Genomic DNA, 115,343 nt, shown 5'->3' with positions numbered 1-115,343 from the left:
AACCCGTCGGCCTCGGCCCCAGGCCCGCCCGGATGGGTGAATAGCGCACCTTCGCGCTCAGCGGGCAGCAGCGCGCCAACGCGGGTGACGTCCAGCTTGAGACTGCCGCGCGTGGGGTGCATGTGGTCCAGCGGCACGGTGGCGATGCCGCATTGCGTCCTGGCGACCACCTCCGGATCCAGCCCGCTGAAGGGCCGGCCGGCGCAGTCCGGTAGCCAGCGGATACCCCACTCAGGCGGTTGCTTTGTCGCACAGGCGCTGCCCCCCAATAGCACAGCGACAAAAAAGCAGGCTGATAGCGTTCGTTGTTTTATCAATTGGCAGACACTCGGGTGCGTGGTTGGACGCGCCGGAGTTTTGCAAGTAAAGCGTGCCGTGAATGTAGGACCGTATCGGTTGTTCGGTCAGCACCTTCCGATAGTACCCGGCCAGCCTGCGACCCGGCCTGGCACACGCTAGGTTAAGGGCTCGCCAGGGCGACGACTTTGCTTCTACACTGGTCGGCCACGTGCCTTTCAAAGGATGAAACACCATGCACACGCCTGACCTCCCTATCGTGATCCAGCGCTTCACCGAGGCCCACCTTGAGGGCGTCACGGCGCTCTACAACGAACCGGCGGTATGCCGCCAGGTGCTGCAGATGCCTTTCCAGTCGGTGGAAGCGTGGCGCAAACGCCTGGTGATGGATAACGAGCGCCGACTGCAATTGGTGGCGCTGCACGGCGGCGAAGTGATTGGCCAGTTGGGGTTGGAACAGTACCTGCGGGTGCGCCAGGCGCATGCGGGGTATTTCGGCATGGGCGTGGCGACGGCGTGGCAGGGCAGGGGCATCGGCTCGAAGCTGTTGACGGCCGCGCTGGACGTGGCCGACAACTGGATGAACCTGCACCGCGTAGAACTCACGGTGTTCGCCGACAACGAAGCGGCACACAACCTGTATCGTAAATTCGGCTTCGAGGTCGAAGGGCGTCTGCGCGACTACGCCCTGCGTGACGGTGTGTTCGTCGATACCCTGAGCATGGCGCGCCTGCGCAAGCCGGTTTAATCCTCCAGCGCAAACGCCACCGCAGCCCGCGCATGCAGCCCGGTGGTGTCCAGCAGCGGCAGGTCGCTGTGCTCGGGCTTGATCAGCAGGCTGATTTCCGTACAGCCAAGAATCACCGCCTGGGCGCCGCGCGCGGCCAGGGACTCGATCACCCGCTGGTAGACGGCGCGTGATGAGTCGCTGATTACCCCCACACATAACTCTTCATAAATGATCCGGTGCACGTCCTTGCGTTCATCCGCATCCGGCACCAGCACAGTCAGGCCCTGCGCGATCAGGCGGGCCTTGAGGAAGTCCTGTTCCATGGTGAATGCAGTGCCAAGCAAGCCCACGGTCAAGGTGCCGGCTTGCAGGGCCGCAGCCCCGGTCGCATCGGCGATATGCAGGAAGGGAATCGACACCGCCGCCTCAATACGTGGCGCCACCCGGTGCATGGTGTTGGTACACAACACCACACACTCGGCGCCGCCGGCCTGCAGACGGCGCGCGGCGTCTTCCAGGATCCGCGCGGCATCATCCCAGCGCCCGGCATGCTGGGCCTGTTCCACCGGGCCGAAGTCCACGCTGTACATCAACAGCTGCGCCGAACGCAGCGGGCCGAGCCGGTCGCGGACTTGCTGGTTGATGATGCGGTAATACTCGGCACTGGACTCCCAGCTCATGCCGCCGATAAGGCCGATGGTGCGCATGCGATGCTCCGGACAGGGTGAATGTCACGTCACCATACCCACCGAAAGTGGATTAGTCATAGGCAGTTGCCGGCCAATTCACCGGAGCAGTTCAGTAAGGTTAAGTGGACTCACGCTCGCCTGTTGGAAGCGCCGATGTTTACGGGGAGGTCAGGTCTTTTTTCCTACCCCCCAGAGCTACCTTTGCCTGGGGGATAATCAGACAATCACTGCATCCTGGGTGGTTGGTTTTCGATAAGGTCCGACCTTATTGAACGTTCATCCAACAGGAGCCCATCATGGCACCGCCATACCGCGAGGGGGGCTCCGGCCCCAACCCGAGAGATCATCTACCGCCGCAGCTCCTCATCATTCCCGAGATTCAGTTTCCTTTCGCTGCACCGCCACCTCGCTCTGACCACGAACAATTACGTACCCAGGCCCTCGCCTGGGCGCAGCGACATGGTTTGATCGGTCGCCGTGGCGCGCATCGGTTGAGCACTACGGCGCTGCTCGATCTGGGCGTGGCGTTATGCGGCAGGGCGCCCACGCACCGCGCCGAGATCCTGGTGTGCTGGTACCTGTGGGCCCTGACGCTGGATGACCGTATCGATGATGGGCCCTGGGCGGAAAACGGAGCGCTGGAGCGTTTCATCACGTCGGTGCAGTCCTTGACCGAGAGCGACGCTCAATCAGGCGAAAACAGCCGATTCGAGGACCCGATGCTCGCGGTTCTGGTCGATGATCTTTGGCCTCGCACGCGCTGCTGGGGAGACGATCGTTGGCGGGGCAGGCTGGTGCGACATCTGATTCGGCATTTGCGCGCGCAGGCCACGCTCGTGCACGTGCGGGAGACCGACACGGCGCTCACCTTGACCCAATACCTGCCATTGCGCCGGGATTCGTTCGGCGCGCTGTTCTTCTTTGACCTTATCGACGCAGCCGAAACCCTCGACCCGTACGCGCCTGCCGCCCAGGCTCAAGCGTGGACCACCTTGCGCGAGCACGCTGCCTATCTCATTGCCTGGACAAACGACATTCATTCGATCGCCAAAGACGTGGTCTGCGGTGAGCGCTTCAACCTGGTGTCGATCCTTGCGAACGCCGGCGGCATGGAGTGGCCCGCCGCGCTGGAATCCGCCCATCAGATGGTGAACACGGCAGTGGCGCAGTTCACCGCAGTCGCCGCCCAGTGCGCAAAACCCGCGTCAGGTGCGGCGAATGACCCGGACCGGCTGCGCCAGGTTATCCGGGCGGCAGGCGACTGGCACCGCAGCGTCTCTCGCTATCACCTGCACGCCGACGATTGCGGGGCACGGAACAATCGGCAGGTCGACCTGGAACTTACCCCTCCAACGTTGAAATCCCGACAGTTCGAACTTGACCCCTAGCCGTTGTATGAGCAGTTGCGTACCCGGCTGCCGATCGCTTACGACGAACCCACCGACGTGTGGCTGGTCAGCCGGCATGTGGATGTCAAAGCGGCCCTGACCCATCCGGACGTCAGCAACAATAACTACAACTGGCAGATCGGACCGCTGCTGGGCCACACCATTGTCACCATGGACGGCTGTGAACACGCCCAGCATCGCGCATTGCTCAGCCCCTCGTTTCGTGGCAAAGCCCTTGCAGCGCTGCAAGCGTCCGTCATTTCGGTGACTACAGACTTGCTGGCACGCATGCGTGGCCGACCCCAAGTTGACCTGATTGCCGATTTCACCGCAGCACTGCCGGTACGGGTGATGGCGCACGCGTTGGGGCTCCCGGCTCAAACCCGCGAAGAGGTAGAGCGGCTGAAGCGGTGGTGTGCCATCGGCTTCGCCTACATGGGCAATTATCGACAGGACCCGGCGCTGCTGACCGGCGGGTTATCCAACCGAGACAGTTTCTACGACTTTATTCAGCCACACATCGACGCTCGCCGCGCGGAGCCCAAAGACGATCTGATCTCCCAGTTGCTGGCGGCACGGATTGATGGCCAGCCGTTGTCCGAGACGTTCGTGCGGGCTTACTGCGCGATCCTGATGACGGCGGGCAGCGAAACCAGTCACGGCGCCCTGGCCAACCTGATCGTCAACCTGCTGAGCGAACCTGGTGTCAAAGCAGCGGTGATCGCCAATCCAGGGCTGATGGATAATGCCCTGGCCGAAACCCTGCGCCGCAATCCGCCGTTGCAGCTCGTACTGCGCGAGGCCCGTGAATCACTGCAGCTGCCCTCGGGAACGATCCCGGCAGGCGCCACGCTGGCTTGCCTGATTGGCTCGGCCAACCGTGATCCGGACCAATTCAGCAACCCGGACAGCTTCGACATGTCGCGCACCGAACAGGCGACCAGTCATTTCGCTTTCGGCGCGGGGCGCCACTTTTGTCTGGGTTCCATGCTGGCACGGATGGAAATCACCACCGGCGCCCGCATGCTGCTGCAAGCCTTCCCCAACGTACGCTGGACGCCGGGGTTCACGCCTGTCGAGTGCGGCTTCCTCAATCGCTGCCCGGATCGACTGGAGGTCGTACTGTGAGCACGACTATCGACCTCGATGAGCACGGCTACAGCCGCAGCTATCTCGCTGACCAGCACGCCGGCCAGCTGGCACGCCTGCGCACGCTGGAGCGGGCGTTTGACCCCTTGAGCCAAGCGGTTTTTAATCAATTGGCGTTGCCTGACAAGCCTGCCATCCTCGATCTGGGCGCGGGTGCCGGATCGCTCGCCGCCTGGCTGAGCCGGCGATATCCCGGAGCGAACGTCACCGCCACGGACATCGATACCCGATTCCTTGCCGATATTCCGGGTATTGAGGTGCTCGCCCATAACGCCGCGACCGATGACTTCCCGCCCGCGTCCTTTGACGTGGTGCATGCTCGGGCGCTTCTGTGTCATCTCACCGAGCGCGAAGCGCTATTGACGCGAGCCATCACCTGGCTGCGCCCGGGTGGGTGGTTGGTGATAGAGGATGTGAGTCTTGAACCGAGCCTGAGAACTGCAAACCCGCTGTTTCGTAAAGTGGCCCAAGCCGGGATCACTCTCCTGGAGCGGTCCATTGGCTCCGATATGCTGTGGGCCACCCAACTCCCGTGCCGTCTGCGTGATCGGGGCCTTGCCAACGTGCGGCATCGCACCCTTGAAGGCCGTATAGGCGATAACAGCCCCGCCGATACGTTTTGGGCCTCTACCACGGCACAAGCCGGGCCGGCGCTGCTCAAGCTTGGGCTGCTGGAACAGGACGACCTGGATGGCATGGCCACTCTCCGTGCCGACCCCGCGTTCATCGAATCTGCCTTGACCTTCGTCAGCGCGTGGGGACAAGTGCTCTAACCCGCAATGGCATACCATCAGGAAATACAAAATGGCCACTGATGTCGTGTTAGTCGATGCGCAAGATGTACAAACCGGGGTGTGCGACAAGCGCGAGGCCCATTTGGGAGTGGGCCGGCTTCATCGCGCGTTTTCGGTGCATTTGATCGACAGTCACGGGCGTCATCTGCTTCAGCGCCGTGCGCCGGGCAAAATGCTCTGGCCCGGTTTCTGGTCGAATGCTTGCTGCAGTCATCCCGCACCGGGTGAGTCGATCGTGGATGCGGGGTCTCGCCGTTTGCACGAAGAGTTGGGCGTCTGGTCTGCCTGTCGCGCGCTCTACCGTTTTGAGTACCACGCCAGCTTTGGTTCGATCGGTGCCGAGCACGAATTATGTCATGTGCTGGTCGCTCGGTCCGACACCGTGGTTTCACCTGTGCCTGAGGAGGTCAGCGAAACCGTGTGGCTGACCCGAGACGAAATTTCAGCCCGGCTTGCTGAGCCGCACGCGCAATTTACCCCCTGGTTTCGAATGCAATGGCGTCGCCTTCTGGCGGAACATCCTTCGTTCGATACACCGTCACCTCACGTATGAGCTGCCTGCTGCCGAACCGACTGCAATCAGCTTTAACTCGTACGCCAGGCAGCCGTATCTGCGATGATCGGGCTTCGCAACCTGACTCACCCAAGGAGATCCGCAATGGACGATGTACAGCAACTGGGCGAGATGCTTCGTCGTTACGCCGAGAGCGAAACCCATAAAAAACAGCAATTCGATGTGCAGTCGGCGCGTTGGGCACACAAGCTGGGCGAGTTGTTCGAGCAAGTCGAACAGTGGCTGGAACCGGTCAAGAGCGCCGGTTTGCTCGAGGTGCATCGTGAAGTCTATGTCGCCAGTGGGCCGAGCGTGCCCGTGGAAACATCGACTTTCAAGACCGAGAAGTTGACTGTGTTGATCACCGGTAAAAGCGTGGAGTTCGTGCCGGAGGTGATGGGGACGGACGGATATATTCGCGTGGCGGTAATGGGCCTGACCGCTGCCCGGCACGGCAGCGTCTCCCTGGTATTGCCTGCGGACCAAAACGATTGGCTCTGGAAGAAGACCAATGGCCTGAAAGACCCGGACACCTTCACGTTCGACGCCAATTTCCTGGCGGCGCAGTTGCAGAGCCTGATCCCCCGCGAACGCGGCTGAGGGTGAGTCGCTCAAATAACCAGCTGGCGTGGCGGGAAGCGTAGGTCAATTGCCACCCGCCGTGCATGGATTCCCGGGAGGGCTACTTGAGCGGCGTCAACGGCGGCAACTGCCATTGGCCGCTGGTGACTTCGGGCTTGGGCAGGTAAATACGCAGCACCGCGAAGAACGGCCCGGTCGGAGCGGGCAGCCAGTTGCTCTGTTCGGCCTTCGGTGGCTCATGATGCTGCAGGGCCAGGGTCAGGCCGCCGTCGGCGTCCAGTTTCAGACCGGGCAGCATGCGTGAGTTGATCAGGTAACGTTTCTTGTGGTTCGGCACCAGCAACTTGGTCTTGGCGTCGTACATGGTCAGCGACCAGAACGCATCGGCCGGCGGCAGCTGGTCCTTGGCAAAATGCACGGTGTAACTGCGGCGTGCGCCGTTGGCCGGCTTGCCTTCGCTGTCATCGAACCAGGTGAAGTAAGCGGCTTCATCGGTGGAGTTGCCGAACATCCCCAGGTTGGCGCCGGCATACCGGTACAGGTAATTGTTGTTCAGCCGGTCACGGCTGCCGTACAGCTCGCCGCTGGCGACTTGATGGGTATCAATCTTGTCTTTCTTGAACGTGGCGAACTCGGCCTTGCCATCGGCAATCCCGTCCTCCAACGCTTTGCGTTGTTCGGCGCTCAGTTGGTTCAGCTTGAAAGGTGCACCGGGGGCGATACCTATCGTAGCGAAGCGCGCCAGCAGGTCTTTTTCACTGTCCTGGGGCGCAGCGAAGGCCAGCATGAAGTTCAAGTAGCGGAACAACTGCGGGCTGTCGCTCATGTTCGCCATCGGCTTGGGCCACTCGATCTTCGGCACCTTGGCCGGGGCCGCTTGTTTCACATAGCTGCTCAGCGGCTGCACTTTATAGCCGTTCTGAATTTGCCTGACCTTGCCCAGGTCTTTTTCATCGAACAGCTGCGTGCGATACAAGGCGTAGGCGATATTGCTTTCGCTGTAGACCACGCGGTCGATATCGACGGGCTGCTGACCCTTCCAGTCAGGCCCCGCGATCATGTAGTGACCGCCGTTGTTGCCGGTGCTGCGCGTGCCCAGATAAGCGATGTTCTGGGTGTAGAGGTCGAGCAACTGCACCGAGTAGTAGCGGTTGTCTTCGACCTTGGGCAGGGTCAGCACCTGGGGTTCCTGGCGCAGGTCCATCCAGACGAAGGAGTAGGGCGTGTCCGCGTTCGGGGTTGTGAACGCGGTGTCCTTGGGGGTAAACACCTGCGCGCTGTTGCCGATGCGATTGAACGGTGCCTTGAAATTGGCCCCGCCTTTGTCCACGGCCTGGGTGTAGAGCGTCTTGTACATCTCAACCACAGGGTAGCCGTACAAGTAGGCTTGCTTGGCAATGGCCCGGGCTTCGGCAGGGGTGGCCGTAAAGTCGGCCCAGGCGCCGGTGCTCAGCAGTATCGAGAGGCTCGCCAACACCAGGCGCGCAGGTTGTCCAATCATGTTGTTGCGTCCTTCCAGGGTTCTTTTGACTGACGGGGAGATGCAGGCGCTGAGTTTCCTGTTTTCTTTCCCGGACGTCACGTTAAAACCTGCAAAAGGACACTGGATATTCAGGGCAGCATCGATTTGACTTTATCGCGCAACTGGTCGATCGAGAACGGCTTGCCAATCACCTGCATGCCGGCGGGTACATCGATGTTCTCGGCATAGCCGCTGGCGAACAGGATGGGCAGGGTGGGTCGCAGTTCGCGTACCCTGGCCGCCAGTTGCTTGCCGTCCATATCGGGCAGGCCGACGTCGGTCATCATCAGGGAGATCACTTGAGCCGTGTCTTTCACGATCAACAGGGCCGCCTCGGCGTCAGCAGCCTCAAGCACCGTGAACTCCAACTCCTCAAGCACATCGACGATCAGCATGCGCACGATAGCGTCGTCTTCGACAACAAGGATGGTGGAGGCATTTGCGGACATAAAAAGGCTTTCCCAAAAAAAGACGAGTGTTTAACGCTGGCCATTCTCACAGGCCTGTACTTGAGTAAGCGCGGGCTATCCACAAGTTCCCAGGGCGTTAAAACAATGCAGTACAAAAGACCAGGCAGAATAGCCTGTTCTGCTGTAGGAATCTGTACAAAAACGTCCCAGAAAAATGGTCTTGATCGTCACTTTGGGGCAAACTCCCGGTTTTTCCGCACTTGGCCAAGGCATGCCCATGACTCCCGCGTCGTCAGTTGATGAAAAGAGCTTCAGTAAACTCCTGAGCCGTAACGTGGCCCTGCCATTGAGTGTGGGCGTGCTCAGCGCGGTGTTTTTCGTGTGCCTGATCACCTATTTACTGTCGGTGATCCAGTGGGTGGAGCACACCGACCGGGTCATCAACAACCTCAATGAGTCGTCCAAACTGACGGTCGACCTGGAAACCGGCATGCGCGGCTTCCTGATTACGGGTGACGAGCATTTCCTCGATCCTTATGAAGTGGCCAAGCCGCGGATCATTGCCGACCTGCGCAATTTGCAGGAGCTGGTGGCCGACAACCCGCAGCAGGTCGACCGCCTCAAGCGCCTGGAAGCCCTGCAGGCCGAATGGAACAACTACGCGCAGTCGATGATTGAACTGCAGCGCAGCAGTGGCGATTTCCGTGGTGCCGTCAAGGCGGGCCGGGGCAAGCGCCTGACCGACGAGATTCGCAAGGAATATGAAGACGCGGTATCGATGGAACAACAGTTCCGTATCTCCCGTAACGAGGAAGTGACCCGCACCACGGTGCTCAGCGTCACGCTGTACCTGGCGTTCGTACTCGGCCTCAGTGGTTTCCTGGCGTACATTGGCAGAAAGAATTTACTAGCGCTTTCAAGTAGCTACAGCGCAAACCTCGCGTCCCAACAGAAGATTGCCAAACGCCTGGAGCAGCAGGCCTGGCTGCGCAATGGCCAAACCGAACTGGCCGAACAGGTGCTCGGCCAACTGACCTTGAACCTGCTGGGCCGCAACATCCTGCAGTTCTTCGCTCAATACATGGGCTCAGCCGTGGGGGCGTTGTATGTGCGCGAAGAGCACGGTGGCCTGCGGCGGGTCGCCACCTACGGCTTCTCCCGCGAACAGGCGCAGCTGGAACAGTCGATCTACAGCGACGAAGGCATCGTAGGGCAGGCCGCCCAGCTCGATCGCCTGATCCGCCTGGACGACGTACCGGTGGACTACTTCAAGGTCAGCTCGGGGCTGGGCGAGGGCACCACCCGCAGCGTACTGGTGGTGCCGACCAGCGACGACGACCGCGTCAACGGCGTGATCGAGCTTGGCTTCCTGCGCCCGTTGGAAGAACGCGACGTCGAGCTGCTGGAGCTGATCGCCGACAATATCGGCACGTCCATCGAAGCCGCGCGTTATCGCCAGCGTTTGCAGGAAGTCCTCGCCGAGACTCAGCAGCTCAACGAAGAGCTGCAAGTGCAGCAGGAAGAACTCAAGACCGCCAACGAAGAGTTGGAGGAACAGTCGCGCATCCTCAAGGAGTCCCAGGCGCACCTGGAAACCCAGCAGGCGGAGCTTGAGCAGACCAACGAGCAACTGGCCGAACAGACCCAGACCCTGGCCGAACAGCGCGACGCCATGGACCGCAAGAACGTCGAACTCAACCGGGTCCAGCTGGAACTGGAAGACCGCGCCGATGAGTTGCAACGTTCCAGCAAGTACAAGTCCGAATTCCTGGCCAACATGTCCCACGAGCTGCGCACGCCGCTGAACAGTTCGCTGATCCTGGCCAAGTTGCTGGCCGAGAACCCGCAGGAAAACCTCAGTGCCGAACAGGTCAAGTTTGCCGAGTCGATCTATTCGGCCGGCAATGACCTGCTCAACCTGATCAACGACATTCTCGACATTTCCAAGGTAGAAGCCGGCAAGTTGGAAGTGCGTCCGGAAAATTCCAGCGTCGAGCGCCTGGTGGACGGCCTGCGCGGCATGTTCGAACCGCTGGCCAGGGATCGCAAGCTGGGCTTCCAGATCGATGTGCAGGCAGGTTCACCGACCTTGCTGTTCACCGACCGCCAGCGTCTGGAGCAGATTCTCAAGAACCTGCTGTCCAACGCTATCAAGTTCACCGAACAGGGCCAGGTCAGCCTGTCGGTATCCCGGGCGCCGGGGGAGGGCATCGCCTTTACCGTGCGTGATTCAGGGATAGGTATCGCCCAGGACCAACAGGAAAGCATCTTCGAAGCCTTCCGCCAGGCCGACGGCACCACCAATCGGCGTTACGGCGGCACCGGCCTGGGCCTGTCCATTTCCCGTGACCTGGCAACCTTGCTGGGTGGCTACATCAGCGTGACCAGCGAACCGGGCAAGGGCAGCATTTTTACCCTGGTATTGCCGGAACAGTACGTCGAACGCGGCGAAGATGCCGCGCCGATCGAAGCCCCGCGCCAAGCCGTGGCGGTACCGGCGCCTGTGCCTGTCAAGGTTGCGTCGCTGCCGGCGGCCGATGCCGAACCGATCCCGCGCTTTGCCGATGACCGCGACAAAGCGCCATTCACCACCCGCACCATCCTGGTGGTGGAAGATGAGCCGAATTTCGCGCGCATCCTCTTCGACCTGGCCCACGAGCTGGGCTACAACTGCCTGGTCGCTCACGGTGCCGACGAAGGCTACAGCCTCGCGGAAGAATTCATCCCCGACGCGATCCTGCTGGACATGCGTCTGCCGGATCATTCCGGCTTGACCGTGCTGCAGCGTCTGAAGGAGCACGCCAATACCCGGCACATTCCGGTGCATGTGATCTCCGTGGAAGACCGCGTCGAAGCCGCCATGCACATGGGCGCCATCGGTTACGCGGTCAAACCCACTACCCGGGAAGAGCTCAAGGACGTGTTCGCGCGCCTGGAAGCCAAGCTGACGCAAAAGGTCAAGCGGGTACTGCTGGTGGAAGACGACGACCTGCAACGTGACAGCATCGCCCGCCTGATCGGCGACGATGACATTGAAATCACCGATGTCGGTTACGCCCAGGCGGCGCTGGACCTGCTGCGCACCAACGTCTACGACTGCATGATCATCGACCTCAAGCTGCCGGACATGCTCGGTAACGAGCTGCTCAAGCGCATGGCCACCGAGGATATCTGCTCGTTCCCGCCGGTGATCGTGTATACCGGGCGCAACCTGACACGCGACGAAGAAGCCGAGCTGCGCAAGTATTCGCGCTCGATCATCATCAAGGGCGCGCGGTCCCCGGAGCGCCTGCTCGATGAGGTCACACTCTTTCTGCACAAAGTCGAATCCCAGCTGTCCCATGACCGCCAGAAGATGCTCAAGACCGCGCGCAGCCGTGACAAAGTGTTCGAAGGGCGCAAGATCCTGCTGGTGGACGACGATGTGCGCAATATCTTTGCCCTGACCAGTGCCCTGGAGCATAAAGGCGCCGTGGTGGTGATCGGGCGCAATGGCCGTGAAGCCATCGACAAGCTCAATGAGGTCGATGATATCGACCTGGTGCTGATGGACGTGATGATGCCGGAGATGGATGGCTACGAAGCGACCGCGCTGATCCGTCAGGACCCGCGCTGGAAAAAGCTGCCGATCATTGCCGTTACCGCCAAGGCCATGAAAGATGACCAGGAGCGTTGCCTGGCGGCAGGTTCCAACGATTACCTGGCCAAACCGATTGATCTGGACCGTCTGTTCTCGTTGATTCGCGTGTGGTTACCCAAGATGGAACGCATTTAAGTGGAGCGAAGTTTCTTGGACAAAAGCAGCGACATCGAGCTGCGCCTGTTGATCGAGGCGATTTACCTCAAGTACAGCTACGACTTTCGCGACTATTCCGGTGCGTCGGTCAAGCGGCGGGTGGCCCATGCCTTGCGCCAGTTCGACTGTGCGACCATTTCCGCACTGCAGGAGCGCGTGCTGCACGATCCGGCGGCGTTCATGCAATTGCTGCAGTTCCTGACCATCCCGGTGAGCGAGATGTTTCGCGACCCGTCGCACTTTCTGGCGATTCGCCGGGAAGTCGTGCCGTTGCTCAAGACCTACCCGTCGATCAAGATCTGGATCGCCGGCTGCAGCACCGGCGAGGAGGTGTACTCCATGGCGATCCTGCTGCGCGAAGAAGGCTTGCTCGAACGCACCATCATCTACGCCACCGACATCAACCCGGCCTCGTTGGACAAAGCCAAGCAGGGCATCTTCTCCCTGGAGAACGTGCGCGCCTACACCGCCAACTATCAGCAGGCCGGTGGCCAGCGCTCATTTGCCGACTACTACACCGCAGCTTACGATAATGCGATCTTCGACAAGACCTTGCGCGAGAACGTCACGTTCGCCGACCACAGCCTGGCGACCGACAGTGTATTCTCAGAAACTCAATTAATTTCATGCCGCAACGTACTGATTTATTTCAATAAAAATTTGCAAGACAGGGCGTTTGGGTTGTTTCATGAGTCACTGTGTCATCGCGGCTTTCTGGTGTTGGGCAGCAAGGAAACCCTGGATTTTTCAGCCTACAGCAAGCAATTCGAACCCTTGGTCAAACAGGAACGGATCTACCGCAAATCATGAGCGATGCCGCCAGCCCCCCGATTCACGGGATTGAAGCCATCGTCGTCGGCGCTTCCGCCGGCGGCGTGGAGGCGTTGCTGAGTATTTTTGGCGGGTTGCCGGACACGTTCGGCCTGCCGATCATTGCGGTGCTGCACCTGCCGGATGAACGTCGCAGCCAGTTGGCCGAAGTCTTCGCGCGGCGCTTGCGCATTCCGGTGAAGGAGGCGCGGGACAAGGAGTCGATCGAGGCGGGTACCCTGTATTTCGCCGGTCCCGGCTATCATCTGTCGGTGGAACAGGACCGCAGCTTGTCGCTGAGCCAGGAGGACCGCGTGCACCATTCCCGGCCGGCCATCGATTTTCTCTTCACCTCGGCCGCCGATGCCTACGCAAAAAGCCTGCTCGCGATCCTGCTGACCGGCGCCAACCAGGACGGCGCGCGCGGGTTGGCTTATGTCAAGCAATCGGGCGGCACGACCGTTGTACAAGACCCCGTCGAGGCCCGGATTGCCGTGATGCCCCTGGCCGCGCTGGCGCTGCACACACCCGACCATATTCTTTCCTTGAGCCGCATTGGCTCACTGCTGGCTTCCCTGGAACCTTCCCCATGTTAAGTACTGTCCAGGCCAAACTGCTGATCGTCGACGATCTGCCGGAAAACCTGCTGGCCCTCGAAGCGCTGATCAAGCGTGAAGACCGCCAGGTATTCAAGGCATTGAGTGCCGACGAAGCATTGTCCCTGTTGCTGGAACATGAATTCGCCATGGCGATCCTCGACGTGCAGATGCCTGGCATGAACGGTTTCGAACTGGCCGAACTGATGCGCGGCACCGAAAAGACCAAGAACATCCCGATTGTGTTTGTCAGTGCCGCCGGCCGCGAACTCAATTACGCCTTCAAGGGTTATGAAAGCGGCGCGGTGGACTTCCTGCACAAGCCGCTGGATATCCACGCGGTGAAAAGCAAGGTCAACGTATTCGTTGACCTGTACCGCCAGAGCAAGGCGATGAAGCTGCAGGTCGAGGCCCTGGAGCGCAGCCGCCGCGAGCAGGAACTGCTGCTCACACGCCTGCAGGCCACCCAGGCCGAGCTGGAGCAGGCGGTGCGCATGCGCGATGACTTCATGTCGATCGTCGCCCACGAAGTGCGTACGCCACTGAACGGGCTGATCCTGGAAACCCAGCTGCGCAAGATGCACCTGGCCCGGGATAACGCGGCGGCCTTTACCCTGGACAAGATGCACGCGATGGTCGACCGCGATGAGCGCCAGATCAAGAGCCTGATCCGCCTGATCGAAGACATGCTCGACGTGTCGCGTATCCGCACCGGCAAGCTGTCGATACGCCCGGCTCGCTTCGACCTGGCGCAACTGGTGCGCAACCTGGTGCATAACTTCGAGCCGCAGGTCGCCGCCGCCGAATCGTCGCTGCAATTGCTGGCTGACGAGCCGGTCGAGGGTAATTGGGATGAGTTTCGCATCGAGCAGGTCGTCACCAACCTGCTGACCAATGCCTTGCGCTACGGCGCCAAGAGCCCGATCGAAGTGCGGGTGTATGCAGAACATGGCGAGGCCTGCGTGGAAGTGCGCGACCATGGCATCGGCATCAGCGAGGAGAACCAGAAGCGCATTTTCCAGCAATTCGAGCGGGTATCCGTCAGCCATGCGGCGGCCGGCCTGGGCCTGGGGCTGTTCATCTCCGAACAGATCGTCGCGGCCCATGGTGGCACCATCGAGGTTGAAAGCCAGATAGGCGAGGGCGCGTTGTTTCGGGTCTGTCTGCCACTGCAGGCAACAGCATGAAATCAATCGTCAGCTCGACGCAACCTCTACGTGACCCCATGGTCGTAACACCAGCTACCGACTGGACGAAGGCTTCCCATGAGTGAAGATGCACAAGATGTCGTACTGATCGTCGAAGACGACGAATCCATTATGTTTGTGCTGGGTGAATACCTGGCCGGCCTGGGTTATCGGGTATTGAAGGCCGTCAATGGCAAAGAAGCCTTTGAAATTCTCGCCACCAAACCGCACCTGGACCTGATGGTCACGGATTACCGCCTGCCCGGTGGCATTTCCGGCGTGCAGATCGCCGAGCCGGCGCTCAAGGTGAGGCCGGAATTGAAAGTGATCTTTATCAGTGGCTACCCGCAGGAAATCCTCGACTGCAACAGCCCGATTACGCGCAATGCGCCGATTCTGGCCAAGCCGTTCGACCTGGATACGCTGCAGGAGCATATCCAGCGGTTATTGGCGTGAAAGATATGGCGCCAAGTTCAGGCACCGCGTATTTCATTCAGTCGAGGACTTCGCAGCGTCTACACACTCCAGCTTTTGGGCGCCATCTTAGCGCCCTAGTAAGGCGTCCAATGTCATTAGACCAGTTCATGGTCGACTCGACGTTGTCAGCGGTATGTCATATAAGCTTCTAACATCTGCGTCGAAGACACTGTTTTTTTTCATCCATTCGTCATCATGATCAAAGACTTTGAACTCCAGAGTGTTCCTGTCAACCCCGTGGGTTCTGTATTGAACGTTGAGTTTTTTATCATGGAAAAGTCTGTGCAGGCCACCCTCCATAGCTTCGGCGGACGAAAAGTTTGCCACGCCGAAATTTGGGTCGTAGTACCAAAATATCTTTTCGCCATTCTTTATCTTGACCCCAGCCGCCATCGCATGGCCCGGCGAGTCAATCATTACCGACTTTTGAATGGGTGAATCGCTCAGTTCCTTTATCATATCTTGATAGGAAAGCTGCCTGAGCGTTTTATCGGCATGGAAAGCGGATCTGGGGCCCACCTGGTTCTGAATCTTGCTCAACTTTTTAGCAAATGCTCGAGAGGCAGGATCTGTGGGAAACGCCGCAGCGGTGTAGAGATTTTTAATGAACTCAGCTTCCTTTCCATTCTCAATTGCCGTTGCCATTACTCGGGACAGCGCGGCGCACTGCCCGTCAGACAGTTGTAATGTCAGAGTCAGGTATACGACTTGTGGCATGGGGGTGACAGTACCGAAGCGAGGTTCTATATTATCGATGAACCTCGCCGCACCCTTACGGCCAAAGGCGTAAGCAATATCATCGTACTTCCTGGCAATAATACCTACCTGCTCGGCCGTGAGTTTGGTATTACCGGCCAACTTCATGATGTCTTCGACTTTGTTGGCTTTGCCTAAGCCAGGCACCTTGTCAAACGCGCCGATGTAATAGCCATTGTCGAACTCCGCTGTTCCTCGATGTTGCTTGATACTGGATTCCCATGCATTGACAATCTTATCGCTTATCATTTTTCTGGGATCGGCCGCAGTCGCCCATCGTCCAAACGATTCCACACTTATTCGTGGGGAGGGTAGGAAATCTTTTAAAGGAAGACCGTAGGGTTGCCGGGTAGCTGTGTCAATGGCATACCACTTCCCCTCCTTCTGCACGGCTACCGTTTCAACGATTTCTCCTTGTATCTTCGCTGTTCCTATTGCCCCGGAGTCGTAGCCCTTCAACCCTTTCAGCAAATCATAGGTTTGCGGCGCGGTCCACGTGATGATTTTCCTGGTGGCCAGTTTTGCCACGTTGTTTGCGAAGGTTCCGACACCTCTTACTAGCGTACCAACGCCATCCAGTGGATTAAGTGCGCTCACGGTGCCACGACCAAAAATCTTGGCGCCATACTTGAAGTATTTGAGTGCTGATGACCCAGCTTTAAGGGCCTTGGCACCCTTTGCAGCCACAGCGAAGCTGACGAAAAACCCGAATGCATCCAATGCCAGGTCAACAATGCCTTCGCCGACGTTGCCTTTCGAGAAATTTTTGATGGCTGAGTAAAGTGGAACAAGGTTTAGGAAAAATTCACCTACTCTTTTGTTGGTTGAAACTTCTGTATCGAACGTCGTCAATCCCTTGGCAGCCTTTTTATACGACTGAATATCGACAATTTTTAACTTTACATCGGCGATGTAGCGTGTTCTTTCGCTGGAGTAACTTTTTGGCGTTTTCGAGTCATCAGCCTCATCAAGCAACGTGTCCGAATAGCTGCTATCAGGGGCGATGGGTGCAAGGAGATTAAATTTATCTCCCAGCTTCATGCCTTTTGGTATTGGGGACCTGGCTGAGGGCGCGGGTCCAATGTTCAGTTCATTTAAATCATCGCGCATTACAATAGTGTTTTTTTTCCAGTCTATTTCATACGTATGGGTATTCTCATCGAGTTTGCTGCGTATATATATTTTTCCCTCATCCCTTGGGTAGCTCTTCAACTGCCCTGTGGTAGCGGGAAGATGAACCAAAAAATGTTGAGCGACCGTGAGCTGACCGTATTCGATCATTTTTCGATCAGACAGAGGCAGCGATGAAATTAAATATTTGGTTTGCGCAGTAATTGCCGCCTCGTAGCGATCAACGTAAGCGGAAAATTCCTGTTCAAATTCAGTCTTTAGATCCGACATCGAGGACGTCTTAGTACTCAATACCGCGCGAATGGCGGGCAGACTTATTTTGCTGTTACTTGACCGCCATTGCGGATCGCTGGAGCCGAGCTTGTTGGTCAGGTATAAATCCAATACCGAACAAGGGCCGGGAAAGTCATACCGCGCTGTGTCACGGGTAATGCATTTGTCCTTAAGATCATCCAAGGATAAATGCGGCATTAACGACTGCAAGTGTTTCAGCGCCTTCTCATGGAAATCGGGCATCTCCGTTGCGAACGCAATGGACGCTGCGCTCAACTGAGCCACGTGCTCGTTAAATGCACTGCGCACCTCATCCATCCTTGGGTCTGGGTCCACATCCTCGCGGGTCGCGTCCAAGATACCCTGTACGACGCCCCAGATTTTTAGGGCGTCATTTTGCGCGAGTTTTTCAACGAGCTTTTCTTCAGGCGAAAGTGGTAGTTGAGCACTGCGAGTCATCACCTGCGCATACGTCATCGTACAGGTAGAACCGGGTGCCTGGGCTTCGATGCGCGCCACCCCAGTGCTGAAACTGACCCATGTGTGCGAGCCAAATTTGACTTCCTCAGGTATATCTTTGACAAGAAGCTCCTGCGCTTTGCGAGACAACAGTACAAACTCGGCAAGCGGCGCAGTACGGACCGTGGCTTTTTCCTCGCGGATCAGGTGATCAATCAGGGCGCTTCGTAAAGTGGATGCGCTCTTCCCCCCGAGGTAGGGGTCGGCCAAGTCGAATCCGGCGACTTTGCTTTTCGTCGAGGTTCGCACACTGTCACTGTCCAGCGAGATTTGAAGCGCGGCGAGCATCCAGTCTTCAAGAGAGTTAGGCGAGGCTATTTCGCCAAGATTATATTCGGCTGCGAAACCCATCCATCGTGCTCTAGAGGAATTGAGGATCTCGCTGAGCACTTGACGAGGATTATCATTGAGGGTGCTGGCATCCCAGTGAACGTTACGGGTCCAATGAGCGAGCAAATTGTCGTCTTGCTCATCTTTCAACACATGACGAATGACAGAGTGGAGCTTGCGCTGATCCTCGTTGCTTAGCAGCGTCGGCCAGGAAAGCGCACCACCCAGGTCTCCGAGAGCGGGCTTTACCGGCGGTACACTCATCAATGTTTTGGCCACGACCGAGAGCTGATCATAGGTCGCGGGAATCTCTACACCGTGGTCCACCATAAACGTGTGCAGGGTCACGGTTGCCCCCGGCAGTAGATTGTGTTCTTTAAAATAGGACGAGGAGGGGTCTACAGTGAACACCGTACTTTTCATCGTTTCCTGTTGGGCCGAGCTAAAAGGCTGCGCGCGCTCCTCGGGAGTGCTATAGGGCATTACAGAGTTCGATAGCCTTCCAAGTGTTGCGGCAAGACGGGTGGTTATCTGGCCACTCACGGCCCTACGATTATTCAAATCACCCAGTCGAGTCTGTTGAAGAATCAGATCCTCTTTAAAAGGGTTTTGAGAATATGCTGGTTTGAAAGGTGGTCCCTCCAGCACCTTATCGGCATGCGCTCTGAGAAGTTCTTCCTGAGCGTGCTGGGGGGTTGAGCGATCAATATGAAGATATTCACGGTAAAAAAAACCGATGTCTTGCACCGGTGCGGTATTTTTTTTCCCGACCGTAACAACCCCACCGTCCGGCGTCAGCGCTTTAGCGGCGCTCATAAGTAGAGGCCAGCCAGGAAAGTCATATACGCTGATAGGGTCGACCGCCCGGTTGAGACTGATGATGCCGTTGCGTGCATCAATCTTGAAGGGCAAGGATAGGTCAATGCCCTTATTGCGTGACCAATCGCGCATTGCGGGGCTTTGAATTATATCGTGCAGGTGCGTTCGCCATTGTCCGAAGGACGAGTTCGGCGGAATGTCTTGAACAACGAACCTGTTAAAATCCAGACCATGCGCTTGAATGTCCGGACTTTTCAGCGCATTGGCGTACCTCCTGGCCAAGGCCCTGTCCCCCTCTATCTGAGGAGATTCATCGGTGGCCCCAGTGGCCACGGGAATCTCCGTCACTGGCGAGGCAGAGGAGGGGACAGTTTGTGCGCGATTCTCAGCGAACGGGACTCCATCCGGCGCAGAGAATTGGAGTAAAACAGCAGGAAGCGTAATCACTGACGAAATTCTCTTGATCGATGCTGGCGGAAGTATTTTTCATACGAAGTGCTTACGTTTCGTGGTGAAAAACAGGCATTGATTCCTTCGGGCCAACATGGATCTATGACAACTCGTTTAATAGCGATGTATCTATTTACGCCTGAAGCATCTCCCGCACCTTGGCTGTCAGTAAGTCAAACGTGAATGGCTTGGTGATCAGTTGCATCCCCGATTCCAGGAAACCACCGCGCACCGCAGCATGCTCGGCATAACCTGTAATAAACAACACTTTGAGTTCCGGACGAATCTGCCGGCCTATTTCCGCCAGTTGCCGCCCGTTCATCCCTGGCAGGCCTACATCGCTGATCATCAGGTCAATGCGCTGCTCGGACTCAATGATCGGCAGCGCCGTATCGCCATCACCCGCCACAACAAATCCATAACCGAGCTCTTTGAGTACGGCGCTGACCAGTATCCGCACTGCCGGATCATCCTCGACGATCAATATGGTCTCACCAGTATCGGCAAAGGGTGGCAATGTCGGATTAAGCGGTTCCTGGTGCTGGATCTCGCCAACAAATCGTGGCAGGAACAAACTCACCGTGGTGCCTTTGCCGACTTCGCTGTGAATCGTCACATGGCCATGGGACTGGCGTGCAAAGCCATAGATCATCGACAGCCCGAGGCCGGTGCCCTGGCCGATCGGCTTGGTGGTAAAAAACGGATCAAACACCCGTCCCATCAAGTGTTCCGGAATGCCACAGCCGGTATCACTGACGCTCAACTCCACGTAATCGCCAGGGTTCAAGGTGCCATAGGCGGCGGTGAACACGCTGTCGAGGTGGCGGTTGGTGGTTTCCACGGTAAGAATACCGCTGCCGGGCATGGCATCACGTGCATTGATCACCAGGTTGAGCAGGGCGCTTTCCAGTTGATTGGGGTCGGCCTCGGCCGTCCACAGGCTGTCGCTGAGGCGCATTTGCAGGGAGATGCTTTCATTGATGCTGCGTTGCAGCAATTCGCCCATGGAGCTGACCAGTTGATTGATCTCCACGGGTTTGGGGTCCAGCGACTGCCTGCGCGAGAACGCCAGCAGGCGATGGGTGAGGCCGGCGGCACGGTTGGCCGAGGTGACACCCAGGTCGATCAGGCCGTCCAGATCGTCCAGCTTGCCCCGCGCTATACGCCTTCGCAGCAACTCCAGGCTGCCGATGATGCCGGTCAGCATGTTGTTGAAGTCATGGGCGATGCCGCCGGTCAATTGGCCGACGGCCTCCATTTTCTGCGACTGGCGCAAGGCTTCTTCATTGCTGCGCAGTTGCGCGGTACGCTCTTCCACCTGCTGTTCGAGGGACTCCAGGGTGCGTTGCAGGCGCAACTCACTGGCGCTCAGGTCGAGCAGGCGGTCCCGTGCTTCGTATTGCCGCCGCCGCCCGCGCAGGGCGGCGCTGACCAGGCTGATCAGGGTCACGGGATGGAACGGACGCTCAAGGAAGGTGACATTGCCCAGCAACCCACTCAGGTGCGATGAGCCGTTTTGCTCGCTGCCGCCGTGATGGGTCATCAGCACAATGGGCAGGTCAGACCAGGCCGGTTGCTGGTGCAGGTACTCCAGCAGGGGGTCCAGGTCCACGCCACGCAAGGCTTCAGCCGCCACAATGAGCAGGCCGGCACCTTCGTTCAACGCTTCGCACAAATCGATGAGATTGCCGACGACCATACCCTGATAACCGGCTTCGTTGAGCATCATCAGCGCCAACGAGCTGTCGCGGCCCAAAGGCGCGAGGATAATGGCGCGTTCAAACACCGGGGACAGAGACGTCACACTCCCTCTTCCTTGAGCAGAGGCGAGCCGGCGCCCATGTAGATCGGTATGCCGCGCAGCACGCCCTGGAAGTTATCCAGCGGTTCGCCGACCGTCATGCCATTGCTGCTGATGCGGTATTCGCGAATCGTCGATTCGTGGGTACCGGTGCGTTTCTTGATGATGGAAATGGCCCGGCGCACCTTGCCCAGCGCTTCGAAGTAACGCAGCAGGATCACGGTATCGGCCAGGTAGGTGATGTCTACCGGGGTCTGCATATCGCCGACCAGGCCATGCTGGGCGACGGTCATGAAGGTCGCAGCGCCACGCCGGTTGAGGTACAGCAGCAGTTCGTGCATATGCAGGATCAGTGCGTTCTCTTCCGGCATGGCCGCCTGGTAGCCGTTGATACTGTCGATCACCACGGTTTTGATGCCGCCTTCGTCTACGCAGCGGCGTACCCGGTGTGAGAATTCACCAGGCGACAGCTCGGCCGCGTCGACTTGTTCGATCAGCAGGTTGCCGGTGGCCTGCAGCGCAGCCAGGTCGATGCCCATGTTCTTCATGCGCTCGAACAGCAGGCCCATCTCTTCGTCAAAGATGAACAGCGCGGCTTTTTCCCCTCGCTCGACCGCCGCGGCGGCGAAGACCATGGAGATCAGAGATTTGCCGGTGCCGGCCGGGCCGAGAATCAGGCTGCTGGAGCCGGTCTCGACGCCGCCGCCCATCAAGGCATCGAGTTCGGCGATACCGCTGCTCATGGTCTGGCGCGTGTAGCCGCCGCGATGCTCGGCCGCCACCAGGCGCGGAAACACATGCACACCGTCACCCATGATCGTGAAGTCGTGAAAGCCGCCACGGTACTTCTGGCCCCGGTACTTCACTACACGCACCCGGCGACGTTCGGCACCGTAGCTGGGCGTCAGTTCTTCCAGGCGAATCACGCCATGGGCCACGCTGTGCACGGTTTTGTCGAGGGATTCGGTGGTCAGGTCGTCGAGCAGCAGCACTGTGGCGTCATAGCGCACAAAGTAATGCTTGATCGCCAGGATCTGCCGGCGATAGCGCAGGGAGCTCTGCGCCAGCAGGCGGATCTCCGACAGGCTGTCGACCACCACGCGGGTGGGCTTGATGCGTTCCACCACTTCGAAAATCTGCCGAGTAGCTTCGCCCAGCTCAAGGTCCGAGGAGTACAGCAGGCTCTGCTGATGCTCGGCGTTTAGCAGGCTTTCCGGCGGGGTCAACTCGAAGATATGAATGTTGTCGTCCAAGTCCCAGCCATGGGACTTGGCACCTTGGCGCAGCTCACGTTCGGTTTCGGACAAGGTGATATACAGCGACTTTTCACCGTTTTTCGCGCCGGCCTGCAAAAAGTGCAGGGCGACCGTGGTTTTGCCCGTGCCAGGCTCGCCTTCCAGCAAGAACAAATGGCTGCGTGAGAGGCCCCCGGAAAGAATGTCATCAAGACCTTCGATGCCGGTGGCTGCCTTTTCACTTAAGAGCGAAGTTGATGTAGACAAGAAGTGCCCTCAGGTCACGTACGAATTGGGTGCGCGCCGTTGGACGCGTCATATTCACTTGACCCTGGCGGTCTGTAGCGGTTCAACGTTATTTGTGAGCAACCTGCCAATTTTTACAGGTTTTTGCAGGGCCATCACAGACCCTGCTGCAGGGCCGGATCGTCCGGATTCTGCTGCTCCAGCTGTGCCAGCAGTACCTGGACGTTCTGCAATTGGCCGCTTTCTTTCCAATAATTGACCAGCAACACACGCGCTTTTCGATTGGCCGGGTGGCGCTGGACGATGTCTTCCAGCTGCCGCTGGGCCGCCTCAAGCTCGTCCTGGTCGTGCAACGTGGTGGCCAGGTCGAAGCGGTAATCCTGATTGTCCGGCTCAAGCTCTACCGCCTTGGACAGGCCAAGCAAGGCGTAGGGGCGCTCGCCATGGTGCAGCAGCCACATACCCAGGGCGTGTTGCAGGTAGGCCGACTCCGGGTGCGCCGCCAATTGCTGCGCCAGCAGCTGGCGCGATTCGTCGGTCTTGCCCTGTTTATCCAGCAACTCGATCTGCGCCACCACCGCTTGCAGGTTGTCCGGTTGCAAACGCATGGCCTGCTGCAGCGCATGTTGCGCATCCGCCAGCAGGGCGCTGTGGATATACAGACGCGCCAATTGAATCCAGCCTTCGGCGGTCTCGGGCTGGGCCTTGAGGGTTTTGGCGAATTCGTCGAGCACTTGCTGCAGCGGGCCGAAATACAGGCCCAGGGTATCCGGCGACAGGCCGAGCAGGGCGTTGGCGGCGGCAAAGCGCACGTGCTGTTCGGGGTCCTCCAGCACCGGCCCGAGCAGCAAGGTGCGCTGGCCGGTCGGCACCAGGCCGACAATGCTGTGGATCGCCGCTTCACGCACCACGGGCGAGGCATCAGCCAGGTCTTTATCCGCCAGCTTCAGCGCTTGGGGGCTGGGGTAGTTGGGCAGCTCGGCATGCAGCGCGGCGCGCCGCTCAGGTGACAGGTCCGGCCGCCCCAGCTGTTGATACAACACTCGCGCCGCTCCCGGCTCGCCATTGCGCGCCTGCTTCAAGGCCTTGGAATAACCCTGGGCAATCGCCGGGGGCGCGGCCACGGGCGTTGTGCGGGAGAAAAACCAGGTGATCAACACAATCGACAACAGGGCGCACAGGCCGATGATGGAGTAACGGCGTGACTTTGACATGCAGGCGTCCGAAGGCAGGGTACGGGTACAAAGTCGCAAGCTTCGGCCAGTGCAGGGCGAGTGTCAAACCGGATTGGCCAAACCAGTCAGCCATGTTGGCGGCTTTGACCATTGCTGGTGGCAGCGCGGTGGAGCGACTATTTGCAGGCGATTGACCTGGTTTGGAAGTGTCCTTAAAACAAAAACACACAAGGAACCGAAGCGATGCGTGATTACCTGGCCGCCACTACCGAATTCGATTACCAGCACACCGTCGACATGACGCTGGCCGGCAACCTGCAGGCCCTCAACGCCTGTGTGGAATGCTGTGACCGTCATGCACTGCCCGGGCGTATTGCGCTGTTCTGGGAGGGCAAGGACGGGCGCAGCGCCACGGTCACCTTTACCGACTTGCAGGACCAGGCCGCACGCTTTGCCAATTTCCTGCTGGGGCAGGGCATCAAGCGCGGTGACAAAGTCGCCGGCTTGTTGCCGCGCACGGCCGAATTGCTGGTGGTGGTCCTGGCCACCTGGCGTATCGGCGCGGTCTATCAACCCTTGTTCACCGCGTTCGGGCCCAAGGCCATCGAGCATCGCCTGAACAGTTCCGGCGCCGCCCTGGTGGTCACCGATGCGGTAAATCGACCCAAGCTCGCGGACGTGGAGGGCTGCCCGACCATCGTGACGGTCACCGGGGCCAAAGGCGAAGGCCTGGTGCGCGGCGATTTCAGCTTCTGGGCCGAACTTCCCCATTATTCCAATACCTGCGAACCCGTACTGCTGGGGGCGGACGAGCCCTTTTTGCTGATGTTCACCTCGGGCACCACCGGCCCGTCCAAAGCCCTGTCGGTGCCGCTCAAGGCGATTGTCGCATTCCAGGCCTATACCCGCGACGCGGTGGACCTGCGCCCCGAAGACGCATTCTGGAACGTGGCCGATCCGGGCTGGGCCTACGGCATCTATTTTGGCGTGACCGGGCCGCTGTCCATGGGGCATCCGATTACCTTCTACGATGGTCCCTTTACCCTGGAAAGCACCTGCCGGGTCATCAACAAGTACGGCATCACCAACCTGACCGGCTCGCCCACCGCGTATAGACTATTGATTGCCGGCGGCGAGCAGTTCGCCCGTTCGATCAAGGGCCGGTTGCGCATCGTCAGCAGCGCCGGCGAGCCCTTGAACCCCGAGGTGATTCGCTGGTTTGCCGACAACCTCGGCGTGACCATTCACGACCACTACGGACAAACCGAGCTGGGCATGGTGCTGTGCAATCACCACGGCCTGGCGCATCCGGTGCATGTCGGCGCGGCGGGGTTCGCTTCGCCCGGGCACCGCATCGTGGTACTGGATGACAACCACCAGGAATTGCCTGCCGGTCAGCCCGGCATTCTCGCCATCGACCGTGAGCAATCGCCGATGTGCTGGTTCGCAGGCTACGACGGCGTGAAAACCAAAGCCTTTGTCGGCAAGTACTACCTCAGCGGCGATACCGTGGAGCTCAACCCGGACGGCAGTATCAGTTTTGTCGGGCGCAGTGATGACGTGATTACCACCTCCGGCTACCGCGTGGGGCCGTTCGACGTGGAAAGCGCGCTGGTCGAACACCCGGCCGTGATCGAAGCCGCCGTGGTCGGCAAACCTTGCCCGGAGCGCACCGAACTGGTGAAAGCCTTTGTGGTGATCAACGAGCAATACCGCGCCACCCCGGAACTCGCCGAAGAATTGCGCCTGCACGTGCGTCAACGCCTGGCGGCCCATGCGTATCCGCGGGAAATCGAATTCGTCAGCGACTTGCCCAAGACCCCCAGCGGCAAGCTGCAACGCTTCATCTTGCGTAATCAGGAAATCGCCAAGGCCCAGGCGGCCGTGGCGTGATCTTTTCAAAAGGAAACAGTGATGCAGATTGAAAACAAGGTATTCCTGGTCAGCGGCGGCGCTTCCGGTCTCGGCGCGGCCACCGCTGACATGCTGATCGCGGCGGGCGCCAAGGTCATGCTGGTGGACCTCAACGCCGACGCCGTTGCCGCCAAGGCCAGCCAGCTTGGCGACAACGCCCGCAGCGCCGTGGCGGACATCAGCCAGGAAGCGGCGGCCGAAGCCGCCGTACACGCCACGGTTGCCGCCTTTGGTGGTTTGCACGGGCTGGTCAACTGCGCCGGTGTGGTGCGTGGCGAGAAGATTCTCGGCAAGGACGGCCCGCACGGCCTGGCCAGTTTTGCCCAGGTGGTCAACGTCAACCTGATCGGCAGCTTCAACCTGTTGCGCCTGGCCGCTGCGGCCATCGCTGAAACCGATGCGGATGCCGATGGCGAACGCGGTGTCATCATCAATACCGCCTCGGTGGCGGCGTTCGACGGGCAGATCGGCCAGGCCGCGTATGCCGCCTCCAAGGGCGCGATTGCCAGCCTCACCTTGCCGGCCGCGCGCGAACTGGCACGGTTCGGTATCCGCGTGATGACCATCGCCCCCGGCATCTTCGAAACCCCGATGATGGCCGGCATGACCCCGCAGGTACGCGAGGCCCTGGCCGCCGGCGTGCCGTTCCCGCCACGCCTGGGCAAACCCGTCGAATATGCGGCCCTGGTGCGGCATATCATTGAAAACAGCATGCTCAATGGCGAGGTGATCCGTCTCGACGGCGCCTTGCGCATGGCAGCCAGGTAAGGAGGCATCATTCATGAATGACCCTATCGTTATTGTCAGCGCCGTGCGCACGCCCATGGGCGGGTTCCAGGGCGACCTCAAGGGCCTGACCGCACCGCAACTGGGTGCCGCCGCGATTCGTGCGGCGGTCGAGCGCGCCGGTATCGCCACCGACGCCGTCGACGAAGTGCTGTTTGGCTGTGTACTGCCCGCAGGCCTCGGCCAGGCGCCGGCACGCCAGGCAGCGCTGGGCGCCGGGCTGGACAAATCCACCCGTTGCACCACGCTCAACAAGATGTGCGGCTCGGGCATGCAAGCGACGATTATGGCTCACGATGCCTTGCGCGCCGGCAGTGTCGACGTGGTGATCGCCGGCGGCATGGAGAGCATGTCCAACGCGCCGTACCTGCTCGACCGCGCCCGCAGCGGCTATCGCATGGGGCACGGCAAGGTCCTCGACCACATGTTCCTCGACGGCCTGGAAGACGCCTACGACAAGGGCCGCCTGATGGGCACCTTTGCCGAAGACTGCGCTGAGCACAACGGGTTTACCCGCCAAGCCCAGGACGCCTTTGCGATTGCCTCCCTGACGCGCGCGCAGGAAGCCATCACCCACGGCAGTTTTGCCGCTGAAATCGTTCCGGTGCAGGTCACTGTCGGCAAAGAGCAGAAAACCATCCTGCATGACGAACAGCCGCCCAAGGCCAGGCTGGACAAGATCGCCAGCCTGAAGCCGGCCTTCCGCGAAGGCGGCACGGTCACCGCAGCCAACTCCAGCTCGATCTCCGATGGCGCGGCGGCGCTGTTGCTGATGCGCGAATCCGAGGCAAGCAAGCGCGGCCTCAAACCCCTGGCGGTGATTCATGGGCATGCGGCGTTTGCCGATGAACCGGGGCTGTTTCCGGTGGCGCCTGTTGGGGCGATACGTAAGTTGATGGGCAAAACCGGCTGGAGCCTGGAGGATGTCGACCTGTTCGAGATCAATGAAGCGTTCGCGGTGGTCAGCCTGGTCACCATGAGCAAACTGGAAATTCCCCACGACAAGGTCAACGTGCACGGCGGCGCCTGTGCCCTGGGCCATCCGATCGGTGCCTCGGGTGCGCGCATCCTGGTGACGCTGCTCTCGGCCCTGCGCCAGAAAGGCCTCAAGCGCGGCGTTGCGGCGATCTGCATCGGCGGCGGTGAAGCCACGGCCATGGCCGTTGAATGCCTGTATTAAGGACTGACCATGCTGCCTAATGACGAACAACTGCAAATCAGCGACGCGGCCCGGCAATTTGCCCAGGAACGCTTGAAACCGTTCGCCGCCGAATGGGACCGCGACCATCGCTTTCCCCGGGAGGCCATCGGTGAGATGGCCGAACTGGGCTTTTTCGGCATGCTGGTGCCGGAACACTGGGGTGGCTGCGACACCGGTTACCTGGCCTACGCCATGGCCCTGGAAGAAATCGCCGCCGGCGATGGCGCCTGCTCGACCATCATGAGCGTGCACAACTCGGTGGGTTGCGTGCCGATCCTCAAGTTCGGCAATGACCAGCAGAAAGAACAGTTCCTCAAGCCCCTGGCCAGCGGGGCGATGCTTGGCGCCTTTGCGCTGACCGAACCCCAGGCCGGCTCCGACGCCAGCAGTCTTAAAACCCGCGCACGCCTTGAGGGCGATCATTACGTGCTCAACGGCTGCAAACAATTCATCACCTCGGGGCAGAACGCCGGTGTGGTGATTGTGTTTGCGGTCACCGACCCGGCGGCGGGCAAGCGTGGCATCAGTGCGTTTATCGTGCCCACCGATTCGCCGGGCTACAGCGTCGCGCGGGTCGAGGACAAGCTGGGGCAGCACGCCTCGGATACCTGCCAGATCCTGTTTGAAGACCTTAAGGTGCCGCTTGCCAACCGCCTGGGCGAGGAGGGCGAGGGCTACCGGATCGCCCTGGCCAACCTTGAAGGCGGGCGCGTAGGCATTGCCGCGCAATCGGTGGGCATGGCCCGTGCGGCGTTTGAAGCGGCCCGTGATTATGCCCGTGAGCGTGAAAGCTTCGGCAAGGCCCTGATCGAACACCAGGCCGTCGCCTTTCGCCTGGCGGACATGGCCACGCAGATTGCCGTGGCCCGGCAGATGGTGCACTACGCGGCAGCCCTGCGCGACAGCGGCAAGCCGGCCCTGGTCGAGGCGTCCATGGCCAAGCTGTTCGCCTCCGAAATGGCCGAGAAAGTCTGCTCTGCCGCCTTGCAAACCCTGGGCGGTTACGGTTATCTGAGCGACTTCCCCTTGGAGCGGATCTACCGCGATGTGCGGGTCTGCCAGATTTACGAAGGCACCAGCGATATCCAGCGTATGGTCATCTCACGCAATCTTTAAGGAGCCGATACATGAGTTACGAAACCATTTTGCTCGAAGTCCAGGGCCGCGTCGGGCTGATTACCCTCAACCGCCCGCAGGCGCTGAACGCCTTGAACGCCCAACTGGTCAGTGAGTTGAACCACGCGCTGGATGGCCTGGAAGCCGACCCGCAGATCGGCTGCATCGTGCTGACCGGCTCGAAGAAAGCCTTCGCCGCCGGCGCCGACATCAAGGAAATGGCCGAGCTGACTTACCCGCAGATCTACCTGGACGACCTGTTCAGCGACAGCGACCGCGTGGCCAACCGCCGCAAGCCGATCATTGCCGCCGTGAACGGTTTTGCCCTGGGTGGCGGCTGCGAACTGGCCCTGATGTGCGACTTTATTCTGGCCGGTGACGGCGCCAAATTCGGCCAGCCGGAGATCAACCTTGGCGTACTGCCTGGCATGGGCGGCACCCAGCGTCTTACGCGGGCGGTGGGCAAGGCCAAGGCCATGGAAATGTGCCTGACCGGGCGTTTTATCGACGCGGTGGAAGCAGAACGCTGCGGCATCGTCGCGCGCATCGTGCCCGCCGACGAACTGCTGGACGAAGCCTTGAAAGTCGCCACCCTGATCGCCGGTAAATCAGTGCCGATCAGCATGATGGTCAAGGAAAGCGTAAACCGCGCATTTGAAGTGAGCCTGTCCGAAGGCGTACGTTTCGAGCGCCGCGTATTCCATGCAGCGTTTGCGACCCAGGACCAGAAAGAGGGAATGGCAGCGTTCGTGGCCAAACGTACGCCCGCGTTCAAGGACAAATAACGAGATTCTCACATTCCATGGAGATCCAAATGTGGGAGGGGGCTTGCTCCCGATAGCGGTGTGACAGCAACCAGGATATTGACTGATCCACCGCCATCGGGGGCAAGCCCCCTCCCACAGTTTGCCCGCGGCGTGTCAGGCAGAGCGGGTGGTTCTGCATGATCGGCAGGCGCCGATATTCAATGCACATAATCCAGACTTCACAACACAGCAGATCCAATGTGGGAGGGGGCTTGCCCCCGATAGCGGTGTGACAGTCAACCAACATATTGACTGATCTACCGTCATCGGGGGCAAGCCCCCTCCCACAGTTTTGCCCACGGTGTGTCAGGCAGAGCGGGTGGTTCTGCATGATCGGCCAGGCGCCGATATTCAATGCACGTAATCCAGACTTCACAACACAGCAGATCCAATGTGGGAGGGGGCTTGCTCCCGATAGCGGTGTGACAGTCAACCAACATATTGACTGATCCGCCGCCATCGGGGGCAAGCCCCCTCCCACAGTTTTGCCCAAGGTGTGTCAGTTAGAGTTGGTAGTTCTTCAATTCGCGGGCAATCACCATTCGCTGAATCTCGCTGGTGCCTTCGTAAATCTGCGTGATCCGCGCATCCCGGTAGTAGCGTTCCACCGGGTAGTCTTCCAGATACCCATACCCACCATGAATCTGCATCGCCTTGGAGCAGACCTTTTCGGCCATTTCCGAGGCGAACAGCTTGGCCTGGGATGCTTCGGACAGGCATGGCTTGCCGGCGCTGCGCAGGCGCGCGGCGTGCAGGATCAACAGGCGTGCCGCGTTCAGCTGGGTTTGCATATCGGCCAGCAGGTTGGCCACGCTCTGGTGTTCGATAATCGCTTTGTCGAACTGCACCCTATCCCGGGCATAGGCCAGCGCCGCTTCAAAGGCGGCCCGCGCGATGCCCAGGGCCTGGGCGGCGATGCCGATACGTCCTCCCTCCAGGTTGGACAGGGCAATGGCCAGGCCTTTGCCGCGCTCGCCGAGCAGGTTGGCTTCGGGCACCGCGCATTGGTTGAAGGTGACGGCGCAGGTGTCCGACGCCCGAATGCCCATCTTGTGTTCAGTGCGGTCGACCACAAATCCCGGGGTGTCAGTGGGCACCAGGAACGCTGAAATGCCTTTCTTGCCCAGCTCCGGGTCGGTCACGGCAAACACAATGGCCAACTGGGCGCGCTTGCCGTTGCTGACAAACTGCTTGGCACCGTTGATCACCCACTGGCCGTCGCGCAGTTCGGCGCGGGTGCGCAGGTTGTGGGCTTCGGAGCCGGCCTGGGGCTCGGTCAGGCAGAAACAGCCGATGGCCTGGCCACTGGCAAGTGCGGCCAGCCAGGTGTGCTTCTGTGCCTCTGTGCCGTAGTTGAGGACCGGGCCGCAACCCACTGAATTATGGATACTCATCAAGGCGCCAGTAGCACCATCACCCGCAGAGATTTCCTCCACGGCCAGGGCATAGGCGACGTAATCCACGTAAGTGCCGCCCCATTCCTCCGGGACCACCATACCGAGCAGGCCCAACTCGCCCATCTTGGCCACCAGCGCATCGTCGATCCAGCCAGCCTTTTCCCAGGCCTGGGCATAGGGTGCGATTTCACCACGGGCAAAATCACGCGCCATGTCGCGGATCATCACTTGTTCTTCTGTGTATTCAAGATCTTGCATGGCTTATTTCTCAATCTGCGCGAAGTCACGGAAGAAGCTTTCGACATGGCTGGCGTCCAGCGCATGCACCGTTGGCGGATTCCACTGCGGTTTTTTGTCCTTATCGATGATCAAGGCGCGGACCCCTTCGATCAGGTCGCCACGGGCGAACCACTGGCGGTCCAGATGCAGCTCCAGGGCAAAGCACTGCTCCAACCGCAGGTGGCGCCCACGGCGCAACATCTGCAGGGTGACAGCCATGGCCAGGGGCGAGCGGGTCTGCATCAGGTCGGCGGTGGCCCGGCCCCAGTCGTGGCTGTCGGCGACGGTGACTTGCTGCAGTTGCTCGACAATGCTTGGCACGTCCGGCAGGGCGAAGAAATGGTCGATCGCCGGGCGCAAGGCCGCCAGCGGCGGATCGGGCAATTGCTGCACGGCCAGTTGGGCGAGCACGCCTTGCAGGTCCTTGAGGGGAGAATCGCGCCATTGCAGGCTATCGAGCCTTTGCGCAAGCTCGGTCAGTCGGGTGCTGTCCAGGTACCAATCCGCCAGGCCGCAGTACAAGGCGTCCGCCGCACGGATCTGCACGCCCGTGACGCCCAGGTAGATTCCCAGCTCCCCGGGGATGCGCGGCAGGAAGTAGCTGCCACCCACATCCGGGAAATACCCGATGGCCACTTCGGGCATGGCCAGGCGGCTGCGCTCGGTCACCACGCGCAGGTCGGCGCCTTGCACCAGGCCCATGCCGCCGCCGAGCACGAAGCCGTCCATCAATGCCAGTACGGGTTTGGGGTAGTGGTGGAGGATAAGGTCAAGCGCGTATTCCTCCACGAAGAAGTCTTCATGCAAGGTGTCGCCAGCCTTGAAGCTGTCGTACAGGGAACGGATATCGCCGCCGGCACAGAAGGCCTTGTCGCCGGAGCCTCGCAGCACAACGGCGTAGACCCGCGGGTCATCGGCCCAAGCCTGTAGCCGCGTTGTCATCAGCCGCACCATGTCCAGGGTGATGGCATTCAAACCGGCGGGGCGGTTGAGGGTGAGGTAACCGATATGGTTACGCACCTCACTCAGTACTTCCTGCTGCTGAATATCGGTGTGGCTTGCTTCGGGGGATACCTGAGCAGTCATCACTAACTCCCTGCTTTTATTGTTCTTTATCAAGATGTTCGGGGGCGAATCATCGCCTGATCGTACCAGCGCAAATTTGCCGCGTACAACCCGGAATCATGCAGGTCGTTGTTGCATTTATGCAGAGCGCGTCAAACCACGCGGCCGGCCAGGACCTCGCCGATGCTGCGGCGTCGCGCGTGGCCTTCGGCGTTATGGATCAATTCCTCCAGCGCCGTGGGCTCGACGTCGAAGAACTGCTCCATATCGGCCAGCGCCAGCTTGAGGTCGGCCGCCGTGATGGCCGGGTCGGGTGCGGGCGCACTGCCGATCACCACCGGCAGCGGTGCGGCAGGCGCCTTGGGGTAACGCGTGCGGGTGGCGTTATTGTAGGCCAGCGCGCACGTCAGCAGCGCACCGGCCCCGAGCATGACCGGTGCCAGCTCGTGCCAGCCGAGGGCGATGGAGGCCGGGTCGGCCAATACCAGCGTCATCGCCAGGCCACCGGCCGGCGGGTGCAGGCAGCGCAGCCAGCAGATCAGCACAACGGTCATGCCCGCCGCCAGGCAAGCGCTGCCCAGGGTGCGTCCCAACACGCGTGCCACGAGCAGCGCCACCACGGCCGCGCACAGGTAACTGCCCATGATCGACCAGGGTTGCGCCAGTGCCCCCGACGACACGGCGAACAGCAGCACCGCCGACGCTCCCAGTGGGCCCAGCAGATGCAGGGCGACTTCCATGCCAAACACTTGGCCACACACCCAGACACTGAACAGGGCGCCCAACGCCATGCCGATGGCGGCGCGGCTCCATTCAGCGGGACGGGTGTTGATGGCGGCAGGTAACCAGCGAGCGAGCATTGAAAAGGGTCCTGAAACGGGGGGCGAAAAAAAGGCTTGCCTGGTTTTCCCTGGAAAGCCTTGAACGTTCCAACGTTATTGGGGGAGGAACGCGTGCAGTGTGCCAACTGGGTTACAGCGACGCCAATGCATATTAATGAGGGTTGAATGCAAAAAAAATGTATTCAAGAGGCTTCGCCGAACGGTGTTCGAGCGGCACCCAAGGGCGATGGGGTGCTGATTTTGCCCAGCACAAGGCTATCGAGTTCTTCGTTGAACAAGCGTTTGTGCAGGTTCTCCTGCATACCTGGCTCGTCAGCCAGCGGGCCCTTCAACGCCACCAGTGCGTCGCGTAACCCCATCAGCCGATCCAGTCTCGGCGCCGCTACAGCCAGCCTATCCTCTCGCACGGCATTGACTCCTTGTTGTTATGCAGGTTCGCGACCAGCGTTGTGCCAGACATCGCCTGACGCAGGTGGTAAATAATTAATCCACTTGGCAAGCGAGTCTACAGTTGAGGTTCAGGCGTCGGAAGGCAAAGTGCACCGGCCCTTACGCAAAGCTCTGTAGGTGTTTTCTCGGTGATTTTGATGAAAAACACCCACGGTTTTGTGAGTTGGCGTTATTTCTTACGCGCTCTTTGGAAACACGCTCAGGGAGCGGTGTTTTTCTCCAGATGGAGCAACACATAAGGCGTCTTATCGAATGCCCCAGTGAGCGTCGGCGTGAGCAAACGCAAGTGCGGGTCAGTCAGGTTCTGGAAGTCCTCCTGGCTCATCACCAGCCAGGCCGGCGCCTGAATAGGCTGGAGTTCAACGGGCAATTGGGTAAACAGCGGGACCTTGTCGCAATTGAAGTTGACCATGAACTTGATGGCTTTTGCGTCTTTGCCCAATGCATGCAACACCAGCGGTGCCGGTTGTTGCAGGATCTGCTCCTTGGCCGCCAGCGTGAACGTGCGGGTGTCGTAAAGGCTGCGCTCCAGGGGTTCGACCACTGAGATGTAAGTCGTCCAGACCGCCGCCACCGCAACGAAAGCCGGCCCGACCGCGCGCAGTCGCGCCTTGAACAGTGCCAGCACCGCCAGCCCCTGCAGTACCGCCAGCAGTCCGAACATCAGCCCCAGATCGGCCAGCAGTTCCGGGTAGCGGCGTCGCGCCGCGATCAGGCCGACCGCCAACAGCGCAGGTAGCAGCGTCCACAGCACCAGCATCAAACCGCGCAACCCGCTGAACAGTCGGCCCTGAGCGACCTGGAACGGATACGCAGCAATGATCGCGGCCATTGGCAGCATCGGCAGGATATAACGTGCCTTTTTCGCCTGGGGCACCGACAAGCCAAGCATCACCAAGGCACCGGCCGCCGCGCAGTACAGCACCAGCTTCAACGCGGGGTCTGCGGCTCGGCGACCGCCGCTCATCACGGCCAGCAAGACCAGAAGCGCCACCGGGTAGGCCAGTGCGTAGTTGCCCAGGGAGCTGGTGAAGTAATACAGCACGCCGCCGGAGCCTTCGCTGCCATCCATGCGCCCCAGAAATTGCATGCGAATCACTTCATGCAGGAAGTCTTCGCCACCGCTGAGCTTGGCCAGCAACAGCAACAGGCCGATACACGCCGCCAGCAACGCCAGCGCCAACAGCCCGAAGCTGAACAATTGCCGCCATTGACGGTTGATCAGGTAATAGCTGCACAGCACTCCGGTAGGGATGACCAGACCAATCGGCCCGCGAATCGCAAAACCGAGCATCAACAGCGCAAACACCCAGTGCAGGCGCTTGGCGGCAGAGAAATGATCATGGGCATAACCCAGGTAAAACACTGCCAGCGTCACCGCCGCCAGCATCTGGTCCAGGGAGACGGCGCGGGTTTCGCTGATAAAGGTGCTGCTGAGCAGCAACATGGCGATGCTCAGCACGCCCCAGCGCTGGGAGTAGGGCGCGGTGAGTCGATACACCAGCACCACGATGCACGCCGAGGCGACAGCACTGGGCAGCCAGGCCGTGAGGCTGGTGACCTCGCCCAATGGCAGGGACAACAACCAGGTCAGCAGGGTCGAGGTGGCCAGGTAGTCTGCATACGGCTGGCCGTAGGTGGTGGGGAAAAAGCTCGGGCCATGGCGCAGCATCTCCTGGGCAAATACCACGAAGCGCGAGTCGAAGCCGATAATTGCCTGGTGCCAGTTGCCGGCGATGAATAGCACCAGTGCCAGAAGCCCCAAACCCAGTGACTGTAGACGGATTGTCGGATTGAGCAGGGGCGGGTGCGCATTGTTCACTTATCAGCCTGCCTTGGCCTGTGGCATCCAGTTTTGCTGGGGGATCGGCAAGTCGCAGGAGTCACCACGGCCGATAGGGAAGTACTTGAAGCCCTTTCGCGTCAGGCGCTCGCCGTCGTACAGATTGCGCCCGTCGAAGATCACCGGGGTTTTCAGGCGCTGGTGGATCAGGTCGAAGTCCGGCGCCTTGAATTGCTGCCACTCGGTGCAGACGATCAGCGCATCGGCGCCGCCCAGGGTGGACTCCGGCGTGCCCATCAGCATCAAGCGCGGGTCATCGCCATAGATGCGCTGGGTTTCCTGCATGGCTTCGGGGTCGAAGGCACGTACGTTGGCGCCGGCCTCCCAGAGCGCTTCCATGAGCACGCGGCTCGGCGCGTCGCGCATGTCGTCGGTATTGGGTTTGAAGGCCAGGCCCCACAAGGCGAACGTCTTGCCGCGCAGGTCCCCCTTGAAGAACGCGTTGATGCGCTCGTACAGCTTGCCTTTCTGACGCTGGTTGATTGCTTCCACGGCTTCGAGCAGGTCGCTGGAGCAGTTGGCCTGCTTGGCGCTGTGGATCAGGGCGCGCATGTCTTTGGGAAAGCATGAGCCGCCATAGCCGCAACCTGGATAAATGAAGTGGTAGCCGATGCGCGAGTCGGCACCAATGCCCAGGCGCACGGCTTCGATGTCGGCGCCCAGGTGTTCGGCCAGTTCGGCGATCTGGTTGATGAAGCTGATCTTGGTGGCGAGCATGCAGTTTGCGGCGTACTTGGTCAGTTCGGCGCTGCGCAGGTCCATGAAGATGATGCGGTCATGGTTGCGGTTGAACGGCGCGTACAGTTCGCGCATCACCTCACGCACTTCTTCGCGCTCGCAGCCGATGATAATGCGGTCCGGGCGGCGGCAGTCGGCCACGGCCGAGCCTTCCTTGAGAAATTCCGGATTGGAGACGATATCGAATTGCAGCTCACGGCCGGCGGCGCGCAGGTTCTTGCGGATGTGGTCGCGCAGGGTATCGCCGGTGCCCACCGGCACGGTGGATTTTTCCACCAGGATCACCGGTGCCACGCGATGGCGGGCGACTGCATCACCCACCGACAGCACATATTTGAGATCGGCCGAACCGTCTTCGTCCGACGGCGTGCCCACCGCAATGAACAGCACTTCACCATGCTCGACGGCAAGTTTTTCGTCGTAGGTGAAATGCAGGCGTCCGCTTTCCAGGTTTTCCTTGACCATGGCCGCCAGGCCGGGCTCGAAGATGGTCACGTGGCCCTTCTGCAGCGACTCGACCTTGCGCTGGTCAACGTCCATGCAAATAACATCGTGACCGACTTCGGCTAATACCGTGGCCTGTACCAGGCCGACGTAACCACTACCAAATACACTGATTTTCATGGGGTATTCCTGGGACTTGAGGTGCTAGCACGACGAGAGTTGATGACCAGTACGCCGAGGATGACCAACGCCACCCCCAGGGTTTTCGAAAGCGAAAAGTGTTCGTTGAAGACCGGCAGGCAGGCCGCCAGCAGGTACACCAGCGCGTAGCTGATGCTGAGCAGTGAATACGCACGCCCGAGGGGCAGGTGCTTCAGCGCGCCGAGCCAGCAGAGCATCGACAGCGCATAAGCGATGATCGCCAGGATCACCACGCAAAGAGCGCTGGGGTCGATGCTGCCGGTGCTCAAGGCGTTCGGCCACTGATCCGGCAGCGGCAGCCGCGTCATGCTCCAGCGCATGCCCAATTGGGCGGCGCTGACCAGGCCGACGCTGCCCAGGGCCAGGGCGAAACCACGTGTCCGGCTCATACCTGGCGCCCCAACAGCACGACACCCGCGATGACCAGCACTACGCCCAGCCAGTGGCGGCCATCGATGGGCTCGGCAAACACAAAGCGCGCCATCAGCGTGACCAACACAAAATTCAGGCTGAGCATCGGGTAGGCAATGCCCACTTCCAGGCGCTGCAGCACCAGCAACCACACCAGCAAGCCGAGGCCCAGGCACACCAGCGCCGACCACAACCAGGGTGAGCGCAACTTCAGCGCCCAACCGTCGGGCACGTCACGCCAGCTTTCCACGGCAAACTTCTGCGAGACCTGGCCCATGCAGGTGAGCAGGCAGGCCGTGAGCAATAGAAGCAAGGTAATCATGGCGCGACCTGCGGGAAAATCAGAATCACGATATTGCCTTGGGCATACCGCTGGCCGTCCGGAGGCAGCAGTGCGAGTTCTTCCTTCTCGCCCTGGCTGTTGACGCGCATCACCACGCCCACCGCACCGCTGCGGCGGGTTTGCGCCATCCAGGCCTGGATTTGATTGCGGTCAACCAGGCGCTGGGCGGTATCGGCGTAGGCCAGCCCGTATTTCACCTCGCCAGAGGTGTTGTAGAGGGTGATGTCGGGCCGTTTCAGCCGCCAGGCCAGCGCTGCGGACGCACCCAGGTCGTTGCTCAACAGCGCAACGGAGGGCTTGAGTTCTTCGGCGTGATCGATGATGAACTGGTCCGGCGTCTTGTTATAAACCACCGAATGGGGCAGGGCGGCGGGCAACAAGACCACCAGCAAGCCACTGCCGATCAGCGGCGCGGCCCACAGTTTCACCGGGCGTACTGCCTGCAGCAGGTTGGCCAGGATCCAGCCGAACACGCCGATAAATACCAGCACCAGGCTGAGGGTTTCCTCACCGGGTTCGTACAGCGGCTTCTTCCATTGGAACCAGATGAGCGCCAACAGCACGAGCACACCGATCGCCAGGTTCAACCAACCGTTGATGCGCAATACGCGGCCCCGGCCTTGAGCGAGCTTGTCACTCAACGTTGAACCCATCAGCAATGCCAGGGGCAGCAGGCACGGCATGATGTAGGAGGGCAGCTTGCCCTTGGCCAGACTGAAGAATGCCAGGGGCATCAGCAGCCACAGCAGCAGGAACGCGGTTTTCGGCAGGCGCTTGTCCGACCATGCCTGCTTGAGCGTGGACGGCAACAGCGCAACCCACGGCAACGTGAAAGCGATCAGCAACGGCAGGTAGTACCAGAACGGTTCGGCATGCTGGGCATCTGCACCGGCGAAGCGCTGGATATGCTCATGCCAGAAGAAGAAGTGCCAGTAATCCGGCTCTTGCAGGTGCACGGCCAATGCCCAGGGCAAGCTGATCAGGATCGCCACGGCCACGGCCACCGGGCCGAATTTGAACAGTTCAACCGAGCGCTTCTGCCAGAGCGCGTAGGGCAGGGCGATCAATACCGGCAGCAGCCACGCCAGAAAGCCTTTGGTCATGAAGCCCATGCCGCAGGCCAGGCCCAACAAGGCCCAAGCCCCCAGTCGAGCACGACGGGTAGTGCTGTCGAAGCAGAACCACAAGGCAGCGCCGGTCAGGTTGACCCAGAACGTGAATTGAGGGTCCAGGTTGGCGTAGCCACCCAGCATCGCCACGCTGACGAAACTCATGTACAGCACGCAGCTGACCAGGCTTTTTTGCGGGTCGTTCCACAAGCGGCGTGATACCAGATAAACCAGCAGAATGCTCAGCCCGGTGCTCAAGGCCGAGGCAAAACGCACTCCGAACAGGTTCTGCCCGAAGATCGCCTGGCCCAGCGCAATCATCCAGTAGCCGGCGGCGGGTTTTTCGAAGTAGCGAATGCCCATGAAGTGCGGCGCGGCCCACTTGCCGGTGAGCAGCATTTCCTGGCTGATCTGCGCATAGCGGGTTTCATCGGGAATCCACAGCCCGTGGGTCGCCAGCGGTAACAGGTAAACCACCCCGAACGCCAACAAAAGCAGGGGCAATGCCCAGCGACGGATCATGCCTGCTGTACTCCAAGCCAGCCCTCGCGGCCGCTCAATGCGCCACGCACCAACTGTTGCTGGGGCAGGGTGGTCACATCTGCAGGCAGCAGCTCGCCCAGGGGTTTGAAGTCGATGCCGCGCTGCCCTGCCTGGGCGAGCAACTGGCGAAAATCATTGGCCATCAGAATCCCTTCTACTTCTGCGTGGATCGTGTAGACGTTCAGCGTCGAGGCGCTGAACCGATCCAGGATGAAACGGTTGAAGTCTATGGCAGCCACCACCGGCCCGACGACTTCGTCGAAGGTCGGCAGGTCCACCGGAATTTGTGGGGTGCCCGCGCTGCCATCGGCCAGGGTCGGTCGAAACAGGCTGGTGCCCCGGCAATCGCTGTTGTAGCGAAAATTGAAGGCTTGTTTGGCTTGCACCACACGTTCGTCGGCGCGCCAACCGGCGGCCGCCGAACAGTCGATACGCTCGCCAAGGATGTCGCTCAGGGTGTCCACGCCGCGCCGGATCTGCTCGACCAGCTGTGCGTCGCTCCAGCGCCCGGTATTGGCCTGCCAGCCATGGTGATCCCAGGCGTGCAGGCCGACTTCATGCCCGGCGGCCTTGGCCTGGCGCATCAGATGCCCCAGGTCGCGGCCAATCGGTTTGCCCGGCCAGGCGGTGCCGGCCAGCAAAATGTCCCAGCCATACAGGCCGGCGGCATTGGAACGGAGCATTTTCCACAGGAACTGCGGGCGGATCAGGCGCCACAAGTGGCGCCCCATATTGTCCGGCCCGACGCTGAAGAAAAACGTCGCCTTGACCCCGGCTTCGTCCAGGGACTCGAGCAGCCGCGGCACACCATCACGGGTGCCACGGTAGGTGTCGACGTCGATGCGAAGACCTGCCTGCATTACTTTTTATCCGCTATTTCAAGCATGGCTTCACGCAGGAAGAAATCCAGCGTGTTGCCGATGGTTTCGCTCATCTCCACGGTCGGCTCCCAGTTCAGCAGGCGCTTGGCGTTGTCGATGCTAGGCTTGCGGTGGGCCACGTCCTGGTAACCGGTGCCGTAGAACGCCTTGCTCTCCACGTCGCGGAAACCGGCGAACGGTGGGAAGTTGTGGCGCAGCGGGTGCGCTTCGAACTGACGCAGCAGCTCTTCGCCCAACTGGCGGATGCTGGCTTCGTTTTCCGGGTTGCCGATGTTGATGATCTGGCCGTCGCAGACACCGTTTTCGTTATCGATTATGCGCGCCAGGGCTTCGATGCCGTCGGCGATGTCGGTGAAGCAACGCTTCTGCTCGCCACCGTCGAACAGGCGGATCGGCGTGCCTTCCACCAGGTTCAGGATCAATTGGGTGATGGCACGGGAGCTGCCGATACGCGCCGAGTCCAGGCGATCAAGGCGCGGGCCCATCCAGTTGAACGGACGGAACAGGGTGAATTTCAGCCCCTTGTCGCCGTAGGCCCAGATCACGCGGTCGAGCAGTTGCTTGGAGACCGAGTAGATCCAGCGTTGCTTGTTGACCGGGCCGACCACCAGGTTGGAGGTGTCTTCGTCGAAGTACTGGTCCTGGCACATGCCATAGACTTCGGAAGTCGATGGGAAGATCACGCGCTTGTTGTACTTGACGCAGTAACGCACCAGCTTGAGGTTTTCTTCGAAATCCAGCTCGAACACGCGCAGCGGGTTGCGGGTGTATTCGATCGGGGTGGCGATGGCCACCAGGGGCAGCACCACGTCGCACTTCTTGATGTGGTACTCGATCCACTCGGTGTGGATGCTGATATCGCCTTCCACATAGTGGAAGTTGGGGTGGCTGCGCAGGCGCTCGATGGCGTCGGAGCCGATGTCCAGGCCGTAGACTTCGTAACGGTCGTCGCGCAGCAGGCGCTCGGACAGGTGGTTACCGATAAAGCCGTTCACCCCCAGGATCAGCACGCGGGTACGGCGTGGCTTGCGGCCCGACTCGGCGCCGCGCAGCACGGAGCCGTCCACCAGGCCCAGTTCATCGGCCAGGGAAGGACCGGTCAGGTACAGGCCGTTGTCGTTGCGCTGGCCGAACTTGACCACCAGTGAGTCTTCGCCACAGGCAATGCGCAGCGGGTTGACGCTGATTACGCGGCCCGGCGCCAAACCTTCGTTGCCTTTGACCACCTCGGCCTGCCACACGATGAGTTTGTGCTCGCCGACCGCGCAAAAGGCACCGGGGTAAGGCTGCGTCACGGCGCGGACCAGGTTGAACAGTTGTTCGGCGGGGTTTTTCCAGTCGATCTTGCCATCGGCGGCGGTACGGCGACCGAAGCAGGTCGCCTGGCTTTCGTCCTGGGCCGTTTCGCTCAGTTTGCCCAGCGCCAGTTGCGGCAGGGCGTCGCGCAGCAGGTTGCTGGCGGCATCACGCAGTTTGGCGTGCAGGCTCAGGCCGGTGTCGCTGCGCTCGATGCTGACTTTCTGCTGGGCCAGGATCGCACCGGCATCGGCACGCTTGACCATGCGGTGCAGGGTCACGCCGGTTTCGGTTTCACCGTTGACCAGCACCCAGTTGGCCGGTGCGCGGCCACGGTATTTGGGCAGCAGCGAACCATGCAGGTTGAACGCGCCGTGGCGGGCGGTGGCCAGCAGGGGCTCGCTCAACAGGTTGCGGTAGTAGAAGGAGAAGATGAAATCCGGGTTCAGCTTGGCGATGCGCTCGACCCACAGCGGGTGGTTGGCGTCTTCCGGGGCGTGCACCGGGATACCGTTGCGGGCACACAGCTGGGCGACGGAGCCGTAGAAGTTGTTTTCCTTGGGGTCATCGGCATGGGTGAACACCGCAGCGATGTCGTAACCCGCATCGAGCAGGGCTTCAATACCGGCACAGCCAATATCGTGGTAGGCGAAGACAACGGCTTTTGAACTCATGACTGGACCTGATCGGAAGTAGAAGTAGAAGTATGGGAAGACACCAGGCCATCAACGACGACCACTGGAGCCGGTGCTGCCGGTTGGTTGCGCAGCACTTTTTCAATGAAGAAACGCGGGCGGGCCCGCACATCGCTGTACATGCGGCCCAGGTATTCACCCAGCAGGCCCATGCCGATGAACTGGCCACCGGTGAACACGAAGAGCACGGCAAACAGCACGAACAGGCCGTCACCCGCCCAGCCGGCACCGAAGGCCAGGCGCATGACGATCAGCGCAATGGCAAACAGCACGCCCAGCGCCGCCAGGCTGAAACCGACGATGGACAGCAGGCGCAATGGCGTGGTGGTCATGCAGGTGAGCAGGTCGAACATCAGGCTGATCAGGCGCATGGCGCTGTATTTGGATTCGCCGTGTTCACGCTCGGCGTGGTGCACCAGGATTTCCGTGGTGTGACGGGCAAAGCCGTTGGCCAGGATCGGGATAAAGGTGCTGCGCTCGCGGCAGGCAAGCATCGCGTCGACAATGGTGCGGCGGTAGGCGCGCAGCATGCAGCCGTAGTCAGTCATGGCCACGCCGGTGGAGCGCTGCACGGCCAGGTTGATCAGGCGCGAAGGCCAGCGACGGAACGCCGAATCCTGGCGATTGTTACGCACCGTGGCGACCACGTCGTAGCCCAGGGCGGCTTGTTCCACCAGGCGCGGGATTTCTTCCGGCGGGTTTTGCAGGTCGGCGTCGAGGGTAATCACCACTTCGCCCCGGCACTGCTCGAAACCGGCCATGATTGCCGCATGCTGGCCGTAGTTGCGGTTGAGGATCACCGCGACCACGTTGCTGCCATCTTCGGCGGCGGCGTCTTCGAGCAACTGCGCCGAATCGTCGCGGCTACCGTCATCCACCAGGATTATTTCGTATTCGTAAGCCAACTGTTTGCAGGCGGCCGTGGTGCGGCGCAGCAATTCGGGCAGGCTCTCTTGCTCGTTATAGACCGGAATAACGATCGATACGCAATGAATAGGGTAGGGTTTCAAAGATTCAAGACCTCGGCTGGAGCAACTTGGAGCGCGAAAAACAGCAGCGTTTATTGGGCGAAACTACAGCCCGCAGATGACAAAGCGGCGATAAAGATAAAGCGTAATCAACAGCTTAGTCGATTAACCCCGGATTGCTCTGAAGTGTTGCATACAAGGTTAAGCGCAAAAATGTTCAACGAATATGAAAGGCGGATGAAAAACTCGTTTATTTGACAGGTAGACAGCTAGGGTTCAGCTATGTGGCCAAGGTGTTAAACCTTGTAATTTTCAGGCAGATAGGAACAGCCCGCCGAGTATTTGGTTCACGTGGGCAGCACCCGTAATGGGCGCTGTGTATCTATTCAACAATCTTCTCTGCATTGCCCTTCAAGTGCCGGTAAAGTAAGCCATCTCTTGCCAGGGTACTCGGATGAATAGCGTGCAGCTTTTACGCGGCCAGTTGCGGCCGGTGTTGATGGGATTGTGGGTATGCGTCGCCTGTGTCACGGCCGTGCGGGCCGATGAAGGCGTGGCCCTGGCGAACATTGATCAGGTACCCGAGGGTGTCGAAGTGCGTGGCAAGCAAGTCGCCGCCTATACCTGGGACGACCGCCAGGGCAAAAACCTGCTGGTGCTGGCCGAACAGGTCGGCGAGCGGGACGACGATGGCACCCAGTCGGCCTTTGTCTACGCGGCCCAATACCTGCTGGCGGGCGAGCATCCCAAGCGCGTGTGGATGCTCTATGACGACGTACGCCAGTGCCAGTTCGACGCCAGGCTGCACTTTGACAGGGGCGCTACCCAGGTCACCGACCTGCTGGGTGACGGCAATACCCAGGCGACCGTTGGCTATTCGCGCACCTGTACCAGCGACGTCAGCCCGAATGAATTCAAGTTGATCATGCATGTCGGCAAGTCGGAGAAGTATCGCCTGCGCGGCGTTGACCGCTACGGCGCAGCCTGGTGGGACGAGGACGCCGGTGCCTTGCGCGGCATGCCGTTGCCGACCGATTGCAGCGTGACCGCCCAGCAGGCGCTGGTCAGCCAGTACAAGGAGCAGGGCACCGAGCTGCCGCTGCCAGGCTGCTACGCCGACGAGAAGGATTTCGCCAAGGCGCCGGACAGTTACCTGACCTTCATGCGTCGCCACTGGTTTGCCCTGATGCAGAAACAGGACGCCGATTGGAGCCAATCCCAGGCTCAACCTCAGCCATCCGCCGAAGAAGAAGAGGTGGCGCCCTGATTTGATGGCGGGGCCGATACTGCGCTAGACTCGGCCTTCGCCAATCAATAAATATCACGATGAATCAATGGATTGCTCGTGATATTTAATCCAAAGGCTGATCTACCTTGACTGAGTCCATCCGCAACCCGCTGACCCTCTACCTCACCCGCCTAGCGCCCTCCAGCCAACTGACCATGCGTTACGTGCTGCAGGACGCCGCCGACCGTCTCGGCCTTGACGAGGTCAACCTGGACGACATCGACTGGCACCTGCTGCAGCCCGAACAGGTGATTGCCTTGGTCGCCGCGTTGCGTGAGGACGGCTATGCGCCGAACACCTCGTCCCTGTATGTGAATGCCGTGCGCGGGGTGATGAATGAAGCGTGGCGGATGAGCCTGATCAGCCAGGAACATCTGTTGAAGATGCGTTCGGTCAAGGCCGCGTCCGGTACACGGCTGGGGCAGGGACGCAACCTGCGCCGCACGTTGATCCGCGAGATGATGGAAGTCTGCGCCGCCGACCCACGCCCCCAGGGCCTGCGCGACGCCGCCGTCATCGGCCTCCTGTACGGCTCCGGCATGCGCAAATCGGAGTCGGTCAACCTTGACCTGGCGCAGATCGACTTTGAGCAGCGCAGCTTGCGCGTGATCGGCAAGGGCAACAAAGAACTGGTCAAATACGCGCCGGATTGGGCATTCGCCAAGCTGCAGGCCTGGCTGGACTTCCGTCGCGGGCAACTCAAGGAAGGCGAAGAGGACGACACGTTCCTGTTCAACCGCATTCGACGCGGCAGTCATATCACCCGGGAACGTATCACCAAGCACGCGATTTACTACATCGCCCGCCAGCGTGGGGACCAAGTGGGCGTCAAGATCATGCCCCATGACTTCCGTCGCTCATTCATCACGCGGGTGATCGAGGAACATGACCTGTCGATTGCGCAAAAGCTGGCCCATCACACCAATATCCAGACCACCGCCAGCTATGACGTACGTGACGACAACGAGCGGCGGCGGGCGGTGGACCGGTTTGATTTGTAGGCGTGACGCGGCGATCAGACGCTCGCCAGGTGCGGCGGCAAGCGGCGCAGCGTCCACAGAACGGTAAGCATGGCGGCGGTCGCGCACAGCGCGATGCCCACCAGCATCGGCGCGGGCGTATGGTCGGCAAACAGCCCCACCAGCGTCATGGAGACAGCGGCGGTGACCATCTGAATCGCGCCCAGCAGGGCCGATGCCGAACCTGCCACCGCGCCATGGTCTTCCAGCGACAACACGCCGGCGGCCGGTAATAACAGGCCGAGAAAGCCGAAGCCGATAAACAGCAGCGTCATCATCAAGACCAGGTGATTGCCCCACAGTGTCGTGGCCGCCAACAGCGCCATCACGGCTGCCACGGCAATCACCGACCAGCGAATCAGCGGCGGCAGGCCAAAACGCGCGCTCAGGCGTGCCGTCAGCTGGCTCATGGCGAAAAATGACGCCGCATTCACTGCAAAGCACAGGCTGAATTGCGTCGGCGTCAGGCCGAAGTATTCGATGTACACGAAGGGCGCGCTGCCGATGAACACGAAGAACGTGGCCAGGCCAAAGCCGCTGACTACCGACAACCCGGTGAACACCGGATCGCGGAGGAGGGCGCCGTAGCTGCCGAATGCACTGCCCAGGGTCTTGCCCAGACGCCGCTCCGCCGGATGGGTTTCCGGCAGTTGCACGATCGTCATCACCAGGCACAGCAGCGCCACCACCGCCAACGCGGCAAATACTTCGCGCCAACTCCACAGCGAAATCACCAGGCTGCCGGCCAATGGCGCAAGGATCGGCGAAACGCTCATCACCAGCATCAACAAGGCCATCAAGCGCGCCGCTTCGTGGCCTGTGTACAGGTCGCGGACAATCGCCCGTGGAATCACCATCCCCGCGCATGCGCCAAAGGCCTGCACCGCGCGAAAGCCGATCAGCACTTCGATGCTGGGAGCCAAGGCACAGCCGATACTGCCCACGGTAAAGATCACCAGCCCCGCATAGATCGGCAATTTGCGCCCAAAGACATCGCTGATCGGGCCGTAGAACAGCTGGCACACCCCGATTACCATGAAGAACACGGTCAGGCTCATCTGCACGGCGGCCGGCGACGCGTTGAGACTCGCGCCAAGGGTTGGCAGCGCCGGCAGGTAACTGTCGATGGCAAACGGGCCAACGGCGGTGATCAAGCCCAACAGCAGGGCGAGGTGGGCGATGCTTCTAGGCATGGGCAAGTCCGGGCAAAAAGACGCCCAGCTTAAGGGATTGGCACCGATCCGCAACCTTGGGCTTCACTAACCGAGGCTCGTGCCGATAACGGTACTAACGACGCTCGAACGGTTGGTTTCCCAACCGGCGGTCCAGGTATGGGGATACCAGATGACGATCAAACTACGCTTGATGCTGTTGATTGCGACCGGGCTGCTGACCGCCTTGATCATGAGCCTGGCCGGCTACCTGGGAAATTCCCGAATGGGCGCCGCCGTGCAGGACAATGAGGTCAGCATGACGGTGCTGCGCAACCATATGGAGGCCGACATGATGCACGACGCGCTGCGTGCCGATGTGTTGTCCGCCATGCTGGTGGGGCTGGGCAAAAGCACCAGCACGCCGGCCGACGTCAGTGCCTCGCTCAAGGAGCATGCCGAGCACTTCCGGCAGATGCTGGCGGATAATTTCCAGCTGCCGCTGGACGCCACCATCAAGGCCAGCCTGGAAAAAACCAAACCCAGCCTGGAGACCTACGTCAGCGCCGGTGAGCGCATCGTCGCGCTGGCCCTGGCCAACCCCGAGGCGGCGCGTGGGGAGCTTGAGACCTTCAATGCTGCGTTCAGGCAGTTGGAGGACCAAATGGCCGCGCTGAGTGAACTGATCGAGACCAATACCCAGCAAACCAGCACCGGCACCCGGCAGGCGATCAGCAACGCCAACTGGATCCTGGGCGTGGTCCTCGGCGCCAGCCTTTTGCTGCTGCTGGCCCAGGGACGCTGGGTGATCATGAGCATCATGGGACCGCTGCGCACCGCCAGCCGCATTGCCGACAGCATCGCCCGCGGCAACTTGAGCGAACCGATTGTCGAACCGCGCAACCAGGACGAAGCCAGTACGCTGATTCGCAGCCTCGCCACCATGCAGCGCGATTTGCGCGGCATGATCGACGTGGTGCGCAGCAATGCCCATGACGTCAATGGCGTCAGCGAACGCCTGAGCCAGGGCTGCCATGAAGTGGCGGACAGCAGCCAGCAGCAAAGCGAGGCCGCCAGCACCATGGCCGCCGCCGCGAGTGAAATGACCGCCAGCATCGAAGAAATCACCCGTCATGCCGGGCAGGCGCTGGACATGGCCAACCAGGCTGAAACCCTGGCCAAGGACGGCGGCCGGATCATTCATCAAGTGGTCAGCGACATGGACGGCATCGCACGCTCGGCCCAGCAATCGGCCCAGGTGATCCGCACCCTGGACAAAGAATCCGAAGCAATCTTCAGCATTATCCAGGTGATCAAGGGCATCGCCGACCAAACCAACCTGCTGGCCCTGAACGCCGCCATCGAAGCCGCCCGCGCCGGTGAGCAGGGCCGCGGCTTCGCCGTGGTGGCCGACGAAGTGCGCAGTCTGGCAGGGCGCACCAGCGCCTCGACCCAGGAAATTGCCAGCATGGTCGGGCGTATCCAGCAGAACACCCGTGAAGCGGTGACCAGCATGGAGGAGGGCGTTGCTCAAGTCGACAAGGGCATGGCCGTCACGGCCGACGTGGAACGCGCCATTCGCGAGATCCTCCAGGCCACGCTCAATACCACGGAGCTGGTGAATGATATTTCCCGCACCATCAGTGAACAGAGTTTGGCCAGTAACGAGATTGCCCATCAGGTGGAGATGATTGCGGGCATGTCGCAAAGCAATAGTCGCGTTATTGGCGATACCGCCTCGACCACTGATGAGTTGGCTGGCTTGGCCAGCAAACTGTCGCAGTCCGTGGATCGGTTCAGACTGTAACGCAGGCGTTTTCGTGGCCGGCTCCTGGTGGGCCGGTTTTTTTTTGCGTGAAATTATCATTCAGCGACGGCTCAAGGTCGCGTCTCGGCGCTTGATGCCCGACCCTTGTCAGCGCCTGTTCGTACGATGACTTGAATCGTTCGCGCAAAAAAAGATTGAATATTCACACCTTATGTTATTTAAATAACAAAACAAGAGCGGCATGGCCTGCCTGGTCCAGCCGTAACAAGGTGGAATAGCAATGAGCAAGATCGCAGTCATCGGCAGCAACATGGTGGATTTGATTACCTATATCGACCGCATGCCGGTTCAGGGCGAAACCCTTGAAGCGCCTGGCTTTGCCATGGGTTGCGGCGGCAAAGGGGCCAACCAGGCGGTGGCTGCCGCCAAGCTTGGGGCTGATGTCCTGATGCTGAGCAAGGTCGGCGACGATATGTTTGCCGACAACACAGTGGCCAACTTCCAGCGCTTTGGTATCGACACCCGTTATGTGCAGCGCGTGCCTGGCGTTTCCAGCGGCGTCGCACCGATTTTTGTTCGGGCCGACTCTCACAACAGCATTTTGATCGTCAAGGGAGCCAATGCGCATTTGCTGCCGGCGGACATCGAGGCGGCTGCCGCCGACCTTCGCGAATGCACGCTGATCGTGCTGCAGCTGGAGATCAATCTTGACACGGTCTACCACGCCATCGAATTCGCTCACCGACACGGTATCGCGGTGCTCCTCAACCCTGCACCGGCCCTGGCCGGTTTGAGTCGTGAGCACCTGGCGCACCTTGACTTCCTGATCCCCAACGAATCGGAGCTGGCGTTGATCAGCGGCCACGTTGTGGACTCGCCGCAATCGGCCCAGACCGCCGCCCGTAGCCTGGTGACCAGCGGCATCCGCCACGTGATCGTGACACTCGGCGAGCACGGTGCGCTGTACGTGGGGGAGGAGGGCGAGTTCCAGGTGCCGGGGGTACGGGTTGAAGCCCGTGACACCACCGGTGCCGGGGATGCCTTTATCGGTTGTTTCATTCACCACTGGAACCGCGACCGCCATATTCGCCAGGCCATGGAGCGGGCGGTGGCGTATTCCGCCTGCTCGGTCATGGGGCTGGGTACGCAGAGTTCCTATCCCGACAGTGAAACGTTCAATCGCTTTGAGCAACAACAGCGCTGACACCCTCAGCCCAGCCCAGCCCGGAGAACAATAATGAACACACCTGCGCTGCAACAGACACCCGACGGTTTCTACCTGAACCGCACGCCCTGGTTCGCTTTTATCCTGCTGTGCAGCATCTTTGCCCTATGGGCTGCGGCCGCGAGCATGAACGACGTGCTGATCGCCCACTTCAAGAAAGCATTTTTGCTGAGTGATTTCCAGACGGCCTTTGTGCAGTCGGCGTTTTACCTGGGCTACTTTTTTGTGGCTATTCCGGCCGCGATGGTGGTGCGTCGTTTCAGCTACAAGAGCACGATTCTGATCGGGCTGCTGCTATACATGTTGGGTTGCCTGTTGTTTTTCCCGGCCGCCTCCACGGCCAAGTACGGCATGTTCCTCCTGGCGCTGTTTGTGATCGCCGCCGGCCTGTCGTTCCTTGAAACCGCCTGCAATACCTACTCGACACTGATGGGGCCCCGAGAAACCGGGACCCGGCGCTTGAATATTTCGCAGACCTTTCACCCCTTCGGTGCCATGGCCGGGGTGTATGTGGGCAGTTTCGTGATGTTCAAGGACACCGACGCCACCACTGAACAGCTGGCTCGGATGAGCGCCTCCGAGGCAGCGGTGCAGCAGTTGCAAATGATCCAGTCCACGCTGTTGCCCTACAAATGGATGATTGCGGTGCTGGTGCTGATCTTTATCCTGATCGCCATTACGCGGTTCCCTGCGTGCAAGGGCAACAAGCCCGCCGGCAGCAAGCCCGGCAGCCTGGGTCAAAGCCTGGGGCGGCTGTGGCGTAACCCGCGCTTTACCTTTGGCGTATTGGCGCAGTTTCTTTATGTGGGCGCACAGGTCGGCGTATGGAGCTTCACCATTCGCCTGGCCATGCAAATGGGCGGTATGAATGAACGCAGCGCATCATGGTTTCTGCTGACTACGTTTGCCGCCTATTTTGTCGGAAAGTTGATTGCCAACCTTTTGATGCGTCGCCTGCATCCCGCCAAGGTACTCGCGATCTACGGGGTGCTGTGCATCGTGCTGCTGGCCTACACCATTCTGGTGCCGAACATTTCGGCGGTGTATGCAGCGGTTGGCGTGAGTATCTTCCTCGGCCCTTGCTGGCCGACCATCTACGGCCTGACCATCGATGGCCTGGGTGAAGACACCGGCGTCGGCGGTTCATTGCTGGTGATGAGCATCGTCGGCGGCGGGGTGATCCCGATCTTCCAGGGCCTGTTGTCCGACGCCAGCGGCGGCAACATGCAGCTGGCTTACAGCGTGCCGTTGCTGTGTTTCATTGTGATCGTGATGTATGCGCTCAAGTGCATGCGCCAATCCGGCACCTTACCGGTGGGCGCGACCAGGGCGGTAGCCTCATGAATACACATATTGCGCTGTACCCTGCGGTGTTTGCCGAGCAGGAGAAGATCCTCCTGCAATCGTCGGCCTTCAAGGTCAGTGCCTGGGTCTACCCGTCCGGCGTGCTGGCGGTGAGCCTGGAGAATAGCCGTGGGCGACTGGTGATACTGCCTTTTCAAGGGCAGATGATCTGGTCAGCCGTGTTCGACGGTTGCGACTTGACCATGAGCAACCTGTTCGAGCAACCTCGGCCCAGTCCGACGATAATCGATACTTACGGCTGCTTCATGTTTCACAGTGGGCTGCTGCGCAACGGCTGCCCCGCGCCGGATGACACGCATGCCTTGCACGGCGAAATGCCCTGCGCGCGCATGGATACGGCCTGGTTGGAGGTGGACGAGGGCGTTGTACGCCTGGGCGGCTCGTATGAATATGCCAAGGGATTCGGCGATCGCTACCGAGCGAGTCCCAGCGTGACGCTGCGCGCCGATTCGGCCGTGTTCGATATCAACATGCAGGTGACGAACCTGGCCGGCAAGCCCATGGACCTGATGTACATGGCCCACATGAACTACGCGTACGTGGACGGCGCCCGCTTTGTCGAGCCATTGGGCATACAGCGCAAGCGTCTGCGCACCAGCGTGCCGGACCATGTCAAGCCGACGCCGGCATGGAGTGCCTATATGGCGCGGCTGGCCGAGCAGCCTGCGCAATTGGCCTGCCTGGAGCAACCGGCATTGTACGACCCCGAGATCGTATTTTTCTTCGACGGGGTCGGCACAGACCCCACGGGCCAGGCGCATTTTCTGCTGGATCATCCCAGCGGTGCGGCGTTCTACACCCGCTACCGTCCCGAGCAATTTGCGCACGCCGCACGCTGGATCCTGTACACGCCAGATCAGCAAGTGGCGGCGTTCGTGTTGCCGTCTACCTGCGAACCCGAGGGCTATAACGCCGAGAAAGCCAAAGGCCATGTGCGTGCGCTGGCGGCCGGAGCCTGCGCTTCATTCAGTGTCAGTACCGGGTATTTAAGTGCGCAGGAACGGCAACGGTTGCTGGATTAAACCAGCAATTGCGCGCCATTGGCCTGAATGACGTCCTTGTAGCTGCGGGGGATTTTCTTGTCGCTGACCACGTACTGAAAATCCTCAAGAGCGGCGAAGTGCGCAGTGCGCACTGTGTCGAACTTACTGAAATCGGCGAGCAATACGCGTTGCTGAGCCTGGCGCATGACCTTTTGCTTGACCTCGACTTCATTGAAGTTGAAGCACGTTACGCCAAACGCCTGGCTGACGCCGGCCGCGGTCACAAAGGCCCACGTCAGGCGCACGCTATCGAGGATGCTGCTTTCGGCGCTGCTTTCAAAGACCTGGTTCTTGCGGTGAAAGGTGCCGCCGCACAACACGATGTGGCAATTGGGTTTGTTCTGCAGTTTGAGCAGCACGTTCAATGAGCTGCACACCGCAGTGAACTCCAGCGCATCGGGGATGAAATCAACGACAAAAGGCGAGGTGGTACCACAGTCGAAAAATACCGTATCGCCGGCCTGAACCAAAGAAGCGGCGAGTTTGCCGATGCGGCGTTTTTCCTCGACGTGACGCGTGTCCTGCTCGGCTACTCGGTAATCGCCACTCTCATTGCCGACCCGGGTGATATAGCCACCCAGCAGTCGCAGGTGATCGCTGAAATGGTTGAGGTCGCGGCGCAAGGTCATCTCGGAAACGTCCAACAGTGCGGCCATTTCCTTCAGGTGAATGGCGTTCTGGTCCTGCAGGGCTTGTTGGATAAGCTTCAATCGCTCGGCTTTTCTACTGTCCACGAGTCTTCCAGGGCTTGATTGTTGGTGTTAAATAAGTATCATTAATTGTTAGTATTGTAACTAAATTATGTAGACGCTGGGACAAGCGCCTCACAATCATTGGCAACATACAGGCAAGGGCCCATTAAATGAACAGTCTCCCACCCGCCGCATTGGCCAAGTACATCGATCACACGTTACTGGCGCCCGACGCCTCCCAGGCACAGATCCGCACCTTGTGCGAGGAAGCCCGCGAGCATGGCTTTTATTCCGTGTGCCTCAATTCCGCGCAGGTGCCTTACGCCGCTTCGTGCCTGACCGACGACAGGGTGGTGATTTGCGCCGTGGTCGGCTTTCCACTGGGCGCCGGATTGAGCGATACCAAGGCTTTCGAAGCCCAACGAGCGATTGCCGCCGGGGCAGGGGAGATCGACATGGTGCTCAATATCGGCTGGTTGAAGGAAGGGCTGCTGGACGCCGTGCGCGAAGACATCGCGCTGGTCCACCAGGCTTGCCGCGCCGTGCCGTTGAAGGTCATCCTGGAAACCTGCTTGCTGGACGATGAGCAGAAAGTTCAAGCCTGCGAGATCTGCCGTGACCTGGGTGTGGCCTTCGTCAAGACGTCCACCGGGTTCAGTCGAAGCGGAGCTACGGTCGAAGACGTGGCACTGATGCGTAGAACTGTGGGTGCCGGGGTTGGGGTGAAGGCCTCTGGTGGCGTGCGCGATTATCCGACTGCGTTGAAGATGATTGAGGCCGGGGCCACACGCTTGGGCAGCAGTTCAGGGATTGCGATTGTGGGCGGGGCGATGACGGCGGCGAGTGGTTATTGAAGCGTTTTTTCGCGGGGTAAGAATAGTTGCCATATGATAACTCAACTAAATAGTCATTTAGTTGAGTTATGCCCAAACCTTGGGATGTGAGAGGCCGTAGTGAGCGTGGAAGCGATAGTTACAAGTATCAAGGATAAGTGGGTCTATTTTACGGGGGGCAATGCTGAGCTCAATGCTTTTTGGCTGAAGTATCTGGCCGCGTTCGTAGTTTGGGCGATCGTGACAGGGCTTATTTATTGGGGAATCAACTCGGAGAAAAAATTCGGGGCCCTTAATATCGCGCGCAAGCATGTGCTTTGCGGTGTGTTTATGGTGGTTTTTTCTGTAGCACCAGGTACGTACGTCTGGTATGCGTTTATCGATTTCAAGCACAACCAACAGCTTAAAGCCGCGAATACGCTTGCTGAGTCACTGAAAAGTTGGTCGAGTGCCTGTGAAAAGGCCAAACAGACCAATGCATGCCCAGAGCCTCCCGACATCCCACTCATTACCGACGGATTACTGCGACGTGAAAAGCCGGTGCCGCGCTCAGGCCAATTCAGTGGAACGCGCATCCGCAAAACGATAACGCTGGAAGTGAACGGGAAAGTGCTGCAGCACGAAACCATCGTGGATTATCCGGACAAGCGTTAATCACGAGCAGTTGCGTGCACGACGGCGAATTTCTCGACTCAGAGAAATTCGGCCTGGTGAAAAGCAGCTGTGGAGATACCCGTGGGCGGTATATGCGGGTACGCATAATGTATATTATGTTAAATAACGTACCAAGTCAGATATGTTCATGAGCCACGATCCTTGTGGCTGTAATCATAAAATGATAATTCGTGAGTTTAAAAATCGTACCGTGAAATCAACAGCTTAGCCCCACAACCTGTCAGCTTGGCATCGTTACGATAAGTCATTGAGGCGAAATATCTGTCTTTCGCTCGTTACCTGAAGCCCAAATAACAATATTCTTCTCTTTTGAGCGGCCCCTTAAAGACATAAAAATCAAGGGATTGAAACTTTTATAGCTCAAATACTTGAGCCTGATTAGGTAAAAAGCACTTGAGAAACAATGAGATATTTAGTGCTGATGATTTTAAAAAAAATGCTCGAAATCGAATTTTTGATAATGACGAACCAGATCAAGGGTTTGCTGACGAAGTGTTTTTTTAAAAAAAATAATGTCAAATTTCATGATGATCTCCTACCCTCATTAAATCATTTGTCGAGAGACAGCCATCATGAGCTTGCCTAACCCACTCTTTTCAGGCATTACCAGTATTTCTTTAAGTGAGCTTGCCTATTACGGGGAGCATCCAGGAGTAGAGAGATACTTAGCTAAATTCGATTCAAACCTGAATGCTTTCAAGTTCGCGAATATAGCGCGAGAATTCATTGCTTCTCGTGTCGGCGCACATAGTGATGGAGAAAATCTTTCAGGTTTTGGATCTTCGAGGAGTATTACAGAACGCCTATTACTCTGGTCATGGATCGTAAAAGGAAAGTCTGTAGAAGCGATCGAAAAGGAAGAGTTTCGAGAATTCTTAGAGTTCAACTCATGCCCCCCTTCCGAATGGGTAGGCGACGTCGCACGTCGACGATTCGATTGGGTTGATGGAATCGGCTACATTGCTAACCCGGCCTGGCGCCCATTTTCAAAGCCCGCCAATGAAACCGGGATGCGTACAATGAACATGTTTAAGCTCATAGTCTCCTGTTGCACGTCTTTCTATGATCACCTAATCCGCAAAGGAATTTGCCAGTTTAATCCGGCACAAAATGTAGAATGGCTCCCCCTTCAAACTTTTAGTGCCGAAGCTAGGTCAATTGACCGCGGACTGACGATTTGGCATGTGGATCAAATCTTAAGAGTTGGTGCAAATCTAGACTGCGGTCGCCATGAGCGAGCCTTATTCATTGTGGCCTTGATGAGGTATCTTTTAGTGCCGATCCGGTGGATTGCGAAAGACGTAAGAAGAACTCCTTCATTTAACCTCTTAAAACATACTACCTGCGGTTTTCAGTATTTGGTTGAAGGTCTACGGGGCGTCGAAGCAGTGACTGCCCCAAACATATTCATTCCATATCTTCAAAGGTATAGGTCAAGTCGTGGTCTGCCTAGGGAGGCTCCCGACGATGAGGATGAGCCGTTGCTGGTGACTTCACATGGTCGTCCTGGTTTGACGCAACGTCAAATCAGAAACCTCGTGTATGAGATTATACTAGTAACGGTTCACCAGCTGGAAATTGAAGGAGCGGATAATCAAGAAATAATTCCTCTAAAGTCATCATGTTTGGACTCTATACGAATTGCTAGCATAAGTGGCAGCCTTCGAGAGTACGGTATTTACGAAACTCAAAAAAAATTAGGCTCCGAAATATTCAGTTCGATTCTGCGTAAAGGAATCTGAAATGAGTGCTATTTTCCAAGAAGACCGTTCGATTCCCGACGGGACAATGGCTATGCGACCCGGGGCGTTCTGGCACAGCGGTTTCAGGGGGTTCAGGGGGTTCAAATTCTCGTACTCATCACGCGCGTTGTCATAGAAAAAAAATGTGCTTTTTTCGCAGGGCGGTCCAATTCGTATTTCCATAAAGACTGACTAGCGCCCTACTCCTAATCCCAATTTCCTCCTTTGAGGATTGGCGGAAATTCGAGAGCTGGCGCTCCTCCCTGTGCCTGGAAGACTTGGGTCGCAGATCAGAATGTCCGCCGCCAAAAGCAGTCATTGATAGATCCTATATGGCGGTAATTTAAGATTTGCGCCTTTACGCGTTAGTGACCTGCGCTCTAGCGCACTAACAGGGCTTTAGCTTTTCGATCTGCGCAGTGGAGTGCCAGAAAGGAAATCCAAATTTTATGTGGCCGGCGAAGTGTATGATTACGCCAGCTGTATACTTGAATCTGATGATCTTTATGTTTGCCATGAGACGTCATGCGCGACGGAGAGCGCTTTAAGTAATTGCTTTAGGGAAATAAGTTTAACAGTCTTCGGCAGGAAGCTACTCATTAGCCTGCATCAGTTCCAGAGTGATATGATCTGGCCCAGTCACATATACAACTAGAGTTCCCTTGCGTGGGCCTGCGGGAATCGCTTGAGGCTTGCCTCTTGCTTTCCAGCCTGCTTGCTCAATGCGTTCGAGTACGGCGTATATGTCTTGCACCCTCAATGCCAAATGCGCTGAACCAATCGCTGATGCCGTAGGTGTAGTGATACCGTGGTGGTCACCCTGCGAATATTCCAGCAACTCTACTCGACTGCCATCCGGGCCTTTGACTATCGCCGTTCGCACGCTCGGATCGGCGGTGCCGGTTACTTGCAAAATGAATGATCCGCCCATTTCCGACTGACGCTCAAGAATGAACCCAAGTCCAATTGTCCAGAAGCGAATGGCTTCTTCCAATGAACTGACTGCGAAGCCAATATGATCGACGGCATGCACCATGTGGTTAGAATTCATCAAATGATCCTTTAAAGGTTCACGGGCCAAATAGGGAGTTGAGCTTGCACATCCAGCTGTTACGGCCAAAACACAGAAAATAAATCTGTGAGAGGTACGCATAATCAGGCCAATCCAAGAGAGGCAACATTTGCGATTTTTAGACATTGAGTATTCCTCTGACCGGTCTTATTCTCCATTAGGCATTCAGGATATGGCTACCTCGGATATGACATTGGATAACGTAAACCAGCCATGAACCGCGCGCTTATGCCACTGCTGGCGATAGAGCAACGCGACCGGGCGATCCGCGAAACGGCGGCCCACACTCATACGACAGGCCAACTAATCGCAAGCCTTGCCGGGCTGCTTTCCGTGAGCACTGACGGCGGCTCATGGGTAGTGCCGGCTAGCCATGCCATTTGGATACCTCCCCGTGTCGCACACGCGATGATGTCGCATGGCGCTTTTGCAGGAGCGATGGTCTATATCGCGGAGCAAGAGTGCGGGATCCTGCATCAAATGCCATGCACATTTAGGGTCAGCAGTTTGCTGCGCGAAGCGGTAAGCCGCGCTGCGTCGTGGGGACAACCACCCCGCAACGAAATGGAGTCGCGGGTTGCAGCAGTCATCTTGGATGAAATTGCTACCTCACCCGCTGAACCCATCGGTCTGACGCACCCCAATGACCCGCGCTTGAGGCGTATCACCGATGCGATACTTGCTCAGCTTGATGACAATAGATCACTTGAGGATTGGGCTGCTTGGTCAGGTATGGCACCTAGAACACTTGCCCGGCGTCTGGTCGCTGAAACCGGTTTTAGTTTTTCTGAATGGCGACAACGTGCACGCACGTTGCGCGCTATTCAACTATTAGTCGAGGGGATGTCAGTGACGACAACGGCGATTGAGCTTGGCTACGAAAATATTAGTGCTTTCATTGCCATGTTCCGTCGGATAATGGGTGTTACGCCAGGACAATATGTGCGAGCGCAGACACTGATTAGCAAAGAGGCAATTTCTAGATCAAGTTGATGGGTGTAAGAACCGCTGTACCATCCAACCCGATCTTGCACGGTATGCGTCCGGCCAAGTCATCTACCAGTGCCGGGAGTTGATCGGTATCCAGCTCCATTTCGCTGGATTGGGCACACTCCTGAATGACCTGGGCTTTGAAGGAGTTGGAGTCGGAATAGCGTGTTGGCTGCATGAAATACCCGCTTAAAAGGCTAGAACTGGTGTCCACTTAAACTTAAGTGCATACCATGTCTGGGCTTTGCGGGGTTGGGTACCCCCTCTGCTCTGAATATCGTCTGGATGTCTGATGAACCTGCGCGCAATCATTATTCTCGGTGCCTTGAGCGCCTTCGGCCCCTTGGCCGTCGACTTTTATCTGCCTGGCTTCCCTGCCATTGCCCTCGCGTTTGGCACTGACGAGAAGCATGTCCAGTTGACCCTGGCGTCATATTTTCTGGGCTTGTCCATCGGTCAACTGGCTTACGGGCCGGTGGCGGATCGCTTCGGCCGACGTGTCCCGCTGCTGTTCGGGGCTTCGCTGTTCACCCTCGCATCGCAGGCGTGTGCCTTCGCGCCGAATCTGGAATGGCTGATCGGCGCGCGCTTCGTTCAGGCGCTGGGCGGCTGTGCGGGGATGGTGATTGCCCGAGCCATTGTCAGCGACAGGTGCGATGCCGTTCAGTCGGCCAAAGTATTCTCGCAATTAATGCTGGTGATGGGCTTGGCGCCGATTCTGGCGCCCATGCTCGGCGGCTTGCTGGTCAACCTCTATGGGTGGCAGTCGATCTTCATCAGCCTGACGGCGTTCAGTGCGCTGGCTTCAATAGCCGTGGCGCTGGGCCTGCCGGAAAGCATGCCCGCCACTCATCCTCGCCAGCCTTTATCAGGCGCACTGACGCAGTACCGCCGCTTGTTGGGCGATCGTATTTTTCTAGGCCACGCGCTCACTGGCGGGATCGCCATGGCTGGGATGTTTTCTTACATCGCCGGTTCGCCGTTCGTGTTCATCAAGCTCTACGGAGTGCCGCCTGAGCACTATGGCTGGCTGTTCGGTACCAATGCGGCGGGTTTCATTCTGGTCTCGCAGCTCAATGCCCGGTTGGTGGGCAAAAAGGGGCCTGCGTTCCTGCTGTCGCGGGTTATCTGGATGTACCTCGCTGCTGCACTGGCATTGTTGGTGATTGCCGGTCTGCGCACCGAACAGCTCTGCCCCCTGCTGGTGCCCTTGTTTGTCTGCATTGCCTGCCTGGGCTCCATCACCCCAATGCCTCAGCCTGCGCCATGAACGGGCAATGGGCGCGTGCGGGCAGCGCGTCGGCATTGCTCGGTTGCCTGCAGTTCAGTGTGGCGGCAGCAGCGGCCGCGCTGGTGGGTGTGCTTCACGATGGTACGGCGTTGCCAATGGCGCTGGTTATCTGCTCATGCGGTGCGTTGGCCGTGACGCTTGCAATGCTGACCCGCCGTTTGCAGAACAAACGTGATGTAGCGCTCCCGGGCTCATAGGAGATTACTCGATGCTTCACCGCCGAGTAACGAAACAGGTACATACGGCAATGATCAGCAAGGCCAGAAACATGCCGCCGAAGCCTTGGGACAGGCCCAGGTTCCAGCCGGAATACTGCCCCGCCACCACCGCACCGACGCCGAAAATCAGCAGGGTGAAGAAGCCTGCATGACGCTGCAGGCGACGTTGCTCAAAGTAAAGCACCCAGAGGTCAGCGGCTTTGATGGCTCGGTTGATTGCTGCCAGTAGCGAGCCTCCGAACATGCCAAGGAGGAAACCAATCCCGGCGACGATCTTGGGCTCGGTGACATTCAGGTAGGCGCTGACCATGCTCGTCAGGTACAGCGAGCAGGCAGCACCCGTAACCAAGAACACCATCCAGGCGCGCCAGTCGGGCAAGTCGTCCTTGTGCCACCAGCTCGCAACTACGGCCCCAATGAGGCCCGCAATCAAAAATTCGAACCTGTCGATCTTGTCGAGCAGGCGCTGTAGATACTCCATGCGCTCGATTCCGTGGGGCATGTTTTTTGGAATTGAATCGGCTCACACAGCACTCCCAGCTCGGAGCAATGGGTGTGGTGGGTCGGAAACGAAAAAGCAGCGGGAGGTGTCAAGTCTCGGAAAGGCGCCTAACTGGTAGCACAAGTTTTCACGCTATGGATTCGAAAGCACTGGACCCATTAATCGCTGGTTAATCCCGAACTCTGAGAATGGCAAACGGAAGCGTGGCAACAGTATCTTCCATGACCATTATCAGAGAGATGCAAAATGAACCTTCGCAAGCTTGCCATTATTTTACTGCTCAGTATCAGTGCCACTAGCGCGCTCGCTGAAGGCGGTGCTGACCGTTTGATACAACGAAATTTGGAACAGCAGCAGGCCTATCTGGCCGCTCAAAAGTCCGCAGAGACGAAGTCAGAAATCGCAAAAAAACAGCCGAGTGTTGATGCCCCTAAAACTCAGTCGAGTTCAAACGATAGCTGACATCTGGCCGCTGGTAGGTCGCCCTTAGGTGGCTTGCCACAATCATATGAGACAACCGCTACCCAATCGCTGGAGCCCAGCTTCGCTCCCCTAACAGCTAGTGCTTCCAAAGGCTGCCCTGGCTGCAGTGAAACTCAGGCAATAAAATCTATGGTCACCCCCATTTTTGCAATACTGGGTGACGTGGTTGGCTTGCTTAAATCTATCCGGCGTCTGTTTGGGGCAGGCCCCAGCGCCACGATGAGAGTCGCGCCTGACGATCTTTAAAAACCCGTCGGCTTCTGAAGCTGATTTTTATGTCAGGATTTTCGTCAGGCCGGTGCGCCGTTCACATCATCTGTTGTTCAGCTATCGCAAAACCTGAAGGTGAATCGTTCTACTGCAACAACCGCAGGGTCAGGCGTTCAAGGCGTCTGGCCCTGTTTCATATTGCGTATGGTGAGCGGCTATTGCCCGAGCGATACGCGCCAGTTTGTTAGCAAGTGCACAAGCCACGTAAGCGCCTGGGCATCACACCTTGCGTGATGAAACCGGCTGCCACCTATGCGGCAGCAACTGATCGATTTCACTCGCCCGCTGCGTCGGCAGGCGCGTAAGCACATCCTTCAGATAAGCATACGGATCATGACCATTCAGCCGCGCAGACTGGATCAAGCTCATGATCGCCGCCGCCCGTTTTCCGCTGCGTAGCGACCCTGCAAAGAACCAGTTCTTGCGCCCAAGAGCCCATGGCCTGATTTGGTTCTCAGCCCAATTATTGTCTATGGGCACGACCCCGTCATCGAGGTAGCGCGACAGCGCTGCCCAGCGTTTCAGGCTGTAATCGAGTGCTCTGCTGATGCCTGAACCTTCGGGTACAAGCTCGCGCTGAGCGCTCGTCCAGGCATGTAGCATGTCCATTACCGGGACGGCTTTTTCTTGCCGTATTCGGCGCCGTAAATCCGGTTCCAGGTCGCGGACTTCGCTCTCGATTTCGTACAGCAACTGGATATAGCGCAAGGCTTGCTCAGCAAGCGTGCTTTTATTCGTAGCATGCAGCTCGAAGAATTTGCGCCGCGCATGGGCCATGCACCCGATCTCGGTCACGCCGAGTTCGAAACTGGCTTTGTAACCGCCAAAATCATCGCAGACCAGTTTGCCCTTCCAGTCTTTCAGGAAGTTGCGAGCGTGCTCACCGGCGCGGCTGGGGCTGAAATCGTAAACCACCGCTGACAGATCCGAGAATTGGCTGGTGGCGTAGGCCCAAACATAGGAGCGATGGGTTTTCTTTGTTCCCGGCATGAGCATCTGCACCGATGCGTTTGAGCGCGCAGCCGCATGGGCAGTGAGTGTTGTCCGGTTCGTGATGGATCAACGTGCGTGGAAATTCTGCCGGCAACGCGGTGCGCTGGGGATTTTGCTTTTTCTCGGTCGGCGCAGGCGCTGTTTGCAAGGCTTGAAGCTCAGCTTCAATCGTGGCGATATCGGTATCGATCAGGTCATCGAGCAAGCTGGCCTGCTCAGGGTTCATCTGCTCGCTACGCTTGGCAAATTTCAAGCGCTTGAGCTGCGCGATCTCGAAGGTCAGCTTCTCGATCACCGTCTGATCGCGGTTGGTCTTCTTGCCAATGGTTTCGACCGTCTTACCCATTGCATCGACTTGCAAGAGCAACTGCGCAGCTAAGGCACGCAGTTGCGTCAGGAGTCATTTGGTCGAGATTGGGAGAAGAATTCATGCTGCAGATTGTGCCAGAGCAGGCCGTTCGCAGCGATACACCGATAGGCTAATGGCAGCCGTTAAAGCAGTGTGATCACACCGCCAGCCCCAGCGCGCTGCCAAGGCAAGCCCAACACTAAAGCCTGAAGTTGCTCGGTATCCAACTCAAGTTCAGAGCCTTGACGAATTCCTGGTCAGTGAAACTTTCCTTGATTCAATCGGCGGGCAGCCAGCCAGATGCCAAACCCATCATGCACCAGGACTTTCATGCGAGTGGCGCGGCGGTTGGCGAATAGATAAGCACAGTGCGGCTTCGCCGCACCGAACACCGCTATCACCCTGGCCAACGCAGTGTCGGTGCCAGCACGCATGTCCATGGGTTCGGTGGAGAGCCAGATGGCATCGATGCGGATCATTGGGTGAGCCCTCGAATGAGTCGGGCGCATCCTTCGGGATCGGAAATTGGCCACTTCACCGTAAGCGTTTGCTGGCCAATCGGTAATTCAATGATCGCCGACGCTTGAGCTACTGGTTTCGATTCGACTTTCAAAGGAATGAACGCTGGCAAGGTGGCGACCGGCTGATCGCGGTAAAGCGGTAGCCAACGGCGCACGACATTAGCGTTGATACCATGACTCATCGCGATGGCTGCCACGGAAACGCCAGGTTGCAGGCATTCATGGACGACTTGGGCCTTGAAGGATTTTGTGTAGGAATTACGTTGGCGCATGGCGATCCTGACATTAAGGGTAGTTGTGTCCGCATAAAATTACGCGGACACAATTGCCCTTATTGGCCGGGGTCGGAAGGTGGGTTTGCCGGTCCCTTACCCTGCACGCTACAGGCTAGACCTTCAACCATGTGCCGGAACAGATGAAGAAAGAAATGCCAGCCACTTCAGGAGTCGCCAGAGCATCAGTTTTCTTTTAACTGGTGGGGCACTCACGCTGCACTCAGCTGGCGCTTGTAACTTCAACCGTGCTAGTTGCGTATTTCCCCCAATACCACCACAAGCATTCTACGAGCTGTTCGTTGATGCGCCTTGAAGGTCTGCGTTCTCAGACAGGTTATCGACGCCGCCCTGGAAAGTACGGCGGTAAGCCAGCGGTCGCCTCACCCAATTTGCTGAAGCGCCAGTTCGATGCTGCGTTCTCGACTCCTTGGGCTGCTGTGGCTCCTCTCCTCTCCCCCCCCCTTCACTTAGAAGCCGCTTCCATTTCTTCCTGCACCTGTCTGATCAGGGAGGCTAGATTAACTGTTGGGTCGAGGATCAGGAAAGTCTCGATTATCAGAGTGAGAGGATGAACGCCAGTGCGCTCGGCCAATGCAGCTGCCTTGTCAATGGTAACGTTTTTCAGCCCGCGCTCTAGCGTGCTGATGTAGGTCCTACTGCTGATATCGTAGAAATCTTCCTGCGTTAAGCCCCGACGAACCCTGGCATTTCGGAGCGCAATCCCGAACGCCTGCTTCACTTCCATGACCATTCCTCGCAAAAGGAACGATGAAGCCTTTTTGATCACTATAGGGCTACAATCTATAGTGTTCATTTCGGTAGAATTGCGTTGCGGCAACGCAAATCCGCAAGGGAAATTTCTTGGCGCTGCTGTGGGCTTTTTTTCTATCCATCGCAAGCAGAGCATTTTCCAAAACCGATGCCTTCTACCAGTCAGGGTGCCCTAATTGATTTTTGTTTATGACCCCGCTCAGCGTGAGGTACGGAATTGGACTCACGGCGAAATGGAGGGACTATGCTTTGTTGCCACTATCATCTCCCTGCACACGGGGCAGACCAATCGTGCAGCCATACTCAACTGTGCTTACGAATTACAGTACTACCTATCTGCAGTCACGGACGTAGAGGTTAGGCATGTGCACATGATGTGCCCTCCGTCCATCAGCGGTCGCACCTACTGGACTTTAGAGGAGCTAGAGAGCGTTACCGTCTTTAACGGCATCTCTACTGATCAAAGCGCGGTCGTTTACCGAACTGCTTCAGCCAGTTACAAACTGGGTGACCTGGATCTTCGTCGGAAAAAGAAATCACGGGTGTTGTATTGCCCCAGGCACCTTCAACAACAGAACTTTCAGCTATCAGAGAACTATTCGGCAGCATCCAATACCCAGCTTTTTGGACCCTTAGGGAGACAGTGAGAAATATAAGCTTCCATCAACCGCTCTATTAGTACTTTGCATGTTCAGGCCTGCTGGCCGCTACAGGTCAGCCAAGATAGTTGAGCTTGCTATACCGTCGTAGTCACTGCTGGTTCAATGACTCCGACCTGAATGACCTCCTCGGCTAACGCGCTGACTAGACAGCGCTGGCTGAATAACCGCATGGATACCAAACATGGAGATATGATGTGGTTTCACAGAGCACTCGTTCGCATCAGACTTTGCCAGGCGGTCGCATGCGATTCAAGCACCGACCTGCATCGAATTTCATCAAAGCGCTTCCAGGGCGAGGAAATTTCTCCAACGCACAACAACCCTGCCGCTCATCGTGTGTTCGGCAAATTAAGACAGTTACTCGCTTTCTGCGTTGGAGATAGTCTCCATCAGTGCTTGATGCACCTAGTATTACTATGACTTTTGAAACTCAAAAAGGGGGGATAATGAAGGGGAGACGAAAAGTAAAGACACTCAAGTGGAAAATGAAAGCAGATTTTGAAGAGCATGCTCAGGGCTTGCTTCGGAACAGATCTGATAAACAGAACAGGTTTCTGGACCGGGCCCTGTTAGGCGGATGCGAACTGGAACCGGGTTGAAGGCTCGCCGGCTGATCCACGCATCTAGGGATAACGTTTCAGTAAGAAATACCATAGATCTTTTGAACCCTCACCAAGTCAATGGATGTTTTCAAACACGCAACCAAGGACTGCTGATGGTGGGCGATGTTGGCTATTTGTCGGGGTTTGGTGGCTTCACTTCGGGCAGGGCTAACGTGTTCTGCACAGGAATCCGTTGCGCAGCATAACGCCGATTGATTTCGTCCAAGCACTCACGCATGGGGGCCTTAGCCTAAGGAACCTAGTAGCATGTTCTCTGTGTGGCCGATACGGCACGTCAACTAACTGTAGGTCAAGACATCATAGGAAGCACTCGCCAAGCGTGAGCACCTAATTGCGGCAGCACGATGACCAAGAGGGCTTAAACATGACCATGCCGATTGAACGTACCCGGGCAGTCATCCAAACGGGGGCGTTTCTGCTCGAGCTCTCCCGAGACTTATCGATGCCAGAAAGGGTACGCCGTGACGCCAAATTCCTCCTGCGTCACTATCCATCTCAGTTTCAGGTGCTTCTGGCAGGACGGATTGAAGAAGCGTCAGATACTGACGTGTCCCCGATGGGCCCAGTCTTCAGCTCCGCAATCGATAGCAGCTACCACACCCCGTTCGTTTGCTCTGCAGCCGACAAAGCTTCCAGAGGACATGCTGGGATCGCGCCATCAAAGCCGTGACTGACGCTCGAAAGGTTGTGTTTTTTACCGGCGCCGGCATGTCTGCTGAACGTGGAGTTCCGACTTTCCGTGACAAACTCACAGGCCTTTGAGAAAGGTACGATCCTGAGCGGTTGGGAACGGCAAAGTTTAGCCTTCAAAAGAACAGCAACACCGAGGACAGCGGAAAGAATGGAGCCCATTAGCACCCCAACCTTCACCTCATCGACCAAATGCAGGTTATCCGGGAAAGCCAGCGCCCCGATGAACAGGCTCATTGTGAAACCAATTCCGCACAGCAGCGCTACACCGTACAGCTGAGACCAATCACATTTCTCAGGCAGCTTGGCCAGCCCTGCGCGAATAGCCAGCGCAGCCAAACCAAACACGCCAATTTGCTTGCCTAGCAATAGCCCAAGCGTTACTCCCAGAGGTACCGGGTCGATCAGGTTATTGGGCGAGATACCGGCAAGAGAGACATCCGCATTGGCAAAACCGAAGATGGGTACAACGGCGAAAGCGACCCACGTGGGCATCACCAGGAACACAATAACGCTCAGTGAGGCCAGCAACATGCTGACCGACAAGCCGCTGGTGTAAAACAGGGCGATGATCAGTACAGAACCAAGGTCATCAAGAATCGCCAGCGCGGACAGAAAGATTCTCAACGAAATGGGCACACGTTTACCGAGCAGCGACAGTACGCCCAAGGCAAACGCGATACCGGTCGCTGCAGGAATAGCCGACCCTTGGCGAACAGTGCACGGTACTCAGCCGCGAAATGGCTGAGCGTCGTCTTGATGGTGATGCCAGGCTGGTTCATGTGGCTGGCAATTTTTTCTTATCAGCTAACACGTAACAGGAAGTCTAAAACCGTAGTTGAATATGCAGATCAATTCGGCTGAGTTTCTCCAAAAAAGCCTCTGCGCCAAGCCTGGCCAGCATCCGCTGACCAGGCAATGCAACTAAAGTCTGCTTGCGCCCCCGTTGCGATCTATCGGTCGATAGACTGGCCGACACACCGTAATCCCGAACAGTCAGGTACTCACCTGCCCTACCGCGCTCAATCCTCGAGCGCACGAACGCGCTGCATGCGCTTCTGCTCTACCGGTGCAGCGGCCACCTGCAGCTCAAAGTCGAAATCAATCCGCGCAAAGCGCCCTTGCACGCCCAACTCCCGCGCCAGTTGCTGATCGTCGCTGAAGCGGATTTCGGCGATCAGTTCATCGCGTGTGGCATACGCAAAATCGTCGTGCAAGTACGGGTCATCCGACAGGTTGATCTGTGTGGTCAGGTGCCGGTAACCCGGTGCCGAAATAAAGAAATGGATATGCGCCGGCCGCTGCCCGTGGCGCCCGAGTTGATCAAGCAACTGTTGGGTCGGCCCGGTCGGCGGGCAGCCATAACCCGACGGCACGATGCTGCGGAAACGATAGTTGCCCTGGGCATCGGTTTCGATGCGTCGACGCAGGTTGAACTCCGATTGCGTCGGGTCAAACCACGAATACGTGCCGCCGGTATTAGCTTGCCACACATCGACAATCGCGCCGGCTAGTGGATTGCCGTCGGTATCGCGCACCTGACCACGCATGAACAGCGGCGCGGCGGCATCGGTCCCATCATCCAGCCGCGCTTCGTACTTGGACAACGGCGCACCGGCCACGTAAAGCGGGCCTTCGATGGTACGCGGGGTGCCACCGGTCTTGCCGGCCTCGACATCGGCGGCGTCCATCAACATGTCCAGGTAATGCTCCAGCCCCAGCCCCGCGACGAGCAGCCCGGCTTCCTGGTTCTTGCCCAGTTCGTTGAGGTAGTTGACCGCCTTCCAGAATTCTTCGGGGGTCACCTCCAGGTCTTCGATGATGTTCACGGTGTCGCGCAGAATTCGGTACACCAACGCTTTGGTGCGCGGGTTGCCGCCATCGTTAAGGTTGCCGCTGGCCTCTTCAAGAAACTGTTGAGCGTGGTCGGTCTGTGACAGTCGGGTGGACATAGTGCATTCCTCATCTTGTAATTATTGGGTGAATGACAGGCTTAGCGGTCATCTTCATGGATCGACGAAGGGTGCCGGCACAAGGCGTTCACTTCGATGGCCATATAAGGGAAGAGCGGCAGTTGCATCAGCAGGTCGTGAAGGTCTTGCACGCTGTCGACATCAAACACGCTGTAGTTGGCGTAATGTCCGGCGATACGCCACAGGTGGCGCCATTTTCCTTCCTGTTGCAGACGCTGCGCCAGGGCCTTCTCATCGACCTTGAGGCTGGCCGCGCGCTCGGGGTTCATGTCCAGGGGCAGGTTCACGGTCATTTTCACATGGAACAACATGGCAGGTGCCTCTCAGTGTTTGTCACGACGAAAGAACGCCAGGCGCTCCTCATCGATGGCCAGGCCCAGGCCCGGTGCGGTGGAGACATGCAGGTGGAAATCACGGTACACCAGCGGCTCCGTGAGGATGTCCTCGTTCAGTAGCAGTGGGCCGAACAGTTCGGTGTCCCACGCCAGTTTGTTCAGCGTGAGGAATGCATGCGCCGACGCCAGGGTGCCGATACCGCCCTCGAGCATGGTGCCGCCGTACAGGCCGATGCCCGCCGCCTCGGCGATTGCCGCCGTGCGCAACACCGCGCGGGGGCCGCCGTTCTTGGCGATCTTGAGGGCGAACACCGACGCCGCGCCTTCGCGGGCCAGGTTGAAGGCGTCCTCCACAGATTCGATGGATTCATCCGCCATGATCGGTGCCGGGCTCGACAGGTTGAGCCGCGCCATACCACCGCGGTTATTGCGGGTAATCGGTTGCTCGATCAGGTCGATACCGTTGTCGCCAAGCACCTTGCACGCGCGCAATGCCACCGCCTCGTCCCACGCCTGGTTAACGTCCACGCGCACACTGGCGCGGTCGCCCAGGGCCTTTTTGATTGCGATCACGTGGGCCAGGTCGTGGTCGACCTCACCGGCGCCGATCTTCAATTTGAAGATGCGGTGGCGGCGCAGGTCGAGCATTTTCTCGGCCTCGGCAATGTCCTTTTCGGTGTCGCCGCTGGCCAGGGTCCAGGCCACCGGCAACGCATCGCGCACGCGGCCGCCGAGCAGTTCGCTGACCGGCAGGTTCAAGCGTTTGCCCAGCGCATCGAGCAAGGCGCTTTCGACGCCGGACTTGGCAAAGGTGTTGCCCCGAATACTGCGCTCCAGGCGCAACATGGCCGCATTGATATTGCTGGCGTCCTGGCCGATCAGCAGCGGCGCAAAATGGCGATCGATGTTGACCTTGATGCTGTCGGGGCTTTCATTGCCGTAGCTCAGGCCGCCAATGGTGGTGGATTCGCCGATGCCCTCGATGCCGTCGGCGCAGCGCACGCGGATGATCACCAAGATCTGGTTCTGCATCGTGTGCATCGCCAGCTTGTGCGGGCGAATGGTGGGCAGGTCGACGATGATGGTCTCGATCGACTCTATGGCGCAAATGGGCATGGCGATACCTGTTGAGTTCTTTTTAGATTTGATCCGATTCTGTTCCCTATTCTTCAGGGCATCCAATATAGAATGAGTCTCGAACAATACCCTTAGGGTATGGAGGGAGTGATCATGGAGCTACGTCACCTGCGTTATTTCCAAGCGCTGGGGGCAACCCTTAACTTCACCCGCGCCGCCGAACGCCTGCACATCGCCCAACCGCCCTTGAGCCGGCAGATCCAGCAACTGGAGGATGAGCTGGGGGTTGTTCTGCTCGAACGCGGCCGGCCGCTGCGGCTGACCGAGGCCGGACGGTTTTTTTATGAGCATGCCAATGTGCTGCTGGAACAGCTGAACACGGTGTGCGCCAACACGCGGCGCATCGGCCAGGGAGAGAAGACTTGGCTGGGCATCGGCTTTGCGCCGTCGACCCTGTATGGCGTGTTGCCGGAACTGATTCGCATGCTGCGCACCCACGAGGCGCTGGAGCTGGAATTGGGGCTGTCGGAGATGACCACCTTACAACAGGTCGAAGCGCTCAAGGCCGGGCGGATCGATGTGGGTTTCGGGCGAATCCGCATCGACGACTCGGCCATCGTCCAGCGCGTACTGGTGGAAGATCGACTAGTCGCCGTATTGCCCGCCCGCCACCCGTTGCTGGCCGCACCAGCCACCCTCGCCCAGTTGGCCGCAGAGCCTTTTGTGCTGTACCCCGGCAATCCGCGTCCCAGTTATGCAGACCATGTGATCGCGCTGTTCGACGCCCATGGCCTGAGCCTCAAGGTGGCGCAATGGACCAACGAATTGCAGACCGCCATCGGCCTGGTCGGCGCGGGCATGGGTGTGACGTTGGTACCGGCTTCGGTGCAGGTGCTGCACCGCGCGGACATCGGCTACACGCCTGTTGTGGAAACCACTGCGACCTCGCCGATCATTCTGAGCCGGCGGATGAATGACCAGTCGCCGGGGCTTACACATTGCCTGCAGTTGGTGGAAGAATTGATCTGAGTTCCTCCGGCCGGGTTTGTCTGAACCCGGCTACCGTTCGCTCTCCAGCGAACGTGGCATTCAGCAAGCCTTGGAGGCTTCACCCAGGCGGTGATAGGCGCGGTTGAAATATACCAGGCCCTCGTCCGCACCGCTCTGGCGAATGGTCTGCACCTCGCAGTAGAAAATACTGTGGGAACCCACTTCGTGGACCTGCGCGATCCGGCAGTCGAAGTTCACCAGCGCTTCGAGCATCACCGGCGCGCCGCTTTCCAGGGTGGTCCACCCCGTCACAGCAAAGCGCTCATCCATGCTCAGCGTGCGGTCGGCGAAAGCACCGGACAGGTGCTGATGATCGCCGCATAGGGTGTTAACACACACCACGCCATTGCGCTTGAAATGCTCGTTGGAATGAGAGGAACGGTTCATGCACACCAACAGCGTGGGCGGTGAGTCGGTCACGCTGCAGACCGCCGACGCTGTAAAGCCGAACCGTCCTGCGGCGCCATCGGTGGTGATGACCGACACGGCACCGCCCAGCATGGCCATTGCATTGCGAAAGCTGCCTACATCTATCATGGTCGTTCCCCTTAGATATCCAGCACGAGTTTTTTGGATTTGGCTCGTGAACAGCACACTAGAATTTGGTCATTGCCGGCCTTTTCATCGTCCGTGAGGTACACGTCGCGATGGTCCGGCTCTCCTTCGAGCACGTCGCACAGGCAGGTCCCGCACACCCCCTGCTCGCAGGAAATCTCGATCTTGACGCCCACCTGCGCCAGCGCGGCGAGAATGCTCTGCCCTTCGGCCACCTGCACGGTCTTGCCGCTGCGTGCGGCCACCACTTCAAAACTGCCACCCGAGTTGTCCACTTCCACCTGGAAATATTCCTTGTGGATGTGCGACTCGCTGTAGCCCTGCTTGCGCGCGCCCTGGATCACCCAGTCCATGAACCCTGCGGGGCCGCAGGTATACATGTGCACGCCGGCCTCGCCCTTGCCCAGCACCTTGGCCAGATAGAGCTTCTGCTCGGGCCCTTCGTCATCGAAGTGGGTGAACACCTGCGCGGCAAACGGTGCGCTGGCCAGTTCCGCGAGGAACGCACTGCGCTTACGCTCACGCCCGCAGTAGTGCAGTTCGAAAGTTTGGCCGGCCGCGTGCAACGCATAGGCCATGGCAATGATCGGCGTGACACCGATACCGCCACCCAACAGCACTGAACGCCGCGCATCGGCCGCCAGCGCAAACAGGTTGCGCGGCAGGCTTATCTGCACCTCGTGACCTTCGAGCAGGATGTCATGCACCCCGACCGAACCACCGCGCGAGGCCGGATCCCTGAGCACACCCAGGCGATACAGGCTCGGGTCGGCAGGGTTGCTGCACAACGAGTACTGGCGCACCAGCCCCGGCCCGATATGGATATCGACGTGCGCACCGGCATCGAACATCGGCAGCGGCGCGCCGTCACGGCGGGTCAGGTCCAGGACGACAACACCGTCCCCTTGCAGCTCGCGCTTGCGCACGACTACGTCCAACAGTTCTTCAGTCATGGCCATTATTCCATGGAGTTCGCAAAGGCCGCCGTAGCGGCCGGTATCAGTCAGCGCATGAACAGGCCGCCATTCACATCCCAAGTGGCTCCGGTAGCGAAATACGCCTCGGGGCGTGCCAACTGCACAATCAAGTCACCGAGAAAATCCGCATCGCCCAGGCGCTGCACCGGAATATTGGCCATCAGGCCCGGCAAGCGTTCGGCCGGAATCGCCGCGCGCACCGCCGCCGATTCGATAGGGCCTGGGGCAATCGCGTTGACCGTCACCCCGCGCGCGGCAAATTCCTTGGCGAAGATCTTGGTCAGCGTCACGATGCCGCCCTTGCTCGCGGCATAATGCGCGCCGGTCGCGGTGCCGCCGTTTTGCCCGGCCAGGGAGGCCATGTTGATGATGCGTCCATAGCCGGTTTCGGCCATGTGCGCGCCCAGCACCTGGCAGCCAAGGAACACACTGCGCAGGTTCAGGCCGACCACGGCGTCGAATTCCTCGGGGCTGATCTGCATCAGCGGCGTGGTCTTAGTGACGGCCGCGTTATTGACCACCACGTGCAGCGCGCCGAAACGCGCCAGCACCTGCTCCAGGCCCGCTTCGAAATCGGCCTTGCTGCCGGCGTCCAGTTGCAGCGCAAGCGTGTGCTCGCCGGCGGGATCCAACTGTTTGGCGCAGGCTTGCGCGGCGTCAAGGTTGAGGTCGGTAATGACCACCGAGTACCCGGCCCGCAGCAGGCTCGCGCAGAAATGCTGCCCCAGGCCCTGACCCGCGCCCGTCACCAATGCGATCTGGCTCATTTCGGCGCTCCTTAAAGGATGTAGCCGATACCGGCAAGGGCATCGTCACTGTTGATCAGGCTGACCACTTTGCGCTGGATCTTGAAACCACCCTCGCTGCGGATCAGTTGGTAGGTGAGGTCGGCGCTGTAGAACTTCAGGCTTTCCTTGCGGAACTCACGGATGTTCTGCGCGCAGCGCACCGTCACCTGCACGCCGTCATCGGCCAACACCCGAAACCGCGACTGCATGCGCACCGTGCGCGGTTGCGGGCTGGTGGAAATCGATTCGCCGCCGGTCAGGCGTTGCACCCGCAGCTCACGCATATGATGGTCGTCGTAGGCGTAGTTGAGGGTGTTCTCGAAGTCGGTTTCCAGAGGATCGATGGGTATGATGTAGGTGCCCTTCTCGGTCCACATCTTCAACCAGCCGTCGTATTCCCCGTGGTCGAGCATGTCGCCTTCCTGCCAGATGAAAGCGGTCACTTCGTGCAGTAATTGCAGGTTCATAAGGTTCTCCACGGGTCAGGCCGACATCATCTTTTTCCACTGCTGATAGGCCGCGCGCATGCCGGTTTCGGCACTCACATCGGATACCAGCCCGTCTGCACTGGCCTGCTCGCCGGGCAAGCCGCGGTTGAGCATGATCCACAGGCGTTCACCGGCGCTGGCGCCCTTCTGGACCCGTTCCCAGGCCTCGGAATCGTCCGGGGTGCCGAAGCCCATCGGGCCCTGGAAGTGCTCATGCAGACGCAGGCGATAACGGTTGGCCACGGCCGGGCCGCCGTCCATGGTGATCACCGAGTGGTGGATTTCGGTCTCGGTCACCGAGATCGGTTGCAGCACCCGGAAGAACGCCATCGAGCAAGCGACATTGGGGAACAGGTTGAGGTTGAAGCCGGTGCCGCCGACCGCACGCACGATCCGGCGCACCTGTTGCTCTTCGATACCTCCGTCACGCAGCTCGGCCGCGAGGCCTTCGAAGCGCTCGGGGATCGGTTTGTCCAGGTCGGCTTCGAGGTCGATCAGGTCGGGAATCATCACCATCACGCTGTGGCCGTTGCCCAGGTCCTCGACGTAGCCGGGGCCCTTGACGAAGTCGAACAGCGCCAGGGTCTGCTCGTCCACCGACGACAGAAAGCTCTTGTGCACCAACGGGAAGTGGTAGGCGTCGGTGGTGTTTTCCAGCTGGATCTTCCAGTTGCCGGGGAAACGGAAGCGGTGTTCGCCCGGAACCTTGATGCCATAGCCGGCGCCCTGTTTCATGAACAGGTCCATCCATTTTTTCGCCGCGCCGAGGTAGTCCTCCAGCGGCTCGATGTCGTCCTTGAACGTGGCGAAGATCATGCCGGCATAGCTTTCGGTGCGCAGGCTGACCAGCGGCAGCTCGGCCTTGTCGATGCAATCGCCGTAGCTTTCCGGGTGCGGAATACCGCGCAGCGAGCCATCGAGCGCGTAGCCCCAGCCGTGGTACGGGCAGACGAAGCTGTTGGTCTTGCCTTTCTTGTGTTCGCATACGGTGGCGCCACGGTGACGGCAGCGGTTGAGCAGCACGTGCACGTCTTTCTTGCGGTCACGCACCACGATCACCGGCTGCTTGCCGATATAGGTGGTCTTGTAGCTGCCGTTGTCGGGGATCTCGCTTGCGTGGGCAACCCAGATCCAGGTGCTGTAGAAAATCTTCTCCAGCTCGGCGTCGAACAGTTGCGCGTCGGTGTACATCGAGGTGTGGACGCGGTCGGCCTGAACCAGGTCGGCGGGGTCGACGTCAAGGTTTACTGCGGGAATCAGCTTGCTCATGGGAGTGTCCTCGTCGGCATCAAGTACGCTGAATGATCAGCTCGCGCCCAACCCGGGCTTCGATCTTGGTGTAGCGCCACAGCTTGTACGGGCCATCTCCCACGGGTGTTGTGCGAAACAGGTTGCAGGCGGCATGCACGGTATCGATGTCCGGCACGTCGGCCAGCAGGTAGGTGGTCCAGGGGAAGCCATCGGAAGGCCCGACCATGCTCTGGTCGTCATCCATGTTGCCCAGCACCTTGACGCCGGCGAGGTCGTGAATGCCGTTCCACATTGCACTGAACGCTGCCCACACCTGCAATTGCTCGTCGCGCGCGGCATCGAAAAAATTCTGGTTGATGCCCATGCAGAACAGCACGCGCAAGGTCTTTTTATCGCTCATTTTATTTCCTCGACGGTTAGAGGTAGCCAGGCAAAGGCTGTTTGCCGAAGAACATGGCTCCGGCGTTTTGATAGGTGATGTCGCCCATGAAGGCGTGCTGGGTCACCACTTGGGCGTCGTTGACGCAGCGGGCCAGCGGGCTGTCGTTGTACACGCCGCTCATGCCCGAGAGCATTTGCGCGGTACGCGCCACATCGGCGGCGACGCGGGTGGCATGGGTCGACGACAGCCGCAGCAGGTTAGTCGCGGTCACGGGTACCGCGTCGCCGGCCAGGACGTAGTCCCAGGCGCGGTCGATGGATTCGTAGAAAAACGCCCGTGCGGCACGCAACTCGGCTTCGGCACGGGCAATGTCGACCTGGGCCAGGGGCCGATCGGCAATCGCCGGGGCGCCAGTGACCGAGACACGCCCACTGGCCATGTCGGCCAGGGCATCGAGTGCCGCACGGGCAACGCCCAAGCTGACCACCGAGAGCACCTGGGTGGCGAATGACAGCGATGGGTAGCGGAAGAACGGCTCGTCCAGATTCGGCAAGCCGCCACGCACGAACGTCCACTCTTCGCAGACCCGCACATGTTCGGCGACCAGGTCATGGCTACCGGTACCGAGCAGGCCGACGGTGTCCCAGGTTTCGTCGATGCGGATCGCGCTGCGCGGCATTACCGCAATGCGTGGCAGGCCGAAAGTGTCGCCGTTTTTCGGGGCGATGCCGACGCCGACAATGTCGGAGCCCAGGGAGCCGCTGGAATATTTCCAACGACCATTGACCACAAAACCGCCTTCGACCACTTCCGCCGGTTGCGGCGGGAAGATGCCACCGGCGAACACCACGTCCGGACCGTTGGCATACACCTTGGCGATGCTCTCCAGCGGCAGCGCCGCGAGGTACACCGGGCTCATGCCGAAGCTGGCAACCCAACCGGCGGAACCATCGGCCTGGGCAATACGCTCGATCACCTGGCAGAACTCGGCCGGCGAACACTCCAGGCCACCAAAGCGCTTGGGCACCAGTGCCCGGTAAACGCCGTGCTGCTTGAAGGCCTCGATCACGTCCTGGGAAATGTGGCGCTGGCAGTCGAACTCGCCGGCTCGGGCACGTTCACGCACATCGACCAGCAAGGCTTCGAAGGCGGGGCCACTGGCAAGCGAGCTCACCGTATCAACCGCTGGTTTTTTAAGCGAATGCATAGATTGACTCCGTTTTCAGGAACGGTATTGGGCTGGGCGGGAATTCAGCGTCGAGCGGGGACGCGGGGCGTAACGAGGGCGATGGATCGGCATAGTGGTTACCTTTGTTTTTGTGGGTGCCGTTGGGGTGAATTTGAGCTTGGTTACGTGAATTGTCAATTGATTTATCACGCTTAAAAACAATAATAATCACGTAATATTTTGCGTAAATATTGGATGAAATAAGTATTACTCATTGTTTTAAATGGGATTATCGTTAATAAATTAAAAATTTATTTTTAAAAAATATAAAAATTTAGGAGCGAGCTTGCCCGCTAAAAACCTCAACGATGACGTGTACCACCTGGATAAACGCGGTGTCTGAGAGTTCTCCGCTAGCAAGCTCGCTCCTACAGGGGGTGCTCTGTGCAATTTTTTCAGCGCAGCGGCGAGAACGGCGCCGGCAGATAGACCGTGGAGTGCATCTGCAACAGTTGCGGCGCGGAATTTTCCGGCGGCCAGGCGCCTTCGGCCACGGCGCGAGTGCGCACTTCAAGGCGCTGTTCCAGCGAGCTGTAGGGCCAGATGTGCAAGTAGCGCGGAATCTGCCCGCTGGTGGCATAGAACGCGGCATACACCTGGGAATAGTCCGGTCCGGTGCGCCGCTCCACGGCCTTGACCCAACCACGCAACGTCGGTGCCAGCCCGCTGGGCACGAGGTTGTATTCGCGCAATTCATAGAACGGGCCATGAGCCCCGGGAGGCAGCGGTTCGACAAAATCGAAGGCGCTGTAATCATCCACTTGCTGTTCAAGCAGAAATTCGCCGATCGCAAAGCCATCGGACGCCAGCAGATAGCGCTCGCGTTCGCGTTCACGACAGCCGCCATCGTCGAACCCGCGCAGCACCGCGATAAGATTCTGCGAGCCGATTTCCGATACCCAGCAGCCCATCAAATGCACGCCCTCGCCCGCCTCGCGCAAACTCTGCTCCAGGCGTGGCAAGGCTTGCGGCACGGTGCGTACACGCAAGGTGAAGGTCAACAGTTCGAACAGTTTCAAAGCAATCTCCAGGCGCCACGCGCACAGCGCGCCCGCCGTTATCGGCAGTCGCGGAATATGAAAGTCAGGGGTTATTCGTGAGCGCTATCGCTCACCTGTGCGGCAGGCTTGGGCACCGGCAGCTCGGCGTCGCTGCTCCACGCCTGTACCGGGCGGCTGAACAGGTTTTCGGTCTGGAAATGCGCCATGCGCCACTGCCCGTCTTCCTCGGCAAAGCGCACGCTCAGACGCGCGGCGTTGAGGTGGGAGGCGCCGCTGGCGAAGGTGGACGTCTGCAACATCACCCAACTGCCGACCACGGCGGCGTCCCGCGCCTCGATAAGCTCGCTGGCGAGGAAGTGCACATTGAGGGCAAAGTGCGCCGGGGTTTTCATGTAGCCGGCGAACATCGCGGCAATGGCTGCGCGCCCGCGATAGCCGCCGAAGCTCTGGACGTACTTGGCGCCCTTGCCCTCCCACACCGCATCTTCGGTGAACAAGCCGGCCAGTTCGTCGAGCGGCGTGTGTGCGTCGAGGGCGTCACACAACACCATGTAGCGGTTCATGCAGGCGCGGACGCTGTCCTGGATCTCAAAGCGACGCAGGCGTTGTTCCAAGTCTGCGCGGGGAATGCTTGTGCTCATTTCAGCCACCATGCCCAGCGTACAGGCTTTCAAGCAGGCGACCGGCGATGGCCAGCAGTTGCTCATCCGCGCCCTTGGCGGCCACCAGTTGCAGGCCAACCGGCAGGCCCTCGGCACTGGCTAGCGGGATGCTCAGCGCCGGATGCCCCGACAGGTTGAACGGGCGGACGAAGGCGGTCATGCCCAGCACCGCCTGGGTGTCGGTCGCCTCGGCCAGGGTCAAGGGGAAGTCCGGCATGGTTGGCAGCACCAGCACGTCGACCTGTTGCAGCGCCGCATCGACTTCGGCGGTGAAGCGCAGGCGCACCTGCTCGGCCTCGGCCAGCGCAGTGGCCGTGGTGTTGTCGGCGGCCGCCAGGCGCGCGGCGATGTCGGCGCCGACCTTGCCGGTGTCCAGCAAATGTCCGCAGGCATCGAAGGTCTCGCGGTTGATCACCACCATGCCGGCGTCATAGGCCGCCTTGAGGCTGGGCAGCGTGAGGGGTTCATTGGGCAATTGGCTGCCGGCGATGGCAGCGTCGATCACGCGCTGTACTTCCTTGCTGGCCTGCACCGTCACAATCCCCAGGCGCGGCGCGGCGGGTGTCGGCACGGGCTTGAAGGTCGTGTCGATCGCCTGCATGGCCGTGACCAGCATCGGCAGGCTCGCGGCAAACGGGCCGACACAGTCGAGGCTGCTGTGCGTCGGCATCACGCCACGGCGGCTGACCCGTCCGAACGTCGGCTTAAAACCGAACACACCACAGCAACACGCGGGGATGCGCACCGAACCGCCGGTATCCGTACCCAGGGAGAAATCCGCCAGCCCCGCAGCCACGGCAGCTGCCGAGCCGCTGGAGGAACCGCCTGGAATACGCCCCGGAAAACGCGGGTTCGGCGCGGTGCCGGCCCAGTGATTGATGCCCGTGGTGCCGAACGCCAGCTCGTGCAGACTGGTTTTCGCCGCCAGGCGACAGCCCTTGTCCAGCAAGGCCTGCACCACATCGGCGTGGGCGGTGGCCGGCGCGGCATCCGCCAGGGCCTGGCTCGACGCACGCGTTGGCAGGCCGGCGATATCGATAGTGTCCTTGACCATCACGGTCGGACCATCGCCGCCAAGGGAAAGCTGTTCAATCACCAGGGTCATGTCACGTCACCTTCAGTACGAATTACGGAATACGGACGCCCGATGCGCCCTTTCCTTTTTTTCACACTCACCGAATATTACGTGAATTGTCAATTATATTTATGATTGTCGACCCAGACCGTACGGCTCAATAACCGTGCCCAATTCACGAGAAAAGTCTATGATTACTCGCCTCCTCTGACATGAGCACGCCATGACTTCTGTAAAAAAAACCGCAAACCGCTACGACCCCGGCAGCGAAAACTTTCACAAGGAAGACTTTCCGTTCTACTGGCTGGCCATGGTGCATGGCCGCTACAGCCAGTACATGGAAAAGGCGTTGAAGAAAATCGGCCTGGATATCCCGCGCTGGCGCGTGCTGCTGATCCTCAAGGAGAACGGCCAGTCGAGCATTTCTGAGATTTCCACCCACGCGATCGCCAAGCTGTCTACCATCACCAAGACGGTCTATCGCATGAAGGAAGATGGCCTGGTCGATACCGCGCCCTGCGAGGACGACGGCCGCGTCACCCAGGTGCGAATCACCCCTGAGGGCCGCGCGGCGATCGAACGCATCCAGGTGGCGACCCGCGATGTATTCAAACGCAGCTTCACCGGCATGACTGAAGCGCAGATCCAGCGCCTGAGCCGCCTGCTCGAAACGGTGTTCGACAACCTCGGCGAGCCCTAGGCCAGCCGCGACATAGCCTGTCGCGCATAGTCAACTTCCTGGCAGGCTTGAACAAGCAGCCAGGCGCGTATCGGCTTTTAATGCAGAGGTCTTTCGAGCGCCCAACGGGCGCGACGAACCTTTCACTGGAGCCCCGCCATGCACATTGCCTTATTGCCCTCAGTCGTTGCTTTCCTGGGTCGCGATCATTCCAACTTCATCGATGGCGCCGTGCACACCAGCGCGTCAGCGCAGCGCATCGGCGTGATCGACCCCGGCACCGGCGAGACCGTTGCGCAGTTGCGTGATGCGCAGGCCGAAGATGTGAACCTGGCCGTCGACAGCGCGGCTACAGCCTTCAAGGGCGCTTGGGCACAGGTCACGCCTTACCAGCGCGGCGTCCTGCTCAACCGCCTGGCAGATCTGATAGAAGCCAACGGCGAAGAACTGGCGCAATTGGAAACCCTGAGTTCCGGCAAATCGATCAACCTGTCGCGGCATATCGAAGTGGGCCAGAGCGCGGTGTTCCTGCGCTACTTCGCCGGCTGGGCGAGCAAGATCGGCGGCCAGACAATGACCCCGTCGTTTCCGGCCATGGACGGCGAGCAGTACAGCGCCTACACCCTGCGCGAACCGGTGGGCGTGGTGGCGGCCATCGTGCCGTGGAACTTCTCGTTGATGATCGGCGTATGGAAGCTCGGCGCCGCGCTGACTACCGGCTGCACCGTCGTGCTCAAACCCAGCGAATACACGCCGCTGTCTCTGCTACGCCTGGCAGAACTGGCGATTGAGGTCGGGATTCCGGCGGGCGTGATCAACGTGGTCAACGGCCGTGGCCAGGTCGGTCAGCAGTTGATCGCACACCCGCAGGTGCGCAAGGTGTCGTTCACCGGCTCGGTGCCCACCGGCATTGCCGTGGGCAAGGCCGCCATGGCCGCCGACCTGACCCGCGTCACTCTGGAACTGGGCGGCAAGAACGCGGCGGCACTACTGGCCGATGCCAATGTCGATGACGCCGTGGCGCGCTTCGTGCAGTCGGCCTATGTGCATCAGGGTCAAGTGTGCGCCTCACCGGAGCGCTTGTTCGTGCACTGCTCCCTCGTCGAGCAAGTGACGCAGAAGATGGCCGCGATGCTGTCGCAGATGGTCATCGGTTCGCCCCTGGACGAACACGCCCAGTTCGGCCCGCTGTCGAACAAGCCGCACTTCGACAAAATCCTCGGCTTTTTCGACCGCGCCCTGCAGGGCAACCAGGTGGTGTGCGGCGCACGTGCAGTGGACCGCGCCGGTTACTACGTGGAACCGACGCTGATCGTGGCCACCGGCAAGGACGACCCACTGCTGCACGAAGAAACCTTCGGCCCGGTGGTGTGCGTGCTGGGGTTCGACGATGAAGAAGAACTGGTCGAGCTAATGAACGACAGCCCGTTCGGCCTTACCGCCAGCATCTGGACCAACGACCTGTCCAAGGCCTTGCGTCTGATCCCGCGAATCGAAGCGGGCACGGTGTGGGTCAACATGCACACCTTCGTCGACCCCAGCGTGCCGTTTGGCGGGATGAAAGCGTCGGGTGTCGGGCGTGAGTTCGGCAGTGCGTTTATCGACGATTATACCGAGCTGAAATCGGTGATCATCCGCTACTGACACGAAGGAACTTGAGGGCAGATCAAAAGCAGATCTCTATCTACCTGATAGGTAGAGATCCAACATTATTTGTGAACGAGTACGGCAGACACGCATCGCCCCGCCGTACTCAACTGCTCCTCGTTGCCGGCCGGAGTCACGTCCCACGTCACCCAGGTGTAGGCCGACTCATCGTTGAGTTGCACCAACCGGTTGAGATGGATGACGGTGCTCCTGGAGCCCGCCATCAGGTGCTGAACCAGGCCGGTAAGCTGCGCCTTGCCCTGATAACGCTCCGCTACCCCTTCGCCGGTGATCTGGGTCTGCTCGGTGTAGACCTGCTCGACAACTGTCCTGGCGTCTTTCTTCGGCCGGCTGGCGGCAATACCGTTCAGCTTGTTCTCAATGGTGCTCTGCAACGGTTCGGAGGATTGCGCCTGCGCGTGTGGAAAGCCGCAGGCCAGTGCAGCCAGAAGCACAAGGGAAGACGATACTTTCTTGGTCATGAAGCACCCGTTTCAATGAATGAATGGATCAGATCGCTGTGGGCCGGTTTCTAAGCTGGTACACAGAAATTCTGATGCAGTCGGGCGCCGATTGATTGGACATGCTGGACAGCATTTTGCAAATTATTGTCAGGTTGCGCTCAAATCGCGGACAACAAAAAGCCGCGCGGATGCGACACGAAAGCAGTCATATCCGCACGGTTCGCTGAACCCGGACTCAGCGCCCGCGACTTCTGTAGGTGCTCGGTGTCAGCCCCGTCTGCTTTTTGAACGTCTTGGAAAAATGCGCCGAGTCGGCAAACCCCCAATAGCTGGCGATCTCGGTGATCGAGCGATGCGAGCAAACGGGGTCGCGCAAATCCTGCGCCGCCTTCAACAGCCGCTCACGCATAATGTACCGGCAAACACTGTCGCCACTGGCCTCGAACAGCCGGTAGAGCTGGCGGCTGGAAATGCCAAGTTCTTCGGACAACGACGCCGGCGACAGCCGCGGTGAGTCGAGCCGCTGCTGGATGACCGATTGCACTTCATGCAACTGCCACCCCGGCGAGTGGTCGCTGGCGCGGTACTCCATCACCGACTCAAGCAAGGCAACCAAGGCTCGTTGCACGCCGTCGCCATCCTGCGGGCAAGACCACTGAGCCAGCTCGCCTCCAGCGACCTGACGCACCAGCGTGCCAAGCAGTTGACCACAACCCCCCGTAGTCGACAGTTTGCCGAAGCGGGCGCGCTCCAGGTCCTTGAACAGCTCACGCGGCAGAGGGATCGACACATGGGAAAACAACCCCTGGGGGATCATTTTTACCCCCTCGGAAAAGTCGAGCAAAGCAAGGTCACCCGCCCGCAGGTCAACCACCCGGTCCCCCAGTTCAATGGCCATTGAACCCTGCTGTTGTAACACAAGGAAACACCGGCCCACTGAATCGCGCCCGCTTGACCGACTATCCATGGCAATCACATGGGCATTGCTGCGGATGTGAGCAACAGCCGTGCTGCCTATCAGTGTTTGTTTCATTTCCCCGATGAAAAGGCTCTGGCAATGGTCATAGCGCGTTTCGAAACGACCGCAAGCCGCGTTCACACTTTCGTTCCATGCCGACAACGCTTGACCATTCATCATATTCTCCCAGGGGCACGCCCATTATTAGTGCGCTTTTCACGTGATTCAGGTAACAAAAAAATCTTACTTTTAATGATTAAGCACAGAGCGCGCCAACTCGCAAAAAAATCAACTGGAAGGCCGTAGTTTGCCTGCTGTTGCCAAACCTTTGTGCAAGGGCGCCAGCCCATATAGTTCGCAGACCAGGCCCGATAGCCTGTGGTGTCGACCACGCGCTGCGAAATCCAACTTCAGCGCATGACTCAAAGGCCAGTCGGCGGCGTTGTACTACTGGCTGGCGCCCAAGCGCATGATCAAGACCATGGCGCAGGCCACCGGGGAGTCTTACAAAGAGCTGAATGCCGATGCCAGCGAACGCCTGGCGGCGTTCGTCGAGGCTCAGCGCAGCAGCGCAGTGCGCGCTGAATAACAGGTGGTCGCCTGCTTCACAGTCTGGACATGACTGCGGTGTCTGAATCCCTGGCGCGATTGAACGCCAACCGAGCTCTCAACACCGCAGCACCATAGATGGCCAGGACCGCAACCGAACAGGCGCCAGAGAACACGAATACCGCTGAGTAGCCAAACGCCTCGATCAGGAACCCACCGATAGCTGGCCCGAATGCCGCACCGAGAGACAGGCACAGTGCGCCCAACGCGACAAGCTTGCCCGACAGGTCGAACTCGGCCATGACGCCAAAGGTGTAAGCCAGCACGAAGCTGATCGAAAACAGGAAGCAAATGACCCCTACGACATAGGTCGTCAGAGAGGAAAACTGCGCCAGCGCCACCAGGCCCAGCAACTCCGCGAGTATGATAACCGCCACCGGCATGAAGCGCCCCACCTTCAGGCCGATTGCCGACGCGATGAAACCACCGCCTGCATTGATCAAAAAGCCCAGCGCCAGCACCATCCCGATGGTATCGGAGCTCAGTCCGGTCTTTTTCCCCATCAGTTCGAGAAACGCCCACACCGACATGATGCCGGTCAGGAACACCAGGCTGGCCACCAGACTCAACCACACGATGGCGCGACTCTCAGTACTGGCAATCTGCACAGCAGCATCGGACGCATCCAATTGGCGCTCGCTGCGACGCGGCACCCAAGGCAGCGGCAGAATGCCCATCACCACCATGGCAAGGGCGATGGTGATCAACATGCCTTCAAAGCCCCACACCGGCGCCACCGCCACTGGCAGCAGGATGAGCAGGAAGGCGCCCGGTACCGTCTCGATACCCAGCTTGAAACCAAACGCACGTTCGGGCCGAGAGCTGTCACCGAAAATCGTCATGGCCAGGGCATACAAGGCGCCTGTCCCGGCACCCGCCAAGGCCATGATCACCTGCAGCATTTCATAGGAAGGCTCGCGCAAAACAAACAACACCGCGCCCACCACCAGCGCCGACGACAACGCCGAAATAACCCGCCAGCTGAGCCGGTGAATCCACAGCAATGACGCCAGCCCGAACGCGCCGAATCCCAGGTTCATCGCCATGGCGAGGTTACCCAGTTGGTGCTCGCCCAGCCCGAATCGCTCGGCAAACGCTCCAAACAGGACCGGCAGCACGTTCAATAATAGTGCGCCCGCCCCCGAGACCAGCCCTGCACACAAGTAAACGGAAGTTTTATCGATCGGATTTTTTTTTGTAATTTTCATTGAGGTATCCCGGCTTGATGAACAGAAGTCCACGTTTGCTTAACGACGGCCTACACGGTAGGCATTGAGTTGGCGAGAAACCTTGCCCAGAGAGCACAGCACTGCCCTGAAACGATCCTTGCCGAAAATACGCTTGCGCGGAATTGAACTCATCGCGTCCCAGGCGGGCGAGCCACCGCTCATGCCGTCGGCGATGACTCTGGCGATCACCTGGCTGGGTGTGACCCCGAACCCGGAATATCCCTGCACATAGAACACATTCGGATGCTCATCCAACGTGCCGACCTGCGGGAAGAGGTTCAACGAGCAATCCATCGGGCCGCCCCAGGCCAAATCGATTTTGGTGGTGGCAAGGTAGGGAAACAGTCTCAGCATCTTTTTATGGTTCCACGCCTTCAGGTCCAGCGGGACATACTCGAGCAGCATGCCGGCGGTGCCGTACATCAGCCGGTTATCCGCGGTGATCCGGTAATAATCAATGATCGGCGTGATATCGCTGAAGGCGCCACGGATCGGGCTGATGCGCTCGATCATTTCATTGGTCAGCGGCTCGGTGACCGTATTGATTGCGTAGACGTTGATGGTGGAGTTGTCGAGCGAGCGGTCCAGCTTGTTGAGAAAGGCCCCGCACGCAAACAGCAGTTTGTCGGCCTTGACCGACCCTTTTGCGGTTCGCGCGGGGACTTGAGTCCCATAGTTCACCTCAAGCACAGGAGACTGCTCGAAAATCCTGCTGCCATGGATTTCAGTGAATGCCTGAGCCTGCCCCAGCAGCAGGTTCAGCGAATGGATATGCCCATTGCCCATATGCTTGAGCGCGCAGGTGTAGATATCGGACCCGACGATGCTGCGCACTTCGTAACCTTCCAGGTAAGTGATTTCTTGATCCGGATTCAGGCTCTGGAAACCCTTGGCCCAGGACTGCAACAGCTTCCCCTGGCGCTTATTGAAGCCCAGGTAACCATAACCGTGCCGAAAATCTGCCTGGATGTCATACCGCGCGATGTGTTGCTTGATCAGGCTTGCACCCAGGTCGCTGATCTCGAAGATTGCCTTGAGCCCCTCGGGGCCGACGTCCTTTTCGATATTCTCCAGATCATGGCCGATGCCCGCCATCTCGTGGCCGCCGTTGCGCCCCGAACCGCCGAAGCCCAAGTAATTGGCTTCCAGCATCACCACGTTGGTGATACCCCGCTCGGCCAGCTCCAGCGCCGTATTGATACCCGAAAAACCGCCCCTGATAATCACAACCTCTGCCTCGATATCCCCTTCGAGATCCCGATAATACAGATCGTATTTACGGGTCATGGTGTAGTACGAAGAAGGGTTTTCCAGAGACAACGACATACCAGACTACCTTTTTATTATCAGGGCCTATCACGCCTACAGTGTGTAGCGGATTTGCCTGGCTGGCATGTCCAGTATTGCCGAATTCTTGGTCAGGGCTGACAACTCAACTGCCACCGGACTCAAGCTTGCATTGCGACCGCCCGAGCAGGCAGGCGACGGCTCACCGCATAAGCGACGAGACTACCCAACCCGCAACACCCCACCACCAGGCACATCGGCCACGCGGTGCCATCAGCCAACTCGCTGACCCACACACTGGCCAGCGCGCCAGTGGCAAATTGCACCGAAATCCCCAACGCCACGCTCGCGCCGGCCCGGCGTGGAAACAGCGTCATCAGGCTGGCCATGCAATTGGCGCCGATCAACCCGGTCACACCCATGTACAGCGCCATGCAACACACGATACTCGCCAGTCCACCCCATTCGGTATAGCCGACCAGCATCAGCCCCAGCCCTGCCCCGCTGACCAGCACCGCGCCCACGCCGAGCATGCGTTGCGGCCCATAACGGCCGACCCAGCGCGCATTGATGAAGGTCACCAGGATGATGCCGAGGATGTTCAAGGCGAACAATGCGCTGAATACCCGAGGCGAGGCACCGAAATACACCACGTACACGAAAGGCGAAGCGGTGATAAAGGCGAACATGCCGCCAAAGCCCAAGGCCATGCACAGGATCAGTGCCACCGCCCTGGGCTGGCGGGCAATGGCAAGGTAGGCCGCGAAAGCCGCCGCCACGGACGCGCCGCGATCCTGTATCGGCAGGCTTTCCTTAAGCGTCAGGGTAACCAGCAACAGGCACAGGCTGGACAGGATGAACAAGGTCGCGAAGATCGTGCGCCAACCCTGGATCAGCACCAGCCAGGTGCCGATCATCGGCGCGACCAGTGTCGCCATCATCGTCAACACGTGCATCCACGACAGCACTTTGGCGGCCTCCACCAGGCCGACCATGTCCCTGGCAACGGCGCGCGCCAGTACCAGCGCGCCCGCGCCACCGAGCGCCTGGAAAAAGCGCCAGGCAATCAATTGTTCGACGCTGCCGGCAAACAGGCAACCCAGGGTCGCTGCCGCGTACAGCACCAGGCTGCCAAGCAGCAGAGGGCGTCGGCCATAGCGGTCGGACAACGGGCCGTAGCACAACATGCCCAGGCACAGCCCGGCGAGAAACGCGCTGATGGTGTGTTGCACCTGCGCAGTGCTGGTCGACAGGTCCTCGGCGATTTGCGGGAAGCTGGGCAGGTAAGTGTCAATCGAAAACGGCCCGAAGGCCGTCAATGATGAGAGCAATACAATCAGGCGTGCCCGCGGGTTCATCGACCGGAAATCGCGAGTCTGTGAAGAAACTCGATGACCAGGCGGTTGAGGCCCGCGCCCTGGTCGTCGTGCACATAATGGCTGGCGTCCGCGACTTCGGCGGTGCGCACCTGCCCATTGCAGTCGCGCATGGCTTGCAGGGTCGCCGCCGGCAGAAAGTCCGAGCGCAGGACATGCAGGTTCAGGCCTGCTCGAGTGGTGAAGAAACTGCTGGCTGAGTGCATAGCTTCGCTCCGCTAATCTGCGTAGGAGCGAGCAACCTCGCTCCTACAGTGGCATGAGGTTTGGGTCAAATCAGAAACGATCGAAGCGATACGCGCTCGGACAAGTAGATCAAGTCTATGTTTGTGGTAGTGGACATTATTATTCTCGACTGAAGGAGGTATCGACTGCTCCCACGCTATCGAGGTCGAGTATCGGCGTGCGGTTGGTGACGGTATTGTAAATTTCGGACATCAAGCTTCAAGCCGGCCCTCGGCGTTGGCGCGAAATGATGCTCGATGTCGCGGCGACGCTGTCAGGAAAGTCGATGGGGCTAAAATCGTGAGTGCTCCAGACGAAATAGTCTTGGGAAACGCAACGCCAGAATAAAGCGGCCAAGAACCGCTCAAAAAGAGTGGCTGTCTAAAAAGGGTGCCCTCGGGAACGAGGGCACCTCCACCAAGGAGCAAAAGTGGAAACTATTCCAGGCGCACGGATGAAACGCTCTGCCGGTTTCTAGTGCTGACTGCGTTATTTACGTCATGCTTTTCTTTGATCAAGCTAGATCTCGCAAGAAGTACAGAACGTTTGCCAGGCAAAACTCGGCGATCCGACGGTGAGCTATGGCGTGTGCAGGGATACAACTTTATCTAAACGGCGAGGAACAAAAACAGGTGACATCAGTCACCTGCCAGGTATCAAAATGTCGTAGAAAACACCAACTGGGTGTACACATTTGTATCGTTGTTACCCAACTGCGTCCCCCCCTTCTCTGCGCTCTTGTCTGGCTGGTAGATGCCTAACAACGGCAAAACGGTCAAGTGCTGATTAACGCGCCATTCGGCATACAAGTCGATTTCATGACCATCGGTGTTACTCACGTTACGATCGATGGTGTCGTAATTAAAGTACATGGCTCCGAGGGTCAGGCTTTCCAAAGGATTGACCTTGAACGTAACATTCTGGATACGAGCGTTATTGTTGAAGGGGCCGGCATAGTTACTGGCCACTTCACCCTGGAACCATGTGCCGTAGCCACGACCCGTCCCATAAAACAAGGTGTCATAACCTTCTGAAAAGCGGCTGTAGCGATAGCTGGCGCTCGGCCTCCACGGAGCATCAGCAAAGGTCCACCCTGCTTCCAGATACCAAGCGTCCTCATTCGCCGCATTCGGTTTGTTTTGCCTGGCGTATTCACCCGACAAAAACAGGTTTTCCACGCCAGCATTACCCACTGCGCGCACGCTGTAGGTCTTCATGCCTTCACGCTCAAGCTGCAGGGGCGAAGCGTACTGTTCAGCGATTTTCGTGGTGTTGATGTACGTCAGGCCAACCGTACCGGCTGCAGCCACGTGTTCCAGCGTACCGACGTACATCTCGGTATTGGCCTGAGAGGGGTTATCGGATTTAAGCCACATCAGATCGCCACGCCAGCCCTCTTTACCGCCAATGCGCAACACGGCTGTCTTATCGAACGCTTTGCGGGCAGCCACGTAGAAAGCACCTCCACGATTGTACTGCCCGTCGCCGAGGCCGCGACCTGCACTGAAGGCATCGCCCTGAATAAGGAAGCCGTCGCCCACTGCAATATTCTGTCGACCGAATGAAAAGTCGATGCCGTCTTTGCCAAGGACTTCAACCAGGTTGCCCGAGCGCCATCCCAAATAAGCATCTTCAATCTTGGTGGTGCGCTCAGATCCATCAGTGTAGCCAGCAGCGTCCCCGTCCCCCCAAGTGGCCGAACTGACCAGTGAGAAGGCACCATAGGCCGTCCCTGCGCCTCGCAATCCCTGATCGCCGCTCACGCCGTACTTGATGTAGCCCTCTCGCCATGAGGACGCCCCCTGTGTTAACCGGCCAGAGGCTGGATAACTTTCACGACTGTGGAAAACGCCAAAAACCGCATCCAAGTTAGCATTGAGATGGGTGTCATCTCGGGAAAAAAGCTCATAAGCGCCCGCGGGAGTTGTTGCATTGAACAGTGCAGCGAGGGTACAAAAGTGAAGCAGGGAATATCGACGCATGGTTGCATTTCCATTTTTTTTATTGGGTTAAGCGATACATTAAATGGGCTATTCCTCACCTGCATTTAAATGCCGCCAGGATTCTGCAGTCGTTGGGGTAGTCAATGCGAGCTACCGATTAATAGTTGCGCAGTCTATGCTTTAAACATCTGTTGCGTTTTTTTAAATCTTCACCTCCTCGCGATATCTTGCTTGAATACCTCTCTAGCAGGCCTAACATGAGCATTATTATCTGTACAACAATCGAGTCTGACGTGCTTTTTCTGTAGAGCCTGTGCCACGTATAAGAAGGGCTAAAAATTTGAGTATGCTGACCCGACAGAAAACACCCGCCTCTACAGAGACTGATATTTAAATCTATAACCGACACCCTCAGTAGACCCTGTTCAACCCCGACAAAGTGCCTTCCGATCAAAACGCTTGGCGAGTGTCAGAAGGCACCACTGTTATAGTCGGCAGAAACAGTTTGGACACTCCTCGTCTTCGGCACCCGAACTGTTAACTTAAAGTATATAACCTATCCCAGCGAGCGCGTCGTCAGCGTTGATCAAACGAATCAACTTACGCTGAATCTTGAAAGTGTCACTGACGCGTTCAAGCTCGTAGACGATGTCCGCGCTGTAATGTTTGAGCGAGTCCTTACGGAACTCGCGCACGTTTTGCGCGCAACGGACCGTCACTTTTTCATCGCTTTCGAACAGCACACGAAAACGTGACAGGGTGCGCACGGTACGCGGCTGCGGGCTGGTGGAAATCGAATCACCTCCGGTCAGACGCTGGATTCGTAACTGACGCATGTGATGATTGTCATAGGCGTAGTTGAGGGTGTTTTCGAAGTCTTCTTCCTTGGGATTGATCGGGATAATGTAAGTACCCTTTTCGTTCCACAGGCTCAACCAGGTGTCGAATTCGCCATGGTCGAGCATGTCGCCTTCAGCCCAGATAAAAGCGGTGACTTGGTTCAGTAATTGCAGGTTCATTTACTTAGTCTCTGCCGTCATCATCTTTTTCCACTGCTGGTAAGCAGCGCGCATGCCGGTCTCGGCGCTTACGTCGCTGACCAGCCCGTCTTCGGTCGGTTTCTCACCCGGCAGGCCACGGTTCAACATGATCCACAGGTCTTCGCCAGCACTGGCGCCTTTCTGCACACGCTCCCAGGCTTCGGAATCGTCCGGAGTACCAAAGCCCATCGGACCCTGGAAGTGCTCATGCAAACGCAGGCGGTAGCGGTTGGCTATAGCAGGGCCGCCGTCCATGGTGATTACCGAGTGATGAATTTCTGTTTCTGTCACCGATATCGGTTGCAGCGCGCGGAAAAACGCCATGGAACAGGCAACGTTGGGGAACAGGTTAAGATTGAAACCCGAGCCACCGACAGCACGAACAATACGGCGCACTTGCTGCTCTTCGATACCGTCTTCGCGCAATTGCGCAGCAAGCTCCTCGAAGCGCTCCGGAATCGGTTTGTCGAGATCGGCTTCAAGATCCACCAGGTCGGGGATCATCACCATTACGCTGTGCCCGTTACCAAGGTCTTCGACGTAACCCGGCCCTTCAACGAAGTCGAACAGTTTGAGGGTTTGCTCATCAACCGATGCCAGGAATGACTTGTGCACCAGAGGGAAGTGGTAAGCGTCTGTGGTATTTTCCAGCTGGATTTTCCAGTTGCCCGGAAAGCGAAAACGGTGCTCGCCTGGGACCTTGATCGGGTAACCGGCGCCCTGCTTCATGAAAAGGTCGATCCATTTCTTGGCAGGCCCGAGGAAGTCGACCAATGGTTCGATGTCATCCTTGAGCGTGGCAAACAGCATGCCCGCGTATTCTTCAACACGCAGGCTGACCAGAGGCAGCTCGCCCTTATCCAGGCAATCACCGTAGCTTTCAGGGCTCGGCACACCACGCAGTGAACCATCCAGCGCGTAACTCCAGCCGTGATATGGGCAGACAAAGCTGTTGGTCTTGCCCTTCTTGTGTTCGCATACCGTAGCGCCGCGATGGCGGCAGCGGTTGAGGTGCACATGGACCTGTTTCTTGCGGTCGCGCACCACGATCACCGGCTGCTTGCCGATGTAGGTGCTTTTGTAGCTGCCCGCCTCCGGGATCTCGCTGACGTGCGCGACCCAGACCCAGGTACTGTAGAAAATCTTTTCCAGTTCCATGTCAAACAGCTTGGCGTCGGTGTACAACGAGGTGTGCACGCGGTCGTGCTTGACCAAGCTTGCGGGCTCCATATCAAACCCGACAACGTTAATTAAATCGCTCACAATTAATTACCTTTCTATCGCAATGTGACGAGAGTCATTTTTAAATAACCTTAAGCCCGCACCCACAGCTCATCAACCGCCGACCGCGAGAGGTTTATTGTTTTAAAGACAACAAGCGTAAGCCCACCTGGATCAAGCTTAACGGCGGTTTAGGTAAGGCCTATATCATTTGATCCCGGAGGAGTCAGCTTTCCTGAAGCGCCCCTTGATTATCCCGTAGAGAAACAAGACAACCAGAAGTAATGGAGTGCCATTGACCCAGGCAGATTCACTGCCCGTTAGCATGCCGTAATTATCGTAGATAAGATAAACGGCAGTACTAAGACCCGCCAGTGCGATGAGTGGGCAGAGTAATGTTTTAAAATACCGTTTATCGTTGGCTTTTTTGAAGTGAACGACGACCCCCAATGTGACAAATGTCTGAAGCCCTATCAATCCAAGCGTCGACAATGCCACCGTTACGGGAAACAAAAATACAAAGGCGTCATAGCCCAGGGAGGAAGAGACGATAATGGTCAGCGCAACGAGCACGGTTACAAGAAGACTAGCATTGGCTGGAGATTTTTTCGTTTCATGAACATGTGAAAGCACATTCGGCAAGTGTCTGTCTTTGGCCAAAACTTGAACATAGCGCGTCGCAGCATTATGCAGTGACAACAAACAGCAAAAGTTGCTGGTGCAGAGCATGAGGGAAACAATCGTCGCCATCGTGCTACCCAGACGAGTCGTGAACAGATTAATGACCAACCCGCCCTTCGCTATTGCTGCCTCGTCCTTGATGGAGTCAAACCCAACCTCACCGATGATCAGCCAGATAATGATCAAGTAGGCGACGCCTACCAAAACGACCGCCAAACGAGTGGCATGCGGAATGGTTTTTGCTGGCTTCCTGGCTTCCATCGCATAAAGCGCGGCGGACTCGACACCGAGGAATGATGCCAGCGCCACCATGAGCCCAACCCCCAGCCCCGGCAACATTATTGCGTCTACCGAGATGGCTTGAACCGGGAGGGCGTTAAGACCTTTATCCAAGAATATGGAAATACCCAGTAGAAAAAGCACAAAGAACTCTGCAAGCACCAAAGGCACGAGGATCTTTGCGGCAAAATCAATATTCGCCCGACCCAGGTAACAGATCGCCCCCACATATAAGACGGTCCATGCTGCCCAGCCGATATCAATACCAAACCCTTGCAGGGTCATATTCGTGTAATACCCGGACGCCACAGCAATCGCCGTGGTAATCGCCAGATAAGAGGCTAAGGCAACCCATGCCGCCCCCGCTCCTACGCCCCGTCCAAAGATCACCGTGAGGTATTTGTAAAATGCGCCGGCCCCCGGGATCGCCCGGATTAATTCGCCATACCCTATCGAGAAAAAAATCATCAGAATTCCTGCCAGCAGGAATGCTCCGGCAAGGCCAGCGCCATTACCGTGCTCAAAAGCAATAGGGGCTGCGGTGAGAACCGCCCCTAACGGTCCTGCGGCTGCAATCACCAATAACGCGATTTTATAAGCACTTAGATTACCTTCTAATTGCTGGCCGCCTGCAGGCACATCTGCAGATAGGGGCTCGGATAGCTCTGTCATCCCAATTCTCCACTCTAATTATTTTATGAATAACGGAAATAAATCGATGCAGCAGCATCCTTGCGGACCAACGCGAGCGCTCCTCAAGCGCAAGCAATACCTGCGCGCTGCCCCTGAAAACCGCAGCCTGGCTATTCTTTATATCGCTCTCCACTCGTTGCCAAGTTCACCAAACGCTTATCTTGCCAAAAGGCGGGTACTCAGGAACTTGTCTTCGATGACACGATTCATGACGCCTATTCAATGAGGCATCAATGTGCAGTGTATATTCCTGGCCGTGGCAATCGGATTGAATCTGGTTCAAGCGTATCCTTCTAATTGTCGGCGCGATGTAGATTGCGCATCACATGTCGCCGGCTTCATAGCGGTGTACGGCCTACCGGTATCCTTGCAGTACTTCGCCGCGGAAACGATGACACCGTAAGCGACATTCGTTGTACAGATTGCAACGCTGCAACCTTTTGGGTGACATCCCTGATCAGGTCCTTGGTCGCCCGAGAAGGAACTGAGTCACTTTTTGCTTGCACCGCCTGCTGATTGCACCGCCTGACCCGCGTGCTTGCTGCGCTCGATGACGAACGCTGATTTATTCAAAGGAACGCACCAGCAATGGCACACAGACGTGCATCGTCACCCTTTGCTCCGATGAGTTGCAGGCCGGTTTTAATGGAGGAACCCGGATAGGGAATTGGCACACTCAATGCAGGGTGCCCGCTCAAGTTGAACGGCCTGAGGAAGCGCGTCAGATCGATCACCGATTCACCCTTGCACACATCGACCAATAGCGGTGGCAGACGAGGCAAACTCGGAAGGACGAGTGTATCGAAGCGTTCCAGCAAATGGTCTACCTGTTCGCTGAATGCCATGCGCACCGCATTCGCTGCTTGTACGGCCACGGCATCAGTGTCGGCCGCACGCAGTAACCTCGCCTCAATATCGGCACCCAGTAAAGCCTGGCCGGTGTAATGACTATAAGCAGCCCACGTTTCAGCATTAATGACGGTCAATGCAGCTTCGAATGCCTGATCAAGAAGCGGCAGCGTGACGACTTCCCAGGCCCAGCCGCGACGATTCATCTCGTTCCGTATGGCTTGCTCAATCGCAGGATCGCAAGAGACATTGACTAAACCTACCCGAAATTTCCCGAGAGGCTTATGCGCCGAGAAAGTTGAGTCCATTGAAGTCATCGCGGCCACGAGCGTCTCGAGATCACGAGCCATGGGTCCTACAACATCAAGAGAACTGGAGGCCGGATACACACCGTGACGACTCAAACGACCGAACGATGGCTTGAGACCCAAGACCCCACAGCAAGCAGCCGGCATGCGCACAGAACCTCCTGTATCAGTACCCAATGCCACATCCACATTTCCCTGAGCAACGATGACCGCTGAGCCACTGGAAGAGCCACCAGGTATCCGATCTGGTGCCTGTGGATTAACTGGCGTTCCAGCCCACTCGTTGATACCGGTCACACCGAAAGCCAGCTCATGCAGCACAGTCTTGCCAATGATTTGCCAACCATCGTCGAGAAGCGCCTTCACAACAGTTGCATGGTTTTGGGCTGGCGGGGCGTGTTCGAAAGCACGACTCCCACACCGTGTTGGCCAACCTGCCACATCCAAAGAATCCTTGATGGCGACCGTCCGACCTGGCCCCCCGATGCAACCTTCAATGACCAGCGGGCTCACAGTGACGCCCCCTGGACATTCTCGAGACGAAAGGCATCAACGCGTTCAGTTGAAAAAGAGGAGATGCGCCAGGCGTCTGCCTCCCAGAGAAATTCCACGCTGAGGGCGGCGACAATTGATCCTGATTGGCCAGACTCGTAGCGACTGAGTTGCTGCATTACCCATCGGCCTTTGGCTTGAAAACCATCGACAGATATCTGCTCGCCGGAAAGAAAGTGCATATTTGACAGAAAGTGTGGAGCCGGCGGCAGGTAACTCATGAGCATCGCCACTATCGCTTTGCGTCCGCCTACACGACCAAACTTAAGGGCATACCGAGAACCGACCCCCTGCCAAACTGCGTCCTGGCAGAACAATTGGCCCAGCTCGCTTTCACGTGTTTCAGGCCCGGGAACGTCGCACAAAAACATATACCGATTCAGTAAATGGCGAACCGCAGATTCGGCCTCAAGTACCCGAATACGCTCTTCCAGCAGGGAAATGTCAGAAATGGGGGAAATCATGAAAAGGCTCCTGTCGAATCTGCAAAAACAAGACAAGGAAATTACTGACATAGAAATCGGGCCACAATCACAGCAACCAGGGATCATGTTGCTTTTTAGGCAATGATGTTGATCGGTGCTTGACCGGAATAGCCGCTATACCCTGCTAGCGCAAGCGTTGTCATTACCACAACAAGTGTCGCCTCGAATGTCATCGAGTTCAAAAAAACGAACTGTAGGATAAGCGTGGTCTGTTACCTAGTTTAGCTTGAGCGCCAGAACTCATGCCGAATGCTCCAAGGCTGATTTGGAGCAGTTAAGCGCCGAAAAAAGCGCATAACCGTCATGGCTCACCCGATTATTCGAAGGCCCTGCGATTTGGACCGTTCGATTCAGAATGACAACGGCGTTGAAGGTTAGAGCGCAACCGGTCAGATCACGTCCCCGCTGAGAAAGGTTCGTATCAGCGGCAAGAGCAGTATTTCAAAATGAGCATCAACGACTATGCACAACTTACCAAATATTGATTTCATTTACCTCTCCGAACCGGACATGATTCAGGCGGGCGTCACCAATATGGCAGCCTGCGTTGACACGATGGAAGAAATGTTTTCCCTGATGTACCACGGCGACTACAGGATGGCAGGTCCCAATAACAACTCCCACGGATCTGTGGTGGTATTTCCCGAAGACTCACCTTTTCCGGACATGCCCAAACCTACCCCCGATCGACGCTTCATGGCGATGCCTGCGTACCTTGGCGGTCAATTTCGAACAGCCGGGATGAAATGGTACGGATCCAACATCGCGAATAGAGAGAAGGGCCTCCCCCGCTCCATCCTTCTGTTCGTACTCAACGATGCCGATACGGGCGCTCCTCTGGCAATCATGTCAGCGAATCTTCTTTCTGCTTATCGAACAGGCGCCGTGCCTGGCGTAGGCGCCCGCCATCTGGCCAAAAAGAATTCGAAGGTGGTTGGCATCCTGGGTCCAGGTGTGATGGCGAAGACCTCACTTTCGGCATTCGTTGCCGAATGTCCTGAGATTGACACAGTTAAAGTCAAAGGACGCGGCCAAAAAAATATCGATGCGTTTACATCGTGGGTTCGTGAGACTTTTCCGCAGATTGTCAACATTCATGTGGTTGACACCAACGAAGCTGTGGTACGCGACTGTGACATCGTCACATTCTGCAATTCCGGAGCAATTGGCGATGCCTCTGCCTATCCTGTGGTGAAGCGTGAATGGTTAAGCCCTGGTACGTTTCTGTCCATGCCCGCCTTGACGAGTATCGATGAAGGCATGCAGTCACCCGACATCCGCAAGGTTCTGGACAATCCTTCTCTCTACCAGGCATGGCATGAAGAAAATCCCAAGCCAGTGCACAACATCGTGCCAGTAGTGGGCATCCAATTCCTGGATCTGATAGACGAAGGAAAAATGTCACCTGACCAGCTCGAGGATCTGGGCAAGATTGTTGTCGGTGAAGCACCTGGCCGCAAAAACGACGATGAAATCATCATCATGTCCGTCGGCGGTATGCCGGTAGAAGACGTTGCGTGGGGCACCGTGATTTATCGCAATGCCTGCGAAAAAGGCATAGGCGTCAAACTTAATCTCTGGGAAACCCCAACGCTAAGTTGATCCCGCACGGCCACCGCGCCTTCTGAGTTTTCATTGAATACCGGACACTCCACATGAAAGAAGTTATCGACGTTATTAAAGTTAAAACCGGATCCAAGTTTGAGGAGCTGGGTAGCTATTCGCGCCTCATCGCCGTCGGCGATCTGATTTTCGTATCCAATACCGCCGGCCGCAATCCCGCCACAAAGGAAATGCCCGAAGACCCGGCTGAGCAGACCCTTCAAGTCTTGGCCAATATAGAACATGCCCTTTCGGCCGTTGACGCTTCGCTTGGCGATATCGTTGCCGCGCGCGTGTTCATACCGTTTGCGAAGGACATAGATATCGTAATGGCCACCTACGCAGAAAAAATGCGCGGTATTAATCCAACGCTGACGCTGACCAGCCCTCCTCTGGGATCTGAGATATACAAAATTGAAATTGAAGTCACCGCCTATCGCGGGGTCTCAAAGGCCAATGTCAAAGAAATCACGATTACTCATAACAATACGTGACACTTAGCAGCCTCAGGGCGTAGCGATTCAGTGCACTTTCGATAACGTATACAGTATCAAGGACAAGAAACTTGGCCCCCTCTATCTCTCCCGTTCAGACTTCTGTCGTTCTTCCTGCCGCCACGACAGTGGTGGTGATCGGAGGGGGCATTATCGGACTCACTGCGGCATTGTCGCTGGCAGAACGTGGCATCCCCGTCACAGTACTTGAAAAGGGCCGAATTGCTGGCGAACAATCCTCGCGAAATCTGGGGTGGATCAGGAAAATGGGGCGGGCCAAACTGGACCTCCCTCTTTCAATCGCCGCAGAAAAACTATGGAGCACCATGGCACAACGGCTCAATGCCGATGTTGGCTACAGACAGACGGGTATTTTGTATACCGCCAGCTCAGCCGGGGAAATGGCTTCACATCAAGAATGGTTGAACTCAGTCGCTGATGCCTCGCTCGACTCACGCCTGGTCACGGCGAGAGAAATCGTTGATATTTCTCCAGGGTGCACCGTCGATTGGGCAGGCGGAATTTACACAGCCTCTGATGGCCGAGCAGAACCTACTCTTGCCAGCAGTGCCATCGCACGGGCGGCTATCGCTAAAGGCGTTATCATCGTGGAGAACTGCGCGGTGCGAACGCTATCCATGTCGGCAGGCAGAGTAAGCGGTGTTGTAACCGAGCGGGGGGAAGTGCGTTGCGATAACGTAATCCTTTCCGGCGGCATGTGGTCAAGACGCTTCCTGGCTACCTGCGGTGTTCCCCTGTTGACGTTACCGGTAGTCGCCTCAGTCCTTCGAACGGCTCCTCTGACGATAGAGGGCATGACTGAAGTCGCAGTAGGCACTCCAGATATCTCTTTTCGCAAACACCAGGACGGCGGATACATCATCACGAACCGGGGAGCTTTCATGGTGCCGATCGTACCTGACAGCTTGCTGATCGGGCATCACTACTTTTCCACACTGCGTTCCCAATGGAAAAACATGAATCTTTCCCTGGGACGAGATTTCATGACAGAACTGGCCCTGTCGCGACGCAATTCTGACCAAGGTACCTCTGCTTTCGAGCAGAGACGGACAATAGACCCAAAGGTCAATCACGGACTGAATCGGGCTGCATTACGCAATCTCACTGAAGCTTGGCCCGCTTTTAAAAAAGCCACCATAGAGCTCGAATGGGCTGGCATGATCGATGTAACGCCGGACGGCCTCCCAGTGATATCCCCCGTGGATAAAATCCCGGGCTTGACGCTTGCTTCCGGATTCTCAGGGCATGGTTTTGGCACCTCTCCAGCAGCCGGACAACTGGTCGCTGATCTCGTCACTGGCGACACACCCATAGTTAATCCCGCACCGTATCACCTCAAGCGCCAGCACAGCTGATCAAGCCAGGAAATCAGGGGTACCTCCGCAATCAAGAGCTCCATAGAACGTTAAACGTGCAACCTGGAACCGCAAATTTCGGCGCAGACAGAAACGCCCCTTAGATCAAAAAGCTATAAAAGTATTGTAGGTCACTGACCAAAAAAACTAGCCCGCAGTATTGCTTCCCGGCATTCACTAGCATAGATTCGTCAGCATAATAAAAAACTTGATGATGCGAACCGTGCGAGGCACCCATGATGAATTCCCAAACTGAGCTTCAAGATCAACGCTTCAAGTATCTGTATTTGAGCTCCAGACTGGGAACCATGCGCGCGGCGGCCGAAGAGCTGGAGCTCGCCGTCTCCTCCATCAGTCGACAGATTGCGAAACTGGAGTCCGATCTAGGTATTCAGCTCATACAAGAAGGTACTCACAGGATCTGCCTGACCGCCGCTGGTCAGGCTGCAGTTGATTATTATGTTGAGCGTATGGGTCATCACAATCAACTTTTGAAAAAACTCGGCCAACTCAAAGAAGGATATTTAAATAGAACCAGCATTGCGGTGGGCGAAGGATTACTCAGTACTCAGGCCATAGGTGAGCTTTATCAATTTTTCAAAGCTAACCGACAATCGCACACTGAGCTGTTGATTGCGCCCTCTCACGAAGTTGAGCGAATGGTCGCTGAAGACGAAGCAGACATAGGATTGGTGTTTTCCCCGACCAAGACCACCAACATCAATAGGCTCCATTCTTTCGATCAACCCATGAGAGCTATTGTCCACCCCGACCATCCGCTGGCGGGCAGATCGATACTCAGTCTTCAAGACCTGGCTGAGGAAGATATTGTTCTACCCCCGCCTGAGTACCGGATCAGAGGAATTATTGATCAGTTGCAAAGTGAAAGCAGCGCTCACTTCCAGCCTTACATTACTTCAAACTCACTGAAGATAATGTTGGACCTCACGCGCAATGGCATAGCCTCGACAATACTCAGTGACTTTCCCGTCATTGATGAGTTATGCAACGGTACATTAAAAGCTATTCCTATCGATTATCACGCATTGAATGTAACACAAGTACAAATTATTTCGCGCCAATCCAGGAAGCTGTCCCCTCTTTCGCGTGATTTGGTGCATTACTTGGCAATGGCGATAAACGCACAGATTCGGCGCATCCGTGACTGCACCAGCAGAAATCCCAATAAGATTTTCTTGGTTCGGAAAAATGCCATAGCTACGGCAGTTGACTAGCCTCTTTTTTCTGAGCGATGTTTTCCATGATTCTCCATATGATGGATTTAGCGTCTTGAACTATTCGCTCATAATTCTGCGCATCCGGCCAATCCACCATGTAAAGCACCATAATGCCATCGATGTGTAACAGCACCTGGGTTGCGACCCGCTTGATGGTCTCACGCGATGCATCAGGGTAAACCCTGGTAAGGATTGTCGAAAATTTTCGCCTATTGACTCTGTACAGTTTACGCTGAAAAAGGCGCGCCTCTACATCCCGGAGTGCCATCCCCCAGAGCTCGACGAAGATAGCTGTAACATCCAGTCGCATGAGATCGCTAAACAAATAATCCAACACAGCACACATCTGTTGTTCGGGACTATTATAGGACTCCATCATGATGAGTTTATAATTTTTCAGATAGTCATTTACGGTATACCTGACCATCTCCAAAAATAGTTGATCTTTGGTCGGAAAAAAATATTGAAGATGACTCAGCGACATATCGACTTTTTTAGCCACGCTTCTCATACTGAATCCAGCATTTCCCGAGTCGAGAAATACCATCCTTGCCTCGACCAAAATAGCCGTACGTTTCTCTTCAGTCTTTTGATTGTTTTTAGCAACCCTCATTGAGAATTTCCTTTTTACCTAAAAATTGCAGAAATTATACAACACTCTTAATTCGCCTTAAAGACCATACTTGCTTGTATTCCATACAGGCTAGATATACCTGCCCGGTCAGATGCACTATTGTTTTACCCGATATCGTCATCGTCTCAGCTTAGTGCAGTCGTGGTCCACGACCTAGGGCACGATCAGCAAAAACCAATCCGCCCTAAACGCAAGTGAGACATTGGACGCACCACCTGGATGATTCGCCTTTGTTGCAGCAAGGGCAACAATAGGTACCTCTGCTGTCATTGTCCAACTCGTGACGGTGCGGGATATTAATTTCCTTTATATTCCGCTAGTACGATAGCGGCCCCTGAAACAATAACAATGGGCATTCGATCATGACATTGGCAAATAACTACGAACACCTCACCGCTGGGGCTAAATCCAAGATCGGCAAACGTACCCAAATCTTCATTAATGGTGAGTTCAGGGACCCGCATTCAGAAAAATACTTTTCTATTGCCGATCCTAGTAACGGTCTTGAATTAGGTCAAATCGCACAGGCAGACCAATTTGACGTCGACCTGGCAGTGGCCGCTGCACGCAAGGCATTTGAAGACAGCGCCTGGTCCAGAATGAGACCCTATCAACGTGAAGCTTTGATGCTGCGGCTCGCTGATCTGATTGCGGAAAATGCTCAGGAGCTTTCTGAACTCGAGACGCTCAGCAGTGGCCGCCTTATTCGAAACACTCGCGCATTCGATGCGGACCTGTCGGTTTATACGCTGCGTTATATGGCCGGGTGGTCCACCAAAATCTCTGGAAAAACCCTGGATCTATCCGTTCCTTACCTGCCGGATCAAAAATTCTTTGGTTTCACAAAACGATCGCCACTGGGTGTCGTCGCAGCAATTACCCCGTGGAACGTTCCGCTTTGCCAAGCGGTCTGGAAATTGGCACCTGTTCTTGCAACGGGGTGCACTGTTGTTCTCAAGCCCGCTGAGCAAACCCCGTTCACTACTTTGCGCCTGGCGGAGCTGTGTAATGAAGCTGGCATTCCACCTGGAGTTGTCAATGTCATTACCGGCCTAGGTCATGAAGTAGGTGCGGCGCTTGTTGAGCACCCTGGGGTGGACAAGATAAGTTTTACAGGCTCGACTGAGACAGGGAAACGAATCGCCGCAATAGCAGCGCCCCTGATGAAAAAATACACGCTTGAACTCGGCGGTAAGTCACCGGTCGTCATCGCCGAAGATGCCGATCTGAACATCGCTATTCCCGGCGCTGCCTGGGCTATTTTCGGCAATCATGGTCAAAACTGCTGCGCAGGTTCTCGGCTGTACGTCCACGAACGCCACTACGCCGAAGTCACTGCGGGAGTCGCTGAAATCGCACGGACCATCAAAATTGGCCCGGGTCTGGATTTAAGTTCGCAGATGGGTCCACTCGTTCATCACGCCCACCGCGACAAGGTGATGAGCATGATCCACCAGGGCCTTGAGTCCGGTGCAGAATTACTGTGTGGGGGCGAAACGATCAACAGCCCTGGCGCTTATATTCAGCCTACCATTTTGACCGACCTTACAAACAACAGCATCACATCCCAAAAGGAGATTTTTGGGCCGGTGCTAACAGCCTTTTCCTTCAAGGACGACCGTGAGGTTATCCAGCGCGCCAATGCGACCTCATTTGGTTTGGGGGCCAGTATCTGGACCAAAAACGTTGATCGGATCACGAGCTTCTTCGGCGGCGTGAAGGCAGGCACTATCTGGATCAATAACCACAATGTGCTGGATCTCAGTCTCCCCTTCGGCGGCATGAAGGATTCAGGCGCAGGTCATGAATTGGGTGAAGAAGGCTTACTCGCTCACACGTCACTCAAGGCCGGTGTTATGCGTGTTTTTGATCAGTCTGAATGAAGATTGGCGAGCTTTTTTAAACCATCAATATGAATTGTCTTCCCGCGTGCGTACAGGTATTACCCGATGAATGAACTCCTAAACGTAGTCGTGCTTAAACGAGTGCTGCAAGGTGATGATGTGGTCGTCATCGAGCTGGCGCGGGCAGACCGCGGCAATTTACCGACCTTTGAGGCCGGTGCCCATATTGATGTGCACCTACCCTCAAATGTGATCCGCCAATATTCGTTGTGCGGCGATCCCGCTGACGCAGGCATTTATCGCCTTGGGGTATTGAGAGATCCTCAATCCAGGGGTGGGTCCATTGCAGTCCATCAGGAATTACTTGAAGGCGTAAAGGTAAACATAAGCCTGCCTCGTAACCATTTCCCGCTGGACTTGAATGCCGAACGTTCAATCCTGCTCGGAGGGGGTATTGGCATCACACCGATGCTGGCCATGGCCTATGCGCTTGAAGCCAGGGGAAAGGCGTTTGAGATGCATTATTGCGCACGCTCACGTAGCCGAAGTGCGTTTCTTGAAGAGTTGGAGCTCTCCGGATTTTCCCAAGCTGTCCAGCTGCACTTCGACGATGAACCTGAAAGCCAACTGGACCTCAAACGCGTATTAGGAGGCAGCCAGGACACGGCTCACATCTATACATGTGGACCGGGAGGTTTTATGAAGTGGGTTATCAATAATGCTCTCGAACTCGGCTACCCTGATGCACACATTCACCGCGAATACTTTCAGGCCGACATTGATACCAATGGGTCTGGTTTTGAGGTTGTGGCGGCGCGCAGCGGTAAAACCGTCAATGTCATGACCGGGCAGACCATTTATCAAGCACTGGCTGAAGTAGGTATTGATATCGAAATATCCTGCGAGCAGGGTGTTTGTGGCACATGCCTCTGTGATGTTTTAGAGGGTGAACCAGACCATCGCGATGTGTATCTCACTGCTGATGAAAAAGCGGCGAACGATACGATATTGGTATGCTGTTCACGATCAAAGTCTCCACGATTGGTGCTGGACATATAACGTCAAAAGCGGTGCATCGCCGGCGTCATTTGCCTTGGCCGTCCTCAGCAATGTGATGACACACAGGCTATGGCGCAGGGATTGTCATGCGTTGCCGCTCAAGCAAACCCATTGAGCCCACCGGGATTTTTTCTTGCCGTATCGGCGGTTCAAATCCCCCTGTCTTACACATGACTACTGCTTTGCGCCGGTTAGTGTTGGCGCTAGCCATTCGGCAGTTTCAATCCAGCGCTGCCTGACAACGTGCAGCTGAGAATTTTATGCTTAAGAATAACCTTCAGGGTTTATGGAAATATCGAGTGCCGTTGTTGGGCATATTCAGTATCGCGACTGCTCTTGTGCTGGCTTTTGCCTGGGCAGGAGGATTCTTAGGCACCGGCGTTACCACAAAAGAGTTTCTGGGTGACTCCCTGGATAATTTTCCACCAGGCTATCGACGGGCCCACGGTAAGGGTATGTGTTTCAGTGGGACTTTTCATGCGAGCGGCGAGGCCGTCCCTCTGTCGACCTCACGTATTTTTCTACCGGCCAACATCCCAGCCGTCGGGCGTTTTTCAATCGGCACCGTGGACCCGCATGCGGCGGACAATTCGACGGCGACCGTCAGCATGGCACTCATGCTGGTAGGCGACGACAAGTCACAGTGGCGAATGAAGCTCAACAACGAACCCTACTTCGCGACTCGGGATGCCGAGGGTTTCCTGGCGCAGGTCGAGGCCTTTGAACCGGTGGCTGCCACTGGACAACCAGCCCCGGACAAGGTGGCCGCGTTTTTTCAAAAATATCCAGAGGCTCGCAAGTCTGTAGAGCGAGAGGCGAACGCGACTTGGCCGGCCAGTTTTGCAGGAACCGAGTATAATTCCATCAACGCCTTCGTACTCATTGCAGCGGATGGAAAGCGTCAACCTGTGCGCTGGTCCATGCGCCCTCATGCGGCGGTAGAGATGTTGAGCAAAGAGGCTCATGCGCAAGCCAGTCATGACTTCCTGTTTGATGAAATAACTCAGCGTGTGGGTGTAGCACCCTTGTACTGGGATCTGGTATTCCAACTGGCCGAGGCGGGAGATCCGGTGAACGACCCTTCTCAACCATGGCCGAGCAACCGCAAGGAGGTAATCGCTGGGACGTTAGAGGTCAACCAGGTGGTAGAGCAAACTCATGGGGCATGTCGTGACATTAACTTTGACCCGACGCTTGTACCTTCAGGAATAGCGCTTTCAGACGATCCGGTGCTTGCAGCCCGTGCGGGTATTTACTCCCAGTCCTATAACGCCCGATTACGAGAAATAGGTTTTGGTAAAGCCACTGACGCGGTTGGCAAAAAGGAAATCAAATAATGCATACCCAGCAGAAGCACACCGGTGTGCAAAGTTTCAACTTCGCGGCACGGCTTCTCCATTGGCTCATGGCTGTCCTTATCCTGGCTATGCTATTTATAGGTGTAGGCATGATGTCTTCTCTGAGCCTGCGTCCCTGGCTCATTGATCTTCATAGGCCTCTGGGAATCGCCATTCTTCTTTTGGCTATCCTGCGTCTAGGCAATCGGCTTTTAAGCACCACGCCGCCATTGCCTGCCAGCGTACCGTACTGGCAGGCAATTGCGGCGCATGTTTCGCATCTATTGCTCTACTTGCTGATGCTCTGCCTGCCACTGCTCGGTTGGGCCACGCTCTCTGCCGGAAATTGGCCTGTCACCATGTTCGCGGGCTGGAACCTTCCACCCATTGCTCCTGTCAGCTCCGCGCTTTACGCTTGGTTTCGGGCCGCACATGGGTTATTCGCCTGGGTTCTGTTTCTGCTTGTGTTAGGACATCTTTGCGCAGCGCTGATACATGCTTGGATATACCGCGACGGCGTCTTTTCCAGCATCACGCGTAAGGCTCGTGGTAAATAAATGACGCACATCAACATGGCCACGATCGATCTGAATCTTCTCAGGACTTTTGTGGCTATTTGGGAATACCGCAGCCTGACAATCGCGGCCGAACGCCTACACCTCAGCCAGCCCGCCGTCAGTCACGCACTGCGTCGACTACGCGATGTGTTTGACGATCCGCTGTTCGTACGAACAGCAACGTCGATGGAGCCGACTGACGCAGCTATTCGCCTGCACGGCCCCATTGAACATGCGCTGATTATTATTCAAAGCGCATTAATGATGTTTTCGAACTTTGAACCGAAAACAGCGGATCGTACTTTTCGCATCTCCATGTCGGATATGTCGCAACTTTATGTGCTACCGACGGTGATGGAAGTGCTAGCGCGCGAGGCGCCGAAAGTACGCCTGGATGTGCGTCAAATGCCTATAGAGCAACTGGCTATGGCATTGCGCAAAGGTGATATAGATATCGCGATAGGCTATCTGGTAGAGCTTGGTGAAGAGTGCATCCACGAAAACTTGCTAGACGACGAATTCATTTGTCTGTTGCGCGACGGCCATCCTTTTCAGGAAGATGAATTGAGCGTTCAGGACATACTCGCCCTGCGCTATGTTGACGTTTCGAGCAATATTACCGGCCATGGCGTAACCGCCGATGCAGCATTCGGAAAGGCCGGCATTGCGCGCGAAATCGCTCTGAAAGTGCCTAACTTCACGATTGCCCCGAAAATCGTTGCCAACACTGATCTGGCATTGATTCTGCCGCGTGCCATTGCCATGCAGCTAAACCACGACCAGCGCTATCGGCTGCTGAGTCTGCCCATCGAATTGCCACCTATCTCGGTGGGACTTTATTGCCATAGCCGTTTCCTATCGGATGCCGGGATAACCTGGCTGCGCCGGTTAATCATTAGTCTGTTTGCCTCCGGCAGCCATACTGGAGTTCATATGAAATGAGGCGTGCGAGCATTCTTTATAAACCCTGTAACCCACGAATGGGGAACTGCAATTATTCAGGATGCCGACGTCTGTACGTTGACGGCTGCAGCCCGCCCCAGACGGTGAAAGTTTCTCCCAAAGTAAATCAGACTCTCCCCCTCTTCACGGACCTGAATTTGGTTAATTTCTACAAATAATACCGAATGCGATCCGACTTCCTTGATATCTACTATGTTTCCTTCGAGGCTTGCTAGGGCGTCGTTCAACACCGGTAGGCCCGAGGAGCCTGTCCGCCAATCCTGGCCGGCAAAACGTTCAGCAGGCGGCAGGTCGGTCATACCAGCAAACTGTCGCGCAACACCCTCCAGATCACCGGTCAGTATATTTACGCACAACGCCCTGTTGCCCAGCAACGCTTCATGAATTGAACTGTTACGGTTGATGCAAACCAATAATGTTGGGGGCGTATCAGTGACCGAACAGACCGCACTCGCAGTTAATCCGAAGCGACCATGGGGGCCATCGGTAGTAATGATATTCACCGCCGCAGACAACAATGACAGCGCTTGCCGGAAATGTTGTTTTGATTGATCGCTAACCATAACCTTCACCTGTTAATTATTGACTTGGTGAATCCATGTTGAGAGGGATTGTTCATTCGGTCAAATTCGCTTTACTCATACGCACTATTGACAGCAGGAATAGCCGTCGCACTTAAACGCCCTCCCCTTTAGAGGCGCATGGCACGACAGTTAATTCCCACGGATTATTTACCTTATTCATATTTCGAATTTGATTTTTTCTTATCAGTCCACGCATTCTGAACGTGTATGCAAACACCCTAGCCAGAGAACAATAAACATGAACAGCAAAAACAATTTCGATTATCGTGACACACGTAAAGGCGCTCCAATCAGCATCAAGGCGGTTTCCCTGGATGATGTGATTGCGGAGATTGCCGAGCGTCGCAGCGAGTTTAACCAACGCTCCCATGTCCCTTTAGACATGATCGAAAAAATGAAAGCAGTGGGTATCTTCCGCGCCAGTACTCCCAAATGTTTCGGTGGCGATGCGCTGCCTCCAGCCGAGTTCCTACGCATCGTAGAGCGGGTTTCCGAAGCCGACGGTTCGGTCGGTTGGGTGACCGCGTTCGGCTCAGCCAACATCTACCTGGCGGCACTCCCCCCGGCAACCCAAGCGTTGATTTATGCCAACGGGCCAGACCAGGTCTATGCTGGCGGCCTTTACCCTCTACAACCCGCCAAAGAGACTGAAAATGGCTGGGAAGTCAGCGGGCACTGGCGGTTTGCTAGTGGGTGCAAAGGCGCCAACTGGATTGGTGTAGGCATAGGTGGCACATCGGCCAACGGTGGAGGACCGACGGCAGGCAAACCGCTGACCGCTGTGTTCCCGGCAAGCGAAGTGCAGATCGTCGACAACTGGAATGTTGTCGGGATGCAAGGGACGGGGAGCCATGACCTCAAATTGCACCAAAAGAACATCCAACGCGAGTGGACTTTCGTGCGGGGCAGTGCCTCCACAATTGACGAGCCCCTCTATCATTACCCGTCCGTTTCCTACCAGGCGCAAGTTCACGCCGCCGTTAACCTTGGGCTGGCACGCGCAGCACTGGACTTGGTGATCGCAATGTCGGGCAGCACCAAGACTGTCACCGGTGCCCCGCGCTTGGGTGATCGAGCTTATTATCGCAGCGAACTGGGTAAGGCAGAGGCGATGCTGCGAAGCGCCCAGGCGTTTTTCTACGAATCCGCCGAAGCTGTATGGGCTTCGCTCATCGCCGGTAATGCGGTGACCCTGCAGCAGACTAACTTATTACGCCTCAGCGCCACCCATGCCGCTCATACCGGAGCGGACGTAGTCATGAAGGCTTATCGACTGGCGGGGACTGCAGCCATCTTCAATGACAATCGTCTGCAATGGATCGTACGCGACTCCATGGTGGTGACACAGCATGCTTTCCTCGGCGAAGCGACTTACGACGGCGCTGGCGCGGTGTTCGCCGGCATCGAACCGACCATCCCCTATCCTTGAGTACCATTATGCACAGCATCTTCTACCACGCTGCTGCAGCCTCTAGAACTGATTCTGCAAGAGAAATATGCAACCTTGTTAGCGCGTCTCTACCAACTGAACGAACGTCGCGTCCAGGTCGTTTGGGTTGAAGATTGTCGCCATCGGGCTGCATCGGGCCACCATCAGTCGATGTCTGCAAGTTGGTGAGTGGGCAATATCAGTTTTAATATGCGGCACACAGCTGTTTTCGCTCAAGTGTGTCATCAAGCGACCGATAAAAACTTATGCGCTGGGCCATCCGCCGCTGCTTGCGGGGAGCACATTCCACGATCTGGGAAAACCATGACAATAAGAACAATTAACATTGCTCCGCGCGCATTTCTGGGGTTCTCCCTGATAGGCGCGCTCATGCTGATTCTCGGCCTCTTCGCCTTGTCTCAGATGAGCAAGATCCGAGCAGCTGGCGACGATATCGCGATAAATGGCGTCCCTAGCTTTCAGACCCTGAATGCTCTCACGGTGACGGGCGTCCGTATGCGGGTTTTATCGCATCGGCTGTTGACTGATCGCGAACCGAATATTCAGAACAGGACCATCGAATTACTTGAGGAACAAAACCAACAACTTAACAAGTCGCAGGCAGCATACGCCAAACTGATTTCATCTCCTGTAGAGCAATCCGACTACAACGACTATATGCGGCTGATGGGTGAATATCGCAAAATTGAAACGCGCCTTGTTACCCTCAGTCGGGCTGGCGATCTGCAGGAGCTAACGCGCGTGCTGAACGCCGAATCTGCGGCTAACGCTGAGCAGATCAACGTAGCGTTGAATAAGCTTACTGACTTCAATAACGCCCAGCTGGCTATCATCAATCAATCCGCTGCTGACCAGTACAGCTCTGCGTTCAACTGGGTTGTCGGCCTCCTCATTATTGCCTCGCTACTGACTATGCTGTTTGCCTGGATGCTGACCAAGAGCATCACCCAACCGATAGCGTTGGCACTTGAAGCGGCTGAAACCATCGCCGAAGGTAATCTGACCCGACCGATAAAGGTTGATGGCACTGACGAAGCGGGCCGGTTGCTGCTCGCCATGCAAAAGATGCAAGAGAAACTGCGCGATACCTTGATGCGTATTTCCGGATCCGCAACACAACTGGCTTCCGCTGCCGAGGAGCTGAACGCAGTTACCGATGAAAGCGCCCGTGGCCTTGCGCAGCAGGACAACGAAATAGAGCAAGCTGCGACTGCAGTCAACGAAATGACCAGCGCCGTCGAAGAAGTGGCGCGTAACGCAGTGAGCACTTCCGAGGCGTCAAAAAACGCGACGGCGTCAGCAGGCGATGGCCGGGATCTGGTTCACGAAACCGTCAACGCTATCGAACGCATGAGCGGGGATGTGCAAAGCACCGCCGATCTGATTGGTAATCTTGCGGAAGAGTCCCGCGACATCGGCAAGGTTCTGGACGTGATTCGTGGCTTGGCGGATCAGACCAACCTGCTGGCGCTGAACGCAGCTATCGAAGCGGCCAGGGCCGGTGAAGCCGGTCGCGGCTTCGCGGTTGTCGCCGATGAAGTACGCGCTTTGGCCCATCGCACTCAACAGTCCACCAGCGAAATTGAACGCATGGTTGGCAGCATTCAAGGCGGTACCCAAAAAGCAGTCAGTTCAATGCGTAACAGCACTGACCGTGCTGAATCTACCCTGAACATCGCGAAAGGCGCAGGCCTGGCGTTGGAAACCATCAACACCGCAGTGATCGAGATCAACGAGCGTAACCTGGTCATCGCCGCCGCTGCGGAAGAACAGGCTGCAGTCGCCCGTGAAGTGGACCGCAACTTGGTCAACATCCGGGACCTGTCGACGCAATCTTCCAACGGCGCCGCCCAGACGAGCGCCGCCAGCGGCGAGTTGACCCGCCTGGCGGTAGACCTGAACAGCATGGTGTCGAGGTTTCGCTTGTAAGAGGTATTGGGGGCCATCTGTTGGAGCAGGCTTGCCCGCGAGAGCGATGACGCGGTTTGCCTGATATACCAAGGCGCCTAGTTCGCAGGCAAGTCTGGCTCTCACGGAGTTCAATTTGAACCCTGATTCCGTCCACACAGTTACGGCCATTGGCGCTAAGTGTTCCGTTGGCGTGCGGGCCAACATGGCCACCCTCTCAGCTTTCCCATCGCTGGTGCGCAAGGTGACAGCGTCTGTCGATACATCCAGCGCACTAGGCTCGAACGCAGCGTGATCGATTTGGCCAACCCGTTTCTGCGAACTGAGTCGCTTACCTTGATCGCTTAAAAATAATGTTTCAGAAATCCCGCTCATTTTCAGCCGCTTCTTGAAAAAAACACTTTGAACTGAAGCCTAAAACACTTACGTGCGCATGCCTTGCGCGGAGCGCTGGCGATGATGCCTGGCCCCTAAGAAAATTACGGCTTGACCTTGCCTCTGGGTTCTCGTTAACTTCTCGCTACCTCCTACCTTCCGATAGGAAGCCAATCATGAGTTTGTTATGGAAAAGAGTCATTTCGGCAATCCTTCACTAAAGTTTGCCATTGCCTTGGGCGCCATCGCCGCACTGGGGCCCTCAGCCGTCGATATGTATTTGCCAAGCCTGCCCGAAATGGCGGTTGATTATTCGACCAGTGTTGCCAGCATTCAGCTGACGCTCACGGTCTTTTTGTTGGCAATGGGGCTTGGGCAATTGCTGTTCGGGCCGGTAGTTGACGCCTTTGGCCGTCGACGTCCACTGATAGCAGGCTTGTTGCTGTTCAGTTTGAGTGCGCTGGCTGCAGGAGCGGCACCAACCCTTGAGTGGCTACTCGTGGCACGATTTGCCCAAGGGATAGGCAGTGCTTTGACGTTGGTAGTCATCATGAGCATGGTGCGTGACGTCACTCAGGGCGTTCAGGCAGCAAAACTTTTTGGCCTGCTGCTGACCATTCAAGGTGTTGCTCCCATCATCGCCCCGGGGTTGGGTGGTTACATTGAGGCGCATTTCGGATGGCGGGCCGTCATGCTGGTACTGGCTGTTCTCGGTGCGCTGGTGGCGGTGAATTCGATGGCTGTTTTGCCTGAAACACTACCAATGCAAAAGCGCGAGCCATTGAATATGCGACTGGCGATACGCACGTATGCGCGCATCGCAAAAGACGGTCGTTTTCTAAGGCCCGCCTTAGCGCTGTCAGCAGTGTTCTTCTTTCTCTTTGCCTATGTGGGCGGCGCTACATTTGTTTATCAGAAGGAGTACGGACTGCCTGCTGCCCAGTTCGGTACGCTGTTTGGCGCAACCGGCATCGCGATTCTCATAGGGGCGGTCGTGGCGACCAGACTGGTGGGCAAGTACGGTTTGGCCCGCATGGCAACGGCTGGAGCTTTTTGCATCTTCGCAGGTTCTGTCATGGCCTACGGCGCAGCAGTATCTGGTTCTAGTTTGTACTGGCTGGCTGCCGGTGTCGCGGTAGCACTGCTTGGATTGGGGATTGCAGAAACCTCACTGATGACGCTGGTGATGTCTTCGCAAACCACTGCCCTGGGTTCAACGGCTGCATTGCTCGGCGCGTTTCAGCTTGGCATCTCGGCCTTCGCCACACCGTTGACCGGTTGGGCGAGCAGCTATGGCGCCACTGCCTGGTGCGCATTCCTGATAGTCTGCGCCGTTATGGTGGGTGCGCTGACCTGGGGCAGTGTGCGCGAAGGCAGAGCCGAGCACATCACCGCGTTAAATCATTGAATTAAAAGGTCATCCCGATGAAAGTGCTGAGCCCTTCGGCAAGCAGAATCTGTGATATCGCTCTGGTGCATTTCGCTGAGCGGGGATACGACGCCTCGTCGCTCAATGAAATCGCTGTCGTGGCAGGTATGCGCAAGCCCTCGTTATACGCGCACTTCAAGAGCAAGGATGATCTGTTCAACGCCGTGCTGAATCTGGCGCTGGCGACGGAGAGGCACTATATCGAAGAGATGTTTGCAAGCGTCCCGGCGAATGATGACGAGCCTGGCAAGCTGTACACGGACAATCTTTCAAACCGCTACGAGTCTTCCGCAGCTCTGCGTTTCCTGCTGCGCACGGCATTCTTTCCGCCTTCGGAGTTAAAGGCATCGGTTGCAAGTGGCTTTGAAGCCTATCTGGATCGTCTTCGCGAACGCTTTGGCGCAAGCCTTGAGAACAGGTATCCAGCACTGTCGGCGAACGAGATTTCGATGTTTCAGGATGCTTATATCGCGGTTATCGACAGTCTTCATGTCGAGTTGATTTACTGTAGTGAAGGCACCTACTGTCGGCGTCTTACCGCTTTGTGGCGCATTCTTGGTGATTCGCTGTCTCTGGCTGTGGGGAACGTGGCGCATGAGTAACTTATCCATGCATACGTTAGACAAAAGGGCCGCCGTTCAGGTCCTCGCCGCCAGCCACCGCTTAAGTAGTTGCCAAAGGTCGGATCGGCCAGACGAGCGGAAAACCTCGTCCATGAACATTAATCGATGAACAAGCACATTCATTTTGAGCGCATTGAGCCCAGCGGAGTGGGCTTACGAGCAGCTTGTGAACATCTGACATCGCCCACTTGTTAAATTACGTGTCAGGGTGGAACTTTCTATACTTGTGCTTGAGGTCACGCGCCACCACGTTCCGATTTTTGCAGACGTTCATGCTCTTATCGTTGGACGTCCTTCCTGAATTCGGTCCCTGATGTATGCATGAAAGTTTTGCCCCGTCTGTACAAGAACTCCAGCCAGATAACAGATATCGCTTTTGAGGCGTTCAAGCACGCCTCATCGATACAGCCGAGCGGTTAACTGATGTCATTCGTTTGCGGCGGTAACAACCAATGTCGTTCGGTGGTCCATCCGAGAAAAACCTGAGCCCCCTCACTTTTCCGGCGGTTCAGGGTCAACGGGAGCCCGGAAGCTGCCACACGCAACCCCATAATTGCCGGTAGAAATCTCTCTCGGAATGCAATGGGTTGAGCCGCGAAATGAGCTTCGATGCTATCGATTGCGCAACGCCTCTCGGCGTCATCCTGCATGGATAAATAAAACACCATCTGGCGCCAGGCATAAGCGGTATTTTTGAGCATCACCAAGCTAGAGTGATAGAACTTGATTTTCATCTGCTGCCGCATGCATATCCATTGAAAGCACTCCTGAGCAAGTGAGCCCAAGCGATGATGTAGCAGCGCTTTCAAACCGAGATCACCAAATAGAAGCGAAAGGTTTTGCGTCGTCAAAATCTGTTGTTGCTCGATGATCCTGCCGTTGGTTGCTGAATGCCATCCACCCAAGGGTGCATTAGCCCGCTGTGCGCACAGGTTCGCCAATGCATCACTGGTATCCAAGTCACGCTGGAAATAGTTTCTGCTCTTTGATTTCGGCTTATCGGGAAGGATCGCCAGTTGGTTCGTGTCGATGTCGTAATAATGGGCGTAAAGGGTGCCATCTATCAATGAGGCCGCTCGCCTGGCTGCTTCCACGAATTTATTCGAAAAGGTTCCCATGAAAATGTCCGCCGCGACCTCCTCCACAAAAGGAAGATCCAGCTTCGCCGTGACAGCAAGCGAACCAAACTCCTGAAGTAGCTTGTTCGGAAGGATTGCCTGAGGGAAAGCAGCGAGGGTTGTTGCCGAGGATTCGATCAAGGCTTGTCTGGCTCCCTCAACGGCGACAGTGTGTGCCTCTCGTTCACCTTCAACGGCCGCCACCCAAGGCAACTCACTGATTTTGACTTGGCTCTGTAGGTTGAGCAGCAGCAATGAACGGCGTCGCCGAAAAGCACGATACGTTGCGATAGACAACGTGCGCAGTGTCGTATCGCGAAATCCAGCACTGCAGATTTCGGCCGTCATCGCTGGCAGTACTCGCGCCACGGTATCCCCAGATGTGATCAATCCCTTGTCAATCAACTGACTGATGGTTCCCTTTCGACAGCGCTCGAGGCGTCGGCGAACTGCTGGTGGAATGGCGACACCGGTTTTCAGCGAATATGCCTTCGCCTCCTCATTGGTAATCGGTTCCAACAGGGACGAAAAATCAGAGATGCCTTCCGAGTTCGTATAGCTGGTCAGACGCTCAGAAACCGCCTTGGCGATCAGATGATGCTCGGGCGCGGCCACCTGATGGCGTTGCATGGCTCGGCTCTGTAGATGATCTTCGGATTCAGGATGACCATGTTTGCACACGAAATCATTGACGATCCGCCGAATACGTCCGACTTGACGCCCTGTCAACGAGATTGGGTCACGGGAGCAGAGCCTTAGCAACGCGTACAACTCCCCTACCCGGCCCCTGAAAGGTTCAACGTTGAGGATGTCATTGCTACCGGTGGCATCGAACTGACTACTTAGCGCATTCGCCTGCTCAAGCCAGCCTTCAGGATATTGCCGGCAAGGCCAATCATCCTGGTACGTTAAGAGGAAGAGCGAGATAGCTGCATCGTAGAAAGGCAACCGAGTCACGACCACATGTTTTTGCACCGCCAGACGCTGCTGCGCAGGGAGTTTTGAAAGCAGCTTTTTGATATCGCCGACATCGAAGATCTGCACTTCCACCGCCGCGAGCGGTAGCCCGTCAGAAGCCATTGGAAAGAAACGCAGTTGCTCAAAAAAAGGTGCGATCGACTCAATCAGTCTGCGTGCTTCCTCCGTGCGCTGCTGTCCCAACAGCCAGGCCACGTACAGTAGCGCTGCCTCTTCTGGTACATCGATCCGATAGTCGCTGTTCACCAGTTGCTTTTGCAGTGCTTCGATCCCCTCATCCGTAAGGTGCCAGGTGTTGAGATCAAGTCGTTCAAAACCAGGGCGGATGCCTGGGATTGAGGCGGCCAGCCGCCGTTCGTACTCGGTCAGTGCACCACTGGCCAGATACCGTCCAGTGGCAAAACCACCCGTGACTACCTCCAGTGTGACCCATTCAGGCACATCCACGAGTGGTATACGCGAGCCATACAGCGCGGTGCCCTGCACCATGTGTTCGACCACCTGCTGCCAGCGCTCAATCCGTTCACGCGCTTTCACAGTGTCTAGACCCGATGCGGTCAATGCTCGAGATAACTGAAAGACCGCATAACCGGCGTTTATGCCGGCCATTGCATCCGATTCCCTATCGTGCCTGGACATATGTCCTTCTGACCCTGCGATGTAGTGGGTCCGGGGGCTGGATTCGAACCAGCGCCCACCCGGTTAAGAGCCGAGTGTTCTACCGCTGAACTACCCCGGAACAGAGCGCACATTGTCTACTCGCAACGAACGAATGTGTAGACTGAAAAACGTTGCCGCTCATGACGCATACAGAGATTACTCCCGTTCGAAAATATTGGTGTAACTTGGGGCG

Annotated in this window: 97 protein-coding genes, 1 tRNA gene and 8 pseudogenes (1 of these 106 running past the window's edge); 48 read left to right on the top strand and 58 right to left on the bottom strand. The window is 57.6% G+C overall.

Going from position 1 to position 115,343, the window contains the following annotated elements; translation table 11 throughout:
• Positions 1-170: the 5' end (the start) of an alpha/beta fold hydrolase gene (locus J1G34_RS06995; RefSeq protein WP_222993654.1), read on the bottom strand. 1,276 nt of this gene lie to the left of the window's left edge; only the first 170 of its 1,446 coding nucleotides appear in the window; it begins with the start codon at positions 168-170; its stop codon lies off the left edge, out of view.
• A gap of 362 nt (positions 171-532) precedes the next feature.
• Here J1G34_RS06995 and J1G34_RS06990 point away from each other — a divergent pair, with 362 nt between their 5' ends.
• The gene (locus tag J1G34_RS06990; RefSeq protein ID WP_065892772.1) at positions 533-1,045 is read left to right on the top strand and encodes a GNAT family N-acetyltransferase; all 513 of its coding nucleotides are present in this window, start codon (positions 533-535) and stop codon (positions 1,043-1,045) included.
• Here J1G34_RS06990 and J1G34_RS06985 read toward each other — a convergent pair.
• The gene (locus J1G34_RS06985) at positions 1,042-1,734 is read right to left on the bottom strand and encodes an aspartate/glutamate racemase family protein (protein ID WP_065892771.1); all 693 of its coding nucleotides are present in this window, start codon (positions 1,732-1,734) and stop codon (positions 1,042-1,044) included. The two genes, J1G34_RS06990 and J1G34_RS06985, sit on opposite strands and share 4 nt — an antisense overlap.
• A 278-nt stretch (positions 1,735-2,012) precedes the next feature.
• Between J1G34_RS06985 and J1G34_RS27115 the strand changes: the two genes are divergently transcribed.
• From J1G34_RS27115 to J1G34_RS06965, 5 genes are all read left to right on the top strand, one after another.
• Positions 2,013-3,104: a terpene synthase family protein gene (locus J1G34_RS27115; RefSeq protein WP_262411733.1), complete on the top strand. Its 1,092-nt coding sequence runs from the start codon at positions 2,013-2,015 to the stop codon at positions 3,102-3,104.
• Positions 3,105-3,119: 15 nt separating this feature from the next.
• Positions 3,120-4,232, top strand: coding sequence for a cytochrome P450 (locus J1G34_RS27110; RefSeq protein ID WP_262411732.1), 1,113 nt, complete (start codon positions 3,120-3,122; stop codon positions 4,230-4,232).
• Positions 4,229-5,026, top strand: coding sequence for a class I SAM-dependent methyltransferase (locus J1G34_RS06975; RefSeq protein WP_222993652.1), 798 nt, complete (start codon positions 4,229-4,231; stop codon positions 5,024-5,026). The genes J1G34_RS27110 and J1G34_RS06975 overlap by 4 nt, the downstream gene beginning before the upstream one ends.
• Before the next feature lie 31 nt (positions 5,027-5,057).
• Positions 5,058-5,600, top strand: a complete 543-nt coding sequence (idi, locus tag J1G34_RS06970; protein ID WP_222993651.1) for an isopentenyl-diphosphate Delta-isomerase — start codon at positions 5,058-5,060, stop codon at positions 5,598-5,600.
• A 105-nt stretch (positions 5,601-5,705) separates the two neighbouring features.
• Positions 5,706-6,200 (top strand): hypothetical protein, encoded by a 495-nt coding sequence (locus tag J1G34_RS06965; protein WP_065897977.1) that lies wholly within the window; start codon positions 5,706-5,708, stop codon positions 6,198-6,200.
• Positions 6,201-6,282: 82 nt separating this feature from the next.
• On the opposite strand, the gene J1G34_RS06960 is transcribed toward J1G34_RS06965, so the two are convergent.
• Both J1G34_RS06960 and J1G34_RS06955 read right to left on the bottom strand, forming a co-directional pair.
• Positions 6,283-7,683, bottom strand: coding sequence for a DUF1254 domain-containing protein (locus J1G34_RS06960; RefSeq protein ID WP_122560536.1), 1,401 nt, complete (start codon positions 7,681-7,683; stop codon positions 6,283-6,285).
• A gap of 110 nt (positions 7,684-7,793) precedes the next feature.
• A complete protein-coding gene (locus J1G34_RS06955; protein ID WP_065892766.1) occupies positions 7,794-8,153 on the bottom strand; it encodes a response regulator in 360 nt (119 codons plus the stop codon).
• A gap of 238 nt (positions 8,154-8,391) precedes the next feature.
• On the opposite strand from J1G34_RS06955, the gene J1G34_RS06950 reads away from it, so the two are divergent.
• The 5 genes from J1G34_RS06950 to J1G34_RS06930 all read left to right on the top strand — a co-directional run bounded on the left by J1G34_RS06950 (position 8,392) and on the right by J1G34_RS06930 (position 14,959).
• Complete coding sequence (locus tag J1G34_RS06950; protein WP_222993649.1) at positions 8,392-11,889, top strand: response regulator; 3,498 nt, start codon at positions 8,392-8,394, stop codon at positions 11,887-11,889.
• A complete protein-coding gene (locus J1G34_RS06945; protein WP_170827544.1) occupies positions 11,890-12,720 on the top strand; it encodes a CheR family methyltransferase in 831 nt (276 codons plus the stop codon).
• On the top strand, positions 12,717-13,316 hold the full coding sequence (locus tag J1G34_RS06940) for a chemotaxis protein CheB (RefSeq protein ID WP_222993647.1): 600 nt from the start codon (positions 12,717-12,719) through the stop codon (positions 13,314-13,316). The genes J1G34_RS06945 and J1G34_RS06940 overlap by 4 nt, the downstream gene beginning before the upstream one ends.
• The gene (locus J1G34_RS06935) at positions 13,310-14,503 is read left to right on the top strand and encodes a hybrid sensor histidine kinase/response regulator (RefSeq protein ID WP_065892763.1); all 1,194 of its coding nucleotides are present in this window, start codon (positions 13,310-13,312) and stop codon (positions 14,501-14,503) included. Before J1G34_RS06940 ends, J1G34_RS06935 begins: the two co-directional genes overlap by 7 nt.
• A 78-nt stretch (positions 14,504-14,581) precedes the next feature.
• Complete coding sequence (locus J1G34_RS06930; RefSeq protein WP_017528049.1) at positions 14,582-14,959, top strand: response regulator; 378 nt, start codon at positions 14,582-14,584, stop codon at positions 14,957-14,959.
• Positions 14,960-15,085: 126 nt separating this feature from the next.
• Here the strand turns inward: J1G34_RS06930 and J1G34_RS06925 are convergent, their stop codons facing one another.
• From J1G34_RS06925 to J1G34_RS06910, 4 genes are all read right to left on the bottom strand, one after another.
• A complete protein-coding gene (locus tag J1G34_RS06925; RefSeq protein ID WP_222993645.1) occupies positions 15,086-19,141 on the bottom strand; it encodes a hypothetical protein in 4,056 nt (1,351 codons plus the stop codon).
• A gap of 250 nt (positions 19,142-19,391) precedes the next feature.
• Positions 19,392-21,062 (bottom strand): ATP-binding protein, encoded by a 1,671-nt coding sequence (locus J1G34_RS06920; protein ID WP_065892761.1) that lies wholly within the window; start codon positions 21,060-21,062, stop codon positions 19,392-19,394.
• A complete protein-coding gene (locus J1G34_RS06915) occupies positions 21,059-22,561 on the bottom strand; it encodes an ATPase domain-containing protein (RefSeq protein ID WP_065892760.1) in 1,503 nt (500 codons plus the stop codon). The genes J1G34_RS06920 and J1G34_RS06915 overlap by 4 nt, the downstream gene beginning before the upstream one ends.
• A gap of 134 nt (positions 22,562-22,695) precedes the next feature.
• Positions 22,696-23,754: a tetratricopeptide repeat protein gene (locus J1G34_RS06910; RefSeq protein WP_122464186.1), complete on the bottom strand. Its 1,059-nt coding sequence runs from the start codon at positions 23,752-23,754 to the stop codon at positions 22,696-22,698.
• Between the two features lie 204 nt (positions 23,755-23,958).
• Here J1G34_RS06910 and J1G34_RS06905 point away from each other — a divergent pair, with 204 nt between their 5' ends.
• Genes J1G34_RS06905 through J1G34_RS06885 form a run of 5 tightly spaced genes read left to right on the top strand, consistent with a single transcriptional unit; the run spans position 23,959 to position 29,517 of the window.
• Complete coding sequence (locus J1G34_RS06905) at positions 23,959-25,608, top strand: AMP-binding protein (RefSeq protein WP_065884295.1); 1,650 nt, start codon at positions 23,959-23,961, stop codon at positions 25,606-25,608.
• Between the two features lie 21 nt (positions 25,609-25,629).
• Positions 25,630-26,397, top strand: a complete 768-nt coding sequence (locus tag J1G34_RS06900) for an SDR family NAD(P)-dependent oxidoreductase (RefSeq protein WP_222993643.1) — start codon at positions 25,630-25,632, stop codon at positions 26,395-26,397.
• A 13-nt stretch (positions 26,398-26,410) separates the two neighbouring features.
• Positions 26,411-27,595 carry an acetyl-CoA C-acyltransferase gene (locus J1G34_RS06895; protein WP_065897985.1) on the top strand — a complete coding sequence of 395 codons (1,185 nt, stop codon included), beginning with the start codon at positions 26,411-26,413 and terminating at the stop codon, positions 27,593-27,595.
• A gap of 9 nt (positions 27,596-27,604) precedes the next feature.
• Entirely contained in the window at positions 27,605-28,732 is a 1,128-nt protein-coding gene (locus J1G34_RS06890) for an acyl-CoA dehydrogenase (protein ID WP_122464185.1), read from the top strand.
• Between the two features lie 11 nt (positions 28,733-28,743).
• Positions 28,744-29,517, top strand: coding sequence for an enoyl-CoA hydratase (locus J1G34_RS06885; protein ID WP_122561857.1), 774 nt, complete (start codon positions 28,744-28,746; stop codon positions 29,515-29,517).
• Positions 29,518-30,041: 524 nt separating this feature from the next.
• Here the strand turns inward: J1G34_RS06885 and J1G34_RS06880 are convergent.
• The 12 genes from J1G34_RS06880 to arnC all read right to left on the bottom strand — a co-directional run bounded on the left by J1G34_RS06880 (position 30,042) and on the right by arnC (position 43,085).
• Positions 30,042-31,193, bottom strand: a complete 1,152-nt coding sequence (locus tag J1G34_RS06880; RefSeq protein WP_222993641.1) for an acyl-CoA dehydrogenase family protein — start codon at positions 31,191-31,193, stop codon at positions 30,042-30,044.
• 3 nt (positions 31,194-31,196) lie between these two features.
• Complete coding sequence (locus J1G34_RS06875; RefSeq protein ID WP_222993639.1) at positions 31,197-32,300, bottom strand: enoyl-CoA hydratase/isomerase family protein; 1,104 nt, start codon at positions 32,298-32,300, stop codon at positions 31,197-31,199.
• 131 nt (positions 32,301-32,431) lie between these two features.
• Entirely contained in the window at positions 32,432-33,139 is a 708-nt protein-coding gene (locus J1G34_RS06870; RefSeq protein WP_222993637.1) for an HPP family protein, read from the bottom strand.
• A 164-nt stretch (positions 33,140-33,303) separates the two neighbouring features.
• The gene (locus J1G34_RS06865) at positions 33,304-33,480 is read right to left on the bottom strand and encodes a hypothetical protein (protein ID WP_122464181.1); all 177 of its coding nucleotides are present in this window, start codon (positions 33,478-33,480) and stop codon (positions 33,304-33,306) included.
• A gap of 290 nt (positions 33,481-33,770) precedes the next feature.
• Positions 33,771-35,393, bottom strand: coding sequence for an ArnT family glycosyltransferase (locus J1G34_RS06860; RefSeq protein WP_222993635.1), 1,623 nt, complete (start codon positions 35,391-35,393; stop codon positions 33,771-33,773).
• Between the two features lie 3 nt (positions 35,394-35,396).
• Entirely contained in the window at positions 35,397-36,776 is a 1,380-nt protein-coding gene (locus tag J1G34_RS06855; RefSeq protein WP_122561854.1) for a UDP-glucose dehydrogenase family protein, read from the bottom strand.
• Complete coding sequence (arnF, locus tag J1G34_RS06850; protein WP_065935540.1) at positions 36,773-37,186, bottom strand: 4-amino-4-deoxy-L-arabinose-phosphoundecaprenol flippase subunit ArnF; 414 nt, start codon at positions 37,184-37,186, stop codon at positions 36,773-36,775. The genes J1G34_RS06855 and arnF overlap by 4 nt, the downstream gene beginning before the upstream one ends.
• Positions 37,183-37,530, bottom strand: coding sequence for a 4-amino-4-deoxy-L-arabinose-phosphoundecaprenol flippase subunit ArnE (gene arnE, locus J1G34_RS06845; protein ID WP_065884306.1), 348 nt, complete (start codon positions 37,528-37,530; stop codon positions 37,183-37,185). The genes arnF and arnE overlap by 4 nt, the downstream gene beginning before the upstream one ends.
• Positions 37,527-39,182, bottom strand: a complete 1,656-nt coding sequence (gene arnT, locus J1G34_RS06840; protein ID WP_222993633.1) for a lipid IV(A) 4-amino-4-deoxy-L-arabinosyltransferase — start codon at positions 39,180-39,182, stop codon at positions 37,527-37,529. Before arnT ends, arnE begins: the two co-directional genes overlap by 4 nt.
• Complete coding sequence (gene arnD / locus J1G34_RS06835; RefSeq protein ID WP_222993631.1) at positions 39,179-40,063, bottom strand: 4-deoxy-4-formamido-L-arabinose-phosphoundecaprenol deformylase; 885 nt, start codon at positions 40,061-40,063, stop codon at positions 39,179-39,181. Before arnD ends, arnT begins: the two co-directional genes overlap by 4 nt.
• Entirely contained in the window at positions 40,063-42,054 is a 1,992-nt protein-coding gene (gene arnA / locus J1G34_RS06830; protein WP_122561853.1) for a bifunctional UDP-4-amino-4-deoxy-L-arabinose formyltransferase/UDP-glucuronic acid oxidase ArnA, read from the bottom strand. Before arnA ends, arnD begins: the two co-directional genes overlap by 1 nt.
• Entirely contained in the window at positions 42,051-43,085 is a 1,035-nt protein-coding gene (gene arnC, locus J1G34_RS06825) for an undecaprenyl-phosphate 4-deoxy-4-formamido-L-arabinose transferase (RefSeq protein WP_065884310.1), read from the bottom strand. Before arnC ends, arnA begins: the two co-directional genes overlap by 4 nt.
• Before the next feature lie 412 nt (positions 43,086-43,497).
• Between arnC and J1G34_RS06820 the strand changes: the two genes are divergently transcribed.
• Together J1G34_RS06820 and J1G34_RS06815 are read left to right on the top strand one after the other, a co-directional pair.
• Positions 43,498-44,310 carry a M949_RS01915 family surface polysaccharide biosynthesis protein gene (locus tag J1G34_RS06820; RefSeq protein WP_222993629.1) on the top strand — a complete coding sequence of 271 codons (813 nt, stop codon included), beginning with the start codon at positions 43,498-43,500 and terminating at the stop codon, positions 44,308-44,310.
• Between the two features lie 107 nt (positions 44,311-44,417).
• Positions 44,418-45,332, top strand: coding sequence for a site-specific integrase (locus J1G34_RS06815; RefSeq protein WP_222993627.1), 915 nt, complete (start codon positions 44,418-44,420; stop codon positions 45,330-45,332).
• Between the two features lie 14 nt (positions 45,333-45,346).
• On the opposite strand, the gene J1G34_RS06810 is transcribed toward J1G34_RS06815, so the two are convergent.
• On the bottom strand, positions 45,347-46,543 hold the full coding sequence (locus tag J1G34_RS06810) for a multidrug effflux MFS transporter (RefSeq protein ID WP_222993625.1): 1,197 nt from the start codon (positions 46,541-46,543) through the stop codon (positions 45,347-45,349).
• Positions 46,544-46,694: 151 nt separating this feature from the next.
• Here J1G34_RS06810 and J1G34_RS27610 point away from each other — a divergent pair.
• From J1G34_RS27610 to J1G34_RS06790, 5 genes and pseudogenes are all read left to right on the top strand, one after another.
• A pseudogene (locus tag J1G34_RS27610) lies at positions 46,695-47,450 on the top strand (MCP four helix bundle domain-containing protein); the annotation flags it as partial.
• On the top strand, positions 47,445-48,308 hold the full coding sequence (locus J1G34_RS27605; protein ID WP_459077112.1) for a methyl-accepting chemotaxis protein: 864 nt from the start codon (positions 47,445-47,447) through the stop codon (positions 48,306-48,308). The pseudogene J1G34_RS27610 and the gene J1G34_RS27605, both read left to right, overlap by 6 nt.
• A gap of 241 nt (positions 48,309-48,549) precedes the next feature.
• A complete protein-coding gene (gene rbsK, locus J1G34_RS06800; protein WP_065892744.1) occupies positions 48,550-49,473 on the top strand; it encodes a ribokinase in 924 nt (307 codons plus the stop codon).
• 33 nt (positions 49,474-49,506) lie between these two features.
• Complete coding sequence (fucP, locus tag J1G34_RS06795) at positions 49,507-50,838, top strand: L-fucose:H+ symporter permease (protein WP_065884316.1); 1,332 nt, start codon at positions 49,507-49,509, stop codon at positions 50,836-50,838.
• A complete protein-coding gene (locus J1G34_RS06790) occupies positions 50,835-51,881 on the top strand; it encodes an aldose 1-epimerase family protein (protein ID WP_122561851.1) in 1,047 nt (348 codons plus the stop codon). Before fucP ends, J1G34_RS06790 begins: the two co-directional genes overlap by 4 nt.
• Here J1G34_RS06790 and deoR read toward each other — a convergent pair.
• The gene (gene deoR / locus J1G34_RS06785; protein WP_065892742.1) at positions 51,878-52,636 is read right to left on the bottom strand and encodes a DNA-binding transcriptional repressor DeoR; all 759 of its coding nucleotides are present in this window, start codon (positions 52,634-52,636) and stop codon (positions 51,878-51,880) included. The two genes, J1G34_RS06790 and deoR, sit on opposite strands and share 4 nt — an antisense overlap.
• Positions 52,637-52,764: 128 nt before the next feature.
• On the opposite strand from deoR, the gene deoC reads away from it, so the two are divergent.
• From deoC to J1G34_RS06770, 3 genes are all read left to right on the top strand, one after another.
• Positions 52,765-53,448, top strand: a complete 684-nt coding sequence (gene deoC, locus J1G34_RS06780) for a deoxyribose-phosphate aldolase (RefSeq protein ID WP_130138449.1) — start codon at positions 52,765-52,767, stop codon at positions 53,446-53,448.
• A 99-nt stretch (positions 53,449-53,547) separates the two neighbouring features.
• Positions 53,548-54,081, top strand: a complete 534-nt coding sequence (locus tag J1G34_RS06775; RefSeq protein ID WP_222993621.1) for a hypothetical protein — start codon at positions 53,548-53,550, stop codon at positions 54,079-54,081.
• A gap of 593 nt (positions 54,082-54,674) precedes the next feature.
• Positions 54,675-55,844, top strand: coding sequence for a hypothetical protein (locus J1G34_RS06770; protein WP_163001652.1), 1,170 nt, complete (start codon positions 54,675-54,677; stop codon positions 55,842-55,844).
• 592 nt (positions 55,845-56,436) lie between these two features.
• Here J1G34_RS06770 and J1G34_RS06765 read toward each other — a convergent pair.
• Positions 56,437-57,042 carry a VOC family protein gene (locus J1G34_RS06765; RefSeq protein WP_240997056.1) on the bottom strand — a complete coding sequence of 202 codons (606 nt, stop codon included), beginning with the start codon at positions 57,040-57,042 and terminating at the stop codon, positions 56,437-56,439.
• Between the two features lie 87 nt (positions 57,043-57,129).
• On the opposite strand from J1G34_RS06765, the gene J1G34_RS06760 reads away from it, so the two are divergent.
• On the top strand, positions 57,130-57,909 hold the full coding sequence (locus tag J1G34_RS06760; protein ID WP_240997057.1) for an AraC family transcriptional regulator: 780 nt from the start codon (positions 57,130-57,132) through the stop codon (positions 57,907-57,909).
• A 289-nt stretch (positions 57,910-58,198) separates the two neighbouring features.
• Positions 58,199-59,394, top strand: a pseudogene (locus J1G34_RS06755) (multidrug effflux MFS transporter).
• A 199-nt stretch (positions 59,395-59,593) separates the two neighbouring features.
• Here J1G34_RS06755 and J1G34_RS06745 read toward each other — a convergent pair.
• Positions 59,594-59,896 (bottom strand): annotated as a pseudogene (locus tag J1G34_RS06745) (MFS transporter); the annotation flags it as partial.
• A 267-nt stretch (positions 59,897-60,163) separates the two neighbouring features.
• On the opposite strand from J1G34_RS06745, the gene J1G34_RS06740 reads away from it, so the two are divergent.
• Entirely contained in the window at positions 60,164-60,379 is a 216-nt protein-coding gene (locus tag J1G34_RS06740) for a hypothetical protein (RefSeq protein ID WP_222993619.1), read from the top strand.
• Between the two features lie 510 nt (positions 60,380-60,889).
• Here the strand turns inward: J1G34_RS06740 and tnpC are convergent.
• From tnpC to J1G34_RS06720, 4 genes and pseudogenes are all read right to left on the bottom strand, one after another.
• Positions 60,890-62,094: pseudogene (gene tnpC, locus J1G34_RS06735) on the bottom strand (IS66 family transposase).
• 175 nt (positions 62,095-62,269) lie between these two features.
• Positions 62,270-62,491, bottom strand: a complete 222-nt coding sequence (tnpB, locus tag J1G34_RS06730) for an IS66 family insertion sequence element accessory protein TnpB (RefSeq protein ID WP_083203302.1) — start codon at positions 62,489-62,491, stop codon at positions 62,270-62,272.
• Positions 62,488-62,805 (bottom strand): IS66-like element accessory protein TnpA, encoded by a 318-nt coding sequence (gene tnpA, locus J1G34_RS06725; RefSeq protein ID WP_083203303.1) that lies wholly within the window; start codon positions 62,803-62,805, stop codon positions 62,488-62,490. The genes tnpB and tnpA overlap by 4 nt, the downstream gene beginning before the upstream one ends.
• 466 nt (positions 62,806-63,271) lie before the next feature.
• A complete protein-coding gene (locus tag J1G34_RS06720; RefSeq protein WP_042944669.1) occupies positions 63,272-63,553 on the bottom strand; it encodes a helix-turn-helix domain-containing protein in 282 nt (93 codons plus the stop codon).
• A 1,675-nt stretch (positions 63,554-65,228) separates the two neighbouring features.
• Here J1G34_RS06720 and J1G34_RS27450 point away from each other — a divergent pair.
• Positions 65,229-65,534, top strand: coding sequence for a BPSL0761 family protein (locus J1G34_RS27450; protein ID WP_081602887.1), 306 nt, complete (start codon positions 65,229-65,231; stop codon positions 65,532-65,534).
• A 140-nt stretch (positions 65,535-65,674) separates the two neighbouring features.
• Here the strand turns inward: J1G34_RS27450 and J1G34_RS06715 are convergent.
• From J1G34_RS06715 to J1G34_RS06700, 4 genes and pseudogenes are all read right to left on the bottom strand, one after another.
• Positions 65,675-66,262 (bottom strand): annotated as a pseudogene (locus J1G34_RS06715) (Na+/H+ antiporter NhaA); the annotation flags it as partial.
• Positions 66,263-66,576: 314 nt separating this feature from the next.
• Positions 66,577-67,506: a catechol 1,2-dioxygenase gene (gene catA / locus J1G34_RS06710; protein WP_015372100.1), complete on the bottom strand. Its 930-nt coding sequence runs from the start codon at positions 67,504-67,506 to the stop codon at positions 66,577-66,579.
• A gap of 41 nt (positions 67,507-67,547) precedes the next feature.
• Positions 67,548-67,838 carry a muconolactone Delta-isomerase gene (gene catC, locus J1G34_RS06705; protein ID WP_015372101.1) on the bottom strand — a complete coding sequence of 97 codons (291 nt, stop codon included), beginning with the start codon at positions 67,836-67,838 and terminating at the stop codon, positions 67,548-67,550.
• A gap of 12 nt (positions 67,839-67,850) precedes the next feature.
• A complete protein-coding gene (locus tag J1G34_RS06700) occupies positions 67,851-68,978 on the bottom strand; it encodes a muconate cycloisomerase family protein (RefSeq protein WP_122560588.1) in 1,128 nt (375 codons plus the stop codon).
• 114 nt (positions 68,979-69,092) lie between these two features.
• Between J1G34_RS06700 and J1G34_RS06695 the strand changes: the two genes are divergently transcribed.
• Entirely contained in the window at positions 69,093-69,968 is an 876-nt protein-coding gene (locus tag J1G34_RS06695; protein WP_015372103.1) for a LysR family transcriptional regulator, read from the top strand.
• A 60-nt stretch (positions 69,969-70,028) separates the two neighbouring features.
• On the opposite strand, the gene J1G34_RS06690 is transcribed toward J1G34_RS06695, so the two are convergent.
• From J1G34_RS06690 to J1G34_RS06645, 10 genes are all read right to left on the bottom strand, one after another.
• Positions 70,029-70,526, bottom strand: coding sequence for a flavin reductase (locus tag J1G34_RS06690; RefSeq protein ID WP_003232688.1), 498 nt, complete (start codon positions 70,524-70,526; stop codon positions 70,029-70,031).
• Positions 70,527-70,537: 11 nt separating this feature from the next.
• The gene (locus J1G34_RS06685) at positions 70,538-71,497 is read right to left on the bottom strand and encodes a PDR/VanB family oxidoreductase (RefSeq protein ID WP_015372104.1); all 960 of its coding nucleotides are present in this window, start codon (positions 71,495-71,497) and stop codon (positions 70,538-70,540) included.
• Positions 71,498-71,547: 50 nt separating this feature from the next.
• The gene (locus J1G34_RS06680; protein ID WP_015372105.1) at positions 71,548-72,288 is read right to left on the bottom strand and encodes an SDR family NAD(P)-dependent oxidoreductase; all 741 of its coding nucleotides are present in this window, start codon (positions 72,286-72,288) and stop codon (positions 71,548-71,550) included.
• Between the two features lie 11 nt (positions 72,289-72,299).
• Positions 72,300-72,776, bottom strand: coding sequence for an aromatic-ring-hydroxylating dioxygenase subunit beta (locus tag J1G34_RS06675; protein ID WP_015372106.1), 477 nt, complete (start codon positions 72,774-72,776; stop codon positions 72,300-72,302).
• Between the two features lie 15 nt (positions 72,777-72,791).
• Complete coding sequence (locus tag J1G34_RS06670) at positions 72,792-74,066, bottom strand: aromatic ring-hydroxylating oxygenase subunit alpha (RefSeq protein ID WP_065892730.1); 1,275 nt, start codon at positions 74,064-74,066, stop codon at positions 72,792-72,794.
• Between the two features lie 19 nt (positions 74,067-74,085).
• A complete protein-coding gene (locus J1G34_RS06665; RefSeq protein ID WP_015372108.1) occupies positions 74,086-74,448 on the bottom strand; it encodes a hypothetical protein in 363 nt (120 codons plus the stop codon).
• A gap of 16 nt (positions 74,449-74,464) precedes the next feature.
• Positions 74,465-75,637, bottom strand: a complete 1,173-nt coding sequence (gene iacA, locus J1G34_RS06660; RefSeq protein ID WP_015372109.1) for an indole-3-acetate monooxygenase — start codon at positions 75,635-75,637, stop codon at positions 74,465-74,467.
• Positions 75,638-76,053: 416 nt separating this feature from the next.
• Positions 76,054-76,677 (bottom strand): NIPSNAP family protein, encoded by a 624-nt coding sequence (locus tag J1G34_RS06655; protein WP_015372110.1) that lies wholly within the window; start codon positions 76,675-76,677, stop codon positions 76,054-76,056.
• 71 nt (positions 76,678-76,748) lie between these two features.
• Positions 76,749-77,300: a nuclear transport factor 2 family protein gene (locus J1G34_RS06650; RefSeq protein WP_065892729.1), complete on the bottom strand. Its 552-nt coding sequence runs from the start codon at positions 77,298-77,300 to the stop codon at positions 76,749-76,751.
• 1 nt (position 77,301) lies between these two features.
• Complete coding sequence (locus J1G34_RS06645; protein WP_065892728.1) at positions 77,302-78,426, bottom strand: amidase; 1,125 nt, start codon at positions 78,424-78,426, stop codon at positions 77,302-77,304.
• Positions 78,427-78,619: 193 nt separating this feature from the next.
• Here J1G34_RS06645 and J1G34_RS06640 point away from each other — a divergent pair, with 193 nt between their 5' ends.
• Together J1G34_RS06640 and J1G34_RS06635 are read left to right on the top strand one after the other, a co-directional pair.
• Entirely contained in the window at positions 78,620-79,096 is a 477-nt protein-coding gene (locus J1G34_RS06640; RefSeq protein ID WP_015372113.1) for a MarR family winged helix-turn-helix transcriptional regulator, read from the top strand.
• 138 nt (positions 79,097-79,234) lie between these two features.
• Positions 79,235-80,719, top strand: a complete 1,485-nt coding sequence (locus J1G34_RS06635) for an aldehyde dehydrogenase family protein (protein WP_015372114.1) — start codon at positions 79,235-79,237, stop codon at positions 80,717-80,719.
• A gap of 65 nt (positions 80,720-80,784) precedes the next feature.
• On the opposite strand, the gene J1G34_RS06630 is transcribed toward J1G34_RS06635, so the two are convergent.
• The 12 genes and pseudogenes from J1G34_RS06630 to J1G34_RS06570 form a co-directional block, all read right to left on the bottom strand.
• Positions 80,785-81,204 carry a hypothetical protein gene (locus J1G34_RS06630; RefSeq protein ID WP_015372115.1) on the bottom strand — a complete coding sequence of 140 codons (420 nt, stop codon included), beginning with the start codon at positions 81,202-81,204 and terminating at the stop codon, positions 80,785-80,787.
• Between the two features lie 217 nt (positions 81,205-81,421).
• Complete coding sequence (gene feaR, locus J1G34_RS06625) at positions 81,422-82,321, bottom strand: transcriptional regulator FeaR (RefSeq protein ID WP_065892727.1); 900 nt, start codon at positions 82,319-82,321, stop codon at positions 81,422-81,424.
• 428 nt (positions 82,322-82,749) lie between these two features.
• Positions 82,750-83,994 (bottom strand): MFS transporter, encoded by a 1,245-nt coding sequence (locus tag J1G34_RS06615; protein ID WP_240998955.1) that lies wholly within the window; start codon positions 83,992-83,994, stop codon positions 82,750-82,752.
• Between the two features lie 6 nt (positions 83,995-84,000).
• On the bottom strand, positions 84,001-85,308 hold the full coding sequence (locus tag J1G34_RS06610; protein WP_065892725.1) for an NAD(P)/FAD-dependent oxidoreductase: 1,308 nt from the start codon (positions 85,306-85,308) through the stop codon (positions 84,001-84,003).
• Positions 85,309-85,430: 122 nt separating this feature from the next.
• Positions 85,431-86,627: a multidrug effflux MFS transporter gene (locus tag J1G34_RS06605; protein WP_065892724.1), complete on the bottom strand. Its 1,197-nt coding sequence runs from the start codon at positions 86,625-86,627 to the stop codon at positions 85,431-85,433.
• Positions 86,624-86,794, bottom strand: a pseudogene (locus tag J1G34_RS06600) (alpha/beta fold hydrolase); the annotation flags it as partial. The gene J1G34_RS06605 and the pseudogene J1G34_RS06600, both read right to left, overlap by 4 nt.
• Positions 86,795-87,526: 732 nt before the next feature.
• The gene (locus J1G34_RS06595) at positions 87,527-88,852 is read right to left on the bottom strand and encodes an alginate export family protein (protein ID WP_041931474.1); all 1,326 of its coding nucleotides are present in this window, start codon (positions 88,850-88,852) and stop codon (positions 87,527-87,529) included.
• Positions 88,853-89,355: 503 nt separating this feature from the next.
• Positions 89,356-89,832, bottom strand: coding sequence for an aromatic-ring-hydroxylating dioxygenase subunit beta (locus J1G34_RS06590; RefSeq protein ID WP_015372122.1), 477 nt, complete (start codon positions 89,830-89,832; stop codon positions 89,356-89,358).
• Complete coding sequence (locus J1G34_RS06585; protein ID WP_015372123.1) at positions 89,833-91,116, bottom strand: aromatic ring-hydroxylating oxygenase subunit alpha; 1,284 nt, start codon at positions 91,114-91,116, stop codon at positions 89,833-89,835.
• Positions 91,117-91,281: 165 nt separating this feature from the next.
• The gene (locus J1G34_RS06580) at positions 91,282-92,706 is read right to left on the bottom strand and encodes an APC family permease (RefSeq protein ID WP_065892723.1); all 1,425 of its coding nucleotides are present in this window, start codon (positions 92,704-92,706) and stop codon (positions 91,282-91,284) included.
• A gap of 590 nt (positions 92,707-93,296) precedes the next feature.
• Positions 93,297-94,397 (bottom strand): amidase, encoded by a 1,101-nt coding sequence (locus J1G34_RS06575; protein WP_065892722.1) that lies wholly within the window; start codon positions 94,395-94,397, stop codon positions 93,297-93,299.
• Positions 94,394-94,900 carry a nuclear transport factor 2 family protein gene (locus tag J1G34_RS06570; protein WP_065935483.1) on the bottom strand — a complete coding sequence of 169 codons (507 nt, stop codon included), beginning with the start codon at positions 94,898-94,900 and terminating at the stop codon, positions 94,394-94,396. Before J1G34_RS06570 ends, J1G34_RS06575 begins: the two co-directional genes overlap by 4 nt.
• Positions 94,901-95,383: 483 nt before the next feature.
• Here J1G34_RS06570 and J1G34_RS06565 point away from each other — a divergent pair, with 483 nt between their 5' ends.
• From J1G34_RS06565 to J1G34_RS06550, 4 genes are all read left to right on the top strand, one after another.
• Positions 95,384-96,523: a tyramine oxidase subunit B gene (locus J1G34_RS06565; RefSeq protein WP_015372127.1), complete on the top strand. Its 1,140-nt coding sequence runs from the start codon at positions 95,384-95,386 to the stop codon at positions 96,521-96,523.
• Between the two features lie 53 nt (positions 96,524-96,576).
• Positions 96,577-97,017 (top strand): Rid family hydrolase, encoded by a 441-nt coding sequence (locus J1G34_RS06560; protein ID WP_065898002.1) that lies wholly within the window; start codon positions 96,577-96,579, stop codon positions 97,015-97,017.
• A gap of 71 nt (positions 97,018-97,088) precedes the next feature.
• Positions 97,089-98,393: an NAD(P)/FAD-dependent oxidoreductase gene (locus tag J1G34_RS06555; protein ID WP_015372128.1), complete on the top strand. Its 1,305-nt coding sequence runs from the start codon at positions 97,089-97,091 to the stop codon at positions 98,391-98,393.
• A 236-nt stretch (positions 98,394-98,629) separates the two neighbouring features.
• Entirely contained in the window at positions 98,630-99,628 is a 999-nt protein-coding gene (locus J1G34_RS06550) for a LysR family transcriptional regulator (protein ID WP_236277690.1), read from the top strand.
• Here the strand turns inward: J1G34_RS06550 and J1G34_RS06545 are convergent.
• The gene (locus J1G34_RS06545) at positions 99,612-100,244 is read right to left on the bottom strand and encodes a TetR/AcrR family transcriptional regulator (RefSeq protein ID WP_015372130.1); all 633 of its coding nucleotides are present in this window, start codon (positions 100,242-100,244) and stop codon (positions 99,612-99,614) included. The two genes, J1G34_RS06550 and J1G34_RS06545, sit on opposite strands and share 17 nt — an antisense overlap.
• A gap of 383 nt (positions 100,245-100,627) precedes the next feature.
• Here J1G34_RS06545 and J1G34_RS06540 point away from each other — a divergent pair, with 383 nt between their 5' ends.
• The 5 genes from J1G34_RS06540 to J1G34_RS06520 all read left to right on the top strand — a co-directional run bounded on the left by J1G34_RS06540 (position 100,628) and on the right by J1G34_RS06520 (position 106,004).
• Positions 100,628-102,148, top strand: a complete 1,521-nt coding sequence (locus J1G34_RS06540) for an aldehyde dehydrogenase family protein (protein WP_015372131.1) — start codon at positions 100,628-100,630, stop codon at positions 102,146-102,148.
• A gap of 66 nt (positions 102,149-102,214) precedes the next feature.
• A complete protein-coding gene (locus J1G34_RS06535; RefSeq protein ID WP_015372132.1) occupies positions 102,215-103,168 on the top strand; it encodes a PDR/VanB family oxidoreductase in 954 nt (317 codons plus the stop codon).
• A gap of 260 nt (positions 103,169-103,428) precedes the next feature.
• Positions 103,429-104,505, top strand: coding sequence for a catalase family peroxidase (locus J1G34_RS06530; RefSeq protein ID WP_041931476.1), 1,077 nt, complete (start codon positions 103,429-103,431; stop codon positions 104,503-104,505).
• A complete protein-coding gene (locus tag J1G34_RS06525; protein ID WP_222993617.1) occupies positions 104,505-105,062 on the top strand; it encodes a cytochrome b in 558 nt (185 codons plus the stop codon). The genes J1G34_RS06530 and J1G34_RS06525 overlap by 1 nt, the downstream gene beginning before the upstream one ends.
• Positions 105,063-106,004 carry a LysR family transcriptional regulator gene (locus tag J1G34_RS06520; RefSeq protein ID WP_015372134.1) on the top strand — a complete coding sequence of 314 codons (942 nt, stop codon included), beginning with the start codon at positions 105,063-105,065 and terminating at the stop codon, positions 106,002-106,004. It abuts the gene before it with no gap.
• A 56-nt stretch (positions 106,005-106,060) separates the two neighbouring features.
• Here J1G34_RS06520 and J1G34_RS06515 read toward each other — a convergent pair whose 3' ends face one another.
• Positions 106,061-106,588, bottom strand: coding sequence for a flavin reductase (locus J1G34_RS06515; RefSeq protein WP_003232755.1), 528 nt, complete (start codon positions 106,586-106,588; stop codon positions 106,061-106,063).
• A gap of 259 nt (positions 106,589-106,847) precedes the next feature.
• Between J1G34_RS06515 and J1G34_RS06510 the strand changes: the two genes are divergently transcribed.
• The 6 genes and pseudogenes from J1G34_RS06510 (at position 106,848) to J1G34_RS06495 (ending at position 112,373) form a co-directional block, all read left to right on the top strand.
• Entirely contained in the window at positions 106,848-108,038 is a 1,191-nt protein-coding gene (locus J1G34_RS06510; RefSeq protein WP_015372136.1) for an acyl-CoA dehydrogenase family protein, read from the top strand.
• A gap of 210 nt (positions 108,039-108,248) precedes the next feature.
• Positions 108,249-109,133, top strand: a pseudogene (locus tag J1G34_RS27600) (MCP four helix bundle domain-containing protein); the annotation flags it as partial.
• The gene (locus J1G34_RS27595) at positions 109,116-109,988 is read left to right on the top strand and encodes a methyl-accepting chemotaxis protein (RefSeq protein WP_459077111.1); all 873 of its coding nucleotides are present in this window, start codon (positions 109,116-109,118) and stop codon (positions 109,986-109,988) included. The pseudogene J1G34_RS27600 and the gene J1G34_RS27595, both read left to right, overlap by 18 nt.
• 219 nt (positions 109,989-110,207) lie before the next feature.
• Positions 110,208-110,312 (top strand): annotated as a pseudogene (locus J1G34_RS27105) (transcriptional regulator FeaR); the annotation flags it as partial.
• 217 nt (positions 110,313-110,529) lie between these two features.
• Positions 110,530-111,750 (top strand): multidrug effflux MFS transporter, encoded by a 1,221-nt coding sequence (locus tag J1G34_RS06500; protein WP_065892719.1) that lies wholly within the window; start codon positions 110,530-110,532, stop codon positions 111,748-111,750.
• Between the two features lie 17 nt (positions 111,751-111,767).
• Entirely contained in the window at positions 111,768-112,373 is a 606-nt protein-coding gene (locus tag J1G34_RS06495; protein WP_015372139.1) for a TetR/AcrR family transcriptional regulator, read from the top strand.
• 437 nt (positions 112,374-112,810) lie between these two features.
• Here the strand turns inward: J1G34_RS06495 and J1G34_RS06490 are convergent, their stop codons facing one another.
• Together J1G34_RS06490 and J1G34_RS06485 are read right to left on the bottom strand one after the other, a co-directional pair.
• The gene (locus J1G34_RS06490; RefSeq protein WP_222993615.1) at positions 112,811-115,099 is read right to left on the bottom strand and encodes a hypothetical protein; all 2,289 of its coding nucleotides are present in this window, start codon (positions 115,097-115,099) and stop codon (positions 112,811-112,813) included.
• Positions 115,100-115,154: 55 nt separating this feature from the next.
• A tRNA-Lys gene (locus J1G34_RS06485) sits at positions 115,155-115,229 on the bottom strand.
• Positions 115,230-115,343 lie beyond the last annotated feature (114 nt).

Origin of the sequence: Pseudomonas sp. Wu6 (assembly GCF_019891515.1) — a bacterium.
Taxonomy (GTDB): domain Bacteria; phylum Pseudomonadota; class Gammaproteobacteria; order Pseudomonadales; family Pseudomonadaceae; genus Aquipseudomonas; species Aquipseudomonas orientalis_A.
Note: the sequence above shows the minus strand (reverse complement) of the source record. Positions and strands in the feature narration are given on the sequence as shown.

Coding starts and splice junctions, on each gene's coding strand:
- J1G34_RS06640 (WP_015372113.1), top strand. CDS start 78,620: ATGACTTCTGTAAAAAAAACCGCAAACCGCTACGACCCCGGCAGCGAA.
- arnD (WP_222993631.1), bottom strand. CDS start 40,063: ATGCAGGCAGGTCTTCGCATCGACGTCGACACCTACCGTGGCACCCGT.
- J1G34_RS06635 (WP_015372114.1), top strand. CDS start 79,235: ATGCACATTGCCTTATTGCCCTCAGTCGTTGCTTTCCTGGGTCGCGAT.
- J1G34_RS06875 (WP_222993639.1), bottom strand. CDS start 32,300: ATGACTGCTCAGGTATCCCCCGAAGCAAGCCACACCGATATTCAGCAG.
- deoC (WP_130138449.1), top strand. CDS start 52,765: ATGAACAGTCTCCCACCCGCCGCATTGGCCAAGTACATCGATCACACG.
- J1G34_RS06510 (WP_015372136.1), top strand. CDS start 106,848: ATGAACAGCAAAAACAATTTCGATTATCGTGACACACGTAAAGGCGCT.
- J1G34_RS06630 (WP_015372115.1), bottom strand. CDS start 81,204: ATGACCAAGAAAGTATCGTCTTCCCTTGTGCTTCTGGCTGCACTGGCC.
- J1G34_RS06955 (WP_065892766.1), bottom strand. CDS start 8,153: ATGTCCGCAAATGCCTCCACCATCCTTGTTGTCGAAGACGACGCTATC.
- J1G34_RS06895 (WP_065897985.1), top strand. CDS start 26,411: ATGAATGACCCTATCGTTATTGTCAGCGCCGTGCGCACGCCCATGGGC.
- J1G34_RS06690 (WP_003232688.1), bottom strand. CDS start 70,526: ATGATAGATGTAGGCAGCTTTCGCAATGCAATGGCCATGCTGGGCGGT.
- iacA (WP_015372109.1), bottom strand. CDS start 75,637: ATGCATTCGCTTAAAAAACCAGCGGTTGATACGGTGAGCTCGCTTGCC.
- J1G34_RS06810 (WP_222993625.1), bottom strand. CDS start 46,543: ATGCCTAGAAGCATCGCCCACCTCGCCCTGCTGTTGGGCTTGATCACC.
- arnT (WP_222993633.1), bottom strand. CDS start 39,182: ATGATCCGTCGCTGGGCATTGCCCCTGCTTTTGTTGGCGTTCGGGGTG.
- J1G34_RS06520 (WP_015372134.1), top strand. CDS start 105,063: ATGACGCACATCAACATGGCCACGATCGATCTGAATCTTCTCAGGACT.
- J1G34_RS06680 (WP_015372105.1), bottom strand. CDS start 72,288: ATGAGCCAGATCGCATTGGTGACGGGCGCGGGTCAGGGCCTGGGGCAG.
- J1G34_RS06565 (WP_015372127.1), top strand. CDS start 95,384: ATGCACAACTTACCAAATATTGATTTCATTTACCTCTCCGAACCGGAC.
- J1G34_RS06515 (WP_003232755.1), bottom strand. CDS start 106,588: ATGGTTAGCGATCAATCAAAACAACATTTCCGGCAAGCGCTGTCATTG.
- J1G34_RS06870 (WP_222993637.1), bottom strand. CDS start 33,139: ATGCTCGCTCGCTGGTTACCTGCCGCCATCAACACCCGTCCCGCTGAA.
- tnpA (WP_083203303.1), bottom strand. CDS start 62,805: ATGCGCCAACGTAATTCCTACACAAAATCCTTCAAGGCCCAAGTCGTC.
- J1G34_RS06685 (WP_015372104.1), bottom strand. CDS start 71,497: ATGACTGAAGAACTGTTGGACGTAGTCGTGCGCAAGCGCGAGCTGCAA.
- J1G34_RS06580 (WP_065892723.1), bottom strand. CDS start 92,706: ATGACAGAGCTATCCGAGCCCCTATCTGCAGATGTGCCTGCAGGCGGC.
- J1G34_RS06935 (WP_065892763.1), top strand. CDS start 13,310: ATGTTAAGTACTGTCCAGGCCAAACTGCTGATCGTCGACGATCTGCCG.
- J1G34_RS06560 (WP_065898002.1), top strand. CDS start 96,577: ATGAAAGAAGTTATCGACGTTATTAAAGTTAAAACCGGATCCAAGTTT.
- tnpB (WP_083203302.1), bottom strand. CDS start 62,491: ATGATCCGCATCGATGCCATCTGGCTCTCCACCGAACCCATGGACATG.
- J1G34_RS06665 (WP_015372108.1), bottom strand. CDS start 74,448: ATGAGCGATAAAAAGACCTTGCGCGTGCTGTTCTGCATGGGCATCAAC.
- J1G34_RS06490 (WP_222993615.1), bottom strand. CDS start 115,099: ATGGCCGGCATAAACGCCGGTTATGCGGTCTTTCAGTTATCTCGAGCA.
- feaR (WP_065892727.1), bottom strand. CDS start 82,321: ATGAATGGTCAAGCGTTGTCGGCATGGAACGAAAGTGTGAACGCGGCT.
- J1G34_RS06570 (WP_065935483.1), bottom strand. CDS start 94,900: ATGATTTCCCCCATTTCTGACATTTCCCTGCTGGAAGAGCGTATTCGG.
- arnE (WP_065884306.1), bottom strand. CDS start 37,530: ATGATTACCTTGCTTCTATTGCTCACGGCCTGCCTGCTCACCTGCATG.
- J1G34_RS06610 (WP_065892725.1), bottom strand. CDS start 85,308: ATGTCGTTGTCTCTGGAAAACCCTTCTTCGTACTACACCATGACCCGT.
- catC (WP_015372101.1), bottom strand. CDS start 67,838: ATGTTGTTCCATGTGAAAATGACCGTGAACCTGCCCCTGGACATGAAC.
- J1G34_RS06740 (WP_222993619.1), top strand. CDS start 60,164: ATGAACCTTCGCAAGCTTGCCATTATTTTACTGCTCAGTATCAGTGCC.
- J1G34_RS27595 (WP_459077111.1), top strand. CDS start 109,116: ATGCAAAAGATGCAAGAGAAACTGCGCGATACCTTGATGCGTATTTCC.
- rbsK (WP_065892744.1), top strand. CDS start 48,550: ATGAGCAAGATCGCAGTCATCGGCAGCAACATGGTGGATTTGATTACC.
- fucP (WP_065884316.1), top strand. CDS start 49,507: ATGAACACACCTGCGCTGCAACAGACACCCGACGGTTTCTACCTGAAC.
- J1G34_RS06865 (WP_122464181.1), bottom strand. CDS start 33,480: ATGGGGTTACGCGACGCACTGGTGGCGTTGAAGGGCCCGCTGGCTGAC.
- J1G34_RS27115 (WP_262411733.1), top strand. CDS start 2,013: ATGGCACCGCCATACCGCGAGGGGGGCTCCGGCCCCAACCCGAGAGAT.
- J1G34_RS06965 (WP_065897977.1), top strand. CDS start 5,706: ATGGACGATGTACAGCAACTGGGCGAGATGCTTCGTCGTTACGCCGAG.
- J1G34_RS06855 (WP_122561854.1), bottom strand. CDS start 36,776: ATGAAAATCAGTGTATTTGGTAGTGGTTACGTCGGCCTGGTACAGGCC.
- J1G34_RS06670 (WP_065892730.1), bottom strand. CDS start 74,066: ATGAGCAAGCTGATTCCCGCAGTAAACCTTGACGTCGACCCCGCCGAC.
- J1G34_RS06960 (WP_122560536.1), bottom strand. CDS start 7,683: ATGATTGGACAACCTGCGCGCCTGGTGTTGGCGAGCCTCTCGATACTG.
- J1G34_RS06885 (WP_122561857.1), top strand. CDS start 28,744: ATGAGTTACGAAACCATTTTGCTCGAAGTCCAGGGCCGCGTCGGGCTG.
- J1G34_RS06890 (WP_122464185.1), top strand. CDS start 27,605: ATGCTGCCTAATGACGAACAACTGCAAATCAGCGACGCGGCCCGGCAA.
- J1G34_RS06495 (WP_015372139.1), top strand. CDS start 111,768: ATGAAAGTGCTGAGCCCTTCGGCAAGCAGAATCTGTGATATCGCTCTG.
- arnF (WP_065935540.1), bottom strand. CDS start 37,186: ATGAGCCGGACACGTGGTTTCGCCCTGGCCCTGGGCAGCGTCGGCCTG.
- J1G34_RS06940 (WP_222993647.1), top strand. CDS start 12,717: ATGAGCGATGCCGCCAGCCCCCCGATTCACGGGATTGAAGCCATCGTC.
- J1G34_RS06720 (WP_042944669.1), bottom strand. CDS start 63,553: ATGGAAGTGAAGCAGGCGTTCGGGATTGCGCTCCGAAATGCCAGGGTT.
- J1G34_RS06900 (WP_222993643.1), top strand. CDS start 25,630: ATGCAGATTGAAAACAAGGTATTCCTGGTCAGCGGCGGCGCTTCCGGT.
- J1G34_RS27605 (WP_459077112.1), top strand. CDS start 47,445: ATGCAGCGCGATTTGCGCGGCATGATCGACGTGGTGCGCAGCAATGCC.
- J1G34_RS06650 (WP_065892729.1), bottom strand. CDS start 77,300: ATGAGCACAAGCATTCCCCGCGCAGACTTGGAACAACGCCTGCGTCGC.
- J1G34_RS06930 (WP_017528049.1), top strand. CDS start 14,582: ATGAGTGAAGATGCACAAGATGTCGTACTGATCGTCGAAGACGACGAA.
- J1G34_RS06550 (WP_236277690.1), top strand. CDS start 98,630: ATGATGAATTCCCAAACTGAGCTTCAAGATCAACGCTTCAAGTATCTG.
- J1G34_RS06535 (WP_015372132.1), top strand. CDS start 102,215: ATGAATGAACTCCTAAACGTAGTCGTGCTTAAACGAGTGCTGCAAGGT.
- J1G34_RS06790 (WP_122561851.1), top strand. CDS start 50,835: ATGAATACACATATTGCGCTGTACCCTGCGGTGTTTGCCGAGCAGGAG.
- catA (WP_015372100.1), bottom strand. CDS start 67,506: ATGTCCACCCGACTGTCACAGACCGACCACGCTCAACAGTTTCTTGAA.
- J1G34_RS06525 (WP_222993617.1), top strand. CDS start 104,505: ATGCATACCCAGCAGAAGCACACCGGTGTGCAAAGTTTCAACTTCGCG.
- J1G34_RS06695 (WP_015372103.1), top strand. CDS start 69,093: ATGGAGCTACGTCACCTGCGTTATTTCCAAGCGCTGGGGGCAACCCTT.
- J1G34_RS06760 (WP_240997057.1), top strand. CDS start 57,130: ATGAACCGCGCGCTTATGCCACTGCTGGCGATAGAGCAACGCGACCGG.
- arnA (WP_122561853.1), bottom strand. CDS start 42,054: ATGAGTTCAAAAGCCGTTGTCTTCGCCTACCACGATATTGGCTGTGCC.
- J1G34_RS06545 (WP_015372130.1), bottom strand. CDS start 100,244: ATGAGGGTTGCTAAAAACAATCAAAAGACTGAAGAGAAACGTACGGCT.
- J1G34_RS06605 (WP_065892724.1), bottom strand. CDS start 86,627: ATGAACCCGCGGGCACGCCTGATTGTATTGCTCTCATCATTGACGGCC.
- J1G34_RS06675 (WP_015372106.1), bottom strand. CDS start 72,776: ATGAACCTGCAATTACTGCACGAAGTGACCGCTTTCATCTGGCAGGAA.
- J1G34_RS06770 (WP_163001652.1), top strand. CDS start 54,675: ATGAGCTTGCCTAACCCACTCTTTTCAGGCATTACCAGTATTTCTTTA.
- J1G34_RS06985 (WP_065892771.1), bottom strand. CDS start 1,734: ATGCGCACCATCGGCCTTATCGGCGGCATGAGCTGGGAGTCCAGTGCC.
- J1G34_RS06880 (WP_222993641.1), bottom strand. CDS start 31,193: ATGCAAGATCTTGAATACACAGAAGAACAAGTGATGATCCGCGACATG.
- J1G34_RS06905 (WP_065884295.1), top strand. CDS start 23,959: ATGCGTGATTACCTGGCCGCCACTACCGAATTCGATTACCAGCACACC.
- J1G34_RS06700 (WP_122560588.1), bottom strand. CDS start 68,978: ATGCCCATTTGCGCCATAGAGTCGATCGAGACCATCATCGTCGACCTG.
- J1G34_RS06910 (WP_122464186.1), bottom strand. CDS start 23,754: ATGTCAAAGTCACGCCGTTACTCCATCATCGGCCTGTGCGCCCTGTTG.
- idi (WP_222993651.1), top strand. CDS start 5,058: ATGGCCACTGATGTCGTGTTAGTCGATGCGCAAGATGTACAAACCGGG.
- J1G34_RS06595 (WP_041931474.1), bottom strand. CDS start 88,852: ATGCGTCGATATTCCCTGCTTCACTTTTGTACCCTCGCTGCACTGTTC.
- J1G34_RS06645 (WP_065892728.1), bottom strand. CDS start 78,426: ATGACCCTGGTGATTGAACAGCTTTCCCTTGGCGGCGATGGTCCGACC.
- J1G34_RS06950 (WP_222993649.1), top strand. CDS start 8,392: ATGACTCCCGCGTCGTCAGTTGATGAAAAGAGCTTCAGTAAACTCCTG.
- J1G34_RS06540 (WP_015372131.1), top strand. CDS start 100,628: ATGACATTGGCAAATAACTACGAACACCTCACCGCTGGGGCTAAATCC.
- J1G34_RS06500 (WP_065892719.1), top strand. CDS start 110,530: ATGGAAAAGAGTCATTTCGGCAATCCTTCACTAAAGTTTGCCATTGCC.
- J1G34_RS06990 (WP_065892772.1), top strand. CDS start 533: ATGCACACGCCTGACCTCCCTATCGTGATCCAGCGCTTCACCGAGGCC.
- J1G34_RS27450 (WP_081602887.1), top strand. CDS start 65,229: ATGACCATGCCGATTGAACGTACCCGGGCAGTCATCCAAACGGGGGCG.
- J1G34_RS06765 (WP_240997056.1), bottom strand. CDS start 57,042: ATGTCTAAAAATCGCAAATGTTGCCTCTCTTGGATTGGCCTGATTATG.
- J1G34_RS06820 (WP_222993629.1), top strand. CDS start 43,498: ATGAATAGCGTGCAGCTTTTACGCGGCCAGTTGCGGCCGGTGTTGATG.
- J1G34_RS06530 (WP_041931476.1), top strand. CDS start 103,429: ATGCTTAAGAATAACCTTCAGGGTTTATGGAAATATCGAGTGCCGTTG.
- J1G34_RS06590 (WP_015372122.1), bottom strand. CDS start 89,832: ATGAACCTGCAATTACTGAACCAAGTCACCGCTTTTATCTGGGCTGAA.